This is a genomic window from Mycobacterium sp. PO1 (assembly GCF_017312405.1).
Lineage (GTDB): Bacteria > Actinomycetota > Actinomycetes > Mycobacteriales > Mycobacteriaceae > Mycobacterium.
In genome coordinates this window covers 1-108,359 of the sequence record NZ_BLTG01000001.1, presented here as the reverse complement: position 1 = coordinate 108,359, position 108,359 = coordinate 1, and the positions used below count along the sequence as shown (strand labels likewise).

Below are 108,359 nucleotides of genomic sequence, written 5' to 3'. Positions count from 1 at the left end.
ACAAGGATGGTGCACCAGTGAGCGCTTGCGCGAAGAAGCAGAGTGCCCTGATGAGCGCTTGCGCGAAGAAGCAGAGTGCCCTGATGAGCGCTTGCGCGAAGAAGCAGAGTGCCCTGATGAGCGCTTGCGCGAAGAAGAGACGAATCTGATGAGTTATGACGCCACGCTGCGCTTCCGCCGCCTGTTCCGCGGCGTACCCAGGGCTGTCGACACCGTGGGTGAGCAGGCCCTGTTCTACGGCGAGACCTTCCGCTACGTGCCCAACGCGATCACCCGGTATCGCAAGGAGACCATCCGGCTGATCGCCGAGATGTCCATGGGCACCGGGGCTCTGGTGATGATCGGTGGCACCGTCGGCGTGGCCGCGTTCATGACGCTCGCGTCCGGCGGCGTCATCGCGGTGCAGGGCTATTCGTCGCTGGGCAACATCGGTATCGAGGCGCTCACCGGCTTCCTGTCGGCATTCCTGAACGTGCGCATCGTGGCTCCGGTGATCGCCGGTATCGCGCTGGCCGCCACCATCGGCGCGGGCGCCACGGCGCAGCTGGGCGCGATGCGTGTCGCCGAGGAGATCGATGCCGTGGAATCGATGGCGGTGCATGCGGTGTCGTATCTGGTGTCCACCCGCCTGATCGCCGGCCTCATCGCGATCGTGCCGCTGTATGCGCTGTCGGTGCTGGCGGCGTTCTTCGCCGCCCGGTTCACCACCGTCTACATCAACGGTCAGTCCGCGGGTCTCTATGACCACTACTTCAATACGTTCCTGATACCCAGCGACCTGCTGTGGTCCTTCCTGCAGGCCATCGTCATGGCTGTGGCGGTCATGCTGATCCACACCTATTACGGCTACAACGCCTCCGGTGGGCCGGTCGGGGTCGGCATCGCGGTGGGCCAGGCGGTGCGGACCTCGCTGATCGCTGTCGTGACCATCGTCCTGCTGATCTCGCTCGCCGTCTACGGCGCGTCCGGCAACTTCAATCTGTCGGGTTAGGTCGGTGATTCATGGCAGACGGTGACGCCAAGCGCAGCCACGTCCGTATCGCTGCGGCCATCCTGGCCGCGGTGGTGCTCGCCGCGGTCGTGTTCACCTACCTCTCCTACACCGCCGCGTTCACGCCGACCGACAAGGTCACGGTGCTCTCGCCGCGGGCCGGCCTGGTCATGGAGACCAAAGCCAAGGTCAAGTACCGGGGCGTGCAGATCGGCGAGGTCGAGTCCATCGACTACGCCGGGGACATGGCCAAACTGACGCTGGCGATCCGCAGCGGAGAGATGCAGTACGTTCCGGCGAACGCGCCGGTGCGGATCGCGGGAACCACGATCTTCGGCGCCAAGGCCGTCGAGTTCCTCGCGCCGCAGGACCCCTCGGGCAAGTCGCTGCGGCCCGGCGCCGAGGTCCAGGCCAAGGATGTCCAGCTGGAAGTCAACACGCTGTTTCAGACGTTGACCGACACGCTCACCAAGATCGACCCCGTCAACCTGAACGCGACGCTGTCCGCTCTGGCCGAAGGGCTGCGCGGCAACGGCGACGACCTGGGTGCCACGATGGCAGGGCTGAACACCTATCTGGGCCGGTTCAACCCGAAACTGCCGGCGCTGCAGGAGGACCTGCGTCGCACCGCCGGAGTCGCGAACATCTATGCCGACGCCGGCCCCGACCTCGCGCGCATCCTCGACAACGCCCCGTCCATCGCTCAGACGGTGGTCGACGAGCAGGACAACCTGAACGCGACGCTGCTGGCGGCAACCGGGCTGGCGAACAACGGTACGGCCACCCTGGAGCCGGCCGCCGACGACTACATCGCCGCGATCCAACGGCTGCGGGCTCCGCTGGACGTCGCCAGCGAGTACTCGCCGGTGATCGGTTGCACGATCGACGGCACCGCCAGGGCGATCGACACGTTCGCGCCCATCATCGGCGGTATCCGGCCGGGCCTGTTCGTGTCGTCGAGCTTCATCCCGGGCGCTCCCTCGTACACGTATCCGGAGAGCCTGCCGATCGTGAACGCCTCGGGCGGACCGAACTGCCGCGGTCTGCCCAACGTGCCCGGCGTGCAGTACGGCGGTTCCTACTACCGCACCCCGTTCCTGGTGACCGACAACGCGTACGTTCCCTTCCAGCCGAACACCGAATTGCAGTTCGACGCGCCTTCGACGCTGCAGTTCCTGTTCAACGGCGCGTACGCAGAGCGAGATGATTACTGATGAGCAGGATGAGAGCCGATCGCACGCTGATCAACGTCTCGGTGTTCACCGTGGTCATGCTGCTGGTGGCCACATCGCTGGTGGTGGTCTTCGGCGAGTTCCGCTTCGGTTCCGACAAGGGGTATCACGCGACGTTCACCGACGCATCGCGGCTGAAATCCGGTGAGGATGTGCGGATCGCGGGTGTCCCGGTGGGCACCGTCGACGGCGTGACACTCAACGAGGACAACACTGTCGACGTGGCATTCACCGTCGCCGACCGCTACCAGCTCTACACCTCGACCCGGGCAGTGGTGCGGTACGAGAACCTGGTCGGCGACCGGTACCTGGAGATCACCTCGGGGCCCGGCGATCTCGTGAAGCTCGCACCCGGCGCCACGATTCCGAAGGACAACACGGCGCCCGCGCTGGATCTCGATGCGCTGCTCGGCGGCCTGCGCCCCGTCCTGAAAGGGCTGGAAGGCAAGAAGATCAACGAGATCAGCAGCGCGGTGATCGAACTGCTGCAGGGCCAGGGCGGCGCGTTGTCCAACATGCTGGCGTCGACGAGTGCCTTCACCCAGGACCTGGCGGCTCGCGATCAGCTGATCGGTGACGTCATCACGAATCTCAACACCGTGCTGGGCACCGTGGACGAGAAGGGCGCCGAATTCGACGCGAGCGTCGACCAGCTGCAGCAGCTGCTCACCGGCCTGGCTGAGGGGCGCGATCCGATCGCCGGCGCGATCGGGCCGCTGGCCACCGCGGAGACCGACCTGACCGAGATGCTCGAGCAGTCCCGCCGGCCGATCCAGGGTGTCATCGAGAACGCCCGGCCGCTGGCGCAGCGCATGGACGAGCGCAAGGCCGACATCAACAAGGTCATCGAACCGCTGGCCGAGAATTACCTGCGGCTCAACGCGTTGGGCGCCTATGGTGCGTTCTTCAACATCTATTACTGCTCGATCCGGATGAAGATCAACGGACCCGCGGGCAGCGACATCCTGATCCCGTTCGGCGGTCCGCCGGACCCGTCGAAGGGGAGGTGTTCCGAGAATGGCTAAGACCGACGGCGCGAACCCGCTCCGCACCGGGATATTCGGCATCGTGCTGGTCACCTGCCTGGTGCTGGTGTCCTTTGGCTACAGCGGGCTGCCGTTCATGCCGCAGGGCAAGAACTACGAGGCGTTCTTCAGCGATGCCGGCGGCATTTCGCCCGGCAACGACGTCAACGTCTCGGGAATCAACGTCGGCAGGGTGACCGGTGTCGAGCTGGCCGGGGACAGCGCCAAGGTCACCTTCACCGTGTCCCGTGACGTCCGGGTCGGCGACCAGTCCCTGGTGGCGATCAAGACCGACACGGTCCTCGGCGAGAAGTCGCTTGCCGTCACCCCCAAAGGGGCCGGGTCGGTGACCTCGATCCCGTTGGGGCGCACCACCACCCCCTACACGCTCAACACCGCGTTGCAGGACCTGGGGCAGACCGCGGGCGAGCTGGACAAGCCCAGGTTCGAGCAGGCGTTGCAGACGTTGACCGCTTCGCTACGAGATGCGACGCCGCAGCTGCGCAGCGCGCTCGAGGGCGTCGCCGACCTGTCCCGCAGCCTCAACAAGCGCGATGCGGCCCTCGATCAGCTGCTCGGGCACGCCCAGCGGGTGTCGGAGACGCTGGCCCAGCGGGCCGGTCAGGTCAATCAGCTGATCGTCGACGGCAACATGCTCTTCGCCGCGCTCGACGAACGCCGTCAGGCGTTGAGCCGCTTGATCGCAGGTATTGACGATGTGTCCGAACAGCTTTCGGGGTTCGTCGCCGACAACCGTCAGGAGTTCGGACCCGCGTTGGAGAACCTCAACCTGGTCATGGACAACCTGCTGGAACGCCGTGAACACATCGGGGAGGCGCTGCGGCGGCTACCGCCCTACGCCACCGCGCTGGGCGAGGTCGTGGGCAACGGCCCAGGGTTCAACATCAACCTCTACGGTCTGCCCCCCGCCAGCCTGGCCGAGGTACTCCTCGACACCTACTTCCAGCCCGGCAAGCTGCCCGACAGCCTCGCCGACTACCTGCGCGGGTTCATCGCCGAGCGCTTGATCATCAGGCCGAGGTCACCGTGAGCGAATCGACAACGACGAAGACACGAAACCGCACCCTGCGGCTGAGCTTGGCGGCCGTATTGGTCGTCGCACTGGTGGTGGGCGTCTTCCTGGTCTGGCCGACCCGCAAGGGGCACACCATCGTCGGCTATTTCACCTCGGCGGTCGGGCTCTACCCCGGCGATGAGGTCCGCATCGTGGGTGTCCCGGTGGGGGAGATCGACTCCATCGAGCCACGAGCCGACGACGTCAAGATCACGATGAGCGTCGACCACGGCGTGCAGGTGCCGGAGAACGCCAAGGCGCTCATCATCTCGCCGAATCTGGTGGCGGCGCGCTTCATTCAGCTCACCCCGGCCTACACCGGCGGTCCGACGATGGCCGACGGAGCGGCGATCGGTCTGGAGCGCACCGCCGTTCCGGTGGAGTGGGACGAGGTCAAGGAGCAGCTCACCCAGCTCAGCGCCCAACTGGGTCCGCAGCAGGGTTCGGTACAGGGCCCGTTGGCCGAGGTCATCGACCAGGCCGCCACGACGTTCGACGGCAATGGCGACTCCTTCCGGGAAGCGGTGCGCGAGCTGTCGCAGACCGCAGGCCGCCTCGGTGATTCGCGCAACGACCTGTTCGGCACGGTGCGTAACCTGCAGGTGCTCGTCGACGCGCTGTCGAACAGCAACGAGCAGATCGTGCAGTTCACCAATCACGTGGCGTCGGTGTCGCAGGTGCTGGCCGACAGCTCGGCGAACCTCGACGACACCCTGGGCACGTTGAACCAGGCGCTGTCCGACGTCCGGGAGCTGCTCGGCGAGAACAACCAGGCGCTGATCGACCAGGTCGGCAAGTTGGCCGACTTCACGCAGATCCTGACCGACCACAGCGACGACATCGAGCAGGTCCTGCACATCACGCCCAACGGTCTGTCGAACTTCTACAACATCTACAACCCGGCACAGGGCACCGTCGCCGGCTTGCTCTCGCTGCCGAACTTCGCCAACCCGGTGCAGTTCATCTGCGGCGGCGCCTACGACATCGGGGCCACCCCCGACGAGTACAAGCGCGCCGAGATCTGTCGCCAGCGGATGGGCCCGGTGCTCAAGCGCATCACGATGAACTACCCGCCGGTGCTGTTCCACCCCATCAACAGCATCACGGCGTACAAGGGTCAGGTCATCTACGACACCCCGGAGACCGAGGCCAAGGCCGAGACGCCGGTGCCTTACCTGCAGTGGCAGAACGCCCCGGGCGTCACCCCGCCGGAGATTCCGCCGGACGCCGACCTGTCGACGTTGCTGGCCCCACCGGCGCCGGAAGCGGCTCCGGCCGCACCACCGGCAGCGGGAGCAGCAGCGCCTGTCCCACCGGCGGCGCCCGTCCCGGCGCAGCCGATCCCGGGTCCGCTGCGGCCCGACCAGGCGGTGCCGCAGCCCGCCGCGCCACAGACGGGAGCGGGCGGATGATGCGCCGAGCGTTGACCATCTCCTCGTTGGCCGTGCTGTTGGCCGGTTGCCAGTTCGGCGGGCTCAACTCACTGGACATGCCCGGCACGGCCGGGCACGGTGCCGGTTCTTTCCAGGTAGAGGTCGAACTGCCCGACGTGTCGACCCTGCCGCAGAACTCGCCGGTCATGGTCGACGACGTCACCGTGGGCAGCGTCTCCGGCATCGACGCCGTCCAGCGGCCCGACGGGACCTTCTATGCGGCCGTGCAGTTGTCGCTCGAACCGGGCGTCAACCTGCCGGCCAACGCCATCGCGCGGGTTGCGCAGACGTCGCTGCTCGGGTCTCAGCACATCGAGTTGGCCGAACCGGTCGACGAGCCCGGAGAGGGCCGGCTGAAGCAGGGCTCGGAGATCCCGATGAGCCGCACCGGTCGCTATCCCACCACCGAGGAGGTGTTGTCCTCACTGGGTGTCGTGGTCAACAAGGGCAATCTCGGTGCGCTGCAGGACATCACGGACGAGACCTACAACGCCGTCGCCGGCCGGCAGGGGTCCTTCGCCGAACTGATCCCACGCCTTGCCGAGCTGACCGCCTCACTGGACCGCCAGACCGAGGACATCATCGCCGCGGCTGAGGGCCTGAACCGCTTCGCCGGGATCCTGGCACGCAGTCAGGACAGCCTCGGATGGACGCTGGACACGTTGCCCGAGGCGCTGGAGGTGCTCAACCGCAACCGCGCCAACATCGTCGACGCGTTCGCCGCGCTGCGCAGCTTCGCCGAAGTCGGGTCCCGGGTGCTGCAGCAGACCAAGGACGATTTCACCGAGGACTTCAGGGATCTGTTCCCGGTGATCAAGGCGCTCAACGACCATGCGGACGAGTTCATCAAGAGCCTCGAGTTCCTGCCGACGTTCCCGTTCCACTACGACTACCTCCGCAAGGCGGTGCGCGGCGACTACCTCAACGTGTTCGTCACGTTCGATCTGACGCTGCGCCGACTCGGTGAAACCGTGTTCACCACCTCGAAGGGGCTGGACCCGAACATGAAACGGATGAGCGATGTCATCAACACGCCCGACTTCCTGATCGGAGCCAACTCGAACCTGTCCGGCCAGGCGGCGGACCCGTTCGAGATCCCGCCGGGCACGGCGACCCAGCACGACGGGCCGGTGCAATGATCGATCGCCTGACCCGGATCCAGCTCACGATCTTCGCGATCGTGACGGTGCTGACCGTCGGCGCCATCTCGATCTTCTACCTGCGCCTCCCGGAGGCAGTCGGTATCGGCGCCTACAACGTGAGCGCCAACTTCACCGCGGCCGGCGGGCTGTACCAGAACGCCAACGTCACCTACCGCGGCGTGACCGTCGGCCGGGTCGAATCGGTGGGGCTCACCGACGAAGGCGTGGTGGCCAAGATGCGACTGGACAGCGGCACCCCGGTTCCGGAGAACGTGACCGCGACCGTCAAGAGTGTCTCGGCGGTGGGCGAGCAGTACATCGACCTGGTCCCGCCGGAGCAGGCGGCGCCGGGCACGCTGCGCAACGGCGCGGTGATCCCGGTGGATCGCACGGCGATCGGCCAGGACATCTACGGCATGCTGCAGGAGGCCGACGCGCTGATCAGCAGCGTCGGTGATACCCGGTTGCAGGATCTTCTGGACGAGACGTTCAAGGCGTTCAACGGCTCCGGGCCGGAACTGGCCCGGCTGATCCAGTCGGCGCGACTGCTGGTCGACGAGGCCAACGCCAACTTCGACCAAACCTCGTCGTTGATCGACCAGGCGGGCCCGTTCCTGGAAGCGCAACTGCGCAGCGGCGACGACATCCGCTCGATGGCCGACGGGTTGGCCCGGTTGACCACCGAGGTCGCCAACGCCGACCCGCAACTGAGGTCCACGCTGCAGACCGTCCCCGGTACCACCGAGGTGGCCAACGAAACGTTCGCAGGTATCCGGCCGACGTTCCCGGTGCTGGCCGCCAATCTGGCCAACTTCGGCCGCATCGGCGTCATCTACCGCAAGTCGCTGGAACATTCCCTCGTCGTCTTCCCGGCCCTGCTCGCCGCGCTGAACACCGTCGGCACCGGGCTGCCGGCGGACGAGGGCGGCAAGCTGGACTTCAAGATCAACCTGGGGGATGCGCCACCGTGCTCGGTGGGCTTCATCCCGCCCACTCAGATCCGGTCCCCGGCCGACACCACGCTGCGTGAACTGCCGACCGACATGTACTGCAAGACCCCGCAGAACGATCCCAGTGTGGTGCGCGGGGCGCGCAACTATCCGTGCCAGGAGTTCCCGGGCAAGCGTGCGCCCACCATCCAGCTGTGCCGCGATCCCAAGGGCTACGTGCCGATCGGCAGCAATCCGTGGCGCGGACCGCCCGTGCCGGTCGGGACACCGATCGAGGACGGCCGCAACATCCTGCCGCCCAACAAGTTCCCGATGATCCCGCCACAGGTCGATCCGGATCCGGGCCCCCCGTCGGTGCAGTTGCCGCCCGGGGTGGCACCGGGGCCGGGACCTGCGCCGCACGCGCCGTTCCCGCTGCCCTACCCGCCCAACGAGGTGGGGCCGCCGCCGCCGCCCTGGCCGTACTTCTCGCCGCCCGACGAAGTGGTGCCGCCGTACGGCCGCACCCCACCGGCGCCGGGACCGGCTCCCGGGGCGCCTGCGCCTGCGCCAGCACCCGCGCCTGCGCCGCCGGGCCCGCTGCCCGCCGAGATGCCGCTGGCGAGCGGACCGGCAACCGCGACCTACGACCAGAACGGCGAGTTCGTCGATCCCTCAGGCGGGACTGGTATCTTCGCGCCCGGCACCGACGCACTGGCGCCCGCTGAGAACTGGGTCGACCTGATGCTGGCGCCCGAACAGATCTGACCAGGCCCGGAAGGGCCGTGAAGAAGGCGAATTTGTCCGAAGAGGAATCCCGCGACGTGTCGGCGTCGGCCGGCCGGCCGGTGCGACGGCGCGCCTCGCGGGCCGCGGGCCCGGCCGGCACGGGCACGGGCACGGCGTCACCGGACACCGAAGGTTCGGTCGCGCTGGCACCGACCCCGACGGTCAAGGTTCGTCCGGTCCGCCCCGCCGGCCCGCCGCCGCGCCGCCCCGCCAACCGCAGGCTGGTGGCGTTGGTGTCGATGCTGACACTGGCGGTCGTGGCCGCGGCCCTGGCGACCGGCGCCGCGCTGCTGCTGTCCTCCCAACGTGAAGCCCAGGCGGAGCAAGCCCGTGACCAGCGTTTCGTCGACACCGCACGTCAGCTGGTGGTCAACATGTTCAGCTACACGCAGGACAACATCGACGACAGCGTGGACCGGTTCGTCAACAGCACCAGCGGGCCGTTGCGGGACATGCTCAGCCAGGACAACAACGTCGAGAACCTCAAGGCGATCTTCCGCGACACCAACGCCAGCTCGGAGGCCGTGATCAACGGCGCTGCGCTCGAGGACATCGACGAGGTGACACAGAACGCTGCGGTCCTGGTGTCGGTGCGGGTGACCGTGACGGACATGGAGGGCACCAACAAGCCCTCCCAGCCGTACCGGCTGCGGGTGATCGTGCACGAGGACGACGCCGGTCACATGACCGGATACGACCTCAAGTATCCCGACGGCGGTAACTGATGAGGGCGGTCCGGCTCTGGTCGACGCTCGCGGTGGTGCTCGCCGCGGGCGTGGTGGCGCTGGCGGCCTACGGTGGCGCACTGTACTGGAACGGGGTCCAGCTCGCCGGTGAGCAGGAAGCGCGCAGCGAACTCGCACCGCTGGCCACCGACCAGATCCCGAAGGTGTTCGGCTACGACTACCAGACCGTCGAGCGCAGCCTCCTCGACGTCTTTCCGTTGCTCACCCCCAGCTACCGCCAGGAGTTCGAGGAACGCGCCACCGAGGACATCATCCCGCAGGCTCGCGAGCGGCAACTGGTCAGCCAGGCCAACGTGGTCGGTGCGGGGGTGCTGGACGCGCAACGTAATTCGGGATCGGTGATGGTGTTCATGAACCGCACCGTGACCGACAAGTCCCGCCAGCCCGTCTACGACGGCAGCCGCTTACGCGTCGACTACAAGAAGGTCGACGGCAAGTGGCTGATCGACTACATCACCCCGATCTGACCGGAACCCCGCTCGTTGCCCGCCGAGCCCAGTGCATCGAGGAACGACCGGGCCCAGCGATCCACGTCGTGCGCGAGGACCTGGCGACGAAGCGCTCGCATGCGCCGCCTGCCCTCTTCGGGTGACTGGTTCAGCGCCGCCTCGATCGCGTCCTTGACGCCCTCCAGGTGATGCGGGTTGGTCAGGTAGGCCTGGCGCAGCTCGGCCGACGCGCCGGTGAACTCACTGAGCACCAGAGCGCCGCCCAGGTCGCTGCGGCACGCCACGTACTCCTTGGCCACCAGGTTCATGCCGTCGCGCAGCGGGGTGACCAGCATGACGTCGGCGGCGACGAAGAACGCCACCAGATCCTCGCGCGGCACCGGCCGGTGCAGATAGTGCACCACCGGGTGGCCGACCTCGCCGTATTCACCGTTGATGTGGCCGACCTGGCGCTCGATGCCCTCGCGCATGGCCTTGTAGCTCTCCACCCGCTCCCGGCTGGGGGTGGCCAGCTGGACCAGCACGGTGTCCTCGCGGTTGATCCGCTCCTCGGCGAGCAGCTCGGAGAAGGCCTCCAGCCGCACATCGATGCCCTTGGTGTAGTCCAGGCGGTCCACACCCAGCAGGATCTTGCGGGGGTTGCCCAACTCCTGACGAATCTCGCGGGCACGCTGCCGGGTGCTCTTGCTGCGTGCCTTCTGGTCCAGGTCGGTGGAGTCGATCGAGATCGGGAACGCACCGACCTTGACGGTGCGGAACCCGACCTGCACCTCCCCGAACCGTGACCGCACCCCGACCGTCGCGCGGGAGGTGTTCGCGCCCACCAACCGGCGGGCCAGGATCAGGAAGTTCTGCGCGCCGCCCGGCAGATGGAACCCGACCAGGTCGGCGCCCAACAGACCCTCGGTGATCTCGGTACGCCACGGCATCTGCATGAACAGCTCGACGGGCGGGAACGGGATGTGCAGGAAGAACCCGATCGTCAGGTCGGGCCTGAGCATGCGCAGCATCTTGGGCACCAGCTGCAGCTGGTAGTCCTGCACCCACACCGTGGCTCCCTCGGCGGCGACGCGCGCGGTCGCCTCGGCGAAGCGCCGGTTCACCTCGACGTAGCGGTCCCACCATTCCCGGTGGTAGATCGGCTTGACGATGACGTCGTGGTACAGCGGCCACAGGGTGCCGTTGGAGAACCCCTCGTAGTACTTGGCGACGTCGTCGGCGCTGAGCCGGACCCGGACCAGCGACATCCCATCCTGCTCGATGGGCTCCTCGCTGGCGTTCGGATCGCCGGGCTCCTGGGGTACGCCGGGCCAGCCGATCCACGCGCCGTGGCGCCGGCGCAGCAGCGGCTCCAGAGCCGTCACGAGGCCGCCGGGGCTGCGCTTCCACTCGACGGTGCCGTCGGGTTTCTGAATCATGTCGATCGGCAGCCGGTTGGCCACCACGACGAAGTCCGCCGTCCCTGTGGACGGCGCAGGGGAGCCACCCGTGGAGCGGGCCTCGGGACCGCTCTGGGCGGTCATCAGGCGTCGAGCTTCGCCGGACCGATGCCGAGCATGGACAAGAAGACGCGGCATTCGTCGGCGTCGGTGGCGTAGGCGGCCACCACCCGGCGGGCCTGACGCTCGGTGCTGTCGGCGATGGGCTCGACGTCGCCGAGGTCGGCGGGATCAGATTTCGCAGGCATGGCACAACTGTAGCCAACCGGCAGGTGAGTGCTGGTGAGCAAGCCGCTCGGACGTAGTGTGCACAGCATGAGTGCCGCATCGGCGAACCATGAGCAGGTCACCTACGAGACCCTCGATGACGGGCGCATCGCGCGGATCTGGCTCAACCGGCCCGAGGCGCAGAACGCGCAGTCCCGAACCCTGTTGGTCCAACTCGACGAGGCGTTCGGCCGGGCCGAGGCCGACGACGAGGTCCGGGTGGTCATCCTCGCCGCCCGCGGAAAGAACTTCTCGGCAGGACACGATCTGGGCTCGGAGGCCGCGCTCGCCGAGCGCGCACCGGGCCCCGATCAGCACCCCAGCTTCCGGATCAACGGAGCCACCCGCGCGGCGGTGGCCGAGCGCACCTATCTGCAGGAGTGGCACTACTTCTTCGAGAACACGAGCCGGTGGCGCGATCTGCGCAAGATCACCATCGCCCAGGTGCAGGGCAACGCGATCTCGGCGGCGTTGATGCTGATCTGGGCATGCGATCTCATCGTGGCCGCCGACGACGCGAAGTTCAGCGACGTGGTGGCGGTGCGCATGGGCATGCCGGGTGTCGAGTACTACGCGCACCCCTGGGAATTCGGGGCCCGCAAGGCCAAGGAGCTGTTGCTGACCGGGGATTCGATCGAGGCCGACGAGGCCCACCGGCTGGGAATGGTCTCGAAGGTCTTCCCGCGTGCCGAGCTGGAGGACAAGACCCTCGACTTCGCCCGTCGCATCGCCGAGCGGCCGACGATGGCGGCGCTGCTCGTCAAGGACTCGGTGAACGCCGCCAGCGACGCGATGGGGTTCACCGAGGCGCTGCGCCACGCGTTCCACATCCACGAACTCGGCCATGCCCACTGGGCGGCCCACAACGAGAACCGGTATCCGATCGGCCTCCCGCCGGATGTTCCGGACTGGCGCACCCTCGGAGCGCCGAAGCCCGCTCGCCGCGACGAACCGTGACGTATAACTAGAACCTGTTCCAGTTGAACGGCTGAAGGGGTTCTCGTGCTGCTTTCGTTGTCGGGTCGGACGTATCTGGTCACCGGAGGTGGCAGCGGAATCGGCAAGGGTGCCGCGGCCGCCATCGTCGCTTCGGGTGGCAACACCGTCCTGGCCGGGCGCAATGCCGACAAGCTGGCCGCCGCGGCCGAGGAGATCGTCGGGCAGGCCGGAGACGGCGCAGGCGAGGTCATCTACGAACCCGCCGACGTGACCAACGAGGACGAGGCGGCGCGCCTGGTGGAAGCGGCGACCGCCTGGCACGGCCGGCTCGACGGCGTCGTGCACAGCGCCGGTGGCTCGGAGACAATCGGACCGATCACCCAGATCGACTCGGCGGCGTGGCGTAACACCGTCGACCTGAACATCAACGGCACGATGTACGTGCTCAAGCACGCCGCCCGCGAGATGGTGCGAAGCGGGGGAGGCTCGTTCATCGGGATCTCGTCGATCGCCTCGAGCAACACCCACCGCTGGTTCGGCGCCTACGGGCCCAGCAAGGCCGCCTTGGATCACCTGATGATGGTGGCCGCCGACGAGCTCGGTCCGTCGTCGGTGCGGGTGAACGGAATCCGGCCGGGTCTGACACGCACCGACATGGTGGCCCCGATCATGGAGTCGCCCGCGGTCAGCGACGACTACCGGGCGTGCACGCCGCTGCCGCGGGTCGGGGAGGTGGAGGACATCGCCAACCTGGCGGTGTTCCTGCTCAGTGACGCCGCCAGTTTCATCACCGGCCAGATCATCAACGTCGACGGCGGGCACGGGCTGCGCCGCGGGCCCGACCTGTCCGGAATGCTCGAGCCGCTGTTCGGCGCCGACGGATTGCGCGGAGTCGTGACCGGCTAGCGCGGGCTCGGCCTCTCGCCGCCGGCCTCCCATTCGGCGAGCGCGCCCAGTGCCGACCAGTCCAGGTCGCGGCCTCCGCCGGCCAGCAGAGTCAGGAAGCGGTCGCGCAACAGGCTGCCGATCGGTAGCGGCACCTCGAGTTGCTCACCGGCGGCCAGGACCAGGCGCACGTCTTTGAGCCCGAGGTGCGCGGCGAAGCCCGCCGGTTCGAACTCCCGGCGGGCCAGTAGCCCGCCGTAGGTCTGATAGGCCGGGGCCGCGAAGAGCGTCGAGGTCAGCAACTCCAGATACTGCTGCTTGTCGACGCCGGCCTTAGCTACCAAAGCCATTGCCTCGCCGAGCGATTCGATGACCGACGCGATCAGGAAGTTGCCGGAGAGCTTCACGAGGTTGGCTGTCTTCGGGTCCGGCGCGATGGCGAACGTGCGTTGCCCCACCGCGTCGAACACCGGCGAGAGATCCTGCACGACGGCGGGGTCTCCGGCAGCGACCACGAACAGCTTCGCGGCGGCGGCCGCTTCGGGCCGGCCGAACACCGGTGCGGACACGAAGTGCTGGCCGGCCTCGGCATGCGCGGCGGTCAACCGGTCTGCCAGCGCAACGCTGATGGTGCTCGACGAGACGTGAATCGCGCCCTGCGGCAGCGCGGCGAGGATACCGGCTTTGTCACCCTCGCCGAACGTCACTGATTCGACGGCCGGGTCATCGGCCAGCATCGAGATGACGACGTCGCCGGTGCAGGCGTCGGCGACCGTGGTGACCGCGGTCGCGCCGCGCTCCACGAGTGCCGCAGCCTTCTCGGGTGATCTGTTGTACGCCGTGACCTCGTGTCCGGCGGCCAGCAGGTTGGCCGCCATGCCCGCGCCCATGTTTCCCAGCCCGATGAATCCGATTCTCATGTCCTCAGCATGCCGTACCGGAGCGACCAGTCGCCGAGCGTGAACCTGTTGCGAAAATCTGCGCGACTTTTCGCAGCGGATTCACAGTGGACGAGACGAAGTAGGAGCGAAAGGGGGCCTGTGCGGGCGGGCACCAGGCGGACGGTGACCACGGTGTGGTGCCAGGGTGTGCACCGCTGAATCGGCACGGCTCGAGCAGCGGGAGCAAGAGAACCGAGAACTCGAGCCCCCTGAGGTTCCGAAACGAACGTCGACTCTCAGTGCGAGCCGTTGCTTCTGTCGACATCACTGACGCGGAAACTGCTGACGGGTCGGGCACTTCAGTGATCGTCAACAAGCCGTTCGTACGATCCGAAGATGCCAGCCATTCATCATCGTTTCGCGTCCGTGGACGGACAACGGCTGTTCTACCGCGAGGCGGGTCCGGGTGGAGCACCGGTCCTCGTGTTGCTGCACGGCTTTCCGGCCAGCTCTGCGATGTTCCGCAACGCAATGCAGTTGCTGGCGGATCGGTGGCATGTGATCGCCCCGGATCATCTCGGGTTCGGACTGTCCGATGCGCCGCCGGTCGGCGACTTCGATTACAGCTTCGATGCACTGACTGATCTGACCGCTGGACTCTTGCGACAACTCGGCGTTCCCCGCTATGCCCTGTACGTACACGATTATGGCGCACCGATCGGCTGGCGGCTCGCTCTGCGTGATCCGGACACGATCGCCGCAGTAATCAGTCAGAGCGGCAACGCCTATCAGGAAGGATTCCAACCCGGATTCTTTGGGACAATGTGGGCGTACTGGGCACAGCAGAACCCCCACACCGAGTCGGGTGTGCGTCGCGCGTTGACGTTGGAGATGACCCGATGGCAGTACGTGGCCGGTGTCGCGGATGAGTCTGTGGTCGACCCGCTGACGTGGATCACCGACCACGGCCTGCTGTCGCGCCCGGGGAATGACCTTGTACAACTCGCGTTGTTCCGCGACTACGCGAACAACCCGAAGTTGTATCCCGCTGTACACCAATACTTCCGAGATTCCCAGGTGCCACTCCTGGCCGTTTGGGGTCGTGACGATCCGATTTTCGGACCTCACGGTGCTGCGGCCTTCAAGGTGGATCTACCGAATGCCGAGGTCCATCTGCTCGACGGCGGCCACTTCCTCCTCGAGAGCGCGTGCGACGAGGTTGTCGAACTCATCCGCGCGTTTCTCATCGCCAACGTCTAGTGGATGTCCTTGTTGCGCGCACCGAAGTGCGTCTCCGGTGCGCGCAACCGTCAGATCGGGCTCGGCCGGCCGCTTAACGTAGTTCGGCCGCCTGCGCTCCCCACGACACGCTCGGCACGGCCTGGTGCGGACTAGCCGATCACCCTGCCGAGGAAGTCGCGGATGTACTCGCTGATCTCGGTGCCGTGGGTCTCCAGCGCGAAGTGGCCCGCATCGAGAAGGTGGTATTCGCCGTTGGGTAGGTCACGCTTGTAAGCCTCCGCGCCGGCGGCGCCGAAGATCTGGTCGTTGCGTCCCCACGTCACCAGCAGGGGTGGTTGGTGGGTGCGGAAGTACTCCTGGAACTTCGGGTAGCCGTCGAGGTTGAACTGGTAGTCCCAGAACATCTGCAGCTGGATCTCGTCGTTGCCTTTCCGATCCAGGCCTGCCTGGTCCAGCTGCCACGTTTCGGGCGCGATGAGTTCGAGCCGGTCGGCGGGCACGCCGTGGGTGTACTGCCAGTGGGTCTTGGTACCGGTGAGGTATTCGCGGACGCTGCGCTCGTTGGCGGCGCGGTCTTTCGCGTGGGCGAACAGGATGTCCCAGAAAGGGGTGAATCCCTCCATGTAGGCGTTGCCGCTCTGCGTGATGATTGCGGTGATTCGCTCGGGGCTCGCACTGGCGATTCGCAGTCCTATGGGTGCCCCGTAGTCATGGATGTAGATGGCGAAGCGGTCCAGTCCAAGGCGGGCAATCAACTTCTCGGTGACGTCGGTGAGGTTGTCGAAGCTGTAGTCGAATTCGTGGATGGTCGGCATCGACGACTGGCCGTAGCCGATGTGGTCGGGAGCGATCAGGTGGTAGGAGTCGGCCAATGAGGTGATGAGGTTGCGGAACATGTGCGAGCTGGACGGGAAGCCGTGCAACAACAGCAGTGTAGGATTCGAGGCATCACCTGCCTCGCGATAGAAGACGTCGAGTCCGTCGATGGCAGCAGTGCGGTAGCGGGTAATCGTCATGGAAAGGCTCCTTCCGGGATTGGCGATTGTGAAGCTATCCGGACGGTGTTGATGACCACTTGACGAACAGTGGAATCGTTGTCGCGCAGGGTTATACCGCTGGACGGCAGGTCTCCGCCGCGATCTCATCGAGAAGGTTCTGGGCGCGTTGTGCGAACAGATGCGCTTCTCGGTGGATCGAGGTCGAGCGTGCGGTTTGCGCTGCGGCACGGACCTGGCCGGGGGGCGCTCCGCGGGCCTGGAGCAGACGAGCACGCATGAGTAGCAGCAGCCCCTCCGGATACCGTTGGCCGAAGGCGTTCATACAGTGCTCGGCGCGGTCGAGTGCGCCGGCAGCGGAGTCGTAACAGCCTGCCCTCGTCCACATTTCGCCAAGCAGGATGTACCCGGTTGACACGCACGACCGTGGCGGGTCGAGCAGGTTGGTGACGATGAGTTCTTCAGCGTTCGCGGCGGACCGCGCGGGGCTGTCACCGGTCATCGCTTCGGCCCAGTGGAGGGCCAACCGCTGGTAGGTCCCGAGAAACGTGAAGTTGAAGCCGGGGTCCACTGCGATGCCCTGGTGGGCGGCGTTCATCGCTGCGTGCGGATCGCCGGTCAGCACCGCTATGCGGCACGAGAAGGTCGCGCACACCGTGATCAGATAGGGTGCCCGCCCGGCAGCCGCCGCCATCACGTCGAGGAATACTCGGGCGGCCGCGGCATCACCGTGCAGTGCCGTCGTTTCGGCGAGCATCCCGGCCATCAACCACTGGAGTTCGTGCTGTACCGGGTCGCTAGGGTCCCGGGAAAGGTCCTCCTGCAGTGAGTCCTTGGACCGCTGAAGGTATCGGAACGCCTCTCCGATGTTGCCCGCATTCCACTGCTGAATACCCCAGGCCTGGAAACCATAGGATCGAACGACGGGATCGGCGGAAGCCGAGCCTCGTTCGAGTAGACGCTGCGCTAGCGGCCGGCTGACTTCGAGCTCGATAGCCTGCGCATGAGCCGCCCACCGCGAGTACAGGAGACCGCCGGCTTCTCGTTCGCGCCCCAGCGACATGGCCAGATGCTCCGCCCGCTCCAGCAGTTCCATCAGTCCCGACGAGCCGTACATCGACTGCATGCCGACCAGTGCGATGAGGTGCGCGAGGGCCTCGGCCTCCAGTTCTGTCCTGCCGGCGCGCCGTGACATCTTCACGGCGGCGTCAAGAGTCTGCTCGGCCGCTTCGAATGCACACTTGGCCATCATCCGTTGCCCGGCGCGTATCAGCGCCTGAGCCGTCCTCTCCGGTGCCGCGCGCGGCCCAGCGGAACACAGGTGATGTGCGAGTTTCTCGTCGACGGAATCGCTTGGTGAGCAGCATGTTTCGAGCGCGCAGGCTATCTGGTAATGCAGGCCGGTCGACTGATGTGATGACGCGAGGCCGATCACGGCCTCGCGCACGAGATCGTGGACGAACCGGATTTCGAACGCATCGTTGGTTGCGGTGAGAATGCCGAGACGGTCGAGCGGCTCAAGGCGATCCAAACAGTGATCAATGTCGAGTCCGCATGCGTGGGCCAGTACGTTGACATCGACTGTGCTTCCGATCAATGCTGCCGTGATCAGCAGTGCCTTGCCATCGTCGTCGTTGACCACCCCGGCGATCCGATCGAGTACGACGTCGCGCACCGTCGCGGGAACTCCGACGGCGGCGCCGCAGTCCCCGTCGTGCACGAGCAACCGCGTCAGCTCCTGCACGAAGAACGGATTTCCCGCGGTTCGCCGGTAGATGTCGTCGACCGTGTCCGCGTCGGGCTCGCGGTGCGTTTCGATCGCGATCAGTTCGGCGGCCTCGACAGGGGCCAGAGGGGCTAGCCGGATCCGTCTCACGCCCGGTACGCGGCTGGCGGCGGCCAGCATGCGGGTCAGGTCGCCGCGCGGCGCCGGCGCGCGGTCGCGGAAGCTGCCTACGAGCGCCACACCCCTGGGTAGTCGGGCAGCGAGGTGGGCGAACAGCTCCAGGGAGCACAGATCGGCCCAGTGCAGATCGTCGATGGTGAGCACCGTCGGCCGCTCGGTGGAGACCTCGGCGATCAGTGCGGTCGCCCGTTCGAACAGGTGGAACCGGACGTCGCTGCCAAGGGTGTGTGGCGGAGTCTCGGCTTCCGCCGCGTTGAGCAAGCGGCCGATCGGCCCGTGCCGCCAGTCTCGCTGCCGCCGCTCGGGCAGATGGTCCAACATCAACGCGAGCACCTGCACCCACGGCCACATCGCCGGCGTGCCCTCCGACGGCGGGCAGTTGCCCCATGCAACCACGGCGCGGTCGCACGCCGCGGTGCTGATCTCCTCACAGAACCGGGTCTTGCCGATTCCCGGCTCGCCCTCGACGAGGACGAGCGCGGTGTCCCCATCGACGGCCGCTTGGAGCGCCGTCGTCGCGATCGCCATCTCGTGAACGCGGCCAACGAAAGCCGCCTCGCGGAAGGACGGTGTGTCAGGAGGCGGCGTTGCGGTCGACGGCCCTGTGGGCGGTACCGCTACCTGCGGTTGCTGAGTAAGGACACGCTGGTGCGCGCGTTGCAGAGCTTGCCCCGGATCGACTCCCAGTTCGTCGGCGAGCCGATTGCGCATGTCGCGATACAGCCGGAGCGCCTCGGCTTGTTGTCCGCAACTGCCCAACACCGAGATCAGCGCGGCGTGGACGGGTTCGTGCAGGGGTGCCATGGCCGCGGCGATGCGCAGCGGTGCCAGGATCCGCAGAGCGGCCCCGAGTGACACGGCCACGTCGGCCGCTGTCACGCAGACGTCGAGGAACTCCGCGTTGATCGCTGTGAAGATGTCGGTCGCTGACAGCCCGTGGTCGAGACCGTTGCCGGCAGCACCCTTCCACAGCGCGAGCGCCCGCTCGTAGTGCAGCAGCGCGATGTCACGTCGATCGTCGGCCACCGCGCGCGTGGCGTCGGCGACCCGGGTGTGGAACTCCTCGATGTCGACGACTGCGGGTCCGGAGACGAACAGGTAGCCATTGCCGCGGCGCATCAGGTGACTTCCTGGGCTGCGCGCGGGCAGCGCGGGTTCGAAGACGCGTCTCAGCGCGCCGACATATTTGTGAATCACGTTGAGCGCGCTCTGGGGTGCGTCGTCGTCCCAGATCAGATCGATCAGGTGGCTGGTGGGTACCGGATGCCCCGTACGCGCCAGGAGCACGGCGAGCAGGCACGCCTGCTGGTGGGGGCCGACGTCGAGTTCACGGTGTCCGCGCCACACACGTAACGGCCCGAGGATCTGTACCCGCAGGACGTCGTCACGCTCGGCAATGGCGGACGGAGTGGCCAGACCATCCATCAGCAGAACTCCCGCCGTGCGGACGCTTGCGCTCAGTGCCGGATGGCAATTCGCTGTAGCGACACTACAGTCACTTTACCGATTGGTCAATCGATAAAGTGACTGTCTTGTCACTATCACGGACTACCATCGGGGCCGAGATGACTACAGATCCAGGACGTCCATGACCGACGTTGCGCCTCAACGGCGCACGCGACGCGACGAATATGCCGAGCAGACCCGTCAGGCCGTCGTGGACGCCGCCCGTCGGCTCTTTGCCGACCGGGGCTATCTCGCCACCACGGTCAATGAGATCGCCGCGGCAAGTCGCGTCTCGCCGGGAACGGTGTATCAGCAGTGCGGTGGAAAACAGGGCTTGCTGCACACGTTGATGGATACGTGGACCACGTCGGACCTGGTGCAGGGCACCCTCGATCAAGTAAACGACACGACCACTCTCGACGAACTGCTCGACGTGCTGTCCCACTCGTATCTGGAGTTCTGGCGTCGGTATGACGACATCGTTCAGCTTGTGCTGGCCACCGCCGCTCACGACGGCAGCGCCGCCGGCTCGCTCGCAGAAGCCACAGTGCGCCACCGCAGCGCGCTGCATGCGATCGCGGGCGTGGCTCGCAGGTACATCGTCCTGCCGGACGACTTCACCGACGACGACTTCGCCGACCTCACCCTGTATCACTATGGGCCGCACAACGGCTTTCACTTCACGGTCACGGTGCTGGGCTGGTCGCAAGATCGTGCGCAGCGATTCCTGCGAGCGCAGTTCTCGTCCTCACTGCATCAGATCGCCCTCGGAGGCAACTGAGCCGCTCGGTGTCGGCGGCGCCATGCACTCGCCGTCCACTGACGGTCAAGAGAGCGCCAATAGCGTCCGGGGTACCTCGAGTACCTCGACAGACAGGACGCTGACCATGACCGATGTCGTCTTCATCCACGGACTGTGGGTCGCCCACTCCGCCTGGCAACCGTGGATCGACCAGTTCGCGGCCCAGGGAATTCGCGCGATTGCACCGCCTTGGCCCGGGGAAGACCCAACACCGGCCGCTTCCCGGGAGAACGGGCAAGCACAGGCCGGGTTCGGCCTTGCCGAGGTGACCAATCATTTCGCGGACATTCTGGGCGAGCTGGACCGGCCAGCAGTGGTCATCGGCCATTCGTTCGGGGGCCTGATCGCCCAGAAGCTACTCGGTCAGCGTCTGGCGTCTGCCGCCGTCGCGATCAATCCGGCCCCGATCAAGGGCGTGCGAGCATTGCCCATTGCGCAGCTGCGCTCCGCGTTCCCGGTACTGCGCAACCCGGCCAACAGTGGAAAGGCCAAGGCCCTGACGCGATCACAATGGCGTTACGGCTTCGGCAATGCCCTGTCCCCGCAGGAATCGGACACGCTGTGGGAGCAGTGGAGTATCCCCTCTCCGTGCAAGCCGCTCTTCGAGATCGGCGTCGCGAACTTCGCGCCGAAGTCACCCGCCAAGGTCGACGTGACCGACACCGAGCGCGGCCCACTGCTCATCACCGGCGGGACTGCGGACCACACCGTGCCGCTGGCCACGGCGAAAGGTGCGTACCGCCGATATCGAAAGACATTTGGCATCACAGATTTCCACGAGTTCGACGGGCGCGGCCATTCGTTGACCATCGATCACGGCTGGCGCGACGTCGCCGACGTCGCGCTGGCCTGGCTGGGCCACCGCGCTGTCGTGTGATGACAGATCGAGTTCGGCCAATGCCGGCGCCATTGAGCAAGCCTGACCGCCATCGTTCTTCACAGGATCCTTCCGCGCCGCCCAGAGCAGCCAGGGCATGCTCGGGTTCCATCGACGCAAGCGCCGCCGCACACCCTGCCTCGCATCACTTCGCGACCGCTGGGTCGCGCTGGAGACGGAGGGTCAGCGGCGACGTCGAAATCCCCGGTCAGGCGGGCCCTTCGCCGACACTCAGCTCCGCACCGCCATGTTCGTTGCCGTCATCTCAGAGGCACGGCGAACCGCATTGACGATGCCCTGATAGCCGGTGCACCGGCAGAAGTTCCCGGACAGGCCCTCGCGGATCTCCTCGTCGGTGGGAGACGGATTGTCGCGCAGCAGTGCGGTGATACTGGTGACGAATCCGGGTGTGCAGAAGCCGCATTGAAGTCCGTGGCATTCACGCAGCGCGGACTGCACGGGCGACAGCTCGCCGGATTCGTCGGCGATCCCTTCGACGGTGGTGACGTCCTGCCCCTCGGCCTGTACCGCGAAGATCAGGCATGCCCGCACCGCCTGGCCGTCGAGCAGCACGGTGCAGGCGCCGCAGGCGCCGTGTTCACAGCCCAGGTGGGTTCCTGTCAGACCGCACTTCTCGCGCAGGAAGTCCGCCAGTGTCAGCCTCGGTTCCACGATATGGCGAACCCGCTTGCCGTTGACGGCGATTTCGACCGGTGTCTCGTACATCGTCACTCTTTCTCGTTCGCCTCTGCCACGGCTTCGCAGAGCGCCCGCGCCAGCATCGTCGCGCCGACTCGGGCCCGGTAGGCCGAGGACCCCTGCAGATCGGCGGGAATGTCCTGGATTGCCGCCATGGTCGCCCTGGCGACCTCGAGCGCGGCGTCCCCGTCGAGGTCGCTCACCGTCCGGCCGACGAGAGCGTCTTCAGCGACGGTGCCGCGCAGTGGCGTCGAACCCAGACCGAGCAGACCCACCCCGCACCGACTCACCCGGTCGTCAGCGTCGACCTGGATCGCCGCGACGGCACCGGCGATCGCGAAGTCGCCGTGTCGGCGCGCGAATTCATGTACGGCGAAGCCGCTGCGTGCCTCCCACACCGGGAACCGGACCGCAGTGAGGATCTCGTCGGAGGCCAGCGAGGTCTCCCACAAGCCGGTGAAGAACTCAGCAGCCGGGATGGTCCGGGGGCCGCGTGCGGAATGCGCCTCCATGTCCGCGTCGAGCGCCAGCGCCACTGCGGCATATTCCGCAGCCGGGTCGGCGTGGGCGATCGCGCCACCGAGCGTGCCGCGGGTGCGGATCTGGAAGTGTCCGATGTGCGGGGTGACCATCGTCAACAGCGGGACAGAGTCGGCGACCTCGTCGTCCATCCCGACCAGCGCGTGCGAGGTGGTCGCGCCGACGCGCACCGCGCCGTCGTCGAGATCGATGCCGCACAGCTCGTCGAGACGGGAGATGTCGATGAGAGCGTCGAAGTGCGTCAACCGCATCGCCAGCATCGGTACCAGGCTCTGGCCACCGGCCAACACCTTGGCGTCGTCACCGAATTCGGCGAGCATGTCGGCGGCCTCCTTCACCGACTCGGGCCGGTGGTAGGCGAACGGGGCGGCCTTCATGAGGTGAGCCGCGACAGCGCGGCCAGCAGCTCGTCGATCGCGGGTGGCACGTGGGGACTGCGACGGCGCCGGCCGATCAGGATGCCGGCGGCCAGGCCGCCGGCCAGCGCAGCGACGACGGGCGCGTACCTCTTGGCGATCGGCAGCGCCACCACTTTCACCAGGTCGACCGAGTCGTCGGAGCTGGGTGCGGCCGCAGCGGTGGCCTGCTCCGCGGTGGCGGCCGTGGTCGCCGACTGTGGCGCGGCGACACCGTCCTGCAGGTCGGCTTCCAGCCGCTTGGCGAACTGCGCGATCAGATTGCCGGCGACGTCGGCGAGCACGCCGCGGCCGAACTGGGCCGCCTTGCCCGAGATCGTCAGGTCGGTGGTGATGACCACCCCGGTGACGTCACCTTCGTCCTTCAGCTGTGCGGTGACCAGCGCGGCGGCGTTGCCGCTGCCCCGGGTCTCTTTGCCGTTCGCCCTGATGACCACCCGTTGCGCGGACTCGTCCTTCTCGGTGAACGTGGCCTCGCCCTGGTAGGACACCGTGATCGGGCCGACCTTGACCTTCACCGCCCCGGTGAAGTCGTCACCATCGACCGACAGCAGCTGCGCGCCCGGGATGCAGGGTGCGACACGCTTCACGTCGGTCAGCACCGTCCACGCGGTCGTGGAGGGAACCGGGACACGAAACTCGTTGACCAACTCCATGATCACTCCGCTCTGGCGCTAGTTCGCCGCTTGTTCGATGGCCTCGACGATGGCTGCCGGGGAGGCCGGGAGGGTGGTGATCGTCGCGCCCAGCGGCGCCAGCGCATCGTTGATCGCGTTGATCACCGCGGGTGTGGAACCGATCGCGCCGCCCTCGCCGCAGCCCTTGTAGCCACCGACACCCGGGCCGGGAATCTCGACGTGCCCGTACTCGATCGGCGGAACCTCGGTGGCGGTGGGCAGCAGGTAGTCGACGAACGTCGACGACAGCGGATTGCCGTCAGCGTCGTAGGACATCTGCTCCAGCAGCGCACCGCCGATGCCCTGTACGGTGCCGCCGGCGATCTGCCCCTCGACCACGTTCGGATTGATCATGGGGCCGACGTCCTCGCTGACGATATAGCGCGTCAGCGTCACGTGACCGGTCTCGACGTCGACCTCGCAGGTGCACGCGTGGGTGGCGTTGGCCCAGTGGATCGGCGCGGTGGGGGGAGAGGTGAACCGCGCTGTCGCCTCCAGCGACGCCGACATCCCGGGCGGCAGCTGCTGGGGCTCGTAATAGGCCCGGTAGGCGAGGTCGGCGAAGCTGACTGACGTGCCGGGATCCTCGCGGACAAGTGCTCTGGACCCGGACAGTTCCACGGCGGACTCCTCGACGCCCAGCCTCGACGCGGCCATCGCGACGATCTGCCTGCGCAGGATCGTGCCTGCTTCGTGCACCGCCCCGGCGGTCATCGGTCCGCTGCGACTGCCCTGGGTGCCCGCGCCGTACGGAGTGACGGCGGTGTCACCCTGGATGGTGGCGACGTCGTGGATGTCGGCACCGAGCGCGTCGGCGGTCAACTGCACGACCGTCGTCTCGATGCTGTTGCCCGTCGAACCGCCGTTGACGTAGACGTTGATCTTGCCCGTCGACTCCATCCGGATGGTGGCGCCCTCGGAGGCGAGGTGGCCGGTGGCGGCGCCGGTCGGCTCGATGTAGGCCGAGTAGCCCAGGCCGAGGTAGCGGCCCTGGGCCAGCGCTTCGGCCTGCATCGCGCGGAAACCCTCGTGGTCGAGGATCTTCACCGCCTGCTCCAGGGTGTCCGCCGGCGCGACGTGGTCGTAGGGCATGCCGTTCGGATTGAAATAGGGCATCTCGTCGCCGCGCAGGATGTTGCGGCGCCGCAACTCGAGCGGGTCCAGACCCATCTGGCGGGCGGCGATGTCGAGAAGGATTTCCCGCGTGAGGGTTTCGTACTGCCACGGGCCCCGGTAGGCCGCCAGGCCCGCGGTGTTGGAGAACACCGTCTTGTAGTTGAAGCTGGCCTTCGGAACCCGGTAGGGGCCGGGGAAGAACATCCCGATCGCCGCGGTGGTGAGAACGGGATACGGCGTGGGGTAGGCGCCGACGTCCTGGAGGAAGTCGATGTCGGCGGCCAGGATGGTGCCGTCCTCGTCGAACGCCATCCGTACGTCGCCGTCGACGTGGCGCGCCTGACCGGCCGTCATCAGGTTCTCCCGGCGGTCCTCGATCCACTTCAATGGCGCCGAGACGCGACGGGCGGCCAGCAGCACGCACATGTCCTCGCGCATCGGCACGACCTTCTGACCGAAGCCGCCGCCGGTGTCGCGCATGATCACCCGCACCCGCTGGGCCGGGATACCCAGCAGGCGCGCGGCGAAGGCACGCAGCTCGTGCGGGGTCTGGGTGGACGCCCAGACGGTCAGATCACCGGAAGCGGCCTGCCAGTCCACCACCATCCCGCGGGTCTCGATCGGGACCGGCGCGTGGATCTGCTGGTAGATGTGCGCCGAGGCGACGTGCGCGGCCCCGGAGAAGGTCTCCTCGTCCGGCGGTGCCCCACCCATTCCGCCGGCCACGTTGTCCGGATAGGCCTCGTGCACGACGGGCGCCCCGGCAGCCGACCCGCCCACGGCGCGGGTGAAATCCGCGACGGCGGGCAGCGGTTCGTAGTCGACGTCGATGAGCTCGATGGCGTCCTCGGCCAGGTAGCGGCTCTCGGCGATCACCAGTGCCAGCGGGTCGCCGACGAAGCGCACCTCGTCCTCGGCCAGCGGTGGTCGCGGGGTGTCCGGGATGTCCTTGCCGGCCACCGCGTGCCACGCCTCCCGGACGTCGGGGTTCAGGTCGGCGGCGGTGAACACCGCGTGCACGCCGGGCAGGGCGAGCGCGGCCGAGGCGTCGAATCCGCGGATTCTGGCGCGGGCGAACGGGCTGCGGACGAAGCAGGCGTGCAGCATGCCGGGACGGCTGATGTCGTCGACGAACGAGCCGTGACCGGTGAGAAGCCGGCTGTCCTCGACGCGCTCGACCCGTCGGCCGGCGTAGCGCGCGGTGATGGTGCCGGTGTCGGTGTGGATGGCGGTGTCGGTCAGTTCGATCACTCCCCTCTGCACTTGGAGAGTGACGTTATCGTATTCGAGAGAGACATTTCCACCATGAATGTCTCATCGCTGTTCAGGCGTCGTGGTGGATGCGTCCGCCCAGCTCAGTGAGCGGTCGGCCACCGCCGCCCCAGCGCCGGGCGATGATCTCGGCGGCGATCGACACCGCGGTCTCCTCCGGTGTCCGCGCCCCGAGGTCCAACCCGATCGGGCTGGACAGCCTGGCGAGTTCGGCATCGGACAGTCCCGCTTCGCGCAGTCGGCGCAGCCGGTCCCGGTGGGTGCGCCGCGATCCCATCACCCCGATGTAGCCCACGTCGGGTAGCCGCAGCGCGACCTGCAGGACGGGAACGTCGAACTTGGGATCGTGGGTCAGCACGCAGATCGCGGTACGGTCGTCGATCGAGCCCTGTTGCGCCTGTTCGGCCAGATAACGGTCGGGCCAGTCGACGACGACCTCTTCCGCGGCGGGGAATCGGGCGGCCGTGGCGAACACCGGCCGGGCGTCGCAGACGGTGACCCGGTAACCCAGCAACGCGGCTTGGCGGGCCAGCGCAGCGGCGAAGTCGATGGCTCCGAAGACGAGCATTCTCGGCGGGGGAGCGTGGCTGGCGACGAAGACCTCCATGCCGGCCTCCTGGCGCTGGCCGTCGGGGCCGTAGGTCAGGACCGCCGACCGGCCGGCGGCCAGTAGTCCGCGCGCGTCGTCGGCGACTGCGGCGTCGGCGCGCGCCGACCCGAGGGTGCCCAGGGTCGAATCGGCGCCGACCACCAGCCGCGCACCCACCCGGGCGGAGTCGGGATGGGCGACGATCGTGGCGACCGCGACCGCACGGTGTGCGGCGATGTCGTCGGCGACGGCCTGAAGGTGTGGAAACGTCTCCCGCGACACCGCTTCGGTGAACACGTCGATGGTGCCGCCACAGGTCAACCCGACTGCGAACGCGTCGTCGTCGCTGACGCCGTAGCGCTGCAACTCGGGCCGTCCACTGGCGACCACGTCGGCGGCGAGTTCGTACACCGCCGCCTCGACACAGCCGCCGGACACCGAGCCGGCGACGGTGCCGTCCGGGGACACCACCATCGCCGCTCCCGGCGGTCGGGGTGCCGATTTCATCGTGCGCACGACGGTCGACAGCCCGGCCGTGCCGCCGGCCCGCCAGACGGCGAGCAGCTCGTCGAGTACGTCGCGCACCTGCGCAGTGTATGCCTAGGCTGGCTTCATGAACCTGGGGCGACGCATCGTTGTGCTGTGCGGCATGGTTATTGGCGGGCTGGCGGCCGCGCCCCTGTCGGCCGCCCAGGTGCCGCCGGTGTCGGATGCGGCGCGCGCGGTGGGGTTCATCGACGTGCGCAGCGTCGTGCCCGACGCGGTCGTCGATCTGCGCTACGCCACCTCCGCCAACTTCGTCGGGGCGCCGCTGTACCCGGCCGGGGCCCGCTGCCTGGTGCACGAATCGCTGGCCGCCGGACTCCGCACGGCCGCGGCGGTGGTGCGCCGGGGCGGCGAGCGGCTGGTGTTCTGGGACTGTTACCGGCCGCATTCGGTCCAGGTGACGATGTTCGAGGTGGTTCCCAATCCCGCCTGGGTGGCCCGCCCGGGCCCCTATTCGAAGAGTCACGAGACGGGCCGGTCGGTGGACGTCACGCTGGCCGACGCGACGGGTCTGGTCGACATGGGCACCGGTTTCGACGACTTCACGCCGCGCAGCCATGCCGACGCCAGCGACGGCGTGAGCCCGGCTGCCCGGGCCAACCGGGTCCGCCTGCGTGAGGCGATGGAAGCCGGCGGGTTCACCGTGTACTCGGGCGAATGGTGGCATTTCGACGGTCCCGGGGCCGCAGTGCAGCGCCCGATCGTCGATGTTCCGGTGGTTTGAGTGCTTCCATGGAGGTATGCGCACAATCATCGCCGCGACCGTGCTGGTGGCTGTGGCGTTGTCGGGGGGATGCAGCACCGTCGACGAGCCGGACTCGCTCGTCGACGAAGCCGGGTACCACGTTCGTGACAACGCCGTCTACTATCTGAATCCGTTTCCCGGCAAGGCTTTCGAGATCGACGATGCCGACGCCGCCAGCTTCGACATCATCGACCGGACCTACGCGCGCGACAGCGGCCAGGTCTACATCAACGGCTATCCGCTGCCGGGGGCGCAGCCGGGGTCGTTCGAGCTGCTGGAGCGGCCCGGATTCGCCAAGGACAGCCGGCGGGTCTACCAGCACGACCAGCCGATCAGCACCGATCCGGGGCATTTCGAACTGCTCCCCGGTGGCCTGAGTAAAGACAGCTCGCGGGTCTACGCACCCGACGGTGCGGTGCTGTCCCATGACCCGGCCGAGTTCGAGATCGTCTCCGATGAGGACGACTACCTGTTCGCCGAAGACGGCGGCTCGGTGTACGTGAACAACCGGCCCATCCGGGGAGCCTCGCCGTCGACATTCGAGGTGCTGTCCGGTGGTTACTCCCGCGACGCCGAGCACGCGTTCTATTTCGACCGGCAGATCACCGATGCCGACGTGGCAAGCTTCCGGGTGATCGAAGGGCCGTATGCCGTTGATTCGCAACGTGTTTACTGGATGGGCGAAGTGATCGCGGGTGCCGATCCGGCGAGCTTCGAGGTGCTCAACGCCAACTTCGAATGCTCAGCGGACACCCGTCACGCGTTCTATCGGCAGACGACCATCCCCGGGGCGCGTCCGGCGACGTTCCCGCCGGACAGCGAAGTGGTCGGCTGCTCGCCGGCGTCGATATCGTTCGCCGACTGAGCCACTCAGATCTTGGTCAGGTCGGTACGCATCAGCATGATGTTGTAGTCCGACCACAGCGACAGGTTCCAGTACAGGTCCGAGCCGGTGCCGACCGTCGACGGCGACCACGGATGCATCATCGGGGCGTAGATACCGCCGGACTGCTGGGTGATCAGCACCGTCGCGTCCGACCACTCGCCCTGCGGGGTGTCGGATGTGCGGATGACCACGTTGTTGAACTGATCGCCGTACATGACGACGTACTTCTCCAGGTAGTCGTTGTACTGCACGGACATCTCACTGACCGTGTAACCCGGTTTCGTCGACCCGCACGCCCCGCCTGATTTGCCGATGATGGCCGACGCCGAGGACGGACTGTTCTTCACCCACTTGGCCGAGCTGGATCCGAACCAGCCCGACGACGCCTTCTTGTAGTACTCGTATTTGTCGGCGTCGAGGATGTTCTCCGGTGTCACCCGGGCCAGGTACGCCGCACCCTGCCGGCCGTTGGGCGTGCCGTACATGTATACGTAGCCGTCGTCGCCCTTGACGAACGCCGACTGCTGGAAGTTCTTGTTGCCGCTGAAGATCGAGTTGTAGCGGACACTTTCCGGGGCGACGGTGAAGTTCTCGCCGTTGTCGGTGGAGTAGGCGATCGCCGAGTAGTTCGTGCTCCAGCGGCCCGCCGAGCCCCAGTTCGACACCGACATGAAGCTTACGTACTGGATGGTGCCGAACGGCGTCTCCTCGGTCACCTCGGTGGGCAGCGAGACTCCCGCCGTGGGGATCAGCGTCACCGAGTTGGGCAGCCACGACGGCCGGTTGATGATGGGCCGCGCCTGGGTCGGGCCGTCGAGCGGGGCGCCACCGAACATGTTGCCGTTGAACCATTCCCCGTCCGGGATGGTCATGCCGTCGGAGAGATCGTCGTCGGAGCTGCGGAACAGCGAGTTGTAGATGTGGCGGCCGGTCATGTTCGCGCTCCCGAAGGAGTCGCCGACGGCGATGAGGATCTGGTGCTCGTTCCACGGGGTGCTGGGATCGTCGACCATCCCGTTGTCCCACATCGTGCCGACGTCGGTGCCGTAGATGTCGAACCGGATGTTGGTGTTGGCCTCGGTCGAATCGCTGTAGATGTAGGGGCCGGTGACCCAGCTGACGAAGTTCGTCGACGCACTGAGCTGAGGGTTCAGGAACGGCGAGTAGGGCGTCAGCGCGGCGGCTGCGGCGGGGTCCGCCGCCAGGGTGGCCGCCGGGTCGGCGGTCAGGGCCAGGCTGGTGGGGGCCGCGGCAACGCGGCGGGCGAGCTGATCGGCGCTGCGCGCGGCGAACAGGGTCTCCAACTCGCGGCGCGCGAACGACAGCAGGGCCCACATGAACGGCGGTTGCGGAGCGCTGCCGGGATCCGGCGCGGCCTGTTGCCGGGCCCAGTCGATCATGCTGTTCACCACGTTCACCACGGCGGTGACGACGGTGTACTTCTTCGGTTCGACCGGCTGGGTCAGGGACTTGGTCGTGGTCGTGGTCGTCGCGGCGGCCAGCGTGCTGGCGTTGGCGAACACCGCGACCTTGCCGGTCTCCTTGGGCGCCTGGGCCGGATCGTCGACCGCGGAGGAGGATTCCGCGCCGGTCGTCTCCGCTTGGGCTGCGGCGGTGTCGCTGGCCGCCTCGGAAGGCTGCTTCGTGGCGGTGTCGACGGGTTCGGCGGTACCGCGGTCGGATTTGTGGGCCGCCTCCGCGGACAGCTCCGGATCAGGCTCGGTCGTCTCGTCGGGGTCTGCATCCTGCGTGGGGTCCTCGGCGTCGGCGCCCCCCTGGGGCGCTTCGTCGGTGGGCTCCTCTGCGGCTTCACCGTCGGAGATGTCCCCGGCCGTGTCGCCGTCGTCGCCGTCAGCGTCGTCGCCGTCAGCGTCGTCACCGTCCACGCCGAGATCGATGTCCTCGGCCTCGTCGTCGCCGGCGTCACCCTCGTCGGCGTCGGACCCGTCCGTATCGCCGTCGCCACTGTCATCCCGGGACGTGCCGGCCGTGGGGCCGCTCGAACCCGAGGACGAACTCTCCGAGGCGGCGTTCTCCGATGTTGCTGACGAGGACTCCGAGGACTCCGCAGAACCGCGGGAATCCGTGTCGTCGGCCCAGGCAACTCCCTGGCCTGCGAAGACTGCCGTTCCGACGCCCAGGGCGACGGCTAGACCGCCGACCCGCCCGACGTATGCTGCGCCACCCATGAAACCCCTTCGAACCAGCCCAGATCGACCCCCGTCGTCGGGACCATTGAAGCGTATCCGCGCGGAGGCGGCCAGCAAAAAGTCAAAACGTCACAACATTCACTTCGTTACCGTGACCATGCGCGTTCGGGGGAACACAGCGGGCATCGGGAGGTAGCCGGCAAACCCGTTCGCCGCACTCACTCGACCCGTTCGAGCGCCTTCTCGTACAGGTCGACCGCGTCGGCGATACCGTCACCGACCCACGCGTCGACAAATCCGACCTGGTCGGCGACCAACTGCACACGCTGCAGCCACAGTTCGAAATCGCCGTCGCGGCGCAGCGCGTCGATCTGCTCGACCGATCCCTGGATCAGGATGAAGCCACCGAGTTCGATGCTTTGCGGCTTGAGCACCACGCGGTCGAACCGCTCGATCCGGTTCTGCGCCTGCAGCCCGCCGAGATACTCCTGCGTCTCGATCAGCAGGTCGAGCGCCTTGCGCTCACGTCCGCGCGTCGGCACACCCCATGCGATCCACAACCCGGTCTCGGCCATGGGGACACGCTACTGTCTGGAGCCCCCTGTCAGGATTGAACTGACGACCGCTCGCTTACAAGGCGAGTGCTCTACCACTGAGCTAAGGAGGCCTGGCGGGGCCAAGCCTATCGGCTCGCTAGTCCGCGTCGATAATCCGTTGCGAGGTCACCGGGCGGGAGACCGGCCGGCTGCGCGGCCGCCTGCCGGGGAACGGGATACGGTCGGCGATGTTGCTCAGCGGGTTGACCACCTGGCTGAGCACGATCACCGCTTCACGCAGCGCCTCGATCGTCGGTTCCAGCGCCTCCAACCCGGGGGCCAGTCGGTTCAGCGTGTCGGCGACATCGGCGAGCTGTTCGAGCGGGCCGTTGCGGGCGGTCAGCTTGTCGATCAGCCCGTCCTCGGCCAGCAGGCGGTCGGCCAGCCCGTCCTCGGCCAGCACGCGTTCCACCAGCCCTTCCTCGTCCAGCAGCTGGTCGACCAGACCGCCCGGCTCGATGGCCCGCATCAGCCCGCCGTCGTCCTGGGTGAGCCGGTCGAGCACTCCGCCCGGGGCGGTGAGCCGGTCGACGACGCCGCCCGGTTTCAGCAGCCGGTCCAGTGCGCCGTCGGGTGCCAGCGCGCGACCCAGCGGCTGGTCCTCGTCCATCAGGCGGGCCAACCGGTTGGCCCGCTCGACGGCGTCCTCGATGCCGAGCACCTGCGCCATCGACGTGGGGCGACCCGTCCGCACCCCGTCCTTCTCTTCGCCCACCGTGCGGTGCGCGATGTCCAGAGCACCCGTCGCCACCGTGATGCCGGCGTCCGCGACGGCCAGCCCGGCGCGCACCGGCGCGAACGCGAGCCCGGTGAGGGATTTGGCGAGGTTCATCTACCCAGTCTAGGGACGACGCAACATCGGATTCACAGGAACTGCACAGTTACCGTGCAGCACATTTCCAAGCGATCCGACGATTATTGATAGCTATGGCCATGCCCGTTCCCGAGAACATCCCTGAGGCCCGTGTGCTGGTCGTCGATGACGAGGCGAACATCGTCGAGTTGCTGTCGGTGAGCCTGAAGTTCCAGGGCTTCGAGGTGCACACGGCCTCGAACGGCCCGGCCGCGTTGGACAAGGCCCGCGAAGTGCGCCCCGACGCGATCATCCTCGACGTGATGATGCCGGGCATGGACGGCTTCGGGCTGCTGCGCCGGCTGCGTGCCGACGGTGTCGACGCCCCCGCGCTGTTCCTGACCGCGCGCGACTCGTTGCAGGACAAGATCGCGGGCCTGACCCTCGGTGGCGACGACTACGTGACGAAGCCGTTCAGCCTCGAGGAGGTCGTGGCCCGGCTGCGGGTCATCCTGCGCCGGTCCGGCCGCGGCATCGAGGAACCGCGGACCTCGCGGCTCACGTTCGCCGACATCGAGATCGACGAGGACACCCACGAAGTGTGGAAGGCCGGTGAGCCCGTGTCGCTGTCGCCGACCGAGTTCACACTGCTGCGGTACTTCATCATCAACGCGGGCACGGTGCTGTCGAAGCCGAAGATCCTCGACCACGTGTGGCGTTACGACTTCGGCGGTGACGTCAACGTCGTCGAGTCCTACGTGTCCTATCTGCGGCGCAAGATCGACACCGGCGACAAGCGTCTGCTGCACACCTTGCGCGGTGTCGGCTATGTCCTGCGCGAACCCAGGTAGCCGCGCTGGACAATAGTGGCGTGGCAGCTCAGGTCAGGCGCGGCGTCCCGCTTCGGGTCGGACTGGTCGCCGCCACGCTCGTGCTGGTGGCGCTGGGCCTGTTGGCGTCCGGCGTCGCGGTGACGACCCTGCTTCAGCACAGTCTGATGAACCGCGTGGACGACACCCTGCTCGACGCGTCGAGGGGCTGGGCCCAGGTTCCGAGGCGGATACCCACCTCACCGGTCGAGCCGAACCCGGCGCGACCGCCGTCGGACTTCTACGTGCGCGGCATGGATCCCGACGGCCTCATCTGGATGGCGGTCAACGACCGGGACACCGAGCCGCGTCTGCCCGCCGACAACGATGTGGGACCAGTGCCGGTCACCGTCGGCTCCATCGACGGCTCCGACACCCAGTGGCGCGCGATGACCGTCCGCGGTCTCAGCGGTGAACTCACCACCGTCGCGATCGATCTGTCCAACGTGAACTCCACGGTGCGGGCGCTGATCTACGCCCAGATCGGCATCGGCGCCGCCGTGCTCATCGTCCTCGGCGTGGCCGGCTACGCCGTCGTGCATCGCAGCCTGCGGCCGCTGACCGAAGTGGAGGAGACGGCCGCGGCCATCGCCGCGGGTCAACTGGACCGCCGCGTCCCCGAACGCGACCCGGCCACCGAAGTCGGTCGACTCTCACTCGCGCTCAACGGCATGCTCGCCCAGATCCAGCGCGCGCTGGCCTCCTCGGAGCAGTCCGCGGAGCAGGCCCGCACATCCGAGGATCGGATGCGGCGCTTCATCACCGACGCCAGCCACGAACTACGCACCCCGCTGACCACCATTCGCGGCTTCGCCGAGCTCTACCGCCAGGGCGCCGCCCGGGATGTGGAGATGCTGATGGGACGCATCGAAAGCGAGTCCCGCCGAATGGGGCTGCTGGTCGAGGACCTCCTGCTGCTGGCCCGCCTCGACGCGCAACGCCCACTTGAACATCACCGGGTGGATCTGCTGGCGCTGGCCAGCGACGCCGTCCACGACGCGCAGTCCATCGCCCCGCAGCGGCGTATCCGGATGGAGGTGTTCGACGGCCCCGGGACACCCGAAGTGCTCGGCGACGAGGCCCGCCTGCGGCAGGTGCTGAGCAACTTGATGGCCAACGCGCTGCAGCACACGCCCGAGACGGCCGGGGTGACCGTGCGGGTGGGCACCGACGGACCCGACGCGGTCATCGAGGTGTGCGATCAAGGCCCCGGGATGTCGACCGAAGACGCCCAACGGGTGTTCGAGCGGTTCTACCGCGCCGACTCGTCGCGGACCCGGGCCAGCGGCGGCACCGGCCTCGGCCTGTCCATCGTGGATTCGCTCGTCTACGCGCACGGCGGGCGCGTCGCGGTGGCCACCTCACCGGGACAGGGCTGCCGATTCCGCGTGAGCCTGCCCCGGATCGCCGAGGCGGCGGTACTCAGCCCAGGTCAGCCAGCGCGTCCTTGATCTTGGCCTGCGCCTCGTCGAGGGACTCCGGCGACGGATTGCGGTCGACGTTGGCGAAGCCGAAGTCCGACAGGTCACGAGCCGGGAACACGTGCACATGAAGATGCGGCACTTCCAGGCCGGCGATGATGACGCCGGCCCGCTCGGCGTCGAACGCGCTGCACACGGCCTTGCCGATGAGCTGGGACACCTCCATCACCCGGGCGAAGACCGCGGGTTCGATGTTCTGCCACTGGTCGATCTCGGCGCGCGGCACCACCAGGGTGTGCCCCTGGGTCATCGGCTCGATCGTCAGGAACGCGACGACGTCCTCGCTCTCGTAGACGAACCGACCCGGGATCTCGCCGTTGATGATCTTGGTGAAGATGGTGGCCATTCCATGAGCATTCCAGGAGCGGCGGCGCACGAAAAAGTCGGGTGTGACCCATCCCACCCGATCCCGGCTACGAACACCTCACATGGATGCCAATGAACTGAGCGAACTACTGCTGGCTTCGCCGCTGTCCGCCGTGCCCGCGGCCGTCATGGTGGTGCTGACCGCACTGACCATGCGATCGGTGATCAAGCGTGAACAGGCGATCATGCCGAGGCGCCGACCCGCCTCCGCGGTGCAGGCGGCCTATCAGAGTCGCTGGCGCAACCGCCCGTCGACCTGAACAGGTGCGGCCTCGCGAAACCGGCGAAGCGCGACGATGCCCGGCCCGTCCTGGCTAGCCTGACCGCATGCTGGGACTGATGCAGGACCGCCCGCTGCTCATCTCCTCGTTGATCGAGCACGCCGCGGCATGTCACGCCGACACCGAGATCGTCTCGCGCCTGCCCGAGGGGCCGGTCCGACGCACCACCTGGTCGCAGATCAGGGACCAGTCCAAGCAGGTGGCCAACGCGTTGGCCCAGCTGGGCATCTCGGCGGCGGACCGGGTGGCCACACTGGCCTGGAACAGCGACCGTCACCTCGCGCTCTACTACGGGGTGTCGGGTTCCGGCGCGGTGATGCACACCGTCAACCCGAGGCTCTTCGCCGAGCAGATCGTCTACATCATCAACCATGCCGAAGATCGGGTGCTGTTCTTCGACATCACCTTCGCGGCTCTGGTCACTGAACTGGCGCCCGAGCTGGAGACCGTCGAGCACTACGTCGTCATGACCGACCGCGAGCACATGCCCGACCTGCCCGGCATCCCCGCCGAGCGACTGCTGTGCTTCGACGAGTTCGTCGCCGCGCAGTCCACCCACTACGAGTGGCCCGAGTTCGACGAACGCAGCGCGTCCTCGCTGTGCTACACCTCCGGCACCACCGGAAACCCCAAAGGCGTGCTGTACTCCCATCGGTCGACGGTGCTGCACGCGATGCTGTCGCTGTCGCGGGACACCTTCGACATCCACAGCGGTGCGACGCTGCTGCTGGTGGTCCCGATGTTCCACGCCAACGCCTGGGGCACCCCGTATTCCGCGGCGATGGTCGGTGCCAAGCTGGTGCTGCCGGGCCCGCATCTGGACGGCGAGAGCGTCTATGAGCTGATGAGAGACGAGCGCGTCACCATCATGCAGGGCGTTCCGACGGTGTGGTTGATGCTGTTCGGCTACCTCGACCAGCATCCCGAGATCGACCCGAGCGAACTGGTTCTGGAGTGGGCCGGCATCGGTGGTTCCGCGCTGTCGCAGTCGATGCTCGAGCGCATCGAGCGCGATCTGGGCGCCGAGGGCGGACAGGGATGGGGGATGACCGAGACCAGCCCGATCTGCGTCGTCGGCCGGCTGCTCCCCAAACATGCGGGTCTGCCTGTCGGCGAACAGCAGAAGGTCAAACTCAAGCAGGGTCGTGGCGTGTTCGGGGTCGAACTGAAGATCGTCGACGAGGACGGACACCGATTGCCCTGGGACGGTCAGGCTTTCGGGGAGGTCTGGGTGCGCGGACCCTGGATCGCCAGCGGCTACTTCAAGGGCGAGGGCGGCGAGCGGCTCGACGGTGAAGGGTTCTTCCCCACCGGGGACATCGCCACCATCGACGCGGACGGTTACCTGCAGTTGGTGGACCGCACCAAGGACGTCATCAAATCCGGGGGCGAATGGGTCAGTTCGATCGACCTGGAGAACGCGGCGATGGGACACCCCGACGTCGCCGAGGCGGCGGTCATCGCCGTCCCACACCCCAAGTGGCAGGAGCGCCCGCTTCTTCTGGTCGTCGCCCGCGAGGGTAGAAGCCCTACCAGGGACGACATCCTGGAGCATCTGGCCGGGCAGGTCGCCAAGTGGTGGCTACCCGACGACGTGGTGTTCCTCGACGAGCTGCCCCACACCGCGACCGGAAAGGTGCTCAAACTGGAGCTGCGCAAGCAGTTCCGGGATCACCGGTTGCCTACGGTCTGACCTGCGTCGCGATCTCCTGCACCGTCCACGGCGGCTCGCCGTGGTGGTCGCGGTAGGCCACGATGCCCGGCGTCTGCCGCGCGAACCTCCCGACGAATCCTCCTGCGGCGATGAAGATCTGCCCGCTGACGTCCTCGGCCAGATCGCTGGCCAGATAGGCATAGGTGGGAGCGACGTACTCGGGTGGACCCGCATCCATGGCGCCCGCGAAGCTGACGTCGTCGAGCAGGCCGCGCCGGTTCAGCGCGGTGATGTGCTGCTCGTACTCTGTGCCGCTGGACAACCGCGTCTTCGCGCCCGGGCACACCACGTTGGCCCGCACCCGGTGTTCCTTGAGTTCGGCCGCGATCGCCAGCGTCAGTGAGTTGACTGCGCCTTTGCCCGCCGGGTAGCCCGTCCCGCCGTAGTCGCCGAGGAAGGCGAACGAACTCGTGTTGACGATCGCGCCCCGGCCCTGCGCGACCATCCGGGGTGCGGCGGCGCGGCACGTCTCGAACGTGGTGCCCAGATGCGCATCCAGCAGATCGTGGAACTGGGCGCTGGTGATGTCCAGTATCGACGAGCCGGGTGGCTCGGCCGTGCCGGCACAGTTGACCAGGATGTCGACGCTGTCGAACTCGCCGGCGCAGGTGGCGATGAGAGCATCGGCGACGGACGGGTCGGCGGGGGAGCCGGCCAGTGCGACCGCGCCGGGGATGCGGCGCGCGGCGTCGTCGGCGGACGTGTCGTCGCGCCCGTTGACCACGACGCCCGCGCCCAGGGACGCGAGCAGTTCGGCCACCGCGAGCCCGATGCCGCGCGTGCCGCCGACGACGACGGCGCCGCGGCCCGACAGCAGCCCGCTAATCCGCACCCTCCGGTTGGGTGAACGTCATCGCGTCCATGTTCCAGTAGCCGCGCAGGTTCGTGATCAGCCCGGCGTCGTTCACCCGGTAGGTGAACACACCCCGCACCGTGGCGACGAACCCGTTCGGGAACGTCGTCTCGAGCACCAGGATGTAGGCGATCTCGGTGGGGCTGCTGGACGGAAACGTCTCCTCGCAGGTGATGCGCAGCTGGTTGGGCCCGATGTTGGTGTCGTAGAACTCCGCCACCGCGGCCTTGCCCCGCACCCCGGTGCCGTCCGGGTTGGTGACCGCCTCACCGATCGGATCCTCGAGAACGACGTCATCGGCCATCAGGGCCAGCCAGCCGTCCTTGTCGCCCGTCTGCACGCAGCGCCACGAACCCTGCGACGCCGCGACGACGGGCGACTGGGTGGCGGTGTCGGTCATCGGAGGACCTACCGATCGGCGTCGGTGTAGCGGATCACACCGCGGATGTTCTTGCCCTCGAGCATGTCCCGGTAACCCTCGTTGATCTGCTCGAGCTTGTACTGCCGGGTCACCATGTCGTCGAGGTTCAACCGGCCCGCCTTGTACATCGACAGCAGCTGTGGGATGTCGAAGTGCGGGTTGCCGCCACCGAAGATGGTGCCCTGCAGGTTCTTCTGCAGCAGCGTCAGCATCGACAGGTTCAGCGTGACATCGGAGCTCGCCATGTTGGCGACCGCGGTGACCACACAGGTACCGCCCTTGGCGGTGATGTTGAGGTAGTTGTCGATCTCCTCGCCCTTGAGTTCACCGGTGGTGATGATCGTCTTGGACGCCATCCGGCCCTCGGTGATCTCGGCGACGCCCATCATCGCGCTGACGATGTCGGGGTAGGCGTGGGTCGCGCCGAACTTCAGTGCCTGGTCGCGCTTCCACTCGACCGGGTCGACGGCGAAGATGTTGCGGGCACCGGCGTTCAGCGCGCCCTGCAGCGCACCCATGCCGACACCGCCGATGCCGGCGATGACGACGTCGTCGCCCGGCCGCACGTCGGCGCTGCGCACCGCCGAGCCGTAGCCGGTGGTGACGCCGCACCCGACCAGGCAGGCCACCTCGAACGGGATGGACGGGTCGATCTTCACGACCGAGCTCTTGTGCACGACCATGTACGGGCTGAAGGTGCCCAGCAGCGTCATCGGGATGACGGGCGTGCCGTCGGTGGCGTGGATGCGGTGGGTGTTGTCGGAGACCGCTGTGCCCTGCAGCAGCATCGCACCCAGGTCGCACAGGTTGCGCATCCCGGCCTGGCATGACGGACACGAGCCGCACGACGGGATGAACGACAGCACCACGTGGTCGCCCGGCTCGAGGCCCTCGACGCCCGGGCCCACCTCCGTGACGATCCCGGCGCCCTCATGTCCTCCGAGCACGGGGAAGCCGGCCATCGGGATGTCGCCGGTGACCAGGTGATGGTCCGAGTGGCACATGCCCGCGGCTTCCATCTGGATCTTGACCTCGTCCTTGACGGGGTCGCCGATCTCGATCTCCTGGATGGTCCAAGGCTGGTTGAACTCCCAGATCAGAGCGCCTTTGGTCTTCATATCTCCTGCTTTCGGCTAGAGCTCTTGGTTCCAGACTAGAGGCTCTAGTTAGCCACATCACAACGCCCCCAAGCAACTGCTTGGTGGTGTGCTCACCAAATCGGGACGGGGGCCTCGCCCAGCGGGTAGTAACCGGGCAACTTCTCCCCGGCCAGCGACCGCTCGATGCGCTTCTGCATCGTCGGTGTGAGGTCACCGGATTCGATCAACTTCATGAACGCCTTCTGCACATGTCCGAAGTCGAAGAAGTCGCGTTGCCACTCGATCAGCAACTGCTCGTTCAGCCGGAACCAGCTACCGCCGATGCCGTAGATCTCGTCGCGGGTTCCGTCGGACTTGTGGGCGATCTGCTTCCAGAAGCCCACGATCTCGTTCTGCTTCTCGTCGATCAGCACCTTCTGGTACTCGTAGACCCAGTTCTCCAGGCCCTCCATCTCCAAGCCGAGCGCGACGTCGCGGATCTCGTCCTTGTTGACGCACATGACGTCTTCCTTCGGACCGATGTTCCACCCGTACGTCGCGTCGTCGGTGTAGAAGTCCGCCATGGGTTTCCAGTCACCGGCCGCCTCGGCGTCGCGGTTGGCCTGCAGCCACCGCTCGACCCAGTCCTCCAGTTGCTCGCGTGACGCCATTCTCACTCCTTTTCTTCGATGGACAGTGCGCGGGTCGGACACATCTCGACGGCCAGTTCCACGGCATCGCGGAGCTCGTCGGGGGGCTCGGGATCGACGACCTCGACGACGCCGCGCTTGGGCACCTGGAACACGTCCGGTGCCTCGAGCTCGCACATGGCGTGTCCCTGGCACAGGTCCTCGTCGAGCACCACTCGGTAGCAGCCCATCGGCCTAGCCCTTGACTCGCCTGCGATAGCGGACCGTGGCGGGCCGCGCGAGCTGCACCACCATCTTGGAATGATCGTTGCGGTACGAATCGGCGGGCTGGGCCATCTCGAACTCGTACTCGCGCAACAGGACCGAGAAGATCGCCTTGATCTGCATCTGCGCGAAAGCCGCACCGACGCAGCGGTGCTTTCCCGCCCCGAACGGAATCCACGTCCACCGGTTGATCAGGTCTTCCTGGCGCGGCTTGTTGTAGCGGTCCGGATCGAAGTTGTCCGGATTCGGGAAATCCTCGGGAATCCGGTTGGAGATGGCCGGCGAGGCGGCCACCATCTGACCTTTGTGGATCGGGTGCCCCGCCACCTCGAACTCGTCCTGGGCCACCCTCATGAGGATGATCAGCGGCGGGTGCAGCCGCAGCGTCTCCTTGAGTGCGTTGTCGAGCTTCGGGATCTGACGCAGTGCATGGAAACTCACCTCCTGGCCGTCGGCGTAGAGGTCGTCGAGCTCCTGTTGCACCTGCGCGTAGTAGTCGGGATGCCGCAGCAGTTCGATCAGCGTCCAGCTCGACGTCCCCGAGCTGGTGTGGTGGCCGGCGAACATCAACGAGATGAACATGCCGGTGATCTCGTTGGCCGAGAATCGGGGGTTGCCGTTGTCGTCCTTGATCGAGACGAGCACGTCGAGCATGTCCCGGTCGGATTTGTCCTTGGGCGGGTTGGCGATTCGGCCGTCCATCACGTCCTGCACGAGCTCGACCAGTCCGGCGCGGGCTTCGTCTCGGATGCGGAAGCTCTCGATCGGCAGGTACGGGTCGACGTAGCACAGCGGGTCGGTGCCGCGTTCGAGCAGGTGGTAGTAGTTGGCGAAGCGCGAGTCGAGCTGATTGCGGAACTTCAGCCCGATCAGGCATGCCGTCGAGGTGTAGATCGTCAGCTCGGCGAAGAACTCCAGGAGGTCGATCTCGCCGGAGTCGCCCCAGTCGGCGATCATCCGCTTGACCTCGTTCTCGATCGTCGCGGCGTGGCCCTTCATCTGTTCACCGCGCAGCGCCGAGTTGTGCAGCATCTCCGCCCGGCGCTCGGGATCGGCGTCGAACACCACGCCCTCGCCGAAGATCGGTGTCATGAACGGGTACGCCTCAGCCTGATTGAGCTCGCTGTCGCTGGAGCGGAAGAAGAACTCGTTGGCCTCGGCGCCGGAGAGCATCACGACCTGCTTGCCGGCGAGCTGGAACCAACCCACGTCCCCGCACTCCTCGCGGAGGCGCTTCATCAGCCCGATCGGATCGGTGCGGAACTCTTCCAGGTGCCCGTGCTCTTCGTCTTCCCCACCGGAGACGCGGGGGACTATTGCAGTGGTCATGCTTCTCCTAACTCTCCCGTCGCTTCGCTCGCCCCGGGTGAATCTCCCGTCGCTTCGCTCGCCCCGGGTGAATCTCCCGTCGCTTCGCTCGCCCCGGGCAACGCCCCGTCCTCGAGCTTGAGCTTCTGACGGTCTCTTGTCGTGATCAGCGGCGCCTCGGGCTGCAGCTCCATGTTGGCGATGAAGCCGCCGCGCGGGGTTTCGGCGACGAAGGTGATGGCGCGCGCCAGATCCGAGGCGCGCAGGAAGTAGTCGTGCCGTGCCTGACCCCACTTGGCCCAGTCCTCGAGAGCGGGCCCGATGAGCTCGGCGGGCAGGCTCCAGCCCATTCCCGTCTTCGTCGGACCAGGATGCACGATCGACGCGCGCACTCCGGTGCCTTCCAGCTCCATCTGCAGGTTCGTGACCATTGCCACCAGAGCTGCCTTCGCCGCGCCGTAGGCGCCCATGTGCGGGCGCTGGCGCAGCGCCACATCCGAACCCACGAAGATCAGGTCGCCGCGCTGGCGTTCGATCATGCCCGGCAGCACCGCGGTGGCAACCCGGTTTGCGCCGATCAGGTGGATCTGAATCTGCGACTCGAACTGTTCGGTGCTGATCGCGTCCAGCTTGCCGAAGTAGGTGTCGCCGGCGCCGGCGACGAGCACCTCGATGTCGCCCAGTTCGGCGGTGGTCTGCTCGACGCACGCTTTCACCGAGTCGGGGTCGGTGACATCGAGATGGACCGCGATGGCCTCGCCGCCGTCGGCGCGGATCGTCTCGACGATCCCCTGGCACTTCTCCACGCGGCGGGCACCCAGCGCAACCGGGAAGCCGCGGGCTGCGAGGTCGATCGCGGTAGCGGCACCGATGCCGGACGAGGCGCCGGCCACCAGCGCGGGTCGGCGGTCGGGCAGCGGGTCAAAACGGGGCATTGCCAGTACCTTTCAGCGGAGCTGGACAGCGATGGGAAGGTGCGCGAATCCGCGGACATTGCTCGAGTGCACGCGGACGGCGTTGTCCTCGTCCACCTCGTATCCGCTGATGCGCTTGAACAACTCGGCCAGCGCCACCCGGGCCTCCATCCGGGCCAGGTGCGCGCCGAGACAGAAGTGGGCTCCGCTACCGAAACTCATCAGCTTCGAGCCGATCTCCCGGCCGATCACGTAGTCGTCGGGGTTCTCGAACGCCCGCTCGTCGCGGTGCGCAGAACCGGGGAGCAGCAGCAGGACACCACCATCCGGGATGGTGGTGTCATACAGCGTCAGTCCGCCGGCGACGGTGCGGGCAAGGATCTGGCTGGACGTGTCGTAGCGCAGGGTCTCCTCGACCCACAGCGGGACGCGGTCCAGGTCGTCGTAGACAGCGGTGAGCTGGTCGGGGTTGCGGTGACCCCAGAACGCCGCGTTGGCGAGGAGTTTGGTGGTCGTCTCGTTTCCCGCGATCACCATCAGGAACATGAACCCGAGAATCTCGTCGTCCGTGAGGCGGTCACCGTCGATCTCGGCCTCCAGCAGTGCCGAGGTCAGATCATCGGTCAGCTGTTTGCGCCGTTCGGCCACCATCGACTGGTAGTAGACGATCAGGTTCAGTGACGCTTCCACCGCCGCCGCGGGCACGTCGGTGACGCCCTCCTCGCGGTGCATCACCCCGTCGGCCCACGCCCGGACCTGCACCCGGTCGGCCTCTGGCACGCCCATCAACTCGGAAATGACGTCCATCGGCAGCTTGCCGGCGAACTCGTCGACGAAGTCGACGGTGCCGACGGTGTCGCTGCTGCGGACCTTCTCCAACATCGTGTCCAGGTGGCGGGTCGCGATCTGGGTCACCCGCGGCTCCAGCTCGCGGATGCGTCGCGGCGTGAACCCCTTGGACACCAGCGTGCGCAGTCGCAGATGGTCCGGATCATCCATGGCCAGAAAGGACATCGTCTTCGACGCATGCGGGCCGCGCGACGCCGGATCCAGTGAGACGCCGAACTTGTTCGACAACGTGGTGCTGTTGCGGAAACCCTGCAGCACATCCTGGTGCCGCGAGAGCGCCCAGAAGCCCAGCTCCTCGTTGCGGTACAAGGGCGCCTCGTCGCGCAGCCGCTGATAGTACGGGTACGGATCCTCGTGGAAGTCGTAGTCGTACGGGTCGAGCTTGACGTCGCTGATGGTCATCGGTCCTCTCCGACGCTGGGTCTCACTTGTCGTCTCCGACGACGGGTCTCATTTGTCATCTCCGACGATGAGACCGACCACGTAACTCAGGCGGTCGGCGATCTGGTGGTAGGTGAATGCGCCGCTGCCGGCATTGACCAGCGCACCGAAGAACGTCATCTCCAGCGCGGCCAGGGTTCGTGGGTCGGGGTCCGGGCCGACCGCGGCCCGGATGCGGCGGTGGATCTCGCTGCCGATGCGCTCCCGCACCGCGCGCACCGCTGCGTCATTGCCGGACAACAGTGCCGTCGTGCACGCCGCGGCGACCTCCGGTTCGTCGGCGACCGTCAGCGCCATCGCCCGCAGGGTCTTCTCGACCCGGCTGCTGGTCGTGTCGTTGACATCCGTGAAGTAGTCGACCTTGCGGATCAGGTCGAGGTAGACCTCGGCGATGAGGTGGTTCTTCGACGAGAAGTACGTGTACGCCGTCGCCGGGGCCACTTTCGCCCGGGCTGCCACGGCGCGCACCGTCAGGTCGGCGTAGGACGATTCGCGCAGCATCTCGATCCCGGCGGAGAGCACCTTGCGGAAGGTCTCTTCCTGCCGCCGGTTGCGCGGTGGTCCCTGCGTCGAATCTGTGAGCGCAGCAACAGCATCACTGGACACTTGTCCAAGCTATCGGAACCTGCTGCCATCCGGCAAGTATCGGCGCGAATATGCAGTTGAGATGGCATGCGGCTGGTCTCCGTGACGTCCGACCTTGATTCGTCCGATGGTGTGGGGCTATCGTTCGAAGCGACTATCTCGGACAGTTGTCCAGATTCACGACACAGGAGGTGGGATGGCAATCCTGGCCGATCGCGAGAGCCGGCTGCTCATCGACGGCAAGCTCGTCACCGGCAGTGCGGGTACCTTCCCCACGGCCAATCCCGCCACCGAGGAAACGCTGGGCGTCGCGGCCGATGCGAGTGCCGAGGACATGGGTGCGGCCATCGGGGCGGCGCGGCGGGCGTTCGACGAGACGGACTGGTCGACGAACACCGAGCTGCGGGTGCGCTGCCTGCGTCAGCTGCAGCAGGCCATGCGTGACCACATCGAGGACCTCCGGGAGCTGACCATCGCCGAGGTCGGCGCGCCCCGGATGCTGACCTCAGCCGCCCAGCTCGAGGGTCCTGTCGAGGACCTGAGCTTCTGCGCCGACACCGCCGAGTCCTACCAGTGGACCAGTGACCTCGGGATCGCCTCGCCGATGGGCATCAAGACCCACCGCACGATCGCCCGCGAAGCCGTCGGGGTCGTCGGCGCGATCACGCCGTGGAACTTCCCGCACCAGATCAACCTCGCCAAGATCGGTCCCGCGTTGGCGGCGGGAAACACGTTGGTGCTCAAGCCTGCTCCGGACACACCGTGGGCTGCGGCAGTGCTCGGCGAACTGGTCGCCGAGCACACCGACTTTCCGGCGGGTGTCGTCAACATCGTTACCGCCAGCGACCACAGTGTCGGGGCGTTGCTGTCGAAGGACCCGAGGGTCGACATGGTGTCGTTCACGGGGTCGACCAACACCGGCCGGGCCGTGATGGCCGACGGCGCGGCGACGTTGAAGAAGGTGTTCCTCGAACTCGGCGGCAAGTCGGCGTTCCTCGTGCTCGACGACGCCGACCTCGCCGGAGCGTGTTCGATGGCGGCGTTCACCGCCTCGATGCACGCCGGCCAGGGCTGCGCGATCACCACCCGCCTGGTGGTGCCGCGCGACCGGTACGACGAGGCCGTGGAAGCCGCCGCCGCCACCATGGGTGGTCTCAAGCCGGGTGACCCGAACGACCCGGGCACGATCTGCGGCCCGCTGATCTCCGAGCGCCAGCGCGACCGCGTCCAGGGCTACCTGGATTCGGCGAGTGCCGAGGGCGGCCGGTTCGCCTGCGGCGGAGGGCGTCCCGCCAGCCGGGACACCGGCTTCTTCATCGAACCGACGGTGATCGCCGGGCTGGACAACACCGCCAAGGTGGCCCGTGAGGAGATCTTCGGTCCGGTCTTGACCGTCATCGCCCACGACGGCGACGACGACGCCGTGCGCATCGCCAACGACTCGCCGTACGGGCTGTCGGGCACCGTGTTCTCGGCCGATGCCGACCGGGCCGCCGGCATCGCCGCCCGGATGCGGGTCGGCACCGTCAACGTCAACGGCGGCGTCTGGTACTCGGCGGACATGCCGTTCGGCGGCTACAAGCAGTCCGGCATCGGCAGGGAGATGGGTCTGGCCGGCTTCGAGGAATACCTCGAGATCAAGGCGATCGCCACAGCGCAGTAACTCCGCTCGAACTCGACAGGGATCGAACCCGACAAGGAAGGCACCCGTGGGACTTTACGGAGATCAGTTCAACGAGAAGGTGGCGATCGTCACCGGGGCGGGCGGCGGTATCGGCCAGGCCTACGCCGAGGCGTTGGCACGCGAAGGCGCAGCGGTGGTCGTCGCCGACATCAACACCGAGGGGGCGCAGAAGGTCGTCGACGGGATCAAGGGTGAGGGCGGCACGGCCTTGGCGGTACCGGTCGATGTCTCCGATCCCGACTCCGCCAAAGACATGGCAGCCCAGACGCTCTCGGAGTTCGGCGGCATCGACTACCTGGTCAACAACGCCGCCATCTTCGGCGGGATGAAGCTGGACTTCCTCATCACCGTCGACTGGGACTACTACAAGAAGTTCATGAGCGTGAACCTCGACGGCGCGCTGGTGTGCACCCGGGCCGTGTACCGCAAGATGGCCAAGCGGGGCGGCGGCGCGATCGTCAACCAGTCCTCGACCGCGGCGTGGCTGTATTCGAACTTCTACGGCCTGGCCAAGGCCGGCGTCAACGGACTGACCCAGCAGCTGGCGACCGAGCTCGGCGGCCAGAACATCCGGGTCAACGCGATCGCCCCGGGCCCGATCGACACCGAGGCCAACAGGACCTCCACTCCGCAGGAGATCGTCGAGGACATCGTCAAGAAGCTGCCGCTGGCCCGCATGGGCGAGCCCGAGGACCTGGTCGGCATGTGCCTGTTCCTGCTGTCGGATCAGGCCAAGTGGATCACCGGCCAGATCTTCAACGTCGACGGCGGACAGATCATCCGCTCATGAGCGAGCCCAAGCTCGGCTACATCGGCCTGGGCAACCAGGGCGCGCCGATGGCCAAGCGCCTGGTCGACTGGCCGGGCGGCCTCGTGGTGTTCGACGTGCGCCCCGACGCGATGACGCCGCTGGCAGAGCTGGGGGCAACGATGGCCGACAGTGTCGCCGATGTCGCCGCCGCCGACGTCATCAGCGTGACGGTGCTCAACGACGATCAGGTGCGCGAGGTGGTCGGCGAGCTCGGTGAGCATGCCAAGCCCGGAACCGTCATCGCGATCCACTCGACGATCGAACCGGAGACCGCTCCTGAACTGGCAGACCAGTTGCGCAGCAGGGGTGTCCACGTCGTGGATGCCCCCGTCAGCGGTGGAGCCGGTGCAGCAGACAAGGGCGAACTGGCCGTGATGGTCGGTGCGGACGACGAGGCCTACGAGATCATCAAGCCGGTGTTCAAGAAGTGGGCCTCGATGGTGGTGCGGGCAGGTGAACCCGGTGCAGGCACGCGAATGAAGCTGGCCCGCAACATGCTGACCTTCATCGGCTTCGCCGCTGCGTGCGAGGCGCAACGACTGGCGGAGGCTGCCGGCATCGATCTGCAGAAGCTTGGACGGGTGGTGCGGCACAGCGACGCCCAGAGCGGTGGGCCCGGCGCGATCATGTACCGCGACGACACCACGCCGCTGGCGCCCGACCACTTCCTTCACGACATGTTCGTCCACACCCGGGGCCTGGGGGAGAAGGACCTGCGTCTGGCGCTGCGCCTCGGTGAGGCCAACGGGGTGCAACTTCCGCTGGCGGAGGTAGCCCTGCGGGACCTGGCCGCCGGCCTCGGTGTGCCACACACAACGTCGACGGTGAAGGAGTGACGCCGATGGACGAGACGCGCCGCAGAGGCCTGGAGAAGATGAACGAGGTCTACGGCTGGGAGATGCCGAACGTCGAGGGCGATCCGTACTTCGACCTCACCGTGGACCACCTCTTCGGCAACATCTGGACCAGGCCGGGCCTGTCGATGCGGGAGAAGCGGATGATGACGCTGACCGTGGTGACCGCGGTCGGCAATGCCGATCTGGCCGAGATCCAGGCCAACGCCGCTCTGGCCAACGGGGAGCTCACCGTCGAGGAGCTCAAGGAGATGGCGGTCTTCCTGACCCACTATCTGGGTTTCCCGCTCGGATCCAAGCTCGACGGCGTCGTCTCCAAGGTGGCCAAGCAGCGCAAGAAGGCGGCCGAGAAGGGACAGGCCGAGGACAAGCGGGCGAACGTCAACGCTGCGGTGAACATGCATTCGGGAGGCAGTCTCGGTGATGAGTAGGTATGCGGCGCTCTCCCGCGAGGAACTCGCCGTCCTCGTCCCCGAGCTGCTGCTCATTGGTCAGTTGATCGATCGCTCCGGAATGGCCTGGTGCATATCCTCGTTCGGTCGCGAGGAGATGCTGCAGATCGCGATCGAGGAATGGGCCGGCGCCAGCCCGCTGTACACCAAGCGGATGCAGAAGGCGCTCGACTACGAAGGCGTCGACATCGTCACCGTTTTCAAGGGTTTGCAGCTGGACATCGGCGCGCCGCCGCAGTTCATGGATTTTCGGTACACCGTGCACGACCGGTGGCACGGCGAGTTCCACCTCGATCACTGCGGCGCCCTGCTCGACGTGGAACCGATGGGTGAGGACTACGTGCGCGGGATGTGCCACGACATCGAGGATCCGACGTTCGACGCCACCGCGCTCGCCACCAATCGTCGATGCCAGGTGCGTCCGATCCACCGGCCGCCGCGCACGCCCTCAGACCGGCATCCACACTGCGCGTGGACGGTGATCATCGACGATTCCCACCCAGAAGTGGACTTCATCCCGCAGCTCGACATCGTTGCGGCCACCAACGCGCACAACACCGTGCTCGAGCCGATCGATCGCGATGAGGAAGGCCGCGCGGACTATTCCGGACCGCTCGTGTCCGATGTCGACTTCGGTGCGTTCTCCCATTCGGCGTTGGTGCGGATCGCCGACGAAGTGTGTCTGCAGATGCACCTGTTGGTGCTGTCGTTCAATCTGGCCGTCCGTGCACGGGCGAACGGCGATGCGGCACTGGAAGAGTCGATCCGGTACAAGGCGCTGACCGGCATTGCGGGCGTGGCGGCCGAACGTATCCGTGGTGCCCTCGGCATTTCCGCCGACGCGATCGGCGCCTTGCGGATTCTCGAGCTGCACCCGCTACTCAATCCGGCGGCCTACGTCTTCGCCGACATCGATCCCGAGTACGTGCATGTGCGGCGCTCGCCGGCCCATGACGACGGAGCATGGATCTCACTGGTGTCGCCGGCGGCCGACCGGCCGGTTCAGGCGATCGTCCAGGCCGTCGACCCGCACCTGCGTGCCGAGCTGAGTGGCACCGAAGCCGACTGGACGGTCCGGGTGGTCACCACCGACACCGCTGCCGAGGAATTCTCCGAGGTCTCGGTGTGCAAGGTCTCGGGTGGGGCTTCCTGGGTCTTCGAGGACCGGAAGTCGCTTCCGCTGACGGTGGTTTAACCCGGCCGCAGCGCCCTGCCGACCCACCGGTGCAGGTACGCGCGAAGCTCCTGACCGCGGCGCGGCGGTCGGCCCGGGTCGATGACGAACGACTGGATGATGCGCAGCAGGTGCTCGGACAGCTCGTCGATCTCGGCATCGTCGTAACCTGCCGCAACCCAGTCGACATCGAGACGCTGCACCATGTCGCGGGCGAAGCGCAGCGCGACATCGGAGGTGACCGATTCGGCGTGCTGGGAGCCGCCGGGCACCATGAGCATTCCGATGTACTTCTCCCGCGGCAGCCACTCCAGTGCGGTGGCCACGGCTTCGGTGACCGCCTCGGGTGGGCTGGTGATCCCTGCGACGTGCTCGGTCAACCGGTCCAGGAATCCGTCGACCGCATGCACCGCCGCGGCGACCAGAAGTGCCTCGGTACTGGCGAAATAGCGATAGACGGTCTGGCGGGTCACCCCGACGGTGCGGGCCACGTCGCTGATGCTGAAGTCCGCGCCATGAAGTTCGATGGTCTTGCCGGCAGCGTCCAGGATGCGTGCGATGGCCTCGTCATCCGAGGCCGGCTTGGCTCCGGACCAACCGTGGGTGCGCACGGATGCACTCTAGCCACCGCCGGCATTCACCGTTGAGGCTGCGCTGGCGGCGGGCGTCACTCGCACTCTTCCGCCGTGGATGCACTCTCAACGCAGGTTCTAGCGGTAGGAGACCTCGAGTTCCTTGACGCCGTTGATCCACCCTGAGCGCAGCCGCTTCGGCTCTGCCAGTTTGGCGATGTCGGGAACCTGGTCGGCGAGCTCGTCGAAGATCAGTTTGATCTCCATGCGGGCCAGGTTGGCCCCGATGCAGTAGTGGGCGCCGTTACCGCCGAATGCCAGGTGCGGGTTGGGATTACGCAGAATATCGAACTCGAACGGCCGGTCGAAGACGTCCTCGTCGAAGTTCGCCGAGCTGTAGAACAGCCCCGCGCGCTGGCCCTCCCGGATCGTCACCCCGCCCAGTTCGACGTCCTCCAGGGCGGTGCGCTGAAAGCAGTGCACCGGAGTGGCCCACCGGATGATCTCGTCGATTGCGCTGTCGGGGCGTTCCCGCTTGAACAACTCCCACTGGTCCGGATTGTCGAAGAACGCGTTCATGCCGTGGGTCATCGCGTTGCGGGTGGTCTCGTTGCCGGCCACCGCCAGCAGGATCACGAAGAACGCGAACTCCACGTCCTCCATCGCCTCGCCATCGATGTCGGCCTGGACCAGCCGCGTCACGATGTCGTCGGCAGGACAGCGGCGCCGTTCCTCAGCCATCGTGTACGCGTAGCCCATCAGTTCTGCGTTGGCGGTGGTCGGGTCGGAGTCGAAGTCCGGGTCGTCGGTGTTCATGATGCAGTTCGTCCAATGGAAGAGCCGCTCGCGATCCGCCTCCGGTACTCCGATCAGATCCGCGATGGCCTGGAGCGGCAGGTTCATCGCGACGTCGGCAACGAAGTCACCGGAGCTCTTGGCGGCCGCGGCGGCGACGATTTCCCGGGACGCGACGGCCAGCTTCTCCTCGAGCGCGGCGACGGCGCGCGGGGTGAACAGCCGCGACACGATCTTGCGTAGCCGGGTGTGTTCAGGTGCGTCGTGGTTGATCAGCAGCGCCTTGGTCAGATCCAGCTGTTCTGCGGTGACCCCGTCGGGCAGCCGCATCACCGCACCCTTGCGGTTGGTCGACCACTGTCCGCTGTTGCGGGAGATGTCCTTGATGTCGGCGTGACGGGTGATCACCCAGTAGCCGCCGTCGTCGAAGATCGTGTCGGTCTGCTCGTTCCACCAGACCGGCGCGGTCTTGCGCAGCTGCGCGAACTCCTCGACGGGAATGCCTTCGACGAGGACGTCGGGGTCGGTGAAGTCATAGCCCTGGGGCAGAAAAGGGCAGCTCGCAGCTGTGGTCATGGTGATCGCTCCTGTGTGACGTACAACACTTCGCTACGACCATACACTAGCTCGACAAACTGTATGGCCGGGCGAGCGGCGTCGAAGGTGTTCGCGGTGCCCGAACGCTCGGCGTCAGTGTGGGAGCGGTGGCTGACCCACCTGGCGGGCGGGCATTAGGGTGGTGACCTGTGCACGTCCTGGTAGTCGGATCCGGAGCCCGTGAACACGCGCTGCTGCTTGCGCTGCGCCGAGACCCGGAGGTCGACACGGTGTCGGTCGCGCCCGGCAATGCCGGGACCGCGGCCGTGGCTGACCAGTACGAGGTCGACGTGACGTCCGGCGAGGACGTCACCGCGCTGGCCACCCGGATCGGCGCCGATCTGGTGGTCGTGGGACCCGAGGTGCCGCTGGTGCTCGGGGTGGCCGACGCGGTGCGCGCGGCCGGAATCGACTGCTTCGGCCCGACCAGAGAGGCCGCCCGCATCGAGGGGTCGAAAGCGTTCGCCAAAGACGTCATGGCCGCTGCCGGCGTACGGACGGCGACCAGCGAGATCGTCGACAACCCCGCCCACCTCGACACCGCGCTGGACCGCTTCGGCCCCCCCGGCGGGTTCGCGGCCTGGGTGGTCAAGGACGACGGTCTGGCCGCCGGTAAGGGCGTGGTCGTCACCGCTGACCGCGACGCTGCCCGCGCACACGCCGCGAGCCTGCTCGAGGCCGGTCATCCTGTGCTGCTCGAGTCCTTTCTCGACGGGCCCGAGGTGTCGCTGTTCTGCGTCGTGGACGGCGACGTCGTCGTCCCGTTGCTGCCCGCCCAGGACTTCAAACGGGTCGGTGACGGGGACAGCGGACCCAACACCGGCGGCATGGGGGCCTACACCCCGTTACCGTGGCTGCCCGGCGAGGTGACGGCGAGCATCGTCGACGAGATCGTCAAACCCGTTGCCGCGGAACTGGTCAGCCGCGGCTGCCCGTTCTCGGGCCTGCTCTATGCCGGGCTGGCCGTCACCTCGCAGGGGCCCGCGGTGGTCGAATTCAATTGCCGCTTCGGCGATCCGGAGACCCAGGCGGTCCTGGCTCTGCTCGAGTCCCCGCTCGGTCAACTGCTGCGTGCCGCTGCCACCGGTGAACTGTCCGGCCAACCGCCCCTGCAGTGGCGTGACGGCGCGGCGGTCGCGGTAGTGCTGGCCGCCGAGAACTACCCCGGGCGGCCGCGAGTCGGTGACGTCATCCAGGGCGCGGACGGCGACGGCGTTTTGCATGCGGGTACCGCCCGGCGCGACGACGGCGCCGTGGTGTCCTCCGGCGGCCGAGTGCTTTCGGTGGTCGGCGTCGGTGACGACCTGGCCGCGGCGCGTGACGCCGCATACGCCCGGATCGGCTCGATCCGCCTGCCCGGCAGTCACTTCCGCAGCGACATCGGCCTCGCCGCTCAGGAGGGCCGCATCTCGGTCTAGGCCGTCAGCAACGGCGCCGCCCAGACCAATTCCGAGCTGAGTTGCGACGACCAGTACGCGGCGTTGTGGCCACCGGGTGTGAAGCCGCCCGCAGGCGGATTCGGCAGCTGGGCGATGAGCTGCCGGGTCGCCGCGGAAAACGGGTCGTCGTCACCGCAGTCGATGCGCAACGGAATGCCGTCGAGCGACGCCAGCCCCCACACGCTGTTGGCGGCATAGTCGTCGGGCCCGTCGAACGCCCCCGGCGCGGCCGCACCGGCACTCGTCCACAGCGCCGGGCTGACCGCGCAGATCGCTGCGGTGCGTGCCGCGCCGAGCCGGGAACCCAGCAGCATCGCGCCGTATCCGCCCATGGACCAACCGAGGAAGGCCACCCGCGACGTGTCCACACCGTGGTCGGCGAGCAGCGGGACGAACTCGTCGAGCACCATCGCCCCCGAGTCGTCTCCGGAGGCCCGCCGATGCCAGTAGCCGTTCCCCCCGTCGACGGCAGCCAGCGCGAACGGAGCCACCCCGGCGGCCACCGCGTCGGCCAGAAACCGTTCGGCGCCCATCGACATCACCGTCTGCGCATTGGAGTCCTTGCCGTGCAGAAGGATCACTGGACGCAGCGGCTCGGTCTGCCCCGGAGGGCGCGCGATGATCCAGTTGGTCGCCACGCCGCCGCGGGCCGCCGACCTGAACGACCCCGACTCGTACGTCGGACGCGGTGGTGCCAGAGGTGCCGGCGGTACGGCTGCGGCGGGGGTGCTCGCCAGTGCGGAGCCCGCGGTGCAGGCGCCCAGCGCCGCGAGGCCGGTGCGTAACCCCAGGCGCAGTGCCGCGCGGCGGTTGATGGCAGACATGCGCGCCATCATGCCACCGCTCCGAGCTGAGGATTAGCTGGTGATTGGTCAAAAGGCCGATGCGCAAACCCTGTGACTGGCAGCATGCAAAGAGTGACGGCTGCGGTCACTCCCAAGGGAGAACGACGGCGGTGCGCGCTGGTCAGCGCCGCTGCCGATCTTCTCTGCGAGGGTGGCTTCGACGCGGTACGCCACCGAGCCGTCGCGCGCCGGGCCGGGCTCCCGCTGGCGTCGACGACGTACTACTTCTCGTCGTTGGACGATCTCATCGCCAAGGCGGTCGAATACGTCGGAACGCAGGAGACGCAACAGCTTCACGACAAGGTCGCCATGCTGTCCCGGCGCCGGCGCAGTGCGGAGTCCATCGCCGACATCCTCGTCGACCTGCTCGTCGGCGACAGCCCCGAACGGGTCAGCGAATATCTCATCTCGCGCTACGAGCGGTTGATCGCCTGTGCCCGGCAGCCGGGTTTGCGCAATGTGCAGCGTCATATCCTCAAGCAGCGCACCGAGGCCGTCGTCGAGATCATCGAACGGTCCGGCAGATGTGTGCGCCCCGAGTTGGTGAGCGCGCTCGTCTGCGCGGTCGACGGAGCAGTGGTCGCCGCGCTCGTCGGTGACGGAGTGAGTCCGCGCGAGACGGCCAGAGCCACGTTGATCGGCGTGATCGACGTGCTGGCACCGATCGTCTCGTTTGCGAAGTGACCAGCTTGGTTACTTCCCTGTCCGTGGCGATCGGTAAATCCCTGGGCGGTGTCGTCGACGCGGCGCTGGACCGGTCCGTCGTGCTGGGTTACACCAAGCTCGGCTCTGGCGTGCGCCGCCTGTGGTGGCCGGCTGACCCGGCGACGAACGCCATGGCGGGCAAGCGGGTGGTGGTCACCGGTGCGACGTCGGGTATCGGGGAGGCGATGGCCGGTAGCTTCGCGCGACTCGGTGCCACCGTGCACCTGCTCGGCCGCGACGCCGCCAGGGTGAGCCGTAGCGCAGGCGCGGTCCGCGCCTCGGTCCCCGAGGCGGAGGTCGTGGAAGAAGTCTGCGACGTGTCCGACCTCGACGCGGTACGGGCCTGGACGACTGATCTGTCCGGCCGCGTCGACGCGCTGCACGGCGTGGTGCACAACGCGGGCCTGATGCCCAAGCGTCGCGACGAAACTCCGCAGGGGCATGAGATCCAGCTCGCCTGCCATGTCCTGGGGCCGCACGTGATGACTGTGCAGCTGCTGGATCTGCTGCAGGTACCGGACCGGGCTGCCGTGGTGTTCATGTCCTCTGGCGGGATGTACACCGCACCGTTGCAACGCTGGTCGGTTGACGAACTCGAATCCCGCGACGGCCCCTACAACGGCGTCCGGACCTATGCCCGGACGAAGCGGATGCAGGTTGTGCTCGCCGATGAATGGGCGAAGGCCATGACGGGCAGCGGCGTTCATGTCTACAGTGCCCATCCGGGATGGGTCGAGACGCCGGGGGTGGCCGAAGCCCTGCCGGTGTTTCGTAGCGTCACCAAGCCGCTGCTGCGGGGCGCCGAGGACGGAGCCGACACCGCGGTGTGGCTGGTGGCGACGTGTCCGGAGTCGAAACCGGGTCACTTCTGGCACGACCGCGCGCAGCGGCCGACGACGTTCGGTTGGCAACGGCACCAGGACCCGCGAGCCGCCGCTGCCTTTCTGAACCAGGTGTCGGCGCTGACCGGCACCGAGCGCAACGTAGTGTCCGAGCACAACTGATCATCTGGGGGAGGCGCGATGTCGGAGTCGGTCGCAGGTCAGCAGACCGAGGAGAACACCCCCGAGCTCAAGCGTGTGATGGGCCCGGGGCTGCTGCTGTTGTTCGTCGTCGGTGACATCCTCGGTACCGGCGTCTACGCGCTCGTGGGCGACGTGGCGGGCGAAGTCGGTGGGGCGGCGTGGCTCCCGTTCCTGGTCGCCTTCGCCGTCGCCACCGTCACCGCGTTCAGCTACCTGGAGCTGGTGACCAAGTACCCACAGGCTGCGGGCGCAGCGTTGTACGCGCACAAGGCATTCGGCATCCATTTCGTCACGTTCCTCGTCGCGTTCGTGGTCATGTGCTCCGGAATCACCTCGGCCTCAACGGCATCGCGTGCTTTCTCGGCGAACTTCTTCGAGGGCATCGGCATGGCCGAGCCGTCGAAGCTCGGGGTGGCGCTGCTGGCACTGGGTTTCATGGCGGCGCTGGCGGCCATCAACTTTCGTGGTGTCGGTGAGAGCATCAAGCTCAACGTGGTGCTGACCATCGTCGAGATCACCGGTCTGGTCGCCGTGATCATGGTCGGTATGTGGGCGTTCAGCGGCGGTGACGTCGACTTCTCGCGGGTCGTCGCGTTCGACACCGCCGACCAGAAGAACACCTTCATGGCCGTCACCGCAGCGACGTCACTGGCGTTCTTCGCCATGGTCGGCTTCGAGGACTCGGTCAACATGGCCGAGGAGACCAAAGACCCCGTCAAGACGTTCCCGAAGATCCTGCTGTCAGGTCTGTCGATCGCCGGGATCGTCTACATCCTGGTGTCTATCGTGGCCGTGGCGCTCGTGCCCGTCGGTGAACTGCAGGCCAGCGACACCCCGCTTGTCGAGGTGGTGAAAGCGGGCGCACCCGGGCTGCCCATCGACGAGATCTTCCCGTTCATCACCATGTTCGCCGTGTCGAACACCGCGCTGATCAACATGTTGATGGCCAGCCGCTTGATCTACGGGATGGCCCGCCAGCATGTGTTGCCACCGGGACTCGGGGTGGTGCATCCGACCCGTCGCTCGCCCTGGGCGGCCATCATCTTCACCACCGTGATCGCGTTCGGCCTGATCATCTACGTCTCGACCGCCGCCAGCGACAACGCGATCTCGGTGCTCGGCGGCACCACGAGCCTGCTGCTGCTGGCGGTGTTCGCGGTTGTCAACGTCGCCGTGCTGGTGCTCCGGCGCGACGTCCGGCAGGCCGGCGGCTACTTCAAGACCCCGACGGTGCTGCCGGTCATCGGCTTCCTCGTCTCGCTGTATCTCGTGACGCCGCTGTCGGGCCGGCCCGCGCAGCAGTACCTCGTCGCCGGGGCGTTGGTGATCATCGGCATCGTGTTGTTCTTCGTCACCCAGTTGATCAACCGGCAGCTCGGCATTCGCGACGGCCACATCACCGACCCGACGCACCTGGGGTCCGGGCCGGACTGAGCGGCAGTCGGGCGCTCGCCGTCACTCCGAGTGTCGACAGTTCGCGCCGGACGCTGGGTCCCGTCTTGCGCTCGGGGGGCTCGCGTCGGGGGCGGCGTGCCTCAGTAGGGCTCGCCGACCATCAGAGGTGATCACACTTATCCACAGGGCGCCCAACTTGTGTTGGCCGCATGTCGGCGGGCCGACATAGAATCGAACACATGTTCGACGAATCGCTGCCGGAGATTCCCTCCCTGGGGAAACTGAGTGCGCGCGAGCTCGTCGACGCGGCGCGGGGCTGGGCGCGGACGGAGAACGCGGCGGGCGCGCGCAAGCTGGCGGTGATGGCCGAACTCTTCGCCCGCCGCACCGGTCTGGCTGCTGAGGAGCGAGAAGACTGGTGGGTCGATCCGGATGCCGCGGTGGCCGCCGAGCTGGCCGCCGCTCTCGATCTGACGCAAGGGCTGGCGTTGGCTCAGACCCACCGTGGGGTGGCATTGCGTGACCGGCTGCCCAGAGTGGCGGCGCTGTTCGAGGCCGGCCTGATCAACGACATCCTGGTGCGCGCCATCGTGTGGCGCACCTACCTGATCGACGACGAGACCGCGATGGCGGCCGTGGACGCAGAACTCGCCGAGGTGATCACCGGCTGGGGACCTCTGTCGGCGCCCAAAGTCGAACGTGCCATCGACGCGATCGTCGACCGCCACGACCCGGGGGCGCTGCGACGCAGCCGCGAATCGGGCTCGTCACGCACGGTGGAATTCGGCGGCCCGAAGGACGTTCCGGGCATCACCAGCCTGTACGCGCGAATGAATGCCGCCGACGCCGCAGCCATGAGAGCGCGGGTGGAGGACCTGGCTCACAGCGTCTGCGAGGCTGACCCGCGCAGCCTCGACGAGCGACGCAACGACGCCTTCGCGGCCCTCGGTCTCGAGATGGACAGCCTGCCCTGTCAGTGCGGGACGGAGGGCTGCGAGGCGGCCGGCAGGCGGCCCGCCCGCGACACCACCGTCTACGTCATCGCCGAGCGGGCCGCCATAGCCGAAGCAGCAGATGCCTCAAATCCCGATTCCACTCACAGGCTCGACGACGATGCCCAGCGCGATTGCGAGGAAGTGGCGCGCGACAGGGCGGCTGGACCGAATGTGGCTGGGTCGGCTGAGCCGGACGTGACGGACGCGGCTGAATGCAAGGTGCCGAAGGCTCCGCCGGCCTTCATATTTGGTGCCGGTGTCACTCCGAACTGGCTCCTGGCTCAGGTGATGGACGGCGCCCGGTTCCGTGAGGTGCTTCACCCGGGGATCACCGATCCCGAACCCCGCTACACTCCATCTGCCGCCACCGCCGCGTTCGTCCGCTGCCGTGACCTGACCTGCCGGTTCCCTGGCTGCGATCGGCCCGCCTCGCTGGCCGACATCGACCACACGGTGCCTTATCCGATCGGACCGACTCACCCGTCGAACCTCAAGTGCCTGTGCCGTTTTCATCATTTGCTGAAAACCTTCTGGAGCGGGCCGACCGGCTGGCGCGACCGTCAGCTGCCCGACGGCACCGTCATCTGGACCAGTCCAACGGGGCACGTCTACACGACAAAGCCGGGCAGTGCCTTGCTGTTTCCCTCGTTGTGCCGGCCCACCGGGGAGCTGTGGCCGGGTGACCCGCCGGAGCTCGACTCCAGTGACGCGCGCGGCGCGCTGATGCCGCGGCGTCGACAAACTCGCGCGCAGAACAGGATCCGGGCCATCGCTGCGGAGCGCAAGCTCAACGAGGAGAGAGCCGCCGAGCACAACAGGCCGCCCCCGTTCTGACTGGGCCTTCACCCGCACCAGCCAGCCGGACCTAGTCGGCCTTGCCGGATTCGATGCTGGAAATCCGGGCAAACCTGTTGTGCAGCAGCTTCGTACGATGCGCATTGCCGGGCAGGTCGATGTAGCGGGTACCGAACACCGCCAGCAACACGTCGTCGAGACGACGCACCGCGCCGGCCGGATAGTGGTAGCCCATCGAGGCGTTCACCCGGTCGGTGTCCACACCGTTCAGCACGGCGTCCACCTCGTCGACCGAGTCGATTCCGAGGTCCAGCAACAGTCCGGCGATCCAGGCGTAATGGTCGGTCCGCGACCAACCCGCCTCCGGGAACCGGTTGCCGAGGTAGGTCGCCAGCACCGGCGTCGGAATCCTCGGATCAGACGTCTCCAGCGGCGCGCGCTCCGTGGGCCCGGTGGAGCGCAGCCGCTCACGGATGGCCGAGAACTCACGGTCGGCCAACTCCAGCAGACCGGCCGCCAGCGTGAAGCGGCGGTCCAAATCGGGTGCGTCCTCCTCCGGAATCGAGCCCTTGTAGCGAATGTCGTGCTCGAATTCCGCCCAGGCGTGCTGCAAGATCGTGCGGACCTGCACCGACGCCGGCTGTTGTTCGCCCTCGACAGCCACCAGCAGATGCCTGCTGGCGTACCCCCACCTGCCCTCGCTGGCGGTCTCGACGCCCATGTCGCGGTCGTCGAGCAGTCGCATCTCCTCTCCGAGCAGATTGGCGACGGCGGCGACGTCGTCGCGCAGGTAGGTGATCACCCGCAACCCGATCTGGTCGGTGATCTCGGAGAGCGGATCGGTGTAGAGCCGTCGTCCGTCGAGGTGCCGGTCGGCTTTCGCCGCGAACGACGCCACCGTCTTGGTGCGTGCCGTGACGCTCAGATAGTTGATCCCGGCGTCGTCGAGCAGGCTGGTGACCACCGAGAGGTAGTGCTCGGTCGACCGCGCCAGCTGTGGTCGACGATCGGCGAACGTCGCGATGGCATCGTGCACGGTCCCGGGCGTGGGTTCCGGCGGGGCCGGTTCCAGATCCGACGGCAGCGTCGGCGTCACGATGAAGCCGGTCGCCGCGTCGCCGTACACGGTCACCTCCGAGGGCCGGCGCTCGGAGTAGTAGGCGACGTAGGCGCACAGCACCGCATCGACGGGGTCCTCGACGCGCCGCAGCTCGCTCTTGCGTTCGGCCTTCTCGGCGGCGGCGCGCAACTGGACCCAGTCCTCGCAGTCGACGACGCGCAGCGGCGGGTCGGCGCTGGCGAGCCCCTCGATGTGCTCCATCAGCCGGAGCAGTTCGGCGCGCAGCTGCGCCACGCTGCGGCCCTGCTTGGCCTTGTACTTCAGGGTGCGGCCCAGCCGGAACAACGCGACCGTGGCGGCGTGGGGATAGACCTCGATGGCACGGCGCGGCCGGCCGCCGTGCGGATCGATGTCGAGTTCCAGGTCGTCGGCCAGGCGCCCCGCCCGGGTGCCGTGCGCGAATTCGGGCTTCCCGGTGTTGGACGGATGCGCGCCGGCCTGGAAGCGGGCGAAGTCGGCGTTCAGGGCGCGTTCGGCAGGGCGTTGCCCACTCGGGTTGGTGACGACGATCGGCGCGTCGATGCCGACGACACAGTCACCCTCGGTATAGGTCCCTACGGCGGCGCGGATGCTGGCGTCATCGGTGGCCGCAGAAGCAGACACGAGCCGGCCGCTGCCGTCGACGACAGCCACCCCGGTGGGTTTGCGTTGACCCCAGGCGAGGTCCAGACCGACGAAGTGCACGGCTCTACTGTGCCGCACGGCCGATAGGCTGTTTGTCCGTGAGTATCCCGAACGTGTTGGCCAGCCGTTACGCCAGCGAGGACATGGTGGCGATCTGGTCGCCGGAGGCCAAGATCGTCGCCGAACGCCGGCTGTGGTTGGCGGTGCTGCGCGCGCAGGCTGAACTGGGTGTGGGAGTCCCCGACGGCGTGCTCGCCGACTACGAGCGAGTGCTGGAGACGGTCGACCTCGACTCCATCGCCGCGCGTGAGCGGGTGTTGCGCCACGACGTCAAGGCGCGCATCGAGGAGTTCAACGCGCTGGCCGGCCACGAGCACGTGCACAAGGGCATGACCAGCCGGGATCTCACCGAGAACGTCGAGCAGATGCAGATCCGCCGTTCACTGGAGTTGGTGTTCTCCCACGGCGTCGCGGTCGTCGCGCGCTTGGCCGAGCGGGCTGCCCTCTACCGCGAGTTGGTGATGGCCGGGCGCAGCCACAACGTCGCCGCCCAGGCGACCACGCTGGGTAAGCGGTTCGCCTCGGCCGCCCAGGAGATGCTGGTGGCGTTGCAACGGCTGCGTGAACTCATCGACCGCTACCCGCTGCGCGGCATAAAGGGCCCGATGGGCACCGCGCAGGACATGCTCGATCTGTTCGACGGCGACACCGAGCGCCTCGCCGAACTGGAAAGCCGCGTCGCGACCTTTCTGGGCTTCACCGACATCCTCACCAGCGTCGGTCAGGTCTATCCCCGGTCGCTCGACCATGACGTCGTGTCGGCGCTCGTGCAGCTCGGCGCCGGTCCGTCCTCGCTCGCGCACACCATCCGGTTGATGGCCGGCCACGAGCTGGTCACCGAAGGCTTCGCGCCCGGCCAGGTCGGCTCCTCGGCGATGCCGCACAAGATGAACACCCGCAGCTGCGAGCGGGTCAACGGGCTGCAGGTGGTGCTGCGCGGATACGCGTCAATGGCCGGCGAGCTCGCCGGTGCGCAGTGGAACGAAGGCGACGTGTTCTGCTCGGTGGTGCGCCGGGTGGCACTGCCGGATGCGTTCTTCGCGATCGACGGGCAGACCGAGACGTTCCTGACGGTGCTCGACGAGTTCGGTGCCTACCCGGCGGTGATCCAGCGCGAACTCGACCGTTATCTGCCGTTCCTGGCCACCACCCGCATCCTGATCGCCGCGGTGCGGGCCGGCGTCGGGCGCGAGACCGCCCACGAGGTCATCAAGGAGCACGCCGTCGCGGTGGCGCTCGCGATGCGGGAACGCGGCGCCGAGCCCGACCTGCTCGACCGCCTGGCCGCCGACCCGCGACTGCCGCTGGACCGAGCCGCGCTCGAGGGCGCGCTGGCCGACAAGCAGGCGTTCACCGGCGCGGCGAGCGATCAGGTGGACCGCGTCGTCGCCGCCGTCGACGACCTCGTGAGCCGCTACCCCGAAGCCGCGAAGTACACCTCGGGAGCCATCTTGTGACGCTGACGCAGCAGCTTGCCCAGATCGACTTCACCGACCTGGACAACTTCGCCGACGGATTTCCCCACGCCCTGTTCGCGCTGCACCGTGAGCAGGCCCCGGTGTATTGGCACGCACCCACCGAGAACACCCCCGACGGGGAAGGTTTCTGGTCGGTGGCCACGCACGCCGAAACCCTTGCGGTGCTGCGTGACCCGGACACCTACTCGTCGGTGACCGGCGGCGAGCGCCCGTTCGGCGGCACCCTGCTGCAGGACCTGCCGATCGCCGGGCAGCTGTTGAACATGATGGACGACCCGCGCCATGCCGCGGTGCGCCGGCTGGTCAGCTCGGGGTTGACCCCGCGCATGATTCGGCGCGTGGAGGACGACCTGCGTGAGCGTGCGTGCCGGCTGCTGGACGACGCACCGCGCGGCGAACCGTTCGACTTCCTGGTCGACGTGGCCGCCGAAGTGCCGATGCAGATGATCTGCATCCTGCTGGGAGTGCCGGAGTCCGAACGCCATTGGCTGTTCGAGGCGATCGAGCCGAGCTTCGACTTCGGCGGATCGCGCAAGGCGTCGATCACCCGGCTCTCCGTCGAAGAGGCCGGCTCCCGGATGTATGCCTACGGGCAGGAACTGATCGCGGCCAAGCGGGCCCAGCCCAGCGACGACATGCTGTCGGTGGTGGTGAACTCCGCCGACCCCGAACTGTCGGACATCGAGAGCTATCTGTTCTTCAACCTGCTGTTCAGCGCTGGAGCCGAGACCACTCGCAACGCGATCGCGGGCGGGCTGCTGGCACTGGCCGAACATCCTGACGCCTATCGCGAGCTGCGCGCCGACCCCGCCCTGCTCCCGACGGCGATCGAGGAGATGGTCCGCTGGACCGCCCCGTCGCCGTCCAAACGACGCACCGTCACCAGACCCGCCACCCTCGGCGGGCAGTCCCTGGAGCCGGGGCAGAAGGTGCTCGTCTGGGAGGGTTCGGCCAACCGCGACGGCGCTGTGTTCGCCGACCCCGGACTCTTCGACATCCGGCGAAAGCCCAACCCACACATGGGCTTCGGCCATGGCGTGCACTACTGCCTCGGCGCGAACCTCGCCCGCCTGGAGCTGCGGGTGTTGTTCGAGGAGATCCTGGGACGCTATTCCGAGGTGCGGCTGGCCGCTCCGGTGGAGTGGGCCCGCAGCAATCGGCACACCGGGATCCGCCACCTCGTCGTCGAGTTCACCCCATGAGTTCAGGCCCCGGCGACTTCGACCGATCACCACAGATGCGGGCTTCGGATGCCGACCGCTCCGCGGTGACGAAGATCCTCGAACATGCGGTAGGTCAGGGGATGCTGTCGCTCGACGAGTACAGCGAGCGGCTGGATGTCGTGCTGACCGCGCGCACCCGTCCGGAGCTCGACACCGTCATCGCCGATCTGCCTCACGTGCGCCGCGAGCCGGCCGCGGCGGCGCCGGAGGTGCTGAGTAGCTGGATGTCGAGCGTGTCCCGCAAGGGCCAGTGGACTGTCGCACCTCGGCTGAGGCTGGTCACCCGGATGTGCTCGACGACGCTCGACTTCACCTCCGCGGTGCTGCAGAGCCCCGTCGTGCACATCGACGTCGACGACTACTTCAGCTCCACCGACCTGGTGCTGCCCGACGGTGCGACCGCCGACCTCAACGGGATCACCACGGTCGGCGGCTCGACCACGGTGAAGGTGGCCACCAGCCCGCCGTCGCGGCACCTGCACGTCGTCGTCACCGGACGCGTCCGATTCGGTTCGGTGACCGCGCGGCATCCGTTCGGCACCGCGTTCAAGCGGATGTTCGGGTGATCGACCCGTTCAGTCCGGGCTCGGGATCGCCTTGACGCGGATGCCCGCGGCGCGCAGCTCCAGGGCCGCCAAACCCCTGATCGCCACCGGATCCTGGTAGCGCCAAGCCCCGACCGGGTCGGCGCTGACCGCGGCCAACTTCGCCAGCGGGCGGTTGGCCAGCGCGCGCAACGCCAGGAGCTGTTCACCGGCGGCCGTCGAAGCCAGTGTCACCGCCGTCCACTTGCGCCGGAAGAACCGCACCCGGAGGAAAAGCCACGGCATCATCAACGCCAGGATCGGCGGCGCCGCCACCGCCAGCGCGAGCACCCAGGCCAGCCACGCCGCCGTGACACCCAGGGTCTGACCGGCGCCGGCGATCTCCCGCGCTGCGTCACCCGCCCCGGTCAGCGGGCTGGCCAGCGCATCTCCGATCAGCGGGATCCCGTCCGCGCTGTCACCCGCCGAATCCAGATTGCCGGCCACCCCGTTGGCGCCGCTCTGGACCTGGTAGCCGAAATCGGCGATCACCGACACCGCCGAGTGCACCGCCGTGCCGACCATCACCCAGATGACGGTCCAGGTGAGGACCACGACATCGCTGATCACCTGCCGGATCAAGCGTGCCGGCGTTGTGGCATAGGGAACCCACCGCGATCTCATGGATCGATCACAGCACACGGAAGCGCTCGGGCCGACCGTTAGGCTGGCCCGATGCGTCCCGCTCTGTCCGACTACCAGCATCTGGCCAGCGGCAAGGTCCGAGAGCTCTACCGCATCGACGACGGGCATCTGCTGTTCGTGGCCAGCGACCGGATCTCGGCCTACGACCACATCCTGGACTCCGAGATTCCTGACAAGGGCCGCATCCTGACCGCCATGAGCGTGTTCTTCTTCGACCTCGTCGACTCACCGAACCACCTGGCCGGCCCGCCCGACGACGAACGCATCCCGGCCGACGTGCTGGGCCGCGCTCTGGTCGTCGAGCAACTGGAGATGCTTCCGGTCGAAGCGGTGGCCCGCGGATACCTGACCGGTTCCGGGCTCATCGACTACCAGAACACCGGGGCAGTGTGCGGCATCGCGCTACCGGCCGGATTGACCGAGGCCAGCCGCTTCGCCGAACCATTGTTCACCCCTGCCAGCAAGGCCGAGTTCGGGCAGCACGACGAGAACATCACCTTCGACGACGTGGTGGCAGCCGTCGGCGCCGAGCGTGCCGCCGAAGTCCGCGACCGGACCCTGCACACCTACACTCAGGGCGCCGAGCACGCCCTGACCAAGGGCATCATCGTCGCCGACACCAAATTCGAGTTCGGGGTGGACGCCCACGGCGAGCTCAAGCTCGCCGACGAGGTGTTCACCCCGGACTCATCGCGCTACTGGCGCGCCGACGACTACACCGAGGGTCAGGTGCAGCAGAGCTTCGACAAGCAGTTCGTGCGTAACTGGCTCACCGGAGCCGAATCGGGCTGGGACCGGCACGGGGACCAACCCCCGCCGCCGCTGCCGCCCGACATCGTGGCGGCCACCAGGGCGCGCTACATCGAAGCGTACGAACGTATTTCGGGTCTGCGCTTCGACGACTGGATCGGAGGAAACGCGTGAAGCCACCCGTCGCCAAACGGGTCGACACCCGCCGCGAACATCACGGCGATGTCTTCATCGACCCGTACGAGTGGCTGCGCGACAAGTCCGACCAGGAGGTCATCGACTACCTCGATGCGGAGAACGCCTTCACCGAACACGTCACAGCCGATCTGGCGCCGTTGCGACAGAAGATCTTCGACGAGATCAAGGCGCGCACCAAGGAGACCGACCTGTCTGTGCCGACTCGGCGGGGACCATGGTGGTACTACGGGCGCAGCTTCCAGGGCAAGCAGTACGGTGTGCAATGCCGTTGCCCCGTCACCGATCCCGATGACTGGACGCCGCCCCAGTTCGACGAGGCCACCGAGATCCCCGGCGAGCAGGTGTTGCTGGACGAGAACGTCGAAGCCGAAGGCCACGACTTCTTCTCCCTGGGTGCGGCCACTGTCAGCATCGACGGCAACATCCTGGCCTACTCGGTGGATGTCAAGGGTGACGAGCGGTACACGCTGCGGTTCAAGGACTTACGCACCGGCGAGCGGTATGCCGACGAGATCAGCGGTGTGGGTGCCGGAGCGACGTGGGGTGCGGACGGCAACACCGTCTACTACGTGACCGTCGACGAGGCCTGGCGGCCGGACACCGTGTGGCGGCACCGACTCGGTTCGGACGCCCCAGACGAGCAGGTGTATCACGAACCCGACGAACGCTTCTGGGTAGCGGTCGGGCGCACCCGCAGCAACAAATACGTCCTGATCGCCGCGGGCAGCGCGGTGACCTCGGAGATGCGCTACGCCGACGCTGCCGACCCCGACGCCACCTTCCAGACGGTGTGGCCGCGCCGCGACGGCATCGAGTACTCACTCGACCACGCCGTCGTCGGCGGGGAGGACCGCTTCCTCATCCTGCACAACGACGGGGCGGAGAACTTCACGCTCGTCGACGCACCCGTCAGCGATCCGACCGACCTGCGCACCCTCATCGAGCACCGCGGAGATGTGCGACTCGATGCGGTCGATGCGTTCGACGGGCACCTCGTGGTCAGCTACCGTGCCGACGCGCTGCCGCGCATCCAGCTGTGGCCGGTCGGCGAATCGGGATACGGCCAGGCCAGTGACATCACGTTCGACTCGGAGTTGATGTCGGTGGGGTTGTCGGCGAACCCGAACTGGAGCGCGCCCAAGATGCGCATCGGCGCAACGTCGTTCGTCACGCCGGTGCAGATCTACGACCTGGACCTGGCCTCCGGCGAGCGCACGCTGCTGCGCGAGCAGCCCGTGCTGGGTGACTACCGCCCACAGGATTACGTCGAGCGCCGCGATTGGGCGGTCGCCTCCGACGGGGCGCGGGTGCCCATCTCGATCGTGCACCGGGTGGGTCTGCAGTATCCGGCGCCGGTGCTGCTGTACGGCTACGGTGCCTACGAGGCGTGCGAGGATCCCCGCTTCTCCATCGCCCGGTTGTCGCTGCTCGACCGCGGCATGGCGTTCGCCGTCGCGCACGTCCGCGGCGGGGGTGAGCTCGGCCGGCCCTGGTACGAACACGGCAAGATGCTGGAGAAGCGCAACACGTTCACCGATTTCATCTCCGTGGCAAGCCATCTCGTCGGCACGGACGTCACCCGAGCGGAGAACATGGTCGCCTACGGGGGCAGCGCCGGTGGCCTGCTGATGGGTGCGGTGGCCAACATGGCGCCCGATCTGTTCGCCGGGATCCTCGCCAGCGTGCCGTTCGTCGACCCGTTGACCACGATCCTGGATCCGTCGCTGCCGCTGACCGTCACCGAATGGGACGAATGGGGCAATCCGCTGGAGGATCCCGACGTCTACCACTACATGAAGTCCTATGCGCCGTACGAGAATGTCGAGACCCGCCAGTACCCGGCGATCCTGGCGATGACGTCGCTCAACGACACCCGGGTCTACTACACCGAGCCGGCGAAATGGGTCGCCGCACTTCGGCACGCGCAACAAGATCCCGAGGCCGAAGGCGCCAGGGTGCTGCTCAAGACTGAGATGAACGCCGGCCACGGCGGCATCAGCGGTCGCTACGAGCGGTGGAAAGAGACGGCGTTCCAGTTCGCCTGGCTCCTGGAGACCGCCGGCGCAGCCGGCGAGACGGGTGAAGCCGGCGCAGCCGGCGAGACGGGTGAAGCCGGCGCAGAAGAAATCTAGGCACTGTCAAGATTTCGGTATGATCGGGCGGTGAAGCGGGACAGCTACCACCACGGCGACTTGAAAGCCGTGATCCTCGCGCACGCCGCCGACCTCGTGGCCGAGCGCGGGGCCGACGGGGTGTCGCTGCGCGAGCTGGCCCGCGCGGCCGGGGTGTCGCATGCCGCTCCGGCCCACCATTTCGCCGATCGCCGCGGATTGTTCACCGCACTCGCCGCCCAGGGTTGGCGCATGCTCGCGGTGGCGCTGGCCGACGCCAGACCCGAGTTCACCCACGCCGCATTGGCCTATGTGCGCTTCGCGGTGCAGCATCCGGGTCACTACGAGGTGATGTTCGACCGATCGCTGGTCCACCCCGACGACGCCGAACTGGTGGCCGCACAGGCCGCCGCCGGTTCGGAGCTGGCCGCCGGTGTGGCCACGCTTGACGACCCCCGCGCCAAGGGCGACCCCGAGGCCGCGGGGCTGGCGGCGTGGTCGCTGGTTCACGGGTTCGCGATGCTGTGGCTCAACGAAGCGATCGACACGGACGCCGACGCCGTGGCAACGATGCAACGGATGGCCCAGATGCTGTTCACGAAATGAGCCACCGGTACCGTCGGGGTGCATGACCGATTCAGCGCTGAATGACATCCCCCTGACGACTCTCGCTGGCCGGCCCACCACGCTGGCCGAGCTGACCGACGGCGCCGCGCTGGTGGTGAACGTCGCGTCCAAGTGCGGGCTCACCCCGCAGTACGAGGCGCTGGAGAGGCTCGCCAAGGACTACGCCGCGCGCGGGCTGACCGTCATCGGCGTGCCGTGCAACCAGTTCATGGGGCAGGAACCCGGCAGCCCCGACGAGATCCTGACGTTCTGCTCGACCACCTACGGCGTGACGTTCCCGCTGCTCGCCAAGTCCGAAGTCAACGGTCCCGGTCAGCACCCGCTGTATGCCGCGCTCACCAAGGTGGCCGACGACTCGGGCGAAGCCGGTGACGTGCAGTGGAACTTCGAGAAGTTCCTGGTCGCCCCGGACGGCACCGTGGTCAGGCGCTTCCGGCCGCGCACCGCTCCCGACGCCCCGGAGGTCATCGCGGCGATCGAAGAGGTCGTGCCCCGCTAGCGGTCGGCAGCGAAGGCGAGCCGGCAAGATGACACCCGCCGTCGCCGTGTTGTCCACTGCCTGGACACCTGGAGTTGCCACACTGCGGGTGTGGCAGGACAACTGATCGTCTCGATCTCCGGTATCAGTGACCGCACCGTCGACGACGTCGCCGCGTTCTGCGGTCACCTCGACAACCGCGGCGTCCCGGTGTCGTTCCTGGTCGCGCCGCGGATGAAGGGCGGCTACCGCCTCGACCGCGACGACGACACGGTCGGCTGGCTGGCGGATCGGCGTGCCGGTGGGGACGCGATCGTGTTGCACGGTTACGACGAGGCCGCCACCAAGGCCCGCCGCGGCGAGTTCGCCACCCTGCAGGCCCACGAGGCCAACCTGCGGTTGATGGCCGCCGACCGGATCCTCGAGCACCTCGGTCTGCGCACCCGCCTGTTCGCCGCGCCCGGCTGGAATGTCTCGCAGGGAGCGCTGAAGGCATTGCCACGAAACGGTTTCCGTCTGGTTGCCGGGCTGAGCGGGATCATCGACCTGGTCCGTGACGACACCGTGCGCGCCCGGGTTCTCGGCATCGGGGAGGGTTTTCTGGCCGAGCCGTGGTGGTGCCGCACGCTGGTGCTCTCGGCCGAGCGCACCGCACGCCGGGACGGCATCGTCCGCGTCGGTGTCGCCGCCCGCCACCTGCGCCGTCCGGGACCTCGCCAGGCCATGCTGGACGCGGTCGACTTGGCGCTGCTGCACGCCAGCGCACCGACGGTGTACGCCTGGCAGCAGCAGCGACCTGTGCTGACCGACGCCGCCTGAGGGGCCGCACTGGCTAGATTGGCGCCATGGCTGATCAAGCTGATGTCATCGTGGTGGGCGCCGGGCTGGCGGGTCTGGTCGCGGCGTGCGAACTCCTCGAGCGCGGCCGTCGCGTCCTGATCGTCGACCAGGAGAATGCGGCCAACCTCGGCGGCCAGGCCTACTGGTCGTTCGGCGGGCTGTTCTTCGTCGACAGCCCCGAACAGCGTCGGCTCGGCATCCGCGACAGCCACGAACTGGCTCTGCAGGACTGGTTGGGCACCGCAGGCTTCGACCGTCCCGAAGACCACTGGCCCCGGCAGTGGGCACATGCCTATGTCGACTTCGCCGCGGGGGAGAAGCGCGCCTGGCTGCGTGACCGGGGCCTACAGACCTTCGCGATGGTGGGCTGGGCCGAACGCGGCGGTTACGACGCCCGCGGGCACGGCAACTCGGTGCCCCGCTTCCACATCACCTGGGGGACCGGCCCCGCTCTGGTCGACATCTTCGCGCGGCGGCTCACCGGGGACCGGGTGCGGTTCGCCTACCGGCACCGCGTCGACGAGCTGATCGTCGACGACGGTGCCGTCGTCGGGGTGCGTGGCGCGGTGCTGGAGCCCTGCACAGCTGCCCGCGGCGTCGCGTCGTCCCGGCAGGTCGTCGGCGACTTCGAGTTCCGCGCGCAGGCCGTCGTGGTGGCCAGCGGCGGCATCGGCGGTAACCACGACCTGGTGCGCAAGAACTGGCCGGCGCGGATGGGCCGCGTACCCGAACAGCTGCTCAGCGGGGTGCCCGCGCATGTCGACGGCCGCATGCTGGGCATCTCCGAGGCGGCCGGCGCCAACGTCATCAACAGCGACCGCATGTGGCACTACACCGAGGGCATCACCAACTACGACCCGATCTGGCCCTTGCACGGCATCCGGATCCTGCCCGGGCCCTCGTCGCTGTGGCTGGACGCCACGGGCAAGCGGCTGCCTGCGCCGCTGTACCCGGGCTTCGACACCCTCGGCACGCTCGAGCACATCGCGCGCACCGGGCACGACTACACCTGGTTCGTGCTCAACAAGCGCATCATCGACAAGGAATTCGGCCTGTCCGGGCAGGAACAGAACCCCGACCTGACCGGCCGCAGCCTGCGCGCGGTGCTCGACCGGGCCCGCAACGGGCCCGCGCCGGTGCACGCGTTCGTCGACAAGGGCGTCGACTTCGTGACCGCCGACTCGCTGCGTGACCTGGTGGCCGCGATGAACACCGTGCCCGATGTCGAGCCGCTCGACCTCGCCACGGTGGAGGCCGAGGTCACCGCCCGCGACCGGGAAGTGGCCAACCGCTTCACCAAGGACAGCCAGATCACCGCGATCCGCGCGGCGCGCGGCTACCTGGCCGACCGGGTGAGCCGCGTCGTCGCCCCGCACCGGCTGACCGACCCGAAGGCCGGTCCGTTGATCGCGGTGAAGCTGCACATCCTGACCCGCAAGTCGTTGGGCGGCCTGCAGACCGACCTGGACTCGCAGGTGCTGCGCGCCGACGGCGAGGCGCTGCCGGGCCTGTACGCAGCGGGGGAGGCCGCCGGTTTCGGTGGGGGCGGCGTGCACGGCTACCGGTCGCTGGAGGGCACGTTCCTGGGTGGGTGCGTGTTCTCCGGGCGGGCCGCCGGGCGCGCCGCCGCCCGCGCGGTTTCCTAGCGGATCCGGCGCGCAACGCGACATCGGCGGTGCACGAACGCGCCCGATTCGCTCAGAAGTCGGTGCCGCTCTCGGGTTCGAGAACCCGGAAGTCGGTGTCCGTCATCTCGGTGAGGCGGCCGTAGAAGATCGGTCGCGCGACCGGGTCGATGATGCCCTGATGAATGGGCACGGCGTGCGTCGGCGCCACCGCGCGCAGGTAGTCCACCGCCTCGGAGATCTTCATCCATGGCGCCGCCGCCGGCGTGGCCAGCACGTCGACGGGTTCGTCGGGGACGAACAGCGCATCGCCGGGATGCATGAGCCTGGCAGCGTGCTCGCCGTCGCCGACGAGGTAGGAGATGTTGTCGATGACGGGTAGCTCGGGGTGGATGACGGCGTGGGTGCCGCCGGTGCCGCGCACGGTGAGATGACCGATCGACAGCTGGTCGCCGACGTTGACGGCCTGCCACGGCTCGCCGAGCTGGGCGGCGGTCTGCGGATCGGCGTACAGCGCGGCGTCCGGGTTGGCCTCGATCAGTGCCGGCAGCCGCTCGGTGTCGGCGTGGTCGGGATGCTGGTGGGTGACCAGGATCGCCGACAGACCGGTGATGCCCTCGAAGCCGTGGGAGAAGGTGCCGGGGTCGAACAGCACCGTGGTCTGCGAGCCGGACCCGTCGGGGAAGCTCGCCAGCAGGCAGGAATGGCCGAAGTGTGTGAGCTGCATGACCTCATGCATACCCGCTGCGGGCGCCTCGGCGTGCGTGGGGCGAGCACGCGGTGTCGCCGCAGGTAGAGTGATCGCCGTGGCAAAGGTGGTAGTGCACGTCATGCCGAAGACCGAGATCCTCGACCCCCAGGGACAGGCCATCGTCGGCGCCCTGGGCAGGCTGGGTTTCGACGGTGTCTCCGACGTCCGGCAGGGGAAGCGATTCGAGCTGGAGGTCGACGAGGGCATCGACGACGAGAAGCTCGCCGAGATCGCCGAGTCCCTGCTGGCCAACACCGTGATCGAGGACTGGACGGTCAGCAGGGAGAGCGGCGCATGACCCGGGTCGGCGTCATCACGTTCCCCGGCACCCTCGACGACATCGACGCCGCCCGCGCGGTGCGCCTCGCCGGCGGCGAGGCGGTCAGCCTGTGGCACGCCGACGCCGACCTCAAGGGTGTCGACGCGGTCATCGTTCCGGGCGGCTTCTCCTACGGTGACTACCTGCGGTGCGGGGCCATCGCCCGGTTCGCGCCGGTGATGGGCGAAGTGGTCGCCGCCGCCGGGCGGGGCATGCCGGTGCTGGGTATCTGCAACGGATTCCAGGTGCTCTGCGAGGCGGGGCTGCTGCCCGGTGCACTGACCCGCAACGCCGGGCTGCACTTCATCTGCCGCGACGTGTGGCTGGAGGTCGCCTCCAACTCGACGGCGTGGACGACGCGCTACGAGCAGGGCGCCGACCTGCTGGTGCCGCTGAAATCCGGCGAGGGTCGTTACGTCGCCGCCCAGAACGTGCTCGACGAACTCGAGGGCGAGGGACGCGTGGTGTTCCGCTACCGCGAGAACCTGAACGGGTCGATGCGCGACATCGCCGGCATCAGCTCCGCCAACGGTCGCGTCGTCGGGTTGATGCCGCACCCCGAGCACGCCACCGAAGCGCTCACCGGACCGTCCGACGACGGGCTGGGGTTGTTCTACTCCGCGCTGGACGCGGTGCTGGCCGCTTAGGGCGTCAGCGCGACCGACGCCTCGGCGGTGTAGCACAGGAATGTCATGGTCTCCTGCAGGTACAGCTGCACCGTCTCGGCGTCGTGGGACAGGTACCCGATGGACACGTCGGTACCCAGCTGGAGGTCGAAATCGCCTCCGCGGGTGGACATCACGAACGCGCCGTCGATGGCGGGCGCCCAGATGATGTCACCGTCGACCAGCCGGTTGATGTGCTCGAGGATCGGATAGCCGTGCGCGGTGGTCTCGGCCACCTTGGTGTAGACGTCGGCCGACAGCAACACGCTGTAGGGACCGTCCACCCCGGCAAGCCGCAGCTCGCTGAGCGCCTGGGCGATCACGTCGGGAATCTCGCGCGGATCGTCGGGCAGCGCCAGCGCCGGATTGGAGCTGCACTTGCGCACGCCACCGATGTGGGCCGCCTCGTAGCCCTCGAAGATGGCCCGGTCCTCGACGAAGGCCAGCTTCTTGGCCGCCTCCTTGACCGGGTCCCAGTCCGAATCCTGTGAGCCCCGCTCGACGTCGTCGATGTCGGCACGCAGGACGGTGAACGGCACCCGCAGCCGCACCAGCGGCCGCGCATCCCGCAGGTGGGCGATCACACCGTCACCGGGAGCGGTCACGTCGAGCAGGTGGCCGGTGCTCACCGCGGCGGTCACCGGACCGCCCGGCTCGCTGACGTCGACGACGCGACGGCCGGCGATGTGCCGCTTGAACGTGCGGGTGGCCTCCTGCTCGATCTCGGCCCAGGCGGCGTCGGTGACCGGTGCCAGTTCTCGGTACAGGTTGTTCATTGCGGTTGCCCTTTCAGACTGCCGATCGCCAGCGAGCCCGGATATGCCGGGGGCGTGGGGGATGGCGCGAGCTCGGCGCTCTCTGCCGGGAGCTCCGGGGGATCGTCGAGGAAGTCGATGGTGGGGACGAAGAACAGCGATCCGGTCTCGGCGGTGGAGAAGTCGAGGATCCGGTCGGTGTTGCCCGGCGGATCACCGATGAACATGTTGACCAGCATCCGCTCGGTCACGGCGGGATCCGCGGCGTAGGCGATGTAGTACGTGCCCGACTCGCCGTCACCGAGGCTGCCGAACGGCATGTTCGCGCGCACGACCTGCAGCTCGTTGCCGTCCTCGTCCTCGATCGAATTCAGTGCGACGTGCGAGTTGGTGGGTTTGACCGCGTCGTCGAGTTCGATGTCCTCGAGTTTGGTGCGGCCGATCACCAGTTCCTGCTCGGTGACGCTGAGTGAGTTCCATGCGTCCATGTCGTGGCGGTAGCGCTGGACGTGCACGTAGCTGGCCCCAGAGAACTCGGGGTCCTCGGCGCCGATCTGCACCGCGTCCACCGCGTCCGGTCCGTTCGGATTCTCGGTGCCGTCGACGAAGCCCAGCAGGTCGCGCTGCTCGAAGAACTTGAACCCGTGCACCTCGTCGACGACGGTCACCGCGCCGCCCATCGCCGCGAGGACCCGGCCGCCGAGCTCGAAGCAGACGTCCAGCGAGCCGCCCTTGATGTGGAACAGCAGATCACCCGGGGTGGACGGGGCGTGGTGGCGGGCGCCGGTGAGCTCCACGAACTCGTGCAGCCGGGCCGGTCGCGGGCCGCAGAACAACCGGTCCCAGGCGGCCGAACCGATGCCGGCGATCAGCCGCAACTGCGCGTCGGGCACCCGGAAACCGACCGCGCGAACCAGGCCGGACAGTTCTGCGAGGGCGTCGCGGACCCGCCCGGGCGCCGACGGACTGTCGTTGATCGTCGCCACCAGGAAGATCGCCGCGGGACTGAGCGGGGTGAGAACCGGCTGCGGGCGGACCACGTGATCACCCTAGCTGCACTTGATCTTGTTCTTGGGGTAAGGATGAGCTTGCTATGGCTGAATCTGCGCTCTCTCCGCTCACGGCGACCGCCGACGGACTCTGTGATTTCGTCGACGCGTCCCCCTCGCCGTTCCACGTGTGCCGCACCGCGGCCGACCGGCTGCTGGCCGCCGGGTTCACCGAACTCTCCGAGAGTGACCCCTGGCCTGCGGTCGGAGATCACTTCGTCGTGCGGGCCGGCTCGCTGATCGCCTGGCGCTCCGGTGGACCCGCCGACGCCGGCGCGTTCCGGCCGTTTCGGGTCGTCGGTGCCCACACCGACAGCCCCAACCTGCGGGTCAAACAGCACCCGGACCGTTACGTGGCGGGCTGGCAGGTGGTGGCGCTGCAGCCCTACGGCGGTGCGTGGCTGAACTCGTGGCTCGACCGCGAGCTGGGTGTCAGCGGCCGGCTGTCGGTGCGGGCAGGCAATGCCGTCGAGCACCGGTTGGTCCGGATCGACGAACCGTTGCTGCGGGTGCCGCAGCTGGCCATCCACCTCGCCGAGGACCGCAAGGCGGTCGAGCTCAACCCGCAACGCCACGTCAACGCGGTATGGGGCGTGGGAGGGGGCACCCGATCGTTTCTCGGCCATGTCGCCGAACGGGCCGGCGTCCACGCCGGCGAGGTGCTCGGCTTCGACCTGATGACCCACGACCTGGCTCCCTCCCGGCGGGTAGGCGCCGACGGTGCGCTGGTCAGTGCCCCCAGGCTGGACAACCAGGCCACCTGCTACGCGGGCCTGCAGGCGTTCCTGGCCGCTGCCGCCGGCGGCGCGGTGACGCCGGTGCTGGTGCTCTTCGACCACGAGGAGGTCGGCTCCCAGTCCGATCACGGAGCGCAGTCGGAACTGCTGCTGACCGTGCTGGAGCGGATCACCCTCGCCGCGGGCGGGGGCCGGGAGGACTTCCTGCGCCGGCTGCCCGAGTCGATGGTGGCCTCCGGCGACATGGCGCACGCGACCCACCCCAACTACCCGGACCGGCACGAACCCGGACACCTCATCGAGGTCAACGGCGGGCCGGTGCTCAAGGTGCAGCCCAACCTGCGCTACGCCACCGACGGACGGACCGCGGCCGCGTTCGCGCTGGCATGCGCGCAGGCCGGGGTGCCGCTGCAGCGCTACGAGCACCGCGCCGACCTGCCCTGCGGGTCCACCATCGGCCCCATGACCGCCGCCCGCACCGGCATCCCGACCGTCGACGTCGGCGCGCCGCAGCTGGCCATGCATTCGGCGCGCGAGGTGATGGGCGCCGCCGATGTCGCCGACTATTCCGCGGCGCTTCACGCATTTCTGTCACCGGGCTGACCTACAGTCAGCCCATGGCTCTGGATGTGGCGATGATCACCATCGACTGTGCTGACCCCGACGGCCTGGCCGTGTGGTGGTCCGAGGTCGTGGAGGGGGAGGTGAATGCCGTCGCACCAGGCGAATTCGTGATGGTGGTGCGCCAGGGCGGTCCGGCGTTGGGCTTCCAGCGCGTGCCCGATCCGACGCCCGGGAAGAACAAGGTGCACCTGGACCTGCACACCGCCGACAAGGACGCCGAGGTCGCACGCCTGGTCGGCCTCGGCGCCCGGGAAACCGGCCGGCACAGCTTCGGCGAGGACTTCGACTGGGTGGTGCTGGCCGACCCCGAAGGCAACGCCTTCTGCGTCGCCGGAGGCTGAGTGGCCCCGCTGGCTAGACTGTCTCGGTGACGTCTGGGTTGACCCAAGAGGTGGATACCGTCGAACGGGCCGCCGCCACACCTGACCAGCCTCAGCCCTTCCGTGAGCTCGGGCTCAAGGACGACGAGTACGAACGGATCCGCCAGATCCTCGGGCGTCGCCCCACCGACGCCGAACTCGCGATGTATTCGGTGATGTGGAGCGAACACTGCTCCTACAAGTCCTCGAAGGTGCACCTGCGCTATTTCGGCGAGACCACCACCGAGGCGATGCGCTCGGCGATGCTCGCCGGCATCGGTGAGAACGCTGGCGTGGTCGACATCGGCGACGGGTGGGCGGCCACCTTCAAGGTGGAATCGCACAACCACCCCTCCTACATCGAGCCGTACCAGGGTGCGGCCACCGGGGTCGGCGGGATCGTCCGCGACATCATGGCGATGGGCGCGCGCCCGGTCGCGGTGATGGACCAGCTGCGCTTCGGCGCCGCCGATGCCCCCGACACCCGCCGCGTCGTCGACGGGGTCGTGCGCGGCGTCGGTGGTTACGGCAACTCGCTGGGGCTGCCCAACATCGGCGGCGAGACGGTCTTCGACGCCTGCTACGCCGGCAACCCGCTGGTCAACGCACTGTGTGTCGGGGTGTTGCGGACCGAGGACCTCAAGCTGGCGTTCGCGTCCGGTGCGGGCAACAAGATCATCCTGTTCGGTGCGCGCACCGGCCTCGACGGCATCGGTGGGGTGTCGGTGCTGGCGTCGGAGACGTTCGGGGGCGACGAGTCCGGTTCCCCGGGGCGCAAGAAGCTGCCGAGCGTGCAGGTCGGTGATCCGTTCACCGAGAAGGTTCTCATCGAGTGCTGCCTCGAGCTCTACGCCAACGACCTCGTGGTCGGCATCCAGGACCTGGGTGGCGCTGGATTATCTTGTGCCACATCGGAACTCGCCTCCGCCGGAGACGGTGGTATGAGGGTCGAGCTGGACCGGGTGCCGTTGCGCGCGGCCAACATGACCCCCGCGGAGGTCCTGTCCAGCGAATCGCAGGAGCGCATGTGCGCGGTGGTGACACCGGACAACGTCGACGCCTTCCTCGCGGTCTGCCGCAAATGGGACGTGCTGGCCACGGTGATCGGTGAGGTCACCGACGGTGACCGGCTCGAAATCACCTGGCACGGTGAGACGGTCGTGGACGTGCCGCCGCGCACCGTCGCGCATGAGGGACCCGTCTACGAGCGGCCCGTCGAACGGCCGGACTCCCAGGACGCGCTCAACGCCGACACGTCGGCGTCGCTGCCCCGGCCCGGCACGGGCGACGAGCTGCGGGCCACGCTGCTGGCCATGATCGGCAGCCCGCACCTGTGCAGCCGGGCCTTCATCACCGAGCAGTACGACCGGTACGTGCGTGGCAACACGGTGCTCGCCGAGCACGCCGACGGCGGCGTGCTGCGCGTCGACGAGAAGACCGGCCGCGGCATCGCGATCTCGACCGACGCCTCGGGCCGCTACACCAAGCTCGACCCCTACACCGGCGCCCAGCTCGCGCTGGCCGAGGCCTACCGCAACGTCGCGGTCACCGGTGCCACGCCGATCGCGGTGACCAACTGTCTGAACTTCGGGTCCCCGGAGGATCCGGGCGTGATGTGGCAGTTCTCCCATGCGGTGCGGGGGCTTGCCGACGGCGCCGCGACGCTGGGCATCCCGGTCACCGGGGGCAACGTCAGTTTCTACAACCAGACCGGGACCACCGCGATCCTGCCCACCCCGGTGGTCGGTGTGCTCGGCGTGATCGACGACGTCACCCGCCGTATCCCCACCGGGCTGGGCAACGAGCCGGGGGAGACGCTGATCCTGCTCGGTGACACCCGCGACGAGTTCGACGGCTCGATCTGGGCGCAGGTCACCGCGGATCACCTGGGCGGCCGCCCGCCGGCGGTCGACCTCGAACGCGAGCGGCTGCTGGCCGATGTGCTGACCGCCGCGTCGCGCGACGGGCTCGTCTCGGCCGCGCACGATCTGTCCGAAGGCGGCCTGATGCAGGCCGTGGTCGAAGCGGCCCTGGCCGGTGAAACCGGTTGCCGGCTGGTGCTTCCCGAGGGGTGGGACCCGTTCGTCACACTTTTCTCCGAGTCGTCGGGACGGGTGCTGGTCGCGGTGCCGCGCACCGAGGAGAGCCGGTTCACGGCGATGTGCGAGGCGCGGGGGCTGCCCGCGAACCGTGTGGGCGTGGTCGACCAGGGCCCCGAAACCGCCGAGCCGGTGATCGAGGTGCAGGACCTGTTCACGGTGACCCTGGCTGAGTTGCGGCGGACGTGGGAAGGCGTGCTGCCCGGATTGTTCGGGTAACCGGGTTGGTCGAGTGACGGCAGTCCTGGAGCGCGACCGGACCGACAAGCACCCCGCCTTGCTGTGGGCGTGGCGGCTGCTGCGGCTGGATTTCACCGGGATCGCGTTCGCGGCGCTGTTCTTCTGCCTTTCGCTCACCCCGTCCCTGCTGCCCCGCGACTGGCTGTTCGCCGGGCTCATCGGCGGCATCAACGCCGCGATCGGCTACGGCATCGGCGTGTTCGTCGTCAAGATGTTCCGCCGATTCCTGATCGCCGGCCGCGGCTGGCGGCGACCGCCGCCACGCGTCGCGGCAACGGCCAAGGCGGCCACGGTGATCGTGGCGGTCGGAGCCTGCGTGCTGATGGTGATCCCCGCCGCCGCGTGGCAGCGCCAGGTGTCGACGCTGATGGGAATGCAGGGGCCGGGAACGCTCAGCTATCTGCGCACGCTGGTGATCGCGGCGGCCGTCGGTGCCCTCTGTGTCGCCGGAGCCCGGCTGCTGCTGGACCTGATCAAGACGATGGCGCGGTTCTTCATCCGGCGCTGGCGTCTCAGCGACGAGTTGGCGCTGTTCATCGGCACGGCCATCGTCGTGGTGCTGGTCATCACGTTGGTCAACGGTGTGCTGCTGCGGGGCTTCCTGGCCGGGGCCAACCGCATCTTCCAGCCGCAGAACGCCACCACCGAGGCCGGGGTGGTCCAACCGCAGGAGGCCGAAAGGTCAGGCAGCCCAGAGTCTTTCGCGCCATGGGACACACTGGGCTACCAGGGGCGCACGTTCGTGGCCACCGGGCCGCACGCCGACGAGCTGACCCGGCTCAACGGCGCCCCGGCCACCGAGCCCATCCGCGTCTACGCCGGGTTGCAGACCGCCGAGTCCGACGAAGCGCGCATGGCGGTGTTGCTGAGCGAACTCGAGCGGACCGGCGCGTTCGAGCGGGAGGTCCTCGTCATCGTGCCGACCACCGGTACCGGTTGGATCAACCCGACCGCCGCCGCTGCGATCGAGATGATGTACAACGGCGACACCGCCATCGTCGGTTCGCAGTACTCGTATCTACCGAGCTGGATCTCTTTCCTCGCCCATCAACAGAAGTCGATGGAGGCGGGCCGGATGATGATCGACGCCATCCACGACCGGTGGGTGCAGCTGCCCGAGGACGAGCGCCCGAAGCTGTTGCTCTACGGCGAAAGCCTGGGATCGATGGCTGGGCAGGGCGCGTTCGACTGGTTGCCCGACATCTCCCGGATGGGTTTCTCGTCGGTGCTGTGGGTGGGGCCGCCCAACGCCAGCCCGCTGTGGCACGGCTTGACGGTGCGCCGCGACCCGGGCACGCCGGAGGTCGAACCCCGCTACGACGACGGTCGCACCGTGCGGTTCTCGCAGGGCAACGATGCGGGCGCGATCGCGGCGGACACCGCACCACCCTGGGAGGGCACCCGCGTGCTGTTCCTGCAGCACGCCTCCGATCCGATCGTCTGGTGGTCGCAGGACCTGCTGTTCACCCGTCCCGACTGGCTGTCCGAGCCGGCGGGCCGGGACCGCACCGCCTCCATGCGGTGGTACCCGATCGTCACGTTCTGGCAGGTCGCCGCCGACCTGACGAACGCGGTGTCGGTCCCCGGCGGACACGGCCACAACTACGGCGACTTCATCGTCGACGGATGGGCGGGCGTCGCGGCGCCCGACGGGTGGAGTCGCTCGGACACCGAGCGGATCCGCACCGCACTCGACGCGACCGAACCCGTCGGCAGCAGCGAATGATCGGCGGCGAATGACGCGGCAATGGGTGGGTGTGGGTGCCCTGACCGCTGCGCTGATCGGGTGGAAGTTCGTGACGGCGCGGATTCCGGCGCGTTGGCATCCGCTGCCCCACGTGGTGTTCGGCACCACGGTGTGGGCGCTCAGCGGTGCATCGCCCTTGGGTCTGCGGCCGCCTGCGTTGTGGTCGGGGTTGCGCTGGGGCGCCTCGGCGGCGGCGCCGGTGGTGCTCGCGGTCGCGGTCGGCACCGCGATCCCCGCCGTGCGCGAGGGCATGGCGGTGCAGAAGCTGCCGACTCCGGTCAGCCACTGGCTGCTGGTGCGCATCCCGGTTGGCACCGTGTGGTCCGAAGAAGTGGCGTACCGGGCGAGCCTGAGCATCCTGGCCGCCCACGTGTTCGGCAAACCCGCTGGCCGTGTCTTCGCTGCGGCCGCGTTCGGGCTGTCGCACGTACCTGACGCGCGGGCCACCGGGCAGCCGGTGATCCTCACGGTCCTGGCCACCGGCACGGCCGGCTGGATCTTCGGGTGGCTGTTCGGCAGGTCCACCAGCGTCGCCGCGCCGATGCTGGCCCATCTGGCGGTCAACGAGGCCGGAGCGGTTGCTGCGCTGGCAGTTCAGCGCCGTCGCGGTCGCGCGTGAGACCAATTCCCTAGATTGTGGCTGTGCCTCGTAACGTCGACCCCGCCGCCACTCGCGCCGCGGTGGCTGCGCTGGCGGACTGGCTGCGCGATGACACCGCCGCGGCCCCCGACCGCGCGCAACTCGCCGACGCCGTCCGTCTCACGGCCAGGACCCTGGCGGCCCTGGCGCCGGGCGCCGCCGTCGAAGTCCGTATCCCGCCGTTCGTGGCAGTGCAGTGCATCGAGGGTCCTCGGCACACCCGGGGCAATCCGCCGAACGTGGTCGAAACCGATCCCCGCACCTGGCTGCGGCTCGCCACCGGCCTGCTGACGGTGTCCGATGCCGGCGCCGCGGGTCGGCTGAGTCTGTCGGGATCCCGAGCCACCGAGATCGCGGCGTCGCTGCCGCTGGTCCGCCTGCCCGAGTGAGTGACGAAAACAACATCCCGCCAACGGAGTCCGGCTGCAGTCCGGATCCGACTCCGGGAATCGCGACCCGTCGATTCCGCGTTTTCCAGCTGTTCACCGTAGACTGGGTCCCGTCACCCACCGCCCCCAGGGAGCACTGTTGACTGAGGCCGCTGAGCACGCCGAGCAGGTAGACAACGAGCCCAGAGAAGAATGCGGCGTCTTCGGGGTCTGGGCGCCCGGCGAGGAAGTGGCGAAGCTCACCTATTACGGGCTCTATGCGCTGCAACACCGCGGGCAGGAAGCGGCGGGCATCGCGGTCGCCGACGGTTCGCAGGTCCTGGTGTTCAAGGATCTGGGTCTGGTCAGCCAGGTCTTCGACGAGCAGACCTTGGCCGCCATGCACGGGCACGTCGCCGTCGGGCACTGCCGGTACTCCACCACCGGATCCACCACGTGGGAGAACGCCCAGCCGGTGTTCCGCAACACCGCGGCGGGCACCGGGGTGGCGCTCGGCCACAACGGCAATCTGGTCAACACCACCGAGTTGGCCGCCCGGGCCCGCGAAGAGGGGCTGATGGGCAGCCGCGGGGCCGCCACCGCCACCACCGATTCGGACATCCTGGGCGCGTTGCTCGCCCACGGCGCCGCGGACTCGTCGCTGGAGCAGGCCGCGCTGGAGTTGCTGCCGACGGTGCGCGGCGCGTTCTGCCTGACGTTCATGGACGAAAACACCCTGTATGCCGCCCGCGACCCGTACGGGGTGCGGCCGCTGGCGCTGGGCCGGCTGGACCGCGGCTGGGTGGTGGCCTCCGAAACCGCCGCACTCGACATCGTCGGCGCCTCGTTCGTGCGGGACATCGAACCGGGTGAGCTACTGGCCATCGACGCCGACGGGGTCCGCTCCACCCGCTTCGCGCCCCCGTCACCCAAGAACTGTGTGTTCGAGTACGTGTACCTCGCCCGCCCCGACAGCACGCTGGCCGGACGCTCCGTGCACGGCACCCGGGTCGACATCGGCAGGCGGCTGGCGCGGGAGAAGCCCGTCGACGCCGATCTGGTGATCGGAGTGCCCGAGTCTGGGACCCCGGCGGCAGTGGGTTACGCGCAGGAATCCGGCATCCCCTACGGCCAGGGTCTGATGAAGAACGCCTACGTCGGCCGGACCTTCATCCAGCCGTCACAGACGATCCGCCAGCTCGGTATCCGGCTCAAGCTCAACCCGCTGCGCGAGGTGATCCGCGGCAAGCGACTGATCGTGGTCGACGATTCGATCGTGCGCGGCAACACCCAGCGCGCGCTGATCCGCATGCTGCGCGAGGCCGGTGCGGTCGAGGTGCATGTGCGGATCGCCTCACCGCCGGTCAAGTGGCCGTGCTTCTACGGCATCGACTTCGCCACCCCGGCGGAGCTCATCGCCAACGCCGGCAACGCGGACTCCGACGAGGTCGAGACGCTCGAAGCGGTTCGGCACGCCATCGGCGCCGACTCACTGAGCTACATCTCCCAGCAGGGCATGATCGCCGCGACCGAGCAGCCGGCATCCCGGTTGTGCTCGGCCTGCTTCGACGGCAACTACCCGATCGAGCTGCCCGGCGAGACCGCGCTGGGGAAGAACGTCATCGAGCACATGCTGGCCACCGCGGCACGCACCGGGGTGCCGATCCAGGCCCAGAACGACAACGCGTCGGCACTACGCCGGCCCTAGCGGCGTCATCGACCCAGCGCCGGCCCTAGCGGCGTCATCGACCCAGAGCCGGCCCTCATTCAGGTGCAGTGGGACTGAACCGCAGCAGGTGCCGTCGACCGCCGTCGCCGCCGGAGCCCTCCGAGCTCAGCGCCTGGCGCACCGAATCGAGATAGCCGGTCAGACCACCCGGCGGTCGCGGGATCACGGTGTCGATGTCGTGCTCATGGCACACCGCGTCGCATTCGAGCGATTCGACCAGCGGACGGGCCAGCCCCGAAGGGATCGGGGTGACCAGGCCCACCCACCAACTCGCGATCGTCGGCGTCAGGAAGGGCAGCACCACCATCACGCGCCGCCGGAGCCCGGCCACGTCGGCGTATCCCTGCATCGCGTCGCCGTACTCCATCGCGTCCGGCCCGCCGATGTCCCAGGTGCGGGACTCGGGCACCTGCGCGGTGGCCGCCTCGGCGAGGTAGTACAGGACGTCGCCGACGGCGATCGGCTGGATCATGTTGTGCACCCACTTCGGGGTGGTCATCACCGGGAGCCGGTCGGTCAGGTGACGGACCATCTCGAACGACGCCGAACCCGACCCGATGACGATGCCGGCCTGCAGCACGACCGTTTCCACGGACGATTCCATCAGGATCTCGCCGACCTCGACCCGCGAGGCGAGGTGCCGCGACAGAGATGTGCCGGGCGGATGCAGCCCGCTGAGGTACACCACCCGGCGCACTCCGGCCTCCTTGGCGGCGGCGGCCACGTTCTGCGCCGAACGCCTCTCCTCGGCGACGAAGTCGCGCGAGGTGCCCATCGAATGGACCAGGTAGTAGACGACGTCCATGCCCTGGAACGCCGCGGTCAAGGATTCGGGTTCGGTCAGATCCCCGCGCACCACCTCGACCTGGTCGCGCCAGTCGGCACGGTCGAGTTTGGCGGGTTTGCGCGCCATCGCCCGGACCTTGTGGCCGCGGCGGAGCAGTTCGGGCACCAGGCGGCCCCCGATGTAGCCGGTCGCGCCCGTCACCAGGCACTGAAGTTGAGCCGTCACTACCGCTCCGTCCGTCGATGTCGCCGAGATGCTCTGTAGAGGCTTTCGTTGCCGATGCGGACCTGGATTGCCCGCAACCCCACCCGACTAACCGCGCCGGAACCTCACAATGATCGGTATGGCGTTCCGGGGATGGCCGATCGAAGCCGTCGAGTTCTACGAGGGCCTCGAGGCCGACAACTCGAAGGTGTACTGGCAGGAGCACAAGGCGGTCTACGAACAGCAGGTCAAGGCGCCGATGGAAGAGCTGCTGGCCGAGCTGGCCGACGAGTTCGGCGAGGGCAAACTGTTCCGGCCCTATCGCGACGTGCGGTTCAGCGCCGACAAGACGCCCTACAAGACCACCTGCGCGGCCACCCTCGGCAAGGGGTACGTGGCGTTCTCCGCCGACGGCCTGTCGGTGGGCAGCGGGCTGTACATGCCCGAGCCGGCGGCGTTGGCGCGCTTCCGCGCCGCCGTGGACGCCGACGACACCGGAACCGAGCTGGCGTCCATCGTCGCCGATCTGCACCGGGCCGGCTATCAGACGATGGCGCACGAGGTCCTCAAGACAGCGCCCCGCGGCTTTCCCAAGGATCATCCGCGCATCGAGCTGCTGCGCCACAAAGGCCTCGCGATGATGAAATCGTGGCCCGTCGGTGCGTGGCTGGGCACCCGGAAGGCCAAGGATCGCGTGGTCACCGCGCTGCGCGCGGCCGCGCCGCTCAACGAATGGCTGGCCCGTCACGTCGGCTGACGACCGGCGCATACCGGCCGCAGTCGCCGAACGGTAACCTTTGTCTCGATGACCGAGCGCGCCGAACAACACGGCATTTCCTATGCGTCGGCAGGAGTGGACATCGAAGCCGGTGACCGCGCCGTCGAACTCTTCAAGCCGCTAGCCCAGAAGGCCACCAGGCCCGAGGTGCGCGGCGGCCTGGGCGGCTTCGCGGGCATGTTCGCGCTCCGCGGCGACTACCGGGAGCCGCTGCTGGCCTCGTCAACGGACGGCGTGGGCACCAAGCTGGCGGTCGCACAGGCCATGGACAAGCACGATACGGTCGGCATCGACCTGGTCGCCATGGTCGTCGACGACCTCGTGGTGTGTGGAGCCGAGCCGCTGTTCCTGCAGGACTACATCGCCGTCGGGCGCACCGTGCCAGAACGGGTCGCCGAGATCGTCTCCGGAATCGCCGACGGCTGCGTGCTCGCCGGGTGTGCGCTGTTGGGTGGGGAGACCGCCGAACACCCCGGACTGATGGCACCGGACCACTACGACATCTCGGCGACCGGGGTCGGCGTCGTGGAGGCCGACGACGTGCTGGGGCCTGACCGGGTCAAACCCGGCGACGTACTGATCGCGATGGCCTCGACCGGGCTGCATTCCAACGGATACTCGCTGGCCCGCCACGTGCTGCTCGAGATCGACCACATGAATCTGGCCGGACACGTCGAGGAGTTCGGTAGAACCCTGGGTGAGGAATTGCTCGAGCCCACCCGCATCTACACCAAGGACTGCCTGGCGCTGGCCGCCGAGACGCAGGTGCGGACTTTCTGCCACGTCACCGGAGGCGGGCTGGCCGGCAACCTCGAGCGGGTGATCCCGCACGGCCTGGTGGCCGAGCTGGACCGGGGCACCTGGACGCCTGCACCGGTGTTCGGCATGATCGCCCAGCGCGGGCGCATCGAACGTGCGGAGATGGAGAAGACGTTCAACATGGGCGTCGGGATGGTCGCCGTGGTGGCCGCCGAGGACACCGACCGCGCGTTGGCCGTGCTGACCGCACGTCACCTGAACTGTTGGCCCCTCGGAACCGTCATGAAGGGCAGCAAGGACGGGTCACGCGCAGAGCTCGTGGGTCAACACCCCAGATTCTGACCAACCCAGACTCTGAACAGACTCAGATTCTGAACAACGAAGCGCCGACCGGCGCTCGATCAGCGCCGCCAGTCGTCCTCGTCTGCCCAGCCTTCGTCGGGTGCACCGTCGCTGCCGTGGAAACGGTCATCGTCGGAAGCGCCTGACAGCTCGCGCTGAAGCCGCTCGAAATCGGTCTGCGGTGAGCTGTATTTGAGCTCACGAGCAACCTTGGTCTGCTTTGCCTTTGCCCGGCCGCGGCCCATGGGGGAACCCCCTCGCGCAATAACGGAGCGGCCCAATGAACAGGCGGCTCCGATCTGAGTGTGTTTATTTTCCTGTCCACACCTTACCGTGCCGGAGGCCGTGGTGCTGGCAGGCCCGGGTGCTCAGAGTGCTGTGGTCCTGCTCACCGTGTTCCGCGGAGCCGCTCGACGGCCAGCCTGCCCGCGCCGACCGCGTCGGCGGGAGGCACCGAGTCCGGGTCGATCGCGGCGGCGACGGCGGACTCGCCCCCGGTGGTCAGCTCGGTATCCGCCGGCAGGCCACGCTTGACCAGGGCCAACGCGATCAGCCCCTGGTCGACGTGGTCGACGACGGTGCCCAACCGGCCCACGGGGCGCCCGGCGGCCAGCAGCGGATCGCCGGGTGCTGGACGGTCGGCGGCACCGTCGAGGTGCAGCAGCACCAGCATGCGCGGCGGTTTGCCCAGGTTGTGGACTCGTGCCACGGTCTCCTGGCCGCGGTAACAGCCCTTCTCCAGATGTACCGCGCCGACACCGGGACCGCCGATCCAGCCCGCTTCGTGCGGAATCGTCCGCTCGTCGGTGTCGACCCCCAGCCGCGGGCGCTGCTCGGTGACGCGATGCGCCTCATAGGCCCACACCCCGGCGGGGCGCACCCCGGCGCCAACCAGCCGTTCGCGCAGGCCCGCGGCCTGTGAAGCCGGGACCAGGACGTCCAGCTCGGGGGTGGTGCCCGGGATACGGCGCACGAAGCCACCGCCGGGCAGCGCGACCGCGGTGCCCTCTGCCGGCAACGTCGTCGCACCGAGCACGGCGAGCACGGCGGGTTCGGCAACCCCCGGACCGAGCAGCGTCAGCACCGCCAGATCGGCCGGCTCGACCGTCACGTCGGACCAGAAGATCATCTTGCGCAGGAAGCCGAGCAGGGCCTCACCACGCCATGCCTCGGTGTCGAGAACGGTTTGGTCGGCCAGCTCGGTCTGCCACCAGTGATCTTCGACACGGCCCTGCCCGTCCAGGCTCAGGTTCTGGGTGACCGAGCCCTCCGGCAGCGCACTGACGTGCTGACTGGAGATGTTGTGCAGCCATGACTGACGTTCCGGGCCGGTCAGCGACAGCACTGTGCGATGCGACCGGTCGATGACCACCGCGCCGTCGGCGGCGGCGCGTTGTTCGCCGAACGGGTCACCGTGATGCCACACCGCGCCGGCGTCGGGTCCGGGGTCGGGAGCGGGAACTGCAGACATCCCTCAACTCTACGATTGCTTCATGGCCGATACCCCGGGCGTCGTCGTCACCCTCGACGGACGTCTGCACGATCCACAGCAGCCGCTGCTGCACGCCGACGACCTGGCGGCGGTCCGCGGCGACGGGGTCTTCGAGACGCTGCTGATCCGCCAGGGTGCTCCCTGCCTGCTCGAGGCTCACCTGGCGCGGCTGGCGCAGTCCGCCCGGATGGCCGACCTCCCGGACCCGGATCTGGCGAGCTGGCGCTCGGCGGTGCAGATCGCGACCGAGCGGTGGCTCACCGACCGCGGCGGTGAAGGCGTGCTGAGACTCGTCTACAGCCGCGGTCGTGAGCACGACCCGACCGGCACCTCCTACGCGACCATCGGCCCGGTACCCGACCGGGTGGCGCAGGTGCGCCGCCACGGGCTGGCAGCGGTGCTGCTCGAGCGGGGACTGCCCGCGGCCGGAGTCGACAGCATGCCGTGGCTGCTCGCCGGCGCCAAGACGCTGTCCTACGCGGTCAACATGGCCGCGCTGCGCCATGCCGAACGCCACGGCGCAGGGGACGTAGTGTTCGTCAGCGCCGAGGGCCAGATCCTCGAGGGGCCCCGCTCCACCGTGGTGATCGCCACGACCTCGGAGGAGGGCCGCAGCTGCCTGCTCACGCCGCCGCCCTGGTACCCGATCCTGCGGGGCACCACTCAGCAGGCGCTGTTCGAGGTCGCCCGCACCAAGGGCTACGACTGCGACTACCAGGCGTTGACCCCTGCGGATCTCCATGCCGCAGAGGGGGTTTGGCTGGTGTCCAGCATCACGTTGGCGGCGCGGGTGCACACCCTCGACGGCAAACCGCTCCGGCCGGCCCGGCTGGCCGACGAGATGGCCGCGTTGATCGACGCCGCGATCCTGCACGATCGCTGAGAGATTAAATCGGTTGTCGCGGTGGCGAAGCGCGGGTACGGTCGCCTGTACACAGGGAAGGAGGTGGTCCGACAAATTGAGTGACTTATGGACATGTGAGGTGGCTGCGAGCTAGCAGCGCCGGGAAGCGCTCGACGCACCTGTGCGCGCTGGCGAATTCCCCGCAGTCACCCGGCCCCCGAGCCCCTCAGCCTTGTCCGGCGAGGAACCACGGCTCGGGGGCCGCTCCATGTCTGCCGACAGAGCCGAGCGCTGCATGTCTGCCGACAGAGCCGAGAAAGTGCTGAGCTGAGAGGGCTGCTAGCCCGCGGGACCCGGTGCCAGGGACGAACACTCCGACATCGCCTCGTGCCACACCTGGACGTCCACCCCGGGCGGGGGCCCGGGCATCGGGCCGGGACCAGCCGAGACGCCGTGCTCGCGCAGGCAATACGCGAGGGAGCCGTGGCCCACGCTGGGCACCGCCGACGTCGGCGTGGATTCGGAACCGGGCTCACCTGCCGGTTCGGCCGAACCCGAACAAGCGGCCACGGTGGCTGCGGCGGCCAACACCGCCAACACTCTGATGCGCCGCACTAGCCGATGAACCTCGACAGGCGGGCCGACAGGTGCGGCACGAGGCCACCGTCGGCGTCCACCCGCTCCTCGACGTAGGCCAGGTCGCCGCCCTCGACGATGCCGTAGAGGCGTTTGGCGCCACCGACGAGCAGCCCCGACTTGCTGCGGGCCAACGCATCGGTGACCAGTTCCCACGAGGACTGATTGAGCGGATGGCCGTAGAACAGCTCGATGTACCCCGCCGAATGGGCCAGCAGCAGCTCGATGGCCTGCGATTCGTTCGGATCAGCGGGGTCGGTGACGAATCGCCAGAAGCCGGTCTCACGCAGATCGGGCTTGTCGTACTCGCCGTACTCGTCCAGCCGCCAGGACCGGGCCTCCCAGTTCAGGTAGTCACCACCGTCGTGCGAGACGACGATCTGCTGGCCGAACCGGTAATCGCCGTCCTTGCCGCGGCCCTCGCCCTCGCCGCGCCAGACACCGACCAGCGGAAGCAGTGCGAGCAGCGCATCGTCCAGGTCGGCACCTTCGCGAAGGTTGGCGGTGTCGGGCGGCAGCGGCAGGTCACCGAATGCCGGGATGTTGCGTGCGGCCGTCTCCTTGGCGCGTGCCGCGGCTGCGGCGACCGCCTCGTCGCCGGAACTCACGACTCGTCGGTGATGAGGCGGTACACCGCGTACAGGGCGAACCAGGTGATCACCACGACCGCCACGACCAGCAGAATCTCGAAGAACAGCACCACGGCAGAAAAGTCTAGCCGCCCGCAGCTGACCGTTCCCGGCGGCTACAGCCTTGCCGGCCTCGCCGGCCGCGCCGACCCGTCAGCACAGCTGCTCAGCTGACCTTGTACTCGTACTCGGGGCAGAACGAGCCGGTCGCGGCGCCGATGAAGTAACCCGCCTGATAGTCCGACCAACTGGTGACGCTGGTCAGATCGGCGACCTCCTGCTCGAACGTGGCCCCGTTGGCCCAGTCCTGGCAGACGGCGTATCCGGTCTCGATGACCTGCTGGGTCTTGTCCTCCGGCCAGGTGATGCCACCGCCGGAGATGACGGTGAGGAAATCGTCCTCGGGTGCGGCCAGCGCCGCCGGCGCGCCCAGCAGCGCAACCGCCCCGAATGATGCGGACAACCAGGCGATCGTGATCTTCATCTCTCGGGTCCTTGCGCTACGCGCGACTGGCCGCGCGGTGACTGGGGCAACCCGCGCCGAACGGCGCGGGAAGTCCCCATATCGTCGCTGACCACCACTGAATCCGCAGCACTTTCCCAGCAAGAGCGACGGAACACACGATTGACAGCACGTGAAACCGGGCCCTGCGGGTTTGCGTGACGCCGTCACGCTTCGCCTGGTTTGCGTGACTCCGTCACGCTTCGCCTGGTTTGCGTGACTCCGTCACGCTTCGCCTGGTTTGCGTGACTCCGTCACGCTTCGCCTGGTTTGCGTGACTCCGTCACGCGACCTTGACGTCGACCTCGTGGATCCCCGCGCCCGTCGGCGCCACGGTGGCATCGCCGTTGCCGACCTTCGACAGCGCGCGCAGCGTCCAGGTGCCCGGCGCGGCGAAGAAGCGGAAGTCGCCGGTCGCCGACGCGACGACCTCGGCGGTGAACTCGTCAGAGCCGTCGAGCAGACGCACGAACGCCCCACCCACCGGCTGACCCGAGCCGTCGACGACGCGGCCGGTGATCACCGTTTCCTTCTCCAGGTCCACGCCCGCGGGCAACGCCTGTCCTTGTTTCGGTGCAGAGCACATGATCAACTTCCCAACTCGATCGGGGCGCCCACCAGGGAGCCGTATTCCGTCCAACTGCCGTCGTAGTTCTTCACGTTCTTGTGGCCCAGCAGTTCCTGCAGCACGAACCAGGTGTGTGAGGAGCGCTCACCGATACGGCAGTACGCGATGGTCTCCTTCTCACCGTCCAGCCCGGCGTCGGCGTACAACTTGGCCAGGTCCTCGTCGGACTTGAAGGTGCCGTCCTCGTTGGCGGCCTTGCTCCAGGGAACGTTGATGGCGCTGGGAACATGCCCGGGACGTTGGCTCTGCTCCTGCGGCAGGTGTGCCGGGGCGAGAATCTTGCCGGAGAACTCATCGGGGGAGCGCACGTCGACCAGGTTCTTGGTGCCGATCGCCGCGATCACCTCGTCGCGGAACGCGCGGATCGAATTGTCCGGGTCCTTGGCGGTGTAGCTGGTCTCCGGGCGGGTCACCGCATCGGTGGACAGCGGGCGGGCGTCGAGCTCCCACTTCTTGCGGCCGCCGTCGAGCAGCTTCACGTCCTGGTGGCCGTAGAGCTTGAAGTACCAGTAGGCGTAGGCCGCGAACCAGTTGTTGTTCCCGCCGTAGAGGACCACGGTGTCGTCGTTGCCGATACCGCGCTCCGACAGCAGCTTGGAGAACTGAGCCGCGTCGACGAAGTCACGCCGAACGGGATCCTGCAGGTCGGTCTTCCAGTCGAGCTTGACGGCGCCCGGGATGTGCCCGGTGTCGTAGGCGCTGGTGTCCTCGTCGACCTCGACGAAGACGGTCTTCGGCGCATCGAGATTGCTCTCGGCCCAGTCTGCTGTGACCAGGACGTCGGAGCGTGCCATGAAGGAAATCCTTTCGGTTGCCGGTCAGGTGTTATCGGGTGGTGCGGAGGGGGAGCGCCCAGCAGTCACCGCAACAGCGGCGCTGATGATCGGGTTCGGCATATGCCACATGGTTGTGCTCCTGTTGGGTTGTCAGATCGCTGGGCGCGGCAGATCGCCGTGGCCGCTCGCAGAGCGCTACGCAGAAGAAGGCGCGCGGCTACTCAGCAGCTGCGACAACAACAGAAACAACCCGCAACGCGGCACAGATCCACTGCGCGGCGCTTCGTGAGCACGAGCTCGAGGCGGGCTGACACGGCAGTCAGCGTACCCAATGACCGGGTGATCAAGCCAACAGTGGCTCCACTGCACCCCGCAGCTCAGCTGCCGTCGCCACGCCGGACGCGCGGTAGTGTTGCCGGCCCTCGCTGTCGAAGACGAACGTCGTCGGCAGCGACAGCACCGAAAGTTGGCGCGCAGCCTCAGGATCGGCATCCATGTCGATCTCGACATGCGCGACCGACGGCAGCTCGGCGCACACCTCCTCGACCACGCGGCGCAACGCGACGCAGGGCCCACACCATTCAGCCGTGAAATGCACGATCGTGGGCCCCGAGCGTGACAACCCGAAAGCGGCCGGGTCGACGACGGTGGCTTCGGGAACGTCGCGGCTCAGCCCGGCGCGCAGACGCAGCAGCTGACTGACGACGAACCCGATGCCGACGACGGCGATCACAATCGCCACGACGAAGATCCACGAGAAGCTCATGACGACCGGAACTCGCCGAGGTCGATGGTCCTGTCGTCCGTGATGCCCTCGATGATCACGTCGGACCCCCGGGCGCCCTGGTGGGTCGGGGCGACACCGAACGGCAGCTGTTGCTCGGGCAGGCCGGCCGAGAACGCGGCCAGCACCGCGGGCAGCTGATCCTCCGGGACGTCCTGGTCGGCGGTGCCGGGGCCGGTCAGCACATCCGTGGCCGTGAACACCAGCGTGGACTGGTCCGGCCCGGCCATCGACAGGTCCACCGAGACGCTCACCCTGTCGGCGAAGCCGGCCTCGTCGGGGGTTCCGGTGAACACCAGCCCGCGCGGGGCGGAGATGCCGGATTCGGTGACTTTCGCGGCGTCCTCGTCGGTCGGGGCTTCGACCAGCAGGTCGGTGATACCCATGAACCGGCCCAGGTGTGTCGAGTCGATGATGATCCGGCTCTCCAGTTTCTCGACCGACAGCGTCGCGTCGGGCGGCACCAGCCAGGAATCGCCGAGCTCCACCGAGTGCAGCGTGGCTTCCAGTGACGCTTTGCCCACCACGGGGTGATCAACACCACTGGCCTTGATCTCGACCTCGTCGTAGTGCTCGGCCATGGCCTGCGGGATGAACGGAAAGCCCAGGATCGCCACCGACGGGTCGGAGTTCAGATCCGCCGCGCTGCGCACGCTCCTGGCCAGGCGGTATTCGGCATAGATCGCCGCTCCGAAGTCCGTGCCGACGGCGCCGACCACGACAGCGGCCAGGACCGCGGAGATGCCGATCACGAGCTTGCGCACCCCGACATTGTCGCCCACCGGATGCGCAAGTCAGGTTCGGCTCGGCTTACCGGCAGGTGGCGCGCTATCCTCAGAGAGCTATCGGCCGGGTAACGGCCGTGTGTCAGGCATGAATCTGGGAAGTCACCGCGACATGGTCGTCTCGGCGAGATCCCGGCGAGAGATCTCCACGACTGTTGGAGGGCCAGTTGGACCTACTCCTACTGACGGTGGACCCGCATCCCGAATCGGTTCTGCCCTCACTGTCACTGCTTGCCCACAACGTGCGGACCGCGCCGACCGAGGTGTCGTCGCTGCTGGAAGCCGGCACCGCGGACGTGGCCATCGTCGACGCGCGTACCGACCTGGCCGCTGCGCGCGGTCTGTGCCGTCTGCTGGGCACCACCGGAACGTCGGTGCCCGTCGTCGCGGTGGTCAACGAAGGCGGCCTGGTGGCCGTCAACGTGGAATGGGGCCTCGACGAGATCCTGCTTCCCGGGACCGGCCCGGCCGAGATCGACGCCCGCTTGCGGCTGCTGGTGGGCCGCCGCGGCGGCATGGCCAGCCAGGAGAACGTCGGCAAGATCAGCCTGGGTGAACTGGTCATCGACGAGGGCACCTACACCGCCAGGCTTCGCGGTCGTCCGCTGGACCTGACCTACAAGGAGTTCGAGCTCCTGAAATACCTCGCTCAGCACGCCGGCCGCGTGTTCACGCGCGCACAGCTGCTTCAGGAGGTGTGGGGTTACGACTTCTTCGGCGGCACCCGCACCGTCGACGTCCATGTGCGTCGGCTGCGCGCGAAGCTGGGCCCCGAATACGAGTCGCTGATCGGCACCGTCCGCAACGTCGGCTACAAGGCGGTCCGGCCCGCGCGGGGGCGCCCGTCGGCCGCCGGATCGGACCTCGACGACGACCTCGATCCCGAGGCCGACGACGACTACGACGGTGCCGACAGCATCGACGGATTCGACCACGGCGGGGTGCCCGAAGCCTTGGACAACGCGTTGCGTAGTCAGTGAATCCCGCGCCATCCCGGGTCGGCTGGAGAGAACGGTTGTCCGCCGCCGACCAGCGGTCCGTTCGCGATCTGATCGCCGCGGCCGAGACAGCGGACGGAGTGGCCCCGGTCGGTGACCAGGTCCTGCGCGAACTCGCGCACGAGCGAACTCGGCACCTGCTCGCCACCGACGGTGACCGGGTGGCCGCTTACCTCAACCTCGCGCCCGCCGACGACGCCGGCCCGGCGATGGCGGAGCTGGTCGTGCACCCGGCGGCGCGGCGGCGCGGCGTCGGGACGACGATGCTGCGCACCGCGCTGCCCGCCGGTGGGCCCGGCACGCGGGTGTGGGCCCACGGCAACCTCGAGCCGGCGCGGGCCACCGCCGCGGCGCTCGGACTCGAGGTGGCGCGCGAGCTGCTGCAGATGCGCCGCCCGCTGAACGATCTGCCGGCCGTGCCAGCTGTCCCCGGGGTGCGGGTGAGCACCTATTCCGGTCCCGATGACGACGCCGAGCTGTTGCGGGTCAACAACGCAGCCTTTGCCTGGCATCCGGAGCAGGGTGGCTGGAGCGAGAGCGACCTCGCCGAGCGTCGGGGAGAAGCGTGGTTCGACCCGGCCGGGCTCTTTCTGGCCTACGACGACGCCGACGGCGCCCTACTCGGATTCCACTGGACGAAGGTGCATTCCGAGTCGTTGGGTGAGGTCTATGTGGTCGGTGTCGACCCCGCGGCGCAGGGCCGGGGTCTGGGCAACGTGCTGACGCTGATCGGCCTGCATCACCTCGCTGACCAACTTGCAGGCGGACCGCACGACGCGTCGGTCATGTTGTATGTGGAGGCCGACAACACCGCCGCGGTGAAGACGTATCGACGGCTGGGTTTCGAGGTGTCCAACACCGATGCCGCGTACGCCGCGGGTCCGACCGCTCACCTGTGAGGTCGGTAAACCTGTTCACCTTGCGTTCACTTGGCATCCCCGAACCGTCCACCACGGGCGCATACGTTGCCCGTGAGTTTGGAGCCAACCGAAAGTGGGATAAGTGAAGCTCAACAGCATCGGCAAGACGTTCGGCACGACGGTCTCGGCGGCTGCGATCGCCGCGCTGGCCCTCGCGGGGTGCGGTAGCGACAACAACACCGGCACATCCGGGAACACCGGCGGCGATACCGGGACCGCGGCTGCGGGTTCGGCCGAGGAGTGCGGCGGCAAGGACACCCTGACCGCTGAAGGCTCGTCGGCCCAGCAGAACGCCATGGCGGTGTTCGCCCAGACCTGGGGCCAGGTCTGCCAGGGCAAGAACATCTCGTACAACCCGACCGGTTCGGGTGCCGGTCGCGAGCAGTTCGTCGCCGGCAACGTCGACATCGGTGGCTCGGACTCCCCGATCAAGGACGAGCAGGCCCAGCAGGCCACGCAGCGTTGCAACGGCAACGAGGTCTGGAACCTGCCGCTGGTCTTCGGGCCCGTCGCGATGGCCTACAACGTCGAAGGCGTCGAGGGCCTGGTGCTCAACGCCGACGTGATCGCCCAGATCTTCCAGGGCGGGATCACCAACTGGAACGACCCGGCCATCGCCGCACTGAACGAGGGCAAGACGCTGCCCGACCAGGGCATCACGCCGATCTACCGCTCGGATTCGTCGGGCACCACCGACAACTTCCAGCTCTACCTCGAGGCGGCGGCACCGGAAGCCTGGACCAAGGGATCGGGCAGCGAGTTCCAGGGCGGCGCCGGTGAGGGCGCGCAGAAGTCGTCCGGCGTCGTGCAGGCCGTGCAGGCCACCCCGGGCTCCATCGGGTACGTCGAGAAGGGCTTCGCCGACCAGGCCGGTCTGCCCGCAGCCCAGATCGACAACGGCAGCGGCGCGGTCGAGCTGAACAACGAGTCGGCCGGCAAGGCCATCGATGCGGCAACCTTCGCCGGTGAGGGCAACAACCTGGTGCTCGACCTGCAGGCGTTGTACGGCACCACCGAAGAGGGTGCGTACCCGCTGGTGCTGGCCACCTACTCGCTGGTCTGCTCCAACGGTTATCCCGCCGAGACCGCCGAGGCGGTCAAGTCGTTCCTGACGGTCGCTTCGCACCAGGGTCAGGCCGGTCTGCCCGAGGCCGGTTACGTGCCGCTGCCGGAGCGGTTCACCGAGCGCCTGCAGGAAGCGATCGACGGCATCGGCTCGTCTGCATAGTTCTGTAGCGCGGAAGCCGAGCAACGGCGAGGATGGTGTTGACACAATGACCCACAAGGTTGATGAATGACCGACAAGGTTTCTGATGGAACGACATCCGTGACAACACCGAATCCGATGGAGGCGGGGTCCGGGGCGGCGATGGCTGAGCCGTTCGGCGAACCGGACCCCATTTCCACCAACCCCAGTGGCCACGCCAAGGTCCGCCCCGGCGACCGGATCTTCCGCGGATTGGCGGAGGGATCCGGCATCCTCATCGTGGCGCTCATCGCCGCGATCGGGTTCTTCCTGGTGTGGCGCGCGGTCCCGGCACTGGCCCGCAACGAGGAGAACTTCTTCCTCTACGGCGGTAACTGGGTCACCACGGACACGTCGGCGATGCAGTTCGGCATCCTCGACCTGCTCCAGGTCACCGTGTTCGTCTCGGTGTTCGCCTTGGTCCTCGCGATGCCGGTGGCCCTGGGCATCGCGATCTACCTCACCAATTACGCACCCAACCGGGTCAAGGGTCCGCTGGCCTACATGGTGGACCTGCTGGCGGCGGTGCCCTCGATCATCTACGGCGTCTGGGGTCTGTATGTGCTCGCCCCGGTGCTCAAGCCGGTTGCGGTGTGGCTCAACGAGAATCTCGGCGGTTGGTTCTTCCTGTTCGCCACCGGCAACGCCTCGGTGGCCGGTGGCGGCACCATCTTCACCGCCGGCATCGTGCTGGCGGTGATGATCCTGCCGATCATCACCGCCGTGACGCGGGAAGTGTTCGTGCAGACCCCGCGCGGTCAGATCGAGGCAGCGCTGGCGCTCGGCGCGACGCGCTGGGAGGTGGTGCGGACTACCGTGCTGCCGTTCGGCATGTCGGGATACATCAGCGGCGCGATGCTCGGTCTCGGCCGCGCGCTCGGCGAGACCATCGCGCTGCTGATCATCCTGCGCGGCACCCAGGAGGCGTTCGGCTGGTCGCTGTTCGATGCCGGCTACACCTTCGCCAGCCTGATCGCCTCTGCCGCATCGGAATTCAACGACCAGTACAAGGCGGGCGCCTACATCGCAGCCGGTCTGGTGCTGTTCATCCTGACGTTCGTGGTGAACTCGCTGGCCCGCGCCGCGGTCGCCGGAAAGGACAGGTCCGCGTCATGACGTCGACACTGGATCAGCCCGTCAAGGCGCCCACATTCCAGGGTGTCAGCGCCCGGCGGAAGTTCTCCAACAATCTGGCCACCGTGCTGGTGACGACGTCGGTCGTGGTCGCCCTCGTCCCGTTGGCCTGGGTGCTGTATACGGTGGTGGCCAAGGGCATCGGCATCGTGTTGTCGAGCACCTGGTGGCTGAACTCGCAGTCGGGTATGACGGCGTTCGCCCCCGGCGGCGGTGCCTATCACGCCATCGTCGGTTCGCTGCTGCAGGCCGCAGTGTGTGCGGTCATCTCGATCCCGATCGGCGTGTTCGTCGGTATCTTCCTCGTCGAGTACGGCGGCGGTACCCGACTGGGCAAGGTGACGACCTTCATGGTCGACATCCTCACCGGTGTGCCCTCGATCGTCGCGGCACTGTTCATCTACGCGTTGTGGGTGGCCACCCTGGGCTTCGAGCGCTCCGGCTTCGCGGTGTCACTGGCGTTGGTGCTGCTGATGATTCCGGTGATCGTCCGCTCCACCGAGGAGATGCTGCGGATCGTGCCGATGGATCTGCGCGAGGCCAGCTACGCACTGGGCGTGCCGAAGTGGAAGACGATTTCGGCGATCGTGATCCCCACCGCGTTGTCGGGCATCGTCACCGGCATCCTGCTGTCGCTGGCGCGGGTCATGGGTGAGACGGCGCCGCTGCTGATCCTGGTGGGCTACTCAACGTCCATCAACTTCGACATGTTCGGCGGCTTCCAGGGCTCGCTACCCGGCATGATGTTCGACCAGGTGTCGGCCGGCGCGGGTGCCAACCCGGTGCCCACGGACCGCCTGTGGGGCGCTGCCCTCACCCTGGTCCTGCTGATCGCGCTGCTGAACGTCGGCGCCCGGTTCATCGCCAAATTCTTTGCCCCCAAGAAGGTCTAGAGAAAGCGAAGTCTGACACCATGGCAAAACGTCTGGACCTCAAGGACGTCAACATCTACTACGGCGCGTTCCACGCCGTGGCCGACGTGTCGATGTCGGTACCGCCGCGCAGTGTGACCGCGTTCATCGGTCCGTCGGGCTGCGGCAAGTCGACGGTGCTGCGCACCCTCAACCGCATGCACGAGGTCATCCCCGGGGCGTATGTCACCGGTTCGGTGCTGCTCGACGGTGACGACATCTACGGCGCCGGTGTCGACCCGGTCGGTGTGCGCAAGACCATCGGCATGGTGTTTCAGCGGCCGAACCCGTTCCCCACCATGTCGATTCGCGACAACGTCGTGGCGGGCCTGAAGTTGCAGGGGGTTCGGAACAAGAAGACCCTCGACGAGACGGCCGAGCGGTCACTCAAGGGCGCCAACCTCTGGAACGAGGTCAAGGACCGTCTGGACAAGCCCGGCGGCGGTCTGTCCGGCGGTCAGCAGCAGCGCCTGTGCATCGCCCGTGCCATCGCGGTGCAGCCCGACGTGCTGCTCATGGACGAGCCGTGCTCCGCGCTGGACCCGATCTCGACCCTGGCGATCGAAGACCTGATCTCGGAACTCAAGCAGGACTTCACGATCGTCATCGTCACGCACAACATGCAGCAGGCTGCTCGGGTCAGCGATCAGACGGCGTTTTTCAACCTCGAGGCCACCGGCAAGCCGGGCAAGCTCATCGAGATCGACGACACCGAGAAGATCTTCTCCAATCCGTCGCAGAAGGCCACCGAGGACTACATCTCGGGCCGCTTCGGCTGAGCCGAAGAGTAGATGTAGCGGCTGAGCCGAAGAGTAGATGTAGCGGCTGAGCCGAAGAGTAGATGTAGCGGCGGAGCCGAACAGAGCAACGACAAACCCCCGGGGTGCTCCCCGGGGGTTTGTGTTTTCCAGGCTGGTTTCAGCGGGCTGCCGGAAGTTGCTCCTCGTCGGGGTTGTGGCCGGTGACCTGGAAGATCACCCGGCGGGCCACCTCGACGGCGTGGTCGGCGAAGCGCTCGTAGAACCGGCCCAGCAGAGTCACGTCCACCGCCGCGGCGACGCCGTGCTTCCAGTCGCGGTCCATCAGCACGGTGAAGAGGTGTCGATGCAGGTCGTCCATCGCGTCGTCGTCCTCGCGGATCCGGGCTGCTTTCTCCGGGTCCTTGGTCAACAGCACCTCCTGGGCGCTGTGGCCCAGGTCCACCGCAACACGCCCCATTTCGGCGAAATAGCCGTTGACCTCTTCAGGCAACGCGGGCTGAGGGTGACGCCGCCGCGCGATCTTGGCAACGTGCAGCGCAAGCGCACCCATCCGGTCGACATCGGCGACGATCTGGATCGAGCTGACCACCGCGCGGAGATCGCCGGCGACCGGAGCCTGAAGCGCCAGGAGCACGAAGGCGTCCTCCTCGGCGCGTGCGCTCAGCGTCGCGATCTGGTCGTGGTCGGTGATGACCTGTTCGGCCAGGGGCAGATCGGCCTGCAGGAGGGCCTGCGTGGCGCGCTCCATGGCAACCCCTGCAAGTCCGCACATCTCGGCCAGCCTGTTGGTCAGGGCATCCAACTGCTCATGGTAGGCGGTACGCATGACCCAAGCCTACGGGCTGATCGTGCTGGTCGTCACGATTAGGTCGGTGAACGAAAGGTGAATGCCACCTGCCCAGATGTCGCTACGAGTTAGTCGCGAATACCCCGGTGGGTTCTACTCGCAGCTGGTGTCGGCGGCGTTGGTGACCGTCAGATCCTCGGGCAGCGAGACGGGGGTGTCGTCGTCGCCGTGGATGATCCGCAGCTGGACGGAGGAGCCGCTCGGCGCGGGTGCGTCTACCGCGTTGAAGTCACTGCCCAACACCACCTGCACGACGTCTCCCATGCCGGTCACGCGTTCGATGGTGGGTTCAGCAAACGACGAGGCCACTGTCGCAGCAGCTTTCTCGTTGCCGGGGGAGTAGAACACCGTGGTCCGCGTCAGCGGGCCCGGGTAGTCGTCGGGTGTGGTGATGTTGAAGCCGTGGCTCTGGAGCTCGTCGGCGGCGCTGTTGGCCAGACCGCTCTCGGAGGTGGAGTTCGACACCTGCACGGTGACGGCGGACGGGTCGGTGGTGATGGCGTCGACCGTCTCGCCGTGCTCGGTGGCGGGGTCGCCGTTGGTCGAGTTCGCCAGGTAGTCGGGGCCTTCGACGGGGGTGTTGTCCGCGTTGCGTTCTTCGGGGAGAGGGTCGTCGTTGATGATCGCCGAGAACAGCGCCCGCATGTCGTCGGTACGGGGAACTTCGTTGCCCCACTCGTCGGCATAGCCGACCGTGGGGACCGTCACGAACGTGATACGGCCCGCGGAGACGCCCTGGATCGACTGGCCGAGTTCGACGAGGTCCTTGGTGTCCATGTTGTCGACGTAGCTGTCGTGGATGAACATGTTCACCACGTTGTTGAGTTTCGACAACGAAAAGAAGGTGTCGCTGGAGATCAGCGAACGCAGCAGCGAGGACAGGAACAGCTGCTGGCGTTTGATGCGGCCGTAGTCGCCGTTGACCTCGGTGGTCACGTGCCGCGCCCGGACATAGTTGAGGGCAGTGTGGCCGTCGACGACCTGGCGGCCCGGGTTGGCCAGCACGGTTCCCAGAATGCCGTCCTCGAGCGGCTGGGTGGTGCACACCTCGATGCCGCCCAGCGCGTCCACCATCTTGGAGAAGCCGGCGAAGTCGACAGCCATGAAGCGGTTCACGTGCAGGCCGGAGAGTTTCTGGATCACCTTCACCAAGCATTTCGGACCGCCGACGGCGAACGCCGAATTGAGCTTGTACTCGGTGTAGACCTCGTCCTTGCCGTACATGGGCGACTCTTCGTCCATGATCGGGCCGTACTCCCGGGTCTGCGGGTCCCACGGCTCGCACAGCATCGGTTCGATCTCGAGGTCGCGGGGGAACGACACGGCGACCACCCGCTCGCGGTTGGCCGGGATGTTCACCAGCATGACGGTGTCCGACCGGGCGCCGGCGGCGTCGTCGATGGTTCCCGCACCCATGTCGGCGTTCTCCCCGAGTCGGGTGTCGGTGCCGACGATCAGGAAGTTCTCGTCGCCGAACTGGGCATTGGGGTCGACGATGTCGCGGGATTCGGGGTCCAGCGCCGAAACGCGGTTGAGCAAATTGTTCTTGGACGACTGCCATTGCCAGGCCCCGCCGGTGAGGGCCAGCGCGAGTACGGCGATCAGTGCCGCGGCGGCCCGCCCCACCAACGCGGCGCGCGGGTGACGCCGCCGTGCAGGCGCGGCGGTGGACGGGGCGGACGGTGCGGTCGGGTCCCGCAGTTCCGTGAGGTCGGGCAGGTCGACATACGGTGCCGCCGCGACCGGCAGCACCATGGTGTCGAGCTCGTCCTGCAGCGGGTACGGCTCGGGCTCGGGTTCTGGCTCGGGCTCGGGTTCTGGATCGGGCTCGGCGGCTGCGCGGTGACGTGTGCGGGGCTGTAACGGGGGATTGGTGGACGCTGTCTCTCCGGTGATCTTGGCGATCAGCTCGGCGACGGTCAGTGGGGCGGACTTCTCCGGGCTCGCGGACGGATCGTTTCGGCGGTTCGGCGGCGTGTCGTCTGGCGTCGACGACCCGCGTGCGGTAGTCCAGTGACCGTCGGGCGTGGTGCCTGCCCGGTCGTCTCCGGAGGGCGGACGGCCGGGAGTGGCGTGATCACCGTCACTCATGTTCCTACCGGCCTTCCAGCTCCCGTGGGCGTCTGACTGCAAGAGTGCGCGCCGTTGCGCACCGGACACGCGTGGTGCCGCTTGCCTGCCTACTGTCGTTAAGCACTGGTCACAGCCCCGCCGCCGAGACGAGGCACATCAAAGGTCCATCGTACTGAGACATGCTGAGAGAGGGCCAGCCGAAGCCCGGCGTCAGAAGTGTCTCGATAGCGTCTCGGAGCTGCGACGGGTCAGCCCCCCGAGTGCATCACCTCGGCGCCGGCAGGCACGGCGCAGTCGTCGGGATCGTCGAGCCAGCCCTCGGGCAACGACACCGACGCCGGCGACCCCTGGCGGCCGCGCGGCCCGTTCGCCGCGTCGGGGAACGGCACCTCCGGATCGAGTTGGTCGAGCAGCGCGTCCAGCTCGGAGATGGTCTTGACCAGGGCCAGGGATCGCCGCAGGTCCGCCCCTGCGGGGAACCCGTGCATGTACCACGCGACGTGCTTGCGCATGTCCCGCATGCCTTTGTCCTCTCCGAAATGCGCAGCGAGCAACTCGCCGTGTCTGCGAATGATCTGCGCAACCTCGCCGAGGTTCGGCGGGGCGGCGGGCGCAGTCCCGGTGAACGCGGCGGACAACTCGGCGAACAGCCACGGCCGCCCCAGGCAGCCACGGCCGATCACCACGCCGTCGCAACCTGTCGCGGCCATCATGGCCAGCGCGTCACGAGCGTCGAAGATATCACCGTTACCCAGCACCGGAACATTCGTGACGTGGGCCTTCAACGCGGCGATCTGGTCCCAGTCGGCGGAACCGGAATAGCGCTGAGCCGCGGTGCGGGCGTGCAGCGCCACCGCGGCGGCGCCCTCTTCGGCCGCGATGCGGCCGGCATCCAGATGCGTGTGGTGGTCGTCGTCGATGCCGATGCGGAACTTCACGGTCACCGGAATGTCGGTGCCCTCGGTGGCGCGTACCGCGGCGCGGACGATCTCGCCGAACAGACGCCGCTTGTAGGGCAGCGCGGCGCCCCCGCCGCGCCGGGTCACCTTGGGCACCGGGCAGCCGAAGTTCATGTCGATGTGATCGGCCAGGCCTTCGTCGGCGATCATCTTCGCCGCGGCGTAGGTGTTGGCCGGGTCGACGCTGTAGAGCTGGAGCGACCGCGGTGACTCGTCAGGGGCGAACGTTGTCATGTGCATGGTGACCGGGTGCCGCTCGACGAGCGCGCGTGCGGTGACCATCTCGCAGACGTACAAGCCGCTGACGGTGCCGGCGCGGCTCAACTCGAGTTCGCGGCACAGGGTGCGGAAGGCGACGTTCGTCACGCCGGCCATCGGGGCCAGCACGACAGGAGACCGCAGCGCGATCGGCCCGATCTCCAAGGGGGATCGGGCCGACAGCGGTGCGTGGGTGGGCGGGGCCGCCGACGTCACTGTCCCGAGGAGGAGCCGACCAGTTGCTCCTTGGCGGCCTTCTTCTCGGCCATCTGAGCGAGCCGCTCCTCGCGACGCTGCTTGGCGATCTCGAACTTGTCGACCGCTTCCTGCAGTTCCTCGACCAGCGCCCCGAGGTCGTCACGCATCCGGGCGCTCTCGCCGTTGAAGTCCTCACGCTCGAAGATGCGCCACTTCTTGAGCACCGGCATCACGATGTCGTCGAGGTGGATGCGCGGGTCGTACACCCCGCCCGAGGCGATCGTCACCGCGCGGCGGCGGAAATCCGGGATGGTGTAGCCGGGCATCTTGAAGTTGCGCAGCACCTTGTGCAGCGACTTCATCGCCTGGTTCGGCGCGATCTCGAAGCCCGCTTCGGAGACATCGCGGTAGAAGATCATGTGCAGGTTCTCGTCGGCCGAGACGCGCTGCAGCAGCTGATCGGCGATGGGGTCCTCGCACGCCTTACCGGTGTTGCGGTGCGACACGCGGGTGGCGAGCTCCTGGAACGTGACATAGATCACCGAGTCGAACAGGCTCTCGGCGAACAACTCGAGTCCGCCCTGCTGGTTCTGGCCCGGGCTGAAACCGCGGGTCATCTGCTCGACGCGCAGCATCTCCAGCTCGACGGGGTCGACGTTGCGGGTGACGACCAGGTAGTCACGCAGCGCGATGCCGTGCCGGTTCTCCTCGGCGGTCCATCGGTTGACCCAGAAACCCCACGGCCCGTCCATGCTGAAGTTCATCGCGATCTCGCGGTGATAGGACGGCAGGTTGTCCTCGGTGAGCAGGTTCGTCAGCATCGCGACCCGGGCCACCTCGGAGAGCTTCGACTGCTCGATGTCCCAATCCTGGCCACCGAGAGCGTAGTAGTTCTTGCCGTCCGACCAGGGGATGAAGTCGTGCGGATTCCAGTCCTTCTTCATCCGCATGTGGCGGTCGACCAGGGGCTCGACGACGGGCTCGAGTTCGCGCAAAAGCTGTAGGTCGGTCAGGTCTTTCGACACGACACCTCCCAGTTATCTGTACCTGATGGTTGCAGTCAATATATCTGTGTACGGCGGTGACATTCAAGTCGCCACGCGGTGGCGCGCACCCAGGTCGGGCGGGGTTTCAGCGGCCGGCTGCGCTGAGCAACAGCTCAACGCAGTGGTCGATGAACTGCTCGCGGGTCGCGGGCAACCTGCCGTCGAGGTACGCCGTGAACAATGCAGTGAGTGCCCCGATCAGCCCGGTCGCAACCATGACCTGCGCGGTGGGGTCGGTGATCCGGGTCAGCTTGCGCTGCAGCAGGTCGATGAAGTTGGGCATCCACCGCGCGCCGGAGCGCGCGAGGACCGGCTCGGCTTCGGGTGCCAGCAGCAACACGCGGCCGCGCACCGGGTCGTCCACCATGAGGGCGACGAAGCGTTCGACCGCGCTACGCGGGCTGTCGGACTCCATCAGCGTCGACATGGCTGTCGCGCACACCTCGTCGTAGGCCGCGGCGACGAATTCGTCGCGATCGGTGAAGCTCTCGTAGAAGTAGCGTTCGGTCAGTCCGGCGGCGCGGCACACCGCGCGAACGGTCAGGCCGGGGCCGTCGGGGCTGCCCAGCAGGGTGATGCCGGCGGAGAGCAGTTCGTCGCGGCGAAGAGCGGGGCGCTCCCGCAGCGGGACGCCCGACCACCTGCCGCGTCGTTGACCGGACGGCACCGCTCTCCTAAGCTCCTCGATGACAACGTATGTAGTCAAAATTTCGTGAGGCGTACGCGTCTCTCCGACCTCTCGAGGGAAGTTCGACCAGTGACTCAAGATACGTCCGCGGCAGGCCCCGAGACCACGGGATCGGCCCATGACCCCGAGCCCCTGGCGACCGGCTGCCCGGTCAGCGGCGGCTACGACGCTCCGCCGCAGCCGTTGGGTCCGGACTCGCTGACGTGGCGGTACTTCGGCCAGTGGACCGGCATGCTGCAAGGGCCGTGGGCGGGGTCGATGCAGAACATGCATCCCCAGCTGGGCGCCGCGGTCCAGCAGCACTCCATCTTCTTCCTGGAGCGGATGCCGCGCCTGTTCCGGTCCGTGTATCCCATCGGCGGCGTCGTCTTCGACGGTCACCGGGCGCCCACCACGGGCGCGCAGGTCCGCGATTACCACATCGGCATCAAGGGCGTCGACGATCAGGGCCGGCGCTACAGCGCGCTAAACCCCGAGGTCTTCTACTGGGCGCACGCGACCTTCTTCAAATCCACGCTGCTGGCGGCGGAATGGCTGGGCGGTGGCCTCACCGAGGAACAGAAGCGCCAACTGTTCGACGAGCACGTGCAGTGGTACCGGATGTACGGCATGAGCATGAGGCCCGTGCCCAAGTCCTGGGAAGACTTCCAGCAGTACTGGGACCACATGTGCCACAACGTGTTGGAGAACAACTGGGCGGCCCGGGCCGTGCTCGACCTGTCGACGATGCCCAAGCATCCGTCGCTGGAATGGATGCCGGACTGGATGTGGCGGCTCAATGTCGCCGCGATGCAACAGTTCTTCAACTTCACCACCGTCGGCCTGTTCGACCCCGCAGTGCGCGAACTGATGGGCTACACCTGGTCGCCGCGGCAGGAGCAACTGCACCGCGCGTTCGGTACCGCGATCTACCGCCTGACCCGGGTGCTGCCCAAGCGCATGCTCATGCACCCGCGTAAACGCTCGGCCTGGGACCGCGCGCACGGCCGACTCCCGGTGGATGCGCCGTTGGTGGAGACGCCGGCCCGGAACCTGCCGCCCGTCGAGTACCGCGACGACCCACACTTCTACAGCCCTGAGGTCTGACCCCCCGCTACAGTGTGCCGATGCGTTGGGCGCGGGGGGCGGGATTCGGTTCTGCGATGGCGGTTCTCGTCGCCGCGACAGCACTGGCCGGTGGCGCAGGCGCAGAGCCGCGCGCGCCACGTCAGCTGATCGTGGTCAGCGCTCCGGCCGCCGACTCGCCGGTTGCCACATTGACGGCTTATGAGCGCGACGGTGCGCACTGGCGAGAGGTGCTGGGGCCCGTCCGTGCCGACCTGGGTGAGCTCGGTGTCGGTGCCCCGCAAGACGATGTGTTCCGCACCCCGGTGGGTACGTTCCCACTCGGACAGGCCTTCGGTCGCGAACCCAACCCGGGCACGCGGATGCCGTATTTCCAGGCCACCGACGAGGACTGGTGGGACGAGGACGTCGACTCGCCGACCTACAACACCCACGTGCACGCTGCCGAGATCGACTCCGACGACGCCGAGAACCTGTACGACTCCGGCGGCATCTATGACTACGCCGTGCTCATCGACCACAACCCGGAGCGCATTCCGGGTAGGTCGGCGGGCATATTCCTGCACGTGTCCGACGGTGAACCGACCTGGGGGTGCGTGGCCATCGGGCGCGAGGACATGCGCTCGGTGCTGGAATGGCTCGACCCCGCCGCCCAACCCGAGATCACCATCGGGGTGGGCTTGACCGGCCCTCCGCCGACGGCCTGAACTTCCTGCGTCGGTGCTGCGCCGGCTGCGCCGTGTACTCGCAGTTTCCCGCACTGACTGCAGTCTCGACGCGGTGTGGTGAGGTTTGTCGAGCGCGGGGTTTGGCTAGCTTGGAAAGCATGCACGCGCAGCAGGAGGTCCTCGGCGGACGCTACGAGCTGCGCGGCGTGCTCGGCCGCGGCGGCATGGCCGAGGTCCGGGACGCATGGGACCGCCAGCTCGGCCGCCCGGTCGCGGTCAAACTGCTCCACCCGGGCGTGAGCACCCAGCCCGACACCCGGCGCCGGTTCGCCACCGAAGCGCGGGCCGCCGCGGTGGTGAACCATCCGCACGTGGTCGCAGTGCACGACACCGGAGTCCACCAGGGCCGCCACTACATCGTGCTGGAGCGCCTGCCCGGCCAGAGCCTGGCCGACGTCCTGGCGCAGTCCGGGCCGCTCCCTGCCGACCACGTCCGCGCCATCCTGCGCGACGTCCTCTCGGCGTTGCAGGCGGCGCACGCCAGCGGCGTGCTGCACCGCGACATCAAGCCGGCCAACATCCTGTTCACCCCGTTCGGGGCTGTGAAGATCGCCGACTTCGGCGTGGCCAAGAGCGCCGACACCCCGCAGACGCTGACGAACCGGGTGTTCGGAACCATGGCCTATCTGCCTGCCGACCGCATCGCCGGGCGGCCCGCCACCGCCAGTGACGACCTCTACGCCCTCGGTGTGGTCGGCTACGAGGCGCTCACCGCCCGGCGTGCCTATCCGCAGGAGAACCTCGCCGCGTTGGCCGACGCCATCAACGCCGGACGGCTGCCGCCGCTCAGTGCCCTGCGACCGGACATCGACCCGGCTCTGGTGAGCACCATCGAACGTGCGATGGCGCGGGATCCGCGCTGGCGTTTCGCCACCGCGCAGCAGATGCGCGCCAGCCTCGATCCGCCCGTCGCGCGGGTCCAGCGCACCGGTGTGGTGTTGGCGGCCGCAGCAGCCGTCCTGGCCGTTCTCATAGTTGTCGCGCTGCTTCTGGCGCTCTGACCAACGGCGTGCGTGACCTGGGGAAATGACGTGAACGACGCACTGTGCCACCCTGGGATGGAGCGATGCTAACCGGCCAATTCCGGTCCGGTAACGATCCGCGCGTCGTATTCAGAAATGCCTCGCGGTGCTGTACATTGCGGGTTTTTTCCGTATCTTGCTAGACGTGGGTCGTCACTCGATAGTCAAAAAGCGACGCAACCCGGCGGTGTATGTGGCCTCGGTGTGCGCGCCGGCCGCCGTCCTCTTGGTCGGCAAGGGAGATCCGGGACCCGTCGCCGAGATCGCCGCCCAGCCGGTTGCAGAGGCCACCCCGCCGGCCGCCGACACCCACCCCCCGGCCGCCGACCCCAACGCTGCGGCCGGGGGGTGGGTGTCGGCGGCCGGCGGGGTGGCCTCTGCAACCG

General features: G+C 67.8%; 106 protein-coding genes, 1 tRNA gene and 2 pseudogenes. 61 read left to right on the top strand and 48 right to left on the bottom strand.

Going from position 1 to position 108,359, the window contains the following annotated elements:
* Positions 1-148 precede the first annotated feature (148 nt).
* From J3476_RS00545 to J3476_RS00505, 9 genes are read left to right on the top strand one after another with little or no spacing between them, the layout of a single operon-like run.
* Positions 149-991, top strand: coding sequence for an ABC transporter permease (locus J3476_RS00545; protein WP_207064676.1), 843 nt, complete (start codon positions 149-151; stop codon positions 989-991).
* Between the two features lie 11 nt (positions 992-1,002).
* Entirely contained in the window at positions 1,003-2,205 is a 1,203-nt protein-coding gene (locus tag J3476_RS00540; protein WP_207064675.1) for an MCE family protein, read from the top strand.
* A gap of 8 nt (positions 2,206-2,213) precedes the next feature.
* Positions 2,214-3,248, top strand: coding sequence for an MCE family protein (locus J3476_RS00535; RefSeq protein ID WP_207064686.1), 1,035 nt, complete (start codon positions 2,214-2,216; stop codon positions 3,246-3,248).
* The gene (locus J3476_RS00530) at positions 3,241-4,299 is read left to right on the top strand and encodes an MCE family protein (RefSeq protein WP_207064674.1); all 1,059 of its coding nucleotides are present in this window, start codon (positions 3,241-3,243) and stop codon (positions 4,297-4,299) included. The genes J3476_RS00535 and J3476_RS00530 overlap by 8 nt, the downstream gene beginning before the upstream one ends.
* Positions 4,296-5,735 carry a virulence factor Mce family protein gene (locus J3476_RS00525; protein WP_207064673.1) on the top strand — a complete coding sequence of 480 codons (1,440 nt, stop codon included), beginning with the start codon at positions 4,296-4,298 and terminating at the stop codon, positions 5,733-5,735. The genes J3476_RS00530 and J3476_RS00525 overlap by 4 nt, the downstream gene beginning before the upstream one ends.
* The gene (locus J3476_RS00520; RefSeq protein ID WP_207064672.1) at positions 5,732-6,895 is read left to right on the top strand and encodes an MCE family protein; all 1,164 of its coding nucleotides are present in this window, start codon (positions 5,732-5,734) and stop codon (positions 6,893-6,895) included. The genes J3476_RS00525 and J3476_RS00520 overlap by 4 nt, the downstream gene beginning before the upstream one ends.
* Positions 6,892-8,595, top strand: coding sequence for a virulence factor Mce family protein (locus J3476_RS00515; RefSeq protein WP_207064671.1), 1,704 nt, complete (start codon positions 6,892-6,894; stop codon positions 8,593-8,595). The genes J3476_RS00520 and J3476_RS00515 overlap by 4 nt, the downstream gene beginning before the upstream one ends.
* 32 nt (positions 8,596-8,627) lie before the next feature.
* Positions 8,628-9,341 (top strand): mammalian cell entry protein, encoded by a 714-nt coding sequence (locus tag J3476_RS00510; RefSeq protein WP_207064685.1) that lies wholly within the window; start codon positions 8,628-8,630, stop codon positions 9,339-9,341.
* Positions 9,341-9,829: a mammalian cell entry protein gene (locus J3476_RS00505; RefSeq protein ID WP_207064670.1), complete on the top strand. Its 489-nt coding sequence runs from the start codon at positions 9,341-9,343 to the stop codon at positions 9,827-9,829. Before J3476_RS00510 ends, J3476_RS00505 begins: the two co-directional genes overlap by 1 nt.
* Here J3476_RS00505 and J3476_RS00500 read toward each other — a convergent pair.
* Both J3476_RS00500 and J3476_RS00495 read right to left on the bottom strand, forming a co-directional pair.
* Positions 9,811-11,334: a trehalose-6-phosphate synthase gene (locus J3476_RS00500; RefSeq protein ID WP_207064669.1), complete on the bottom strand. Its 1,524-nt coding sequence runs from the start codon at positions 11,332-11,334 to the stop codon at positions 9,811-9,813. The two genes, J3476_RS00505 and J3476_RS00500, sit on opposite strands and share 19 nt — an antisense overlap.
* Positions 11,334-11,498 carry a hypothetical protein gene (locus J3476_RS00495; RefSeq protein WP_098003178.1) on the bottom strand — a complete coding sequence of 55 codons (165 nt, stop codon included), beginning with the start codon at positions 11,496-11,498 and terminating at the stop codon, positions 11,334-11,336. Before J3476_RS00495 ends, J3476_RS00500 begins: the two co-directional genes overlap by 1 nt.
* 67 nt (positions 11,499-11,565) lie before the next feature.
* Here J3476_RS00495 and J3476_RS00490 point away from each other — a divergent pair, with 67 nt between their 5' ends.
* A complete protein-coding gene (locus J3476_RS00490; RefSeq protein ID WP_207064668.1) occupies positions 11,566-12,474 on the top strand; it encodes an enoyl-CoA hydratase in 909 nt (302 codons plus the stop codon).
* 45 nt (positions 12,475-12,519) lie between these two features.
* Entirely contained in the window at positions 12,520-13,362 is an 843-nt protein-coding gene (locus J3476_RS00485; RefSeq protein ID WP_207064667.1) for an SDR family oxidoreductase, read from the top strand.
* Here J3476_RS00485 and J3476_RS00480 read toward each other — a convergent pair.
* On the bottom strand, positions 13,359-14,342 hold the full coding sequence (locus J3476_RS00480) for an NAD(P)-dependent oxidoreductase (protein WP_373889006.1): 984 nt from the start codon (positions 14,340-14,342) through the stop codon (positions 13,359-13,361). The genes J3476_RS00485 and J3476_RS00480 overlap by 4 nt on opposite strands.
* A 276-nt stretch (positions 14,343-14,618) precedes the next feature.
* On the opposite strand from J3476_RS00480, the gene J3476_RS00475 reads away from it, so the two are divergent.
* A complete protein-coding gene (locus tag J3476_RS00475) occupies positions 14,619-15,482 on the top strand; it encodes an alpha/beta hydrolase (protein ID WP_207064665.1) in 864 nt (287 codons plus the stop codon).
* A gap of 131 nt (positions 15,483-15,613) precedes the next feature.
* Here J3476_RS00475 and J3476_RS00470 read toward each other — a convergent pair whose 3' ends face one another.
* On the bottom strand, positions 15,614-16,480 hold the full coding sequence (locus J3476_RS00470) for an alpha/beta fold hydrolase (RefSeq protein WP_207064664.1): 867 nt from the start codon (positions 16,478-16,480) through the stop codon (positions 15,614-15,616).
* A 91-nt stretch (positions 16,481-16,571) separates the two neighbouring features.
* Positions 16,572-19,790, bottom strand: a complete 3,219-nt coding sequence (locus J3476_RS00465) for a BTAD domain-containing putative transcriptional regulator (RefSeq protein WP_207064663.1) — start codon at positions 19,788-19,790, stop codon at positions 16,572-16,574.
* Between the two features lie 163 nt (positions 19,791-19,953).
* Between J3476_RS00465 and J3476_RS00460 the strand changes: the two genes are divergently transcribed.
* Together J3476_RS00460 and J3476_RS00455 are read left to right on the top strand one after the other, a co-directional pair.
* Entirely contained in the window at positions 19,954-20,592 is a 639-nt protein-coding gene (locus J3476_RS00460) for a TetR/AcrR family transcriptional regulator (protein WP_207064662.1), read from the top strand.
* 106 nt (positions 20,593-20,698) lie between these two features.
* A complete protein-coding gene (locus tag J3476_RS00455; protein ID WP_207064661.1) occupies positions 20,699-21,490 on the top strand; it encodes an alpha/beta hydrolase in 792 nt (263 codons plus the stop codon).
* 231 nt (positions 21,491-21,721) lie between these two features.
* Here the strand turns inward: J3476_RS00455 and J3476_RS00450 are convergent, their stop codons facing one another.
* The 5 genes from J3476_RS00450 to J3476_RS00430 all read right to left on the bottom strand — a co-directional run bounded on the left by J3476_RS00450 (position 21,722) and on the right by J3476_RS00430 (position 27,384).
* On the bottom strand, positions 21,722-22,216 hold the full coding sequence (locus J3476_RS00450; protein ID WP_207064660.1) for a (2Fe-2S)-binding protein: 495 nt from the start codon (positions 22,214-22,216) through the stop codon (positions 21,722-21,724).
* Between the two features lie 2 nt (positions 22,217-22,218).
* A complete protein-coding gene (locus tag J3476_RS00445) occupies positions 22,219-23,106 on the bottom strand; it encodes a xanthine dehydrogenase family protein subunit M (RefSeq protein ID WP_207064659.1) in 888 nt (295 codons plus the stop codon).
* Positions 23,103-23,801: an SRPBCC family protein gene (locus tag J3476_RS00440; RefSeq protein WP_207064658.1), complete on the bottom strand. Its 699-nt coding sequence runs from the start codon at positions 23,799-23,801 to the stop codon at positions 23,103-23,105. Before J3476_RS00440 ends, J3476_RS00445 begins: the two co-directional genes overlap by 4 nt.
* Before the next feature lie 18 nt (positions 23,802-23,819).
* Positions 23,820-26,180, bottom strand: coding sequence for a xanthine dehydrogenase family protein molybdopterin-binding subunit (locus J3476_RS00435; protein WP_207064684.1), 2,361 nt, complete (start codon positions 26,178-26,180; stop codon positions 23,820-23,822).
* An 82-nt stretch (positions 26,181-26,262) separates the two neighbouring features.
* Positions 26,263-27,384, bottom strand: a complete 1,122-nt coding sequence (locus tag J3476_RS00430; protein ID WP_207064657.1) for an XdhC family protein — start codon at positions 27,382-27,384, stop codon at positions 26,263-26,265.
* A gap of 28 nt (positions 27,385-27,412) precedes the next feature.
* Here J3476_RS00430 and J3476_RS00425 point away from each other — a divergent pair, with 28 nt between their 5' ends.
* Positions 27,413-28,069 carry a M15 family metallopeptidase gene (locus tag J3476_RS00425; RefSeq protein ID WP_207064656.1) on the top strand — a complete coding sequence of 219 codons (657 nt, stop codon included), beginning with the start codon at positions 27,413-27,415 and terminating at the stop codon, positions 28,067-28,069.
* 16 nt (positions 28,070-28,085) lie between these two features.
* A complete protein-coding gene (locus tag J3476_RS00420; protein WP_207064655.1) occupies positions 28,086-28,955 on the top strand; it encodes a DKNYY domain-containing protein in 870 nt (289 codons plus the stop codon).
* Positions 28,956-28,960: 5 nt separating this feature from the next.
* Here the strand turns inward: J3476_RS00420 and J3476_RS00415 are convergent, their stop codons facing one another.
* The 4 genes from J3476_RS00415 to J3476_RS00400 form a co-directional block, all read right to left on the bottom strand.
* Positions 28,961-31,165, bottom strand: a complete 2,205-nt coding sequence (locus tag J3476_RS00415; protein WP_207064654.1) for a DUF4185 domain-containing protein — start codon at positions 31,163-31,165, stop codon at positions 28,961-28,963.
* A gap of 179 nt (positions 31,166-31,344) precedes the next feature.
* On the bottom strand, positions 31,345-31,701 hold the full coding sequence (locus J3476_RS00410; RefSeq protein WP_207064653.1) for a hypothetical protein: 357 nt from the start codon (positions 31,699-31,701) through the stop codon (positions 31,345-31,347).
* A 17-nt stretch (positions 31,702-31,718) separates the two neighbouring features.
* Positions 31,719-31,793 (bottom strand) — tRNA-Thr (locus J3476_RS00405).
* Between the two features lie 26 nt (positions 31,794-31,819).
* Positions 31,820-32,554, bottom strand: coding sequence for a hypothetical protein (locus J3476_RS00400; protein ID WP_207064652.1), 735 nt, complete (start codon positions 32,552-32,554; stop codon positions 31,820-31,822).
* 95 nt (positions 32,555-32,649) lie between these two features.
* Here J3476_RS00400 and J3476_RS00395 point away from each other — a divergent pair, with 95 nt between their 5' ends.
* Positions 32,650-33,366, top strand: coding sequence for a response regulator transcription factor (locus J3476_RS00395; RefSeq protein WP_207064651.1), 717 nt, complete (start codon positions 32,650-32,652; stop codon positions 33,364-33,366).
* A 20-nt stretch (positions 33,367-33,386) separates the two neighbouring features.
* Entirely contained in the window at positions 33,387-34,835 is a 1,449-nt protein-coding gene (locus J3476_RS00390) for a cell wall metabolism sensor histidine kinase WalK (protein ID WP_170311220.1), read from the top strand.
* On the opposite strand, the gene J3476_RS00385 is transcribed toward J3476_RS00390, so the two are convergent.
* Complete coding sequence (locus J3476_RS00385; RefSeq protein ID WP_207064650.1) at positions 34,807-35,211, bottom strand: HIT family protein; 405 nt, start codon at positions 35,209-35,211, stop codon at positions 34,807-34,809. The two genes, J3476_RS00390 and J3476_RS00385, sit on opposite strands and share 29 nt — an antisense overlap.
* An 82-nt stretch (positions 35,212-35,293) precedes the next feature.
* Here J3476_RS00385 and J3476_RS00380 point away from each other — a divergent pair, with 82 nt between their 5' ends.
* Complete coding sequence (locus J3476_RS00380) at positions 35,294-35,491, top strand: hypothetical protein (protein ID WP_152518778.1); 198 nt, start codon at positions 35,294-35,296, stop codon at positions 35,489-35,491.
* 67 nt (positions 35,492-35,558) lie between these two features.
* Entirely contained in the window at positions 35,559-37,205 is a 1,647-nt protein-coding gene (locus tag J3476_RS00375) for a long-chain-fatty-acid--CoA ligase (protein WP_207064649.1), read from the top strand.
* On the opposite strand, the gene J3476_RS00370 is transcribed toward J3476_RS00375, so the two are convergent.
* The 9 genes and pseudogenes from J3476_RS00370 to J3476_RS00330 all read right to left on the bottom strand — a co-directional run bounded on the left by J3476_RS00370 (position 37,195) and on the right by J3476_RS00330 (position 44,611).
* Positions 37,195-38,052 (bottom strand): SDR family oxidoreductase, encoded by an 858-nt coding sequence (locus J3476_RS00370; protein WP_207064683.1) that lies wholly within the window; start codon positions 38,050-38,052, stop codon positions 37,195-37,197. The genes J3476_RS00375 and J3476_RS00370 overlap by 11 nt on opposite strands.
* Positions 38,048-38,479 (bottom strand): nuclear transport factor 2 family protein, encoded by a 432-nt coding sequence (locus J3476_RS00365; protein ID WP_207064648.1) that lies wholly within the window; start codon positions 38,477-38,479, stop codon positions 38,048-38,050. Before J3476_RS00365 ends, J3476_RS00370 begins: the two co-directional genes overlap by 5 nt.
* Before the next feature lie 8 nt (positions 38,480-38,487).
* Positions 38,488-39,618 carry an NDMA-dependent alcohol dehydrogenase gene (locus tag J3476_RS00360; RefSeq protein WP_207064647.1) on the bottom strand — a complete coding sequence of 377 codons (1,131 nt, stop codon included), beginning with the start codon at positions 39,616-39,618 and terminating at the stop codon, positions 38,488-38,490.
* A gap of 92 nt (positions 39,619-39,710) precedes the next feature.
* On the bottom strand, positions 39,711-40,250 hold the full coding sequence (locus J3476_RS00355; protein ID WP_207064646.1) for a nuclear transport factor 2 family protein: 540 nt from the start codon (positions 40,248-40,250) through the stop codon (positions 39,711-39,713).
* 2 nt (positions 40,251-40,252) lie between these two features.
* Positions 40,253-40,459 (bottom strand): ferredoxin, encoded by a 207-nt coding sequence (locus J3476_RS00350; protein WP_207064645.1) that lies wholly within the window; start codon positions 40,457-40,459, stop codon positions 40,253-40,255.
* A gap of 4 nt (positions 40,460-40,463) precedes the next feature.
* Entirely contained in the window at positions 40,464-41,822 is a 1,359-nt protein-coding gene (locus tag J3476_RS00345) for a cytochrome P450 (protein ID WP_207064644.1), read from the bottom strand.
* 92 nt (positions 41,823-41,914) lie between these two features.
* Positions 41,915-42,736, bottom strand: a pseudogene (locus tag J3476_RS00340) (SDR family oxidoreductase); the annotation flags it as partial.
* 12 nt (positions 42,737-42,748) lie between these two features.
* Entirely contained in the window at positions 42,749-43,966 is a 1,218-nt protein-coding gene (locus J3476_RS00335) for a cytochrome P450 (protein ID WP_207064643.1), read from the bottom strand.
* A gap of 48 nt (positions 43,967-44,014) precedes the next feature.
* On the bottom strand, positions 44,015-44,611 hold the full coding sequence (locus J3476_RS00330; RefSeq protein ID WP_207064642.1) for a TetR/AcrR family transcriptional regulator: 597 nt from the start codon (positions 44,609-44,611) through the stop codon (positions 44,015-44,017).
* A 175-nt stretch (positions 44,612-44,786) separates the two neighbouring features.
* Here J3476_RS00330 and J3476_RS00325 point away from each other — a divergent pair, with 175 nt between their 5' ends.
* Genes J3476_RS00325 through J3476_RS00305 form a run of 5 tightly spaced genes read left to right on the top strand, consistent with a single transcriptional unit; the run spans position 44,787 to position 49,586 of the window.
* Positions 44,787-46,253 carry an aldehyde dehydrogenase gene (locus tag J3476_RS00325; protein WP_207064641.1) on the top strand — a complete coding sequence of 489 codons (1,467 nt, stop codon included), beginning with the start codon at positions 44,787-44,789 and terminating at the stop codon, positions 46,251-46,253.
* A gap of 46 nt (positions 46,254-46,299) precedes the next feature.
* Entirely contained in the window at positions 46,300-47,064 is a 765-nt protein-coding gene (locus J3476_RS00320) for an SDR family oxidoreductase (RefSeq protein ID WP_207064640.1), read from the top strand.
* Entirely contained in the window at positions 47,061-47,921 is an 861-nt protein-coding gene (locus tag J3476_RS00315; RefSeq protein ID WP_207064639.1) for an NAD(P)-dependent oxidoreductase, read from the top strand. The genes J3476_RS00320 and J3476_RS00315 overlap by 4 nt, the downstream gene beginning before the upstream one ends.
* 5 nt (positions 47,922-47,926) lie before the next feature.
* Entirely contained in the window at positions 47,927-48,370 is a 444-nt protein-coding gene (locus J3476_RS00310; protein ID WP_207064638.1) for a carboxymuconolactone decarboxylase family protein, read from the top strand.
* Positions 48,360-49,586: a hypothetical protein gene (locus J3476_RS00305; protein ID WP_207064637.1), complete on the top strand. Its 1,227-nt coding sequence runs from the start codon at positions 48,360-48,362 to the stop codon at positions 49,584-49,586. The genes J3476_RS00310 and J3476_RS00305 overlap by 11 nt, the downstream gene beginning before the upstream one ends.
* Here the strand turns inward: J3476_RS00305 and J3476_RS00300 are convergent.
* The gene (locus J3476_RS00300) at positions 49,583-50,176 is read right to left on the bottom strand and encodes a TetR/AcrR family transcriptional regulator (RefSeq protein ID WP_207064636.1); all 594 of its coding nucleotides are present in this window, start codon (positions 50,174-50,176) and stop codon (positions 49,583-49,585) included. The two genes, J3476_RS00305 and J3476_RS00300, sit on opposite strands and share 4 nt — an antisense overlap.
* 99 nt (positions 50,177-50,275) lie before the next feature.
* Positions 50,276-51,508 (bottom strand): cytochrome P450, encoded by a 1,233-nt coding sequence (locus J3476_RS00295; protein WP_207064635.1) that lies wholly within the window; start codon positions 51,506-51,508, stop codon positions 50,276-50,278.
* Between the two features lie 170 nt (positions 51,509-51,678).
* Here J3476_RS00295 and purD point away from each other — a divergent pair, with 170 nt between their 5' ends.
* Complete coding sequence (purD, locus tag J3476_RS00290) at positions 51,679-52,947, top strand: phosphoribosylamine--glycine ligase (protein WP_207064634.1); 1,269 nt, start codon at positions 51,679-51,681, stop codon at positions 52,945-52,947.
* Here the strand turns inward: purD and J3476_RS00285 are convergent.
* The gene (locus J3476_RS00285) at positions 52,944-53,804 is read right to left on the bottom strand and encodes an alpha/beta hydrolase family protein (RefSeq protein WP_207064633.1); all 861 of its coding nucleotides are present in this window, start codon (positions 53,802-53,804) and stop codon (positions 52,944-52,946) included. The two genes, purD and J3476_RS00285, sit on opposite strands and share 4 nt — an antisense overlap.
* 72 nt (positions 53,805-53,876) lie before the next feature.
* On the opposite strand from J3476_RS00285, the gene J3476_RS00280 reads away from it, so the two are divergent.
* The 4 genes from J3476_RS00280 (at position 53,877) to J3476_RS00265 (ending at position 58,767) form a co-directional block, all read left to right on the top strand.
* Positions 53,877-54,497 carry a TetR family transcriptional regulator gene (locus J3476_RS00280; protein ID WP_207064632.1) on the top strand — a complete coding sequence of 207 codons (621 nt, stop codon included), beginning with the start codon at positions 53,877-53,879 and terminating at the stop codon, positions 54,495-54,497.
* On the top strand, positions 54,494-55,522 hold the full coding sequence (locus tag J3476_RS00275; protein ID WP_286182452.1) for an SDR family NAD(P)-dependent oxidoreductase: 1,029 nt from the start codon (positions 54,494-54,496) through the stop codon (positions 55,520-55,522). The genes J3476_RS00280 and J3476_RS00275 overlap by 4 nt, the downstream gene beginning before the upstream one ends.
* A gap of 18 nt (positions 55,523-55,540) precedes the next feature.
* Positions 55,541-56,977 (top strand): APC family permease, encoded by a 1,437-nt coding sequence (locus J3476_RS00270; RefSeq protein ID WP_207064631.1) that lies wholly within the window; start codon positions 55,541-55,543, stop codon positions 56,975-56,977.
* A gap of 200 nt (positions 56,978-57,177) precedes the next feature.
* On the top strand, positions 57,178-58,767 hold the full coding sequence (locus tag J3476_RS00265; protein WP_207064630.1) for an HNH endonuclease signature motif containing protein: 1,590 nt from the start codon (positions 57,178-57,180) through the stop codon (positions 58,765-58,767).
* Between the two features lie 31 nt (positions 58,768-58,798).
* Here J3476_RS00265 and relZ read toward each other — a convergent pair whose 3' ends face one another.
* A complete protein-coding gene (relZ, locus tag J3476_RS00260) occupies positions 58,799-60,532 on the bottom strand; it encodes a DUF429 domain-containing protein (RefSeq protein ID WP_207064681.1) in 1,734 nt (577 codons plus the stop codon).
* Between the two features lie 38 nt (positions 60,533-60,570).
* Here relZ and purB point away from each other — a divergent pair, with 38 nt between their 5' ends.
* From purB to J3476_RS00245, 3 genes are read left to right on the top strand one after another with little or no spacing between them, the layout of a single operon-like run.
* Positions 60,571-61,989 (top strand): adenylosuccinate lyase, encoded by a 1,419-nt coding sequence (gene purB / locus J3476_RS00255; protein ID WP_207064629.1) that lies wholly within the window; start codon positions 60,571-60,573, stop codon positions 61,987-61,989.
* Complete coding sequence (locus J3476_RS00250; RefSeq protein ID WP_207064628.1) at positions 61,986-63,212, top strand: cytochrome P450; 1,227 nt, start codon at positions 61,986-61,988, stop codon at positions 63,210-63,212. Before purB ends, J3476_RS00250 begins: the two co-directional genes overlap by 4 nt.
* Positions 63,209-63,799: a DUF1707 domain-containing protein gene (locus J3476_RS00245; protein ID WP_286182451.1), complete on the top strand. Its 591-nt coding sequence runs from the start codon at positions 63,209-63,211 to the stop codon at positions 63,797-63,799. The genes J3476_RS00250 and J3476_RS00245 overlap by 4 nt, the downstream gene beginning before the upstream one ends.
* Positions 63,800-63,808: 9 nt before the next feature.
* On the opposite strand, the gene J3476_RS00240 is transcribed toward J3476_RS00245, so the two are convergent.
* Positions 63,809-64,441 (bottom strand): hypothetical protein, encoded by a 633-nt coding sequence (locus J3476_RS00240; protein WP_207064627.1) that lies wholly within the window; start codon positions 64,439-64,441, stop codon positions 63,809-63,811.
* A 51-nt stretch (positions 64,442-64,492) separates the two neighbouring features.
* Between J3476_RS00240 and J3476_RS00235 the strand changes: the two genes are divergently transcribed.
* From J3476_RS00235 to J3476_RS00210, 6 genes are all read left to right on the top strand, one after another.
* On the top strand, positions 64,493-65,386 hold the full coding sequence (locus tag J3476_RS00235) for a phosphoribosylaminoimidazolesuccinocarboxamide synthase (protein ID WP_207064626.1): 894 nt from the start codon (positions 64,493-64,495) through the stop codon (positions 65,384-65,386).
* Positions 65,383-67,542 (top strand): S9 family peptidase, encoded by a 2,160-nt coding sequence (locus tag J3476_RS00230; protein WP_207064625.1) that lies wholly within the window; start codon positions 65,383-65,385, stop codon positions 67,540-67,542. Before J3476_RS00235 ends, J3476_RS00230 begins: the two co-directional genes overlap by 4 nt.
* Positions 67,543-67,572: 30 nt before the next feature.
* Complete coding sequence (locus J3476_RS00225; protein WP_207064624.1) at positions 67,573-68,127, top strand: TetR/AcrR family transcriptional regulator; 555 nt, start codon at positions 67,573-67,575, stop codon at positions 68,125-68,127.
* A 22-nt stretch (positions 68,128-68,149) separates the two neighbouring features.
* Positions 68,150-68,647 (top strand): glutathione peroxidase, encoded by a 498-nt coding sequence (locus J3476_RS00220; protein ID WP_207064623.1) that lies wholly within the window; start codon positions 68,150-68,152, stop codon positions 68,645-68,647.
* A gap of 90 nt (positions 68,648-68,737) precedes the next feature.
* Positions 68,738-69,445 (top strand): DUF2334 domain-containing protein, encoded by a 708-nt coding sequence (locus J3476_RS00215; protein WP_207064622.1) that lies wholly within the window; start codon positions 68,738-68,740, stop codon positions 69,443-69,445.
* A gap of 26 nt (positions 69,446-69,471) precedes the next feature.
* Positions 69,472-71,112 (top strand): FAD-binding dehydrogenase, encoded by a 1,641-nt coding sequence (locus J3476_RS00210; RefSeq protein WP_207064621.1) that lies wholly within the window; start codon positions 69,472-69,474, stop codon positions 71,110-71,112.
* 52 nt (positions 71,113-71,164) lie between these two features.
* Here the strand turns inward: J3476_RS00210 and J3476_RS00205 are convergent, their stop codons facing one another.
* A complete protein-coding gene (locus J3476_RS00205; RefSeq protein WP_207064620.1) occupies positions 71,165-71,818 on the bottom strand; it encodes an MBL fold metallo-hydrolase in 654 nt (217 codons plus the stop codon).
* A 79-nt stretch (positions 71,819-71,897) separates the two neighbouring features.
* On the opposite strand from J3476_RS00205, the gene purS reads away from it, so the two are divergent.
* Positions 71,898-72,140 (top strand): phosphoribosylformylglycinamidine synthase subunit PurS, encoded by a 243-nt coding sequence (purS, locus tag J3476_RS00200; RefSeq protein ID WP_152518745.1) that lies wholly within the window; start codon positions 71,898-71,900, stop codon positions 72,138-72,140.
* A complete protein-coding gene (purQ, locus tag J3476_RS00195; RefSeq protein ID WP_207064619.1) occupies positions 72,137-72,808 on the top strand; it encodes a phosphoribosylformylglycinamidine synthase subunit PurQ in 672 nt (223 codons plus the stop codon). Before purS ends, purQ begins: the two co-directional genes overlap by 4 nt.
* Here the strand turns inward: purQ and J3476_RS00190 are convergent.
* Positions 72,805-73,602, bottom strand: a complete 798-nt coding sequence (locus J3476_RS00190; protein WP_207064618.1) for a family 1 encapsulin nanocompartment shell protein — start codon at positions 73,600-73,602, stop codon at positions 72,805-72,807. The genes purQ and J3476_RS00190 overlap by 4 nt on opposite strands.
* Positions 73,599-74,621, bottom strand: a complete 1,023-nt coding sequence (locus J3476_RS00185; protein WP_207064617.1) for a Dyp-type peroxidase — start codon at positions 74,619-74,621, stop codon at positions 73,599-73,601. Before J3476_RS00185 ends, J3476_RS00190 begins: the two co-directional genes overlap by 4 nt.
* Positions 74,622-74,674: 53 nt before the next feature.
* Between J3476_RS00185 and J3476_RS00180 the strand changes: the two genes are divergently transcribed.
* The 7 genes from J3476_RS00180 to purF all read left to right on the top strand — a co-directional run bounded on the left by J3476_RS00180 (position 74,675) and on the right by purF (position 83,152).
* Entirely contained in the window at positions 74,675-75,970 is a 1,296-nt protein-coding gene (locus J3476_RS00180) for a M18 family aminopeptidase (protein WP_207064616.1), read from the top strand.
* A gap of 14 nt (positions 75,971-75,984) precedes the next feature.
* Positions 75,985-76,332 (top strand): VOC family protein, encoded by a 348-nt coding sequence (locus J3476_RS00175; RefSeq protein WP_207064615.1) that lies wholly within the window; start codon positions 75,985-75,987, stop codon positions 76,330-76,332.
* A gap of 50 nt (positions 76,333-76,382) precedes the next feature.
* Positions 76,383-78,668 carry a phosphoribosylformylglycinamidine synthase subunit PurL gene (gene purL / locus J3476_RS00170; protein ID WP_207064679.1) on the top strand — a complete coding sequence of 762 codons (2,286 nt, stop codon included), beginning with the start codon at positions 76,383-76,385 and terminating at the stop codon, positions 78,666-78,668.
* Between the two features lie 25 nt (positions 78,669-78,693).
* Positions 78,694-80,415, top strand: a complete 1,722-nt coding sequence (locus J3476_RS00165) for an alpha/beta hydrolase (protein WP_373889005.1) — start codon at positions 78,694-78,696, stop codon at positions 80,413-80,415.
* Between the two features lie 10 nt (positions 80,416-80,425).
* The gene (locus tag J3476_RS00160; RefSeq protein WP_207064614.1) at positions 80,426-81,055 is read left to right on the top strand and encodes a CPBP family intramembrane glutamic endopeptidase; all 630 of its coding nucleotides are present in this window, start codon (positions 80,426-80,428) and stop codon (positions 81,053-81,055) included.
* Positions 81,056-81,072: 17 nt separating this feature from the next.
* Positions 81,073-81,465 (top strand): sterol carrier family protein, encoded by a 393-nt coding sequence (locus J3476_RS00155; RefSeq protein ID WP_207064613.1) that lies wholly within the window; start codon positions 81,073-81,075, stop codon positions 81,463-81,465.
* Between the two features lie 139 nt (positions 81,466-81,604).
* Positions 81,605-83,152 (top strand): amidophosphoribosyltransferase, encoded by a 1,548-nt coding sequence (purF, locus tag J3476_RS00150; RefSeq protein WP_207064612.1) that lies wholly within the window; start codon positions 81,605-81,607, stop codon positions 83,150-83,152.
* 55 nt (positions 83,153-83,207) lie between these two features.
* On the opposite strand, the gene J3476_RS00145 is transcribed toward purF, so the two are convergent.
* The gene (locus J3476_RS00145) at positions 83,208-84,185 is read right to left on the bottom strand and encodes an NAD(P)H-binding protein (protein WP_207064611.1); all 978 of its coding nucleotides are present in this window, start codon (positions 84,183-84,185) and stop codon (positions 83,208-83,210) included.
* Between the two features lie 118 nt (positions 84,186-84,303).
* On the opposite strand from J3476_RS00145, the gene J3476_RS00140 reads away from it, so the two are divergent.
* Together J3476_RS00140 and purM are read left to right on the top strand one after the other, a co-directional pair.
* Positions 84,304-84,921: a DUF2461 domain-containing protein gene (locus J3476_RS00140; RefSeq protein WP_207064610.1), complete on the top strand. Its 618-nt coding sequence runs from the start codon at positions 84,304-84,306 to the stop codon at positions 84,919-84,921.
* Positions 84,922-84,969: 48 nt separating this feature from the next.
* Complete coding sequence (gene purM / locus J3476_RS00135; RefSeq protein ID WP_152518733.1) at positions 84,970-86,043, top strand: phosphoribosylformylglycinamidine cyclo-ligase; 1,074 nt, start codon at positions 84,970-84,972, stop codon at positions 86,041-86,043.
* A 59-nt stretch (positions 86,044-86,102) separates the two neighbouring features.
* Here purM and J3476_RS00130 read toward each other — a convergent pair whose 3' ends face one another.
* Complete coding sequence (locus J3476_RS00130) at positions 86,103-86,288, bottom strand: DUF3073 domain-containing protein (RefSeq protein ID WP_207064609.1); 186 nt, start codon at positions 86,286-86,288, stop codon at positions 86,103-86,105.
* Between the two features lie 143 nt (positions 86,289-86,431).
* On the bottom strand, positions 86,432-87,514 hold the full coding sequence (locus J3476_RS00125; RefSeq protein WP_207064608.1) for a folate-binding protein YgfZ: 1,083 nt from the start codon (positions 87,512-87,514) through the stop codon (positions 86,432-86,434).
* 22 nt (positions 87,515-87,536) lie between these two features.
* Between J3476_RS00125 and J3476_RS00120 the strand changes: the two genes are divergently transcribed.
* Entirely contained in the window at positions 87,537-88,418 is an 882-nt protein-coding gene (locus J3476_RS00120; RefSeq protein WP_207064607.1) for an aminodeoxychorismate lyase, read from the top strand.
* A gap of 300 nt (positions 88,419-88,718) precedes the next feature.
* Here J3476_RS00120 and J3476_RS00115 read toward each other — a convergent pair whose 3' ends face one another.
* The 8 genes from J3476_RS00115 to lmeA form a co-directional block, all read right to left on the bottom strand.
* The gene (locus J3476_RS00115; protein WP_207064606.1) at positions 88,719-88,994 is read right to left on the bottom strand and encodes a hypothetical protein; all 276 of its coding nucleotides are present in this window, start codon (positions 88,992-88,994) and stop codon (positions 88,719-88,721) included.
* On the bottom strand, positions 88,994-89,623 hold the full coding sequence (locus J3476_RS00110; protein WP_152518728.1) for an FABP family protein: 630 nt from the start codon (positions 89,621-89,623) through the stop codon (positions 88,994-88,996). The genes J3476_RS00115 and J3476_RS00110 overlap by 1 nt, the downstream gene beginning before the upstream one ends.
* 187 nt (positions 89,624-89,810) lie before the next feature.
* Complete coding sequence (locus J3476_RS00105) at positions 89,811-90,128, bottom strand: DUF732 domain-containing protein (protein ID WP_152518726.1); 318 nt, start codon at positions 90,126-90,128, stop codon at positions 89,811-89,813.
* A gap of 301 nt (positions 90,129-90,429) precedes the next feature.
* Positions 90,430-90,732: a DUF1416 domain-containing protein gene (locus tag J3476_RS00100; protein WP_152518725.1), complete on the bottom strand. Its 303-nt coding sequence runs from the start codon at positions 90,730-90,732 to the stop codon at positions 90,430-90,432.
* A gap of 2 nt (positions 90,733-90,734) precedes the next feature.
* Positions 90,735-91,568 (bottom strand): sulfurtransferase, encoded by an 834-nt coding sequence (locus tag J3476_RS00095; protein WP_207064605.1) that lies wholly within the window; start codon positions 91,566-91,568, stop codon positions 90,735-90,737.
* 203 nt (positions 91,569-91,771) lie between these two features.
* Complete coding sequence (locus J3476_RS28160) at positions 91,772-91,843, bottom strand: Ms5788A family Cys-rich leader peptide (protein WP_373889004.1); 72 nt, start codon at positions 91,841-91,843, stop codon at positions 91,772-91,774.
* 50 nt (positions 91,844-91,893) lie between these two features.
* Positions 91,894-92,316, bottom strand: coding sequence for a thioredoxin family protein (locus J3476_RS00085; RefSeq protein WP_207064603.1), 423 nt, complete (start codon positions 92,314-92,316; stop codon positions 91,894-91,896).
* A complete protein-coding gene (gene lmeA / locus J3476_RS00080) occupies positions 92,313-93,098 on the bottom strand; it encodes a mannan chain length control protein LmeA (RefSeq protein WP_207064602.1) in 786 nt (261 codons plus the stop codon). The genes J3476_RS00085 and lmeA overlap by 4 nt, the downstream gene beginning before the upstream one ends.
* Before the next feature lie 176 nt (positions 93,099-93,274).
* Here lmeA and J3476_RS00075 point away from each other — a divergent pair, with 176 nt between their 5' ends.
* The 6 genes from J3476_RS00075 (at position 93,275) to pstB (ending at position 99,107) form a co-directional block, all read left to right on the top strand.
* Complete coding sequence (locus J3476_RS00075; protein WP_373889003.1) at positions 93,275-94,099, top strand: winged-helix domain-containing protein; 825 nt, start codon at positions 93,275-93,277, stop codon at positions 94,097-94,099.
* Complete coding sequence (gene mshD, locus J3476_RS00070; RefSeq protein WP_207064600.1) at positions 94,096-95,016, top strand: mycothiol synthase; 921 nt, start codon at positions 94,096-94,098, stop codon at positions 95,014-95,016. The genes J3476_RS00075 and mshD overlap by 4 nt, the downstream gene beginning before the upstream one ends.
* Positions 95,017-95,119: 103 nt before the next feature.
* Positions 95,120-96,265, top strand: coding sequence for a phosphate ABC transporter substrate-binding protein PstS (gene pstS, locus J3476_RS00065; protein ID WP_207064599.1), 1,146 nt, complete (start codon positions 95,120-95,122; stop codon positions 96,263-96,265).
* Positions 96,266-96,331: 66 nt separating this feature from the next.
* Positions 96,332-97,399 carry a phosphate ABC transporter permease subunit PstC gene (gene pstC / locus J3476_RS00060; RefSeq protein WP_207064598.1) on the top strand — a complete coding sequence of 356 codons (1,068 nt, stop codon included), beginning with the start codon at positions 96,332-96,334 and terminating at the stop codon, positions 97,397-97,399.
* A complete protein-coding gene (gene pstA, locus J3476_RS00055; protein ID WP_207064597.1) occupies positions 97,396-98,310 on the top strand; it encodes a phosphate ABC transporter permease PstA in 915 nt (304 codons plus the stop codon). The genes pstC and pstA overlap by 4 nt, the downstream gene beginning before the upstream one ends.
* Positions 98,311-98,330: 20 nt before the next feature.
* On the top strand, positions 98,331-99,107 hold the full coding sequence (pstB, locus tag J3476_RS00050; protein WP_207064596.1) for a phosphate ABC transporter ATP-binding protein PstB: 777 nt from the start codon (positions 98,331-98,333) through the stop codon (positions 99,105-99,107).
* A 139-nt stretch (positions 99,108-99,246) separates the two neighbouring features.
* On the opposite strand, the gene phoU is transcribed toward pstB, so the two are convergent.
* The 5 genes from phoU to J3476_RS00025 all read right to left on the bottom strand — a co-directional run bounded on the left by phoU (position 99,247) and on the right by J3476_RS00025 (position 105,137).
* Positions 99,247-99,915: a phosphate signaling complex protein PhoU gene (phoU, locus tag J3476_RS00045; protein ID WP_152518715.1), complete on the bottom strand. Its 669-nt coding sequence runs from the start codon at positions 99,913-99,915 to the stop codon at positions 99,247-99,249.
* 114 nt (positions 99,916-100,029) lie between these two features.
* Positions 100,030-102,027 carry an LCP family protein gene (locus J3476_RS00040; RefSeq protein WP_207064595.1) on the bottom strand — a complete coding sequence of 666 codons (1,998 nt, stop codon included), beginning with the start codon at positions 102,025-102,027 and terminating at the stop codon, positions 100,030-100,032.
* A gap of 230 nt (positions 102,028-102,257) precedes the next feature.
* The gene (dusB, locus tag J3476_RS00035) at positions 102,258-103,391 is read right to left on the bottom strand and encodes a tRNA dihydrouridine synthase DusB (protein WP_207064677.1); all 1,134 of its coding nucleotides are present in this window, start codon (positions 103,389-103,391) and stop codon (positions 102,258-102,260) included.
* Between the two features lie 47 nt (positions 103,392-103,438).
* Positions 103,439-104,449, bottom strand: a complete 1,011-nt coding sequence (locus tag J3476_RS00030) for an acyl-ACP desaturase (RefSeq protein WP_207064594.1) — start codon at positions 104,447-104,449, stop codon at positions 103,439-103,441.
* A gap of 106 nt (positions 104,450-104,555) precedes the next feature.
* Positions 104,556-105,137 carry a TetR/AcrR family transcriptional regulator gene (locus tag J3476_RS00025; RefSeq protein WP_207064593.1) on the bottom strand — a complete coding sequence of 194 codons (582 nt, stop codon included), beginning with the start codon at positions 105,135-105,137 and terminating at the stop codon, positions 104,556-104,558.
* Positions 105,138-105,227: 90 nt separating this feature from the next.
* Between J3476_RS00025 and J3476_RS00020 the strand changes: the two genes are divergently transcribed.
* The 4 genes and pseudogenes from J3476_RS00020 to J3476_RS00005 form a co-directional block, all read left to right on the top strand.
* Positions 105,228-106,244 carry an oxygenase MpaB family protein gene (locus J3476_RS00020; protein ID WP_207064592.1) on the top strand — a complete coding sequence of 339 codons (1,017 nt, stop codon included), beginning with the start codon at positions 105,228-105,230 and terminating at the stop codon, positions 106,242-106,244.
* Between the two features lie 20 nt (positions 106,245-106,264).
* On the top strand, positions 106,265-106,930 hold the full coding sequence (locus tag J3476_RS00015; protein ID WP_207064591.1) for a L,D-transpeptidase: 666 nt from the start codon (positions 106,265-106,267) through the stop codon (positions 106,928-106,930).
* Positions 106,931-107,049: 119 nt separating this feature from the next.
* A complete protein-coding gene (locus tag J3476_RS00010; protein WP_207064590.1) occupies positions 107,050-107,952 on the top strand; it encodes a serine/threonine-protein kinase in 903 nt (300 codons plus the stop codon).
* A 166-nt stretch (positions 107,953-108,118) separates the two neighbouring features.
* Positions 108,119-108,359 (top strand): annotated as a pseudogene (locus J3476_RS00005) (hypothetical protein); the annotation flags it as partial.

Bases quoted from the DNA above. Each gene is read 5' to 3' on its own strand.
- J3476_RS00545 (WP_207064676.1), top strand. From the start codon at position 149: ATGAGTTATGACGCCACGCTGCGCTTCCGCCGCCTGTTCCGCGGCGTA.
- J3476_RS00540 (WP_207064675.1), top strand. From the start codon at position 1,003: ATGGCAGACGGTGACGCCAAGCGCAGCCACGTCCGTATCGCTGCGGCC.
- J3476_RS00535 (WP_207064686.1), top strand. From the start codon at position 2,214: ATGAGAGCCGATCGCACGCTGATCAACGTCTCGGTGTTCACCGTGGTC.
- J3476_RS00530 (WP_207064674.1), top strand. From the start codon at position 3,241: ATGGCTAAGACCGACGGCGCGAACCCGCTCCGCACCGGGATATTCGGC.
- J3476_RS00520 (WP_207064672.1), top strand. From the start codon at position 5,732: ATGATGCGCCGAGCGTTGACCATCTCCTCGTTGGCCGTGCTGTTGGCC.
- J3476_RS00515 (WP_207064671.1), top strand. From the start codon at position 6,892: ATGATCGATCGCCTGACCCGGATCCAGCTCACGATCTTCGCGATCGTG.
- J3476_RS00505 (WP_207064670.1), top strand. From the start codon at position 9,341: ATGAGGGCGGTCCGGCTCTGGTCGACGCTCGCGGTGGTGCTCGCCGCG.
- J3476_RS00500 (WP_207064669.1), bottom strand. From the start codon at position 11,334: ATGACCGCCCAGAGCGGTCCCGAGGCCCGCTCCACGGGTGGCTCCCCT.
- J3476_RS00495 (WP_098003178.1), bottom strand. From the start codon at position 11,498: ATGCCTGCGAAATCTGATCCCGCCGACCTCGGCGACGTCGAGCCCATC.
- J3476_RS00490 (WP_207064668.1), top strand. From the start codon at position 11,566: ATGAGTGCCGCATCGGCGAACCATGAGCAGGTCACCTACGAGACCCTC.
- J3476_RS00475 (WP_207064665.1), top strand. From the start codon at position 14,619: ATGCCAGCCATTCATCATCGTTTCGCGTCCGTGGACGGACAACGGCTG.
- J3476_RS00470 (WP_207064664.1), bottom strand. From the start codon at position 16,480: ATGACGATTACCCGCTACCGCACTGCTGCCATCGACGGACTCGACGTC.
- J3476_RS00465 (WP_207064663.1), bottom strand. From the start codon at position 19,790: ATGGATGGTCTGGCCACTCCGTCCGCCATTGCCGAGCGTGACGACGTC.
- J3476_RS00460 (WP_207064662.1), top strand. From the start codon at position 19,954: ATGACCGACGTTGCGCCTCAACGGCGCACGCGACGCGACGAATATGCC.
- J3476_RS00455 (WP_207064661.1), top strand. From the start codon at position 20,699: ATGACCGATGTCGTCTTCATCCACGGACTGTGGGTCGCCCACTCCGCC.
- J3476_RS00450 (WP_207064660.1), bottom strand. From the start codon at position 22,216: ATGTACGAGACACCGGTCGAAATCGCCGTCAACGGCAAGCGGGTTCGC.
- J3476_RS00445 (WP_207064659.1), bottom strand. From the start codon at position 23,106: ATGAAGGCCGCCCCGTTCGCCTACCACCGGCCCGAGTCGGTGAAGGAG.
- J3476_RS00440 (WP_207064658.1), bottom strand. From the start codon at position 23,801: ATGGAGTTGGTCAACGAGTTTCGTGTCCCGGTTCCCTCCACGACCGCG.
- J3476_RS00425 (WP_207064656.1), top strand. From the start codon at position 27,413: ATGAACCTGGGGCGACGCATCGTTGTGCTGTGCGGCATGGTTATTGGC.
- J3476_RS00420 (WP_207064655.1), top strand. From the start codon at position 28,086: ATGCGCACAATCATCGCCGCGACCGTGCTGGTGGCTGTGGCGTTGTCG.
- J3476_RS00415 (WP_207064654.1), bottom strand. From the start codon at position 31,165: ATGGGTGGCGCAGCATACGTCGGGCGGGTCGGCGGTCTAGCCGTCGCC.
- J3476_RS00410 (WP_207064653.1), bottom strand. From the start codon at position 31,701: ATGGCCGAGACCGGGTTGTGGATCGCATGGGGTGTGCCGACGCGCGGA.
- J3476_RS00400 (WP_207064652.1), bottom strand. From the start codon at position 32,554: ATGAACCTCGCCAAATCCCTCACCGGGCTCGCGTTCGCGCCGGTGCGC.
- J3476_RS00395 (WP_207064651.1), top strand. From the start codon at position 32,650: ATGGCCATGCCCGTTCCCGAGAACATCCCTGAGGCCCGTGTGCTGGTC.
- J3476_RS00385 (WP_207064650.1), bottom strand. From the start codon at position 35,211: ATGGCCACCATCTTCACCAAGATCATCAACGGCGAGATCCCGGGTCGG.
- J3476_RS00380 (WP_152518778.1), top strand. From the start codon at position 35,294: ATGGATGCCAATGAACTGAGCGAACTACTGCTGGCTTCGCCGCTGTCC.
- J3476_RS00375 (WP_207064649.1), top strand. From the start codon at position 35,559: ATGCTGGGACTGATGCAGGACCGCCCGCTGCTCATCTCCTCGTTGATC.
- J3476_RS00365 (WP_207064648.1), bottom strand. From the start codon at position 38,479: ATGACCGACACCGCCACCCAGTCGCCCGTCGTCGCGGCGTCGCAGGGT.
- J3476_RS00360 (WP_207064647.1), bottom strand. From the start codon at position 39,618: ATGAAGACCAAAGGCGCTCTGATCTGGGAGTTCAACCAGCCTTGGACC.
- J3476_RS00355 (WP_207064646.1), bottom strand. From the start codon at position 40,250: ATGGCGTCACGCGAGCAACTGGAGGACTGGGTCGAGCGGTGGCTGCAG.
- J3476_RS00350 (WP_207064645.1), bottom strand. From the start codon at position 40,459: ATGGGCTGCTACCGAGTGGTGCTCGACGAGGACCTGTGCCAGGGACAC.
- J3476_RS00345 (WP_207064644.1), bottom strand. From the start codon at position 41,822: ATGACCACTGCAATAGTCCCCCGCGTCTCCGGTGGGGAAGACGAAGAG.
- J3476_RS00335 (WP_207064643.1), bottom strand. From the start codon at position 43,966: ATGACCATCAGCGACGTCAAGCTCGACCCGTACGACTACGACTTCCAC.
- J3476_RS00325 (WP_207064641.1), top strand. From the start codon at position 44,787: ATGGCAATCCTGGCCGATCGCGAGAGCCGGCTGCTCATCGACGGCAAG.
- J3476_RS00315 (WP_207064639.1), top strand. From the start codon at position 47,061: ATGAGCGAGCCCAAGCTCGGCTACATCGGCCTGGGCAACCAGGGCGCG.
- J3476_RS00310 (WP_207064638.1), top strand. From the start codon at position 47,927: ATGGACGAGACGCGCCGCAGAGGCCTGGAGAAGATGAACGAGGTCTAC.
- J3476_RS00295 (WP_207064635.1), bottom strand. From the start codon at position 51,508: ATGACCACAGCTGCGAGCTGCCCTTTTCTGCCCCAGGGCTATGACTTC.
- J3476_RS00285 (WP_207064633.1), bottom strand. From the start codon at position 53,804: ATGATGGCGCGCATGTCTGCCATCAACCGCCGCGCGGCACTGCGCCTG.
- J3476_RS00280 (WP_207064632.1), top strand. From the start codon at position 53,877: ATGCAAAGAGTGACGGCTGCGGTCACTCCCAAGGGAGAACGACGGCGG.
- J3476_RS00270 (WP_207064631.1), top strand. From the start codon at position 55,541: ATGTCGGAGTCGGTCGCAGGTCAGCAGACCGAGGAGAACACCCCCGAG.
- J3476_RS00265 (WP_207064630.1), top strand. From the start codon at position 57,178: ATGTTCGACGAATCGCTGCCGGAGATTCCCTCCCTGGGGAAACTGAGT.
- J3476_RS00245 (WP_286182451.1), top strand. From the start codon at position 63,209: ATGAGTTCAGGCCCCGGCGACTTCGACCGATCACCACAGATGCGGGCT.
- J3476_RS00240 (WP_207064627.1), bottom strand. From the start codon at position 64,441: ATGAGATCGCGGTGGGTTCCCTATGCCACAACGCCGGCACGCTTGATC.
- J3476_RS00235 (WP_207064626.1), top strand. From the start codon at position 64,493: ATGCGTCCCGCTCTGTCCGACTACCAGCATCTGGCCAGCGGCAAGGTC.
- J3476_RS00220 (WP_207064623.1), top strand. From the start codon at position 68,150: ATGACCGATTCAGCGCTGAATGACATCCCCCTGACGACTCTCGCTGGC.
- J3476_RS00210 (WP_207064621.1), top strand. From the start codon at position 69,472: ATGGCTGATCAAGCTGATGTCATCGTGGTGGGCGCCGGGCTGGCGGGT.
- J3476_RS00205 (WP_207064620.1), bottom strand. From the start codon at position 71,818: ATGCAGCTCACACACTTCGGCCATTCCTGCCTGCTGGCGAGCTTCCCC.
- purQ (WP_207064619.1), top strand. From the start codon at position 72,137: ATGACCCGGGTCGGCGTCATCACGTTCCCCGGCACCCTCGACGACATC.
- J3476_RS00190 (WP_207064618.1), bottom strand. From the start codon at position 73,602: ATGAACAACCTGTACCGAGAACTGGCACCGGTCACCGACGCCGCCTGG.
- J3476_RS00180 (WP_207064616.1), top strand. From the start codon at position 74,675: ATGGCTGAATCTGCGCTCTCTCCGCTCACGGCGACCGCCGACGGACTC.
- J3476_RS00175 (WP_207064615.1), top strand. From the start codon at position 75,985: ATGGCTCTGGATGTGGCGATGATCACCATCGACTGTGCTGACCCCGAC.
- J3476_RS00160 (WP_207064614.1), top strand. From the start codon at position 80,426: ATGACGCGGCAATGGGTGGGTGTGGGTGCCCTGACCGCTGCGCTGATC.
- J3476_RS00140 (WP_207064610.1), top strand. From the start codon at position 84,304: ATGGCGTTCCGGGGATGGCCGATCGAAGCCGTCGAGTTCTACGAGGGC.
- purM (WP_152518733.1), top strand. From the start codon at position 84,970: ATGACCGAGCGCGCCGAACAACACGGCATTTCCTATGCGTCGGCAGGA.
- J3476_RS00130 (WP_207064609.1), bottom strand. From the start codon at position 86,288: ATGGGCCGCGGCCGGGCAAAGGCAAAGCAGACCAAGGTTGCTCGTGAG.
- J3476_RS00125 (WP_207064608.1), bottom strand. From the start codon at position 87,514: ATGTCTGCAGTTCCCGCTCCCGACCCCGGACCCGACGCCGGCGCGGTG.
- J3476_RS00120 (WP_207064607.1), top strand. From the start codon at position 87,537: ATGGCCGATACCCCGGGCGTCGTCGTCACCCTCGACGGACGTCTGCAC.
- J3476_RS00105 (WP_152518726.1), bottom strand. From the start codon at position 90,128: ATGAAGATCACGATCGCCTGGTTGTCCGCATCATTCGGGGCGGTTGCG.
- J3476_RS00100 (WP_152518725.1), bottom strand. From the start codon at position 90,732: ATGTGCTCTGCACCGAAACAAGGACAGGCGTTGCCCGCGGGCGTGGAC.
- J3476_RS00095 (WP_207064605.1), bottom strand. From the start codon at position 91,568: ATGGCACGCTCCGACGTCCTGGTCACAGCAGACTGGGCCGAGAGCAAT.
- J3476_RS00085 (WP_207064603.1), bottom strand. From the start codon at position 92,316: ATGAGCTTCTCGTGGATCTTCGTCGTGGCGATTGTGATCGCCGTCGTC.
- pstC (WP_207064598.1), top strand. From the start codon at position 96,332: ATGACCGACAAGGTTTCTGATGGAACGACATCCGTGACAACACCGAAT.
- pstA (WP_207064597.1), top strand. From the start codon at position 97,396: ATGACGTCGACACTGGATCAGCCCGTCAAGGCGCCCACATTCCAGGGT.
- pstB (WP_207064596.1), top strand. From the start codon at position 98,331: ATGGCAAAACGTCTGGACCTCAAGGACGTCAACATCTACTACGGCGCG.
- phoU (WP_152518715.1), bottom strand. From the start codon at position 99,915: ATGCGTACCGCCTACCATGAGCAGTTGGATGCCCTGACCAACAGGCTG.
- J3476_RS00040 (WP_207064595.1), bottom strand. From the start codon at position 102,027: ATGAGTGACGGTGATCACGCCACTCCCGGCCGTCCGCCCTCCGGAGAC.
- J3476_RS00015 (WP_207064591.1), top strand. From the start codon at position 106,265: ATGCGTTGGGCGCGGGGGGCGGGATTCGGTTCTGCGATGGCGGTTCTC.
- J3476_RS00010 (WP_207064590.1), top strand. From the start codon at position 107,050: ATGCACGCGCAGCAGGAGGTCCTCGGCGGACGCTACGAGCTGCGCGGC.